The following is a 115343-nucleotide window of genomic DNA, read 5'->3' as shown; positions in this document are numbered from 1 at the left end:
TCTCGCGCATGGACTTCAGCCGCGCATGCAGCATGGCCGGCGAACCGAATTCGCTTTGCGCCATCAGGTCGCGCACCGACAGCCGTTGCTGCTCCTGACCGGCACGGGCGATGAAGGCCAGGATCCGGTCTTCGAGCGGATCCAGTGTGGGCAGTGCAGGCAATCCCCGGAGTGCTTCAGCCAGTTGCAGAAATCGCAGGTAGATATCTGCCGGCCGCTTGTTTTTACCCATATGGCGATGGTGTTGGTTGTTGTCATGCAAAACGGGAACGTGCTGGCAGCGTAACTGGTCTGCAAACTATCGTTCCAGAATTGATAGCGAATCATACGCCGGGCCAGCCCGGGAGTGCAATCCTTAAGGCATTGACGGGCGCAAAACACCGGCCACAGCCGTTTGCGCGCCCCGTTTGCGAGGCTGGCACGCCACACCGTTGAAAATTGTTGAGATGCGCCTGCCCTGCTTAATGGGTAACATACGCGCCGTTCCGCATGTCCCAGCCCGCCCCGCCATGCAAGCCCCATCAGAATCACGAACCTCGCTGCGCACCCATCTGGCCGCCATTGCCGGCACGGCACTGTGCTATTTCCTGTTCTATTCCATCAATGAATGGCTGTTCCGGCGCACCCAGTTTACCGAGGGTATCGCCTGGATCTACCTGCCGGCCGGGGTGCGCCTGATCTGCACCCTGCTCTTTGCCGAGGCCGGCTGCGTGGGCCTGCTGATCGGCTCGCTGGCCACCTCCGCTACCTATGCGCTGTTTCCGCAGGACCCCATCGCCGTGGCGGGCTACTGCCTGATTTCGGCCGGCGCGCCCTACCTGGCCTACCGGCTCACGCTCTCGGGCATGGAGCTGGGACGCAACCTGGACAATCTCAACACCACCCGGCTGATGGCCTGCATCCTGCTCTATGCGCTCTCCAACCCGCTGTTCCAGCTGATCTGGTTCGTCATGCGCGGGGTCTATCCGGATTTCTGGAGCGGCCTGATCGTCATGTCCATCGGCGACCTCTCGGGCTCCCTGATCGTGGTCTATCTCTGCAAGCTGCTGCTGTCGCTGCTGCCGCGCCTGCCCCTGCCACGTCCCTGAACCTGACAGCGGCGCCTGTCGCCGGCAGGCGTCGGGGTGAGTTCACGGGCCAGTGAGGCAACAATTTCTTCACGACTCTTCACTCAATCCAACATGGTGTAATACGCACGACACATTTCCTCGCTACGCTGCGCATCGCTATAAAAACTATAGCGCTACAAATCGTATAACGAAGCTTCGAGGAGTGTGGCATGCGCAGTTGGGACGAACCCAAAAAACGGAAGGCCCGCGTCGAGATCATCCCGATGATCGACGTGATGATGTTCCTGCTGGTCTTCTTCGTGCTGATCAGCCTGAACGTGATTCCGGCCCTGGGCCTGAAGACCCGGCTGCCCAGCTCGTCCACCGCCCAGGACCTGAAACCGCAGACCAAGGCCATCATCACCATCGCCAAGGATGACGTGATCCAGGTCGATGGCGAGAACACCACGCTGGACGCGCTCACCGCACGCCTGGACAAGCTGCGCAAGGAAGGCGAAAAACTCAACCTCATCATCAACAGCGACCGCGGCGTGGAAGTACAGCGCCTGGTCGACGTGATGGATACGCTCAAGAAGGGCGGTTTCGATTCCATCTCGATTGCCACCCGCAAGCCGTGATGATGAACGTCCCGCTCTTTTTCCGTTTCCGCGAACCGCTGGCCACCTTGCCCTCGCTGGTGGTGCTGGCGGTGCTGATCCTGGCCGGCGTGCAGAAGGCCACCGAGCTGAAGCGCAAGGAAGACCCGCAGCCGGTGCAGATCGCGCTGATGGAACTACCGCCTCCGCCACCACCGCAACCCAAGCCGCAGGTCGAGCCCACGCCCAAGCCGGTGGAACCACCCAGGAAACAGGAAGCGCCCAGGCCGGTCGCCAAACCGGCTCCGGCCAAACAGGCCCCGGCACCGGTGGAACCGGCCACGCCGTCCTCGGAAGCGCCCGTCCTGCCGGCCGCCAGACCGCAGGCCAGCGCCCCGGCTGCGCCCCCGGTGCAGGCTGCGCCCGTCGCCCCGCCGGCACCGCCGCCGGTCAATACCGCCAACATCGAGCAGACCTACGTGGGCCAGTTGCGCGCGCATCTCAACAGCATCAAGCGCTATCCGACCGGACGCGAGGCCAGCACGCTGCGTCCGCAGGGCAAGGTGCGCGTGTGGTTCGTCCTCAAGCGCGATGGCAGCGTGGTCGACAGCGGCATCGAGAGTTCTTCCAATTCCATGCTGCTCGATGACGCCGCCCGCAAGACCATCAACCGCGCCAGCTTCGCGCCCTTCCCGGAAGACAGCTACAAGGGCGAAAGCACGCACCGGTTTACCGCCGATCTGGAATTCATTCCCGCCTGAGGCCGGCAGCCCAGGCGCAACGATTTCAACACGCAGTTCAACAAACCCAGGGGAACATGACATGCAATGCAAACTCACCCGGCTGTCCTTGCTGATATCCGGGCTCTTCATGGCAGGCGCACCGGCCTTCGCCCAGACCACCGATGTGGGTACCGTGACCGTACAAGGTGGCGGCAGCGCCAGCGCGGGCACAGCAGCGGCCACCGGTCTGATCCAGGCCGAGGATTCGCCCAAGGCGCGCAGTTCGGTCAACCGTGACTACATCGAGAAGCAATCGCCCACCGGCACGCCCTACCAGATGATCAACCTGCTGCCGGGCGTGAACACCTACGACAACGACGGCACCGGCCTGTTCGGCGGCAACATCCGCGTGCGCGGCTTCAACAGCGACCAGCTCGGCTTCACCATCAACGGCGCACCGGTCAACGACTCCGGCAACTTCGCGGTCTATCCGCAGGAGTACACCGAGCCGGACAACCTGTGCAACGTCTTCGTGACCCAGGGTTCGACCGATACCGAAGCCCCGCACGTGGGCGCCACCGGCGGCAACATCGGCATGACCTTCTGCGCCCCGGAAGACCAGCAGCGCATCCGCGTGACCAATGCCTTCGGTTCCAACAGCCTGTGGAAGCGTTATGTGCGCTTCGACTCGGGCAAGCTGTTCGATGACAAGTTCAAGTTCTTCATTTCGTACTCCAAGACCACGGCCGACAAGTTCAAGGGTCCGGGCGGCGCCATCAAGGATCACGTCGACATCGGCACCAACTTCAACCTCGGCCAGGGCAGCTTCATCAATGCCAACCTGCTCTACAACCGTCAGCTCAACAACAACTACCGCTCGCTGACCAAGGCCCAGATCGCCCAGCTGGGCAAGAACGCCGACTTCGGCAGCACCATCCCGCAGCACCAGCCGGCCGTGGCGGGGACCGCGCAGAACGACACCACCTATGCGCCCAACGTGGCGGCCAACATCGCCAACAACGCCTACTACGCCTACAACCTCAATCCCTTCGAGAACTGGCTGGCTACCGTCAACGCCCACTTCCAGCTCAGTCCGACCTCCAGCATCGATGTCGATCCCTACTTCTGGTATGGCTTCGGCACCGGCGGCAACCAGTTGCAGACCGTGCGTGAAGGCGGCGTTTCCGGTGCCAGCCAGCTCGGTGGCGGCGCCGCCGACATCAACGGCGACGGCGACCGTCTCGATACCGTCTATGCCTACGAAGGCAGCCGCACCCGCACCTACCGTCCGGGCGTCACCTTCAAGTTCAACCAGCAGCTGGACAACCACAGCATCCTGGCCGGCTACTGGGTCGAACGCGCGCGCCACCAGCAGACCGGCCCCTTCAGCCGCGTGGACAACAACGGCAACATCGCCGACCTGTGGCAGGACAATTCCGACCTGTGGCTGCGCAATGCCGATGGCTCCATCCTGCAGTACCGCGACACCATGACCATCAGCACGGCCCAGTCGATCTTCCTGCAAGACAGCATCAGTCTGATGAACGACAAGCTCAACGTGCAAGTCGGCGGCCGTTATTCTTCCATCGACCGCGACTTCACCAACAACCCGAGCACCGGTTCCACCAGCGGCACCAACAGCTATTCCAGCGCCGGCTTCTACAAGGTCAAGAAGAACTACGCCGACTTCCTGCCCAGCCTGGGCGTGCGTTTCCAACTGGATGAAAAGCAGTCGGTGTTCTTCAACGCCGCCAAGAACTTCAAGGCACCGGGCAACTTCTCCTACTTCGGCCTGCTCTCGGGCGGTACCATCGTCAACGGCCAGCTGGTCGGCGCCACCCAGCGCGAAGTGCCGGTGGACAAGGAAACCTCCTGGAACTACGACCTCGGCTATCGCTACAACAGCGAGAAGTGGATGGCCTCCGGTTCGCTGTTCTACATCGATTATCACAACCGTATCGCCAGCGCCTACAACCCGGATACCAACAACAAGACCGACTACAACGTCGGCGACTCCACCTCGCACGGTCTGGAGCTGGAAACCGGTTACGCCTTCAACCGCAACCTGTCGGTGTATGGCTCGCTGTCCTACATCAAGAGCAAGATGAAGCAGGATCTGCGCAACGGTTCCACGCAGTACCTGCCGACCTCGGGCAAGGAATTCCCGGATACGCCGAACTGGCTGTCGGGCCTGTCGCTGCAGTATCAACAGGATGGCTGGTACGTGTTCGGTCAGGCCAAGTACACCGGCTCGCGCTACACCACGCTGGTCAACGACGATACGCTGGGTGGCTACACCGTGTTCAACGCCGGCGCCGGCATGACCTTCGCGTCCAGCACCTGGCTCAAGAAGCCGACCGTGCGTCTGAACCTGTACAACCTGTTCGACAAGCAGTACCTGAACCTCAACGGCGGCAGCGGCAGCCAGTTCACCACCAATGCCGTGGCGGTCAACGGCATCGCCGGCACCGCGCCTTCGCTCTACATCGGTGCCCCGCGCACCTTCACCGTTACCGTGACCGCGGATTTCTGATCGCGGCCTGAACCGGGGCGGCCTGCAGCAAGGGCCGCCCCACCACTGCAAGAGAGGCAAGCATGAACATGCAATTACTCCACGAACTGGCTTTCTACCTGATGTATGCCTGCGCTGCGCTGGCCATCTTCGTCATCGTCGAACGCGGCCTGTTCTTCGGCTACACCATGCGCCAGGCCACCGGTCTGGAGCGCGCCATGACCCACGCGGTCCAGCACCTGCAGGAGCTGCCGGCCGGGCTGACCACCCGCCCCAGCCTGCCGCTGGCGCTGGTGTCGGACATCCTGGCCGAGAAGCACCACCTGCATACCGAGAAGGATCTGGAAGACTTCAGCGAATCGGTCTATATCGCCAAGCGCGGCGAAGTGCAGCAGCGTCTGTGGATCCTCGATACCATCGTCACGGCTGCGCCCCTGCTGGGCCTGTTGGGCACCATCCTCGGCATCATCGATACCTTCAAGGCGCTGGCCGTGCAGGGCGTGTCCGATCCGGGCCAGGTATCGCAGGGCATCGGTACGGCCCTGTATGCAACGGCACTGGGCATCGGCATTGCGGTGGTCGGCATGTTCTTCTTCAACCTGTTCCAGGAACGCATCGAACGCATCAACGATCACCTGAAGGTACTGATGCTGCGCGCCTGCGTGGGCCGTGTGAACCAGCAGCCCAACCACCCGCTGCAGCCGCAGAGCAAGCTGCACGTTGCCTGAACGATTTGTGTCCCTTCCTCTGCCACGACCATGAAATCCGCTTCCCGCCGTCTCCTCATCCGCCTTGCCGCAGCCTTCGCGGCTGTGCTCCCGCTGGCCGGTCCGGTCCACGCCGAATTCGCCATTCCCGGCTTCGAGCTGGTCCACACGGTGCCGCGCGAGACCACGCTGGCCACGCCCGACCTGCGCGATGCGGCGCTGGTGTGGAAGGAGATGTTCGATGCGGCGCAGCGGGAGATCGTGTTCGGCCAGTTCTACGTGGCCGGGCAGGATGGCGAGGCGCTGGATGACATCATGGCGCATCTGGAAGCGGCTGGCCGGCGCGGCGTGAAGATCCGCTTCCTGATGGAAAAGAAGGGAGAATTCGCCTCAGTCCCGGCCACCATCGAGAAGCTCAGGCGCATTCCCAACCTGGAATTTCGCCAGATCGATTATTCCCGCATGACCGGCAACGGCATCATCCATGCGAAGTATTTCGTGGTCGATGGGCGCAGCGCCTATGTGGGCAGCCAGAACTTCGACTGGCGCTCGTTCTCGCACATCCACGAAACCGGGCTGAAGATCACCGACCCGACCGTGGCCGCGCAGGTCCAAGCCATCTTCGAGATCGACTGGGCCGCGCAAGCCGCCATCGCCGCCGGGCAGCCACCGGCCGTGACCAATCACGGCGTGGTGCCGGCCGAGGTGGCGCGCGGCAACTACCTGGTGGCCAGCCCGAATGCCTTCAACCCGCCCGGCGTGGGCGACTCGCAAAGCGAACTGGTGCGTCTGATCGGGCAGGCGCAGCAAGAGGTGCGGGTGCAGTTGCTGGACTATGCGCCGCTGTCCTACGGACCCAACCACACCCGGCCCTACTACGCCGTGATCGACGATGCCCTGCGCGCGGCGGCCACGCGCGGCGTGAAGATCAAGCTGATGGTGTCGAACTGGAATACCGAAGCCCCGGCCATCCGCTACCTGCAAAGCCTGGCGCTGCTGCCCAATGTGGAGATCCGCATCGTCACGCTGCCGCAGGCGTCCGGCGGCTTCATCCCCTTTGCGCGGGTGATCCACACCAAGGCCATGAGCATCGATGGCCAGGTGGCCTGGATCGGCACCAGCAACTGGGCCGGCGGTTATCTGGACAATTCGCGTAATCTGGAAGTGGTGCTGCACGACGCCGCCATGGCGCAGCGCGTGGCGGCCTTGCACGAACAGACTTGGAGTTCGGTGTATGCGCAGCCCATCGACGTGCTGAAGGTGTATCCCAAGCCGGCCAAGGGCAAGCCCGCATCGGAATAATTCGATGCCGGAGCGGTACTTGCAGCCGCCTTGCTGCACATCCGGCCGGTTTTTCTGCTGTTGGTCTACACTGACGAAATGTAGCGTTGTTTCGTCATTATGTAGCATCGACCAGGAGAACCGGGATGACCAGGCTGGACCAACTCGACGACATCGACCGTCAACTCCTTTCCATCCTGCAGTTGAACGCCCGCGAACCGGTGGCGGAGATCGCCCGTCGCCTGGGCGTGGCACGTACCACCGTGGTAGCCCGCATTGAGCGGCTGGAGCAGTCCGGCATCATCGGCGGCTATACCTTGAAGCTCGGGCGCGACGTGGTGGACGCCAGCCTGCAGGCCTATGTGGGCGTGACCGTCCAGCCGCGTGCCGGGCGCGACGTGATCCGCCGCTTCGGGCGCATCCCGGAAGTCCACCAGTTGTGTGCCGTCAGCGGCGAATACGATTACGTCGCCTGGCTGCGCGTGAATACACCCGAGCAACTGGACAAGATCCTCGACCAGATCGGCGAGATGGAAGGCGTCCTCAAGACCACCACCTCGGTCGTGCTGGCACGCAAGATCGACCGCGGCGATGCGGCCAGGACGCGCTGAAATGCCGGCCTTGATCGCCGGATTGCGTCGCTATTCCTACATAATGACGAAGTGACGCTACAAATTGACGAAATCGGCGCTACTTTCTGACGTTCTGCCAATGGTTTCCGTCACGGCGGCTTCCTAGAATGAATCAGCGTATCCACCTTCATTCAGGAGCCCGTCATGCGTACCGTCATTCTCGGCTGCGGCCACATCGGCCAGACCATCGCCCGCCTGCTGGCGGACTGCGGCGAAGGCCGCGATTACAACATCACCATTGCGGACCGCGATGCCGCCGCCTTGCAAGCCATCGCCGGCCTGCGTGCCGAGAGAGCGATCCTCGACTCGGCCGATCCACAGGCGCTGGCGGCACTGCTGCAACGGGCCGAGGTGGTCATCAATGCCCTGCCCTACCACATGGCCGTGAGTGTGGCCACGGTAGCGCGCCAGACCGGCACACACTACTTCGACCTGACCGAGGATGTGCAGGCCACCCGTGCCATCGCTGCGCTGGCGGCCGATGCCCCTTGCGCCTTCATGCCCCAGTGCGGCCTGGCACCCGGCTTCATCGGCATTGTCGCGCACCATCTGGCGGCGGGCTTCGATGAAGTGCACGAGATCAAGATGCGCGTGGGCGCGCTGCCACAGTATCCGACCAATGAGCTGAAGTACAACCTGACCTGGAGCGTGGACGGACTCATCAATGAGTACTGCCATCCCTGCGAGGCCTTGCGCGATGGTGAGCGGGTGACGGTCGATCCATTGGCCGACCTGGAACATTTTTCCCTCGATGGCGCGGAGTACGAAGCCTTCAATACCTCGGGTGGACTGGGCAGCCTGTGCGAGACGCTGGCCGGACGGGTCGGCAACCTGGACTACAAGTCGGTGCGCTATCCCGGTCACCAGCAGCGCATGAAATTCCTGCTCGGTGATCTCGGCCTGCGCCATGATCCGGAACTGTTGAAGCACATCCTGCGCAAGAGCGTGCCATCCACCTTGCAGGATGTGGTGCTGGTGTTCGTGACCGTCAGCGGGATGCGCGAGGGCAAGCTGATGCAGGAGGTCTTTACCCGCAAGATCTTCGCGCGGGAACGCGACGGCCGCAGGGAGAGCGCCATCCAGGCCAGCACGGCAGCCGGTGTCTGCGCGGCGCTGGACCTGTTCCGGGCCGGGCAGTTGCCGGCGCGCGGCTTCATCCGGCAGGAACAGATCGGCTTGCCGGCATTGCTCGGCAACCGGTTCGGTGCGGTGTATGCCTGAACGCGACGAGCACCTGCCTTGTCGCTTCGTCGATCCCGCCTATGCGCGCCACTGCACCCGCAATCCTTTGCGCCCGGGGCGCAGACTGTACCGCATCATTATTGGTGGATTGATCGCACAGGCAAGGTGGTGGCCAGACCGGTCTGAAGCGTGCCTCAAGCCATCTATACATAAAATCTAATTTTAGATAATATGTATCGCATGAAATCCCGTTCCCGCAAAAAGAAACCCGACCGCCCCGACCACGCCCTGCTGCTCTCACAACTGCAGCAGGTCGCCCTGGGCCTGGGCCAGACCTTCGCACCCTTCTGCGAAGTGGTGCTGCACGACCTGCGCGATGCCGATCATTCCATCGTCGCCCTGCACAACAACCTGTCCGGACGCGAAGTGGGCGATGCCACCACCGAGCTGGGGCTGGCGCGCATCGCCGACGAAAGCTATCCGCAGGTCCTGACCAATTACGCCAACACCCTGCCCGACGGACGCCAGGCCAAGAGCAGTTCGATCGGCATCAAGGATGCCGATGGCAAATACGTCGCGGCGCTGTGCATGAACATCGACCTCACGCTCTTCGGCGCGCTGCAGGGCATGCTGCGCCAGTTCGGCGGTATCGACGGGGCAGTGCGCGTGGCCGAAACGCTGGAGCCGGCCGGGGCCGATGCCCTGCGCAGCCGCATCGATGCCTTTGCCGCACGGCTGTCCACGACGCCGCGCAGCCTCAAGGCCGAAGACCGGCGCCAGCTCATGCGCGAACTGCGTCAGTCCGGCTGCATGGACGTGCGGCGCGCAGCCGAGATCGTGGCGGCGCATCTGGGTGTGTCGCGCGCCACCGTCTACAACGACGAGAAGGATTGACCGCGCTGGCTCGGCGCGTCCGTATTCATCATTTCACCTTTCCATTCCACTTGAAGGAAGCCACATGATCCCGCTCTCCAGTCCTACCGAATTGCCCAGCTTCGCCGACGTCCTGCTGGCTGCCCAACGCATCAGGCCCTGGGCGCACAAGACGCCGGTGCTGCGCTCGCGCACGGCCGATGCGGAAGTGGGCGCGCAACTGTTCTTCAAGTGCGAAAACTTCCAGCGCATGGGTGCCTTCAAGTTCCGCGGCGCCATGAACGCGCTGTCGCAGTTCAATGCCGATCAGCGCAAGCATGGCGTGATCACCTTCTCCTCCGGCAATCACGCCCAGGGCACGGCGCTGGCGGCGCAACTGCTGGGCATTCCGGCCGTGATCGTGATGCCCGAGGATGCGCCCGCCGCCAAGGTCGCGGCCACGCGTGGCTACGGCGCCGAGGTCGTGACGTATGACCGCTACACCGAAGACCGCGAAGCCATCGGCGCACGCCTGGCCGCCGAGCGCAGGATGACGCTGATCCCGCCCTACGACCATCCGCATGTGATGGCCGGACAAGGCACGGCCACGTTGGAACTGCTGCAGGAAACCGGTCCGCTGGATGCGCTCTTCGTCTGCCTGGGCGGTGGTGGCCTGCTGTCCGGCGCGGCCCTGGCCGCGCGTGCGCTGTCACCCGATTGCAAGATCTACGGCGTGGAACCGGAAGCGGGCAACGATGGCCAGCAATCGCTGCGCGCCGGCCAGATCGTGCATATCGATACTCCCAAGACCATTGCCGATGGCGCGCAGACGCAACACCTGGGCAAGTACACCTTCGAGGTCATCCGCGAACTGGTGGACGACATCCATACCGTGACCGATGCCGAACTGATCGCCGGCCTGCGCTTCTTTGCAGAGCGCATGAAGATGGTCGTCGAGCCCACCGGCTGCCTGGGATTTGCCGCTGCCAGAAAGCACCGGGAACAGCTGCAGGGCAAGCGCGTAGGCGTCATCATCAGCGGCGGCAACATCGATCTGGGCAAGCTCTCGGGCTATCTGGACTAGGGCCTGTTCACATTTAATCTGCGAGATGCGCAGATTAAATGTGAACAGGCCCTAATCATTTACCCCAATAGGATGGAAAGCCGATCTGGCCTACAGTGACGCGTTCCGAACAGCTGCTATCCATCCCGCCACCCACTTACAAGGACTGGAACCACCATGCCCCATCTCGTTATGGAATACACCGGCAATCTCGCCATCGACGTACAGCCTACCCTGCAAAGACTCAACCAGGCGCTGGTGGCAAGCGGCCACTTTGAAGAGAACGCCATCAAGGCGCGTGCGGTACGTCTGGATGATTATCTGGTCGGTACGGCGAGCGAAGCCAGGAGGGCCTTCGTGGCGCTGCGCCTGGCTATCCTGAGCGGCCGCACCGTGGAAGAAAAGAAGTCGGTGTCCGACCTGCTGGGTGCGGCCATCCAGAAGGACCAGCACTGGCCCAAGGACGTCCAGGTGCAGATCACCGTGGAGATTGTCGACATGCAGCGCGAGACCTACTTCAAGGTCAGCCTGCAATAAGACTGCCCGTGAGCCCGCAGCGATGACCGCGGGAGTCAGAAGCGCAAAAGCCGTCCGGTGCAGACCGGACGGCTTTCTTGTTGATGAGCGGAGGGGCCGCGCGATGCTGTTCTTGTGATGCCGCGCGGCGACGTCCTCAGCACATCAGGAGGCCATGGCAGTTTCGCGCAGGACTTCACGGAACTGCACCACGTTGCCTTCCGGATCGAAGCCATCGCAGGCCCGGAAATCCGGACCATTCCATTCGGACCCGACCGGCTTCATGCCACCGCCGAGCTGCTGCGCACTCAGGCGCACCTGTGCAAGCGAACGGACCGGCAGGAACAGCTTGACGGGCACATTCTCGCGCAATACCGGCGGTGAACTGATCTCTACCTTGGCGGCGCTGGCCGGTGGGATCGCATGAATCACCAAGAGGAAATCCTCGGCTTCGATCACTACCTTCTCGGCCTGGGCCTGCTTGGGAACCACCGCCAGCACCTGTGCATAAAACGCGGCGAGGCGGGCTACATCTTTGGCGAACAGGACTGCGCCTGCTTTGGGCTGGGTCGACATCTCTGCTTTCAAAAACGTTGATCGGATCAAACAAGGAACGGCAGAGTTTATGGAGGACTTCCGCGCTTTGCAAGCATTAATCGTCACCCCCTGGCGACATCGTTTTGTCGTGCTGTGGCGACGCCATTCTGTCGTGGTTCGCGCAACATATTGCAGAGCAATATAAGAATCCGCTGACACGCGAAAGTGGCGCTGTCCGATTTCGGTTTCGCGCTCAGAAATCTATCCTCATGCATTGCGGGGAAGAGGCTAACAAACCGTCAATTGTCAGCATGATCAGCCAAGCTGTTCGTATGTGATCGGAATAACATCCTTTGCGCCAGAAACGCCAGTAATTTGTAAGAGGATGTTCCAAACCGGTTTACTTCGGAATTTGATCTGCTACCTTTGATGTCGCAGGGCAACAAGATGTGCAGTGAAAAAAAGAAAAATATTTCCACTTGCGCACCACCATGCCGCGCCGTCCTCCCTACCGCATTCCACGATGCACTGACGGCGACCGACCCGACCATAACGCAACACAACCCTCATGAGTAACGCGCCATGAACATTCGAGACCTGCACGCTCCGTACACTCCCGAACGCTCCATTTTCCAGCGTGGTCAATCCACGCACCCGGTGCTCAACGACCGCCCCGCCGACCGCATCGAACTGGCGCATACCGACAGCGATGCCGATGCCTGGCTGGAGCCGGCCCTGTCCGATTTCATCTCGCTGGCCTCCAGCGTATGCGGCACGCCCATGGGCATGTTCAGCCAGCTGCACGCCGACATCGGGCTGCAGCACCCATACCTCTCGGTCAACAACGGCCGTGGCGACGCGCGCAATCAATGGTGGCGCTTCCCTGGCCAGACTGGCGTGCTGCGCAATGCAGTGGACTTCTCTTTGTGCGAAATGGCCGTGCGCACACCGGGCCAGATCACGGAAGTGTGCGACCTGAGCAACGACGGACGCTTTGCTGCCAGCGCGCTGGCACGCGGCACGCCGGCCGTGCGGTTTTATGCGGGCGTGCCGCTGGTGTCGGGCAATGGCGACATCCTCGGCACGCTATGTGTGATGGACCGGGTGCCGCGTACGCTCAGCCCGGCCCAGCGCGACGCCTTCCAGAAACTGGGGCGCCAGCTCGAAGCGCAACTCGACAGCCATCGCGCCATGCAGAAGCTGGAGCGCCAGACCATGACCGATGCGCTGACCGGCATCGGCAACCGCCGCAGTTTTGATTCGCGCCTGCGTGAAGAATGGACGCGCCATCTGCGCAATGCTCGTCCGCTGACCATGCTGATGGTGGATGTGGACTACTTCAAGCAATACAACGACACATACGGCCACCCGGCCGGCGATGCGCTGCTGGTGCAACTGGCCCGCGTGCTGCGCTCACCGCTGCGTGCCAGCGATTTCCTGGCGCGCTACGGTGGTGACGAGTTCTCGCTGATCCTGCCGGACACCGATGAGACCGGTGCTCATCAGGTATCCGAACGGATCAAGCAGTCGGTGGCGCGAGTGAAATGGCCGCACACCGATATCGAAATCAGCGTGGGCGCGGCCACCGTGACGCCTTCGGAAATGTGCGACTTCAGCGCCTTGCTCCATGCGGCTGACCAGGCCATGTATCAGCGCAAGCATGGGCGTAATCCGCGCAATGCGTGACGGATGGAATCGATGAAAGTGTGAGGGGATGAAATCCGGTTATCGTCTCCCAGACCTCCTCGTGTCCAACAAACGCCGCTGTGAGCACAGCGGCGTTTGTCGTTTGAAGGTGCTCACCCGGCGCCGCTGTCTGCCACCGTCGAAATCAGCGCCGCACCACAGCTGGTGCGATGGCCTTCGAAAGCCACTGCAACGCCATCGACCTGGATCGTGGGATGGCCCTCGATGATGACGCAATCCTCATGCCCCTTGATCGGGCAGCTGCAAGAATCTCCGACGCGGGCAACGGTTTTTCCCCTCACCGCTACACGCGCACCGGCACTGATGACTTTGCCGCCGTGCGTGGTCGGATCACCCAGACGGATGACGCCTTTCATCTTGATCTCCTTTTCAAATGGATGACCCGTTGGTCAATCCGAGTAGCCTTGCATATAGGTTGACCAGTCGAGGTCCTTCCTCAGCCCCCACCAAGGCAGGTAGGCGTACCCTTCTCCGCGCGCGCGGAACCAGTTTTGCTCGGGATCGAAGACGCGCGCACGATCAGGTGGCGTCACCACCACCGCCGTGGCCTTGTCGGGCTCGGTCGTTCCGGCCACCATCACCGGCCGGCCTTTGTGATGGGCCCAGGCGATGGCCAATGCCACGTTGGTGATGGCTGTGCCCGCACGCATGTCGCCCAGCAATTGCGGGGTGTTGAAGCTTTGCTTGAGTACATCCAGTTCGGGCAGGCTCTGCGTCATGGCCTGCGCCAGCGTACCGATGCGGCGGCCTGCTTCTTCCGTTCCCTTGCCCGCGTCGTGGATGACATAGCGGATGTCGTAGGGCGAGATTCTTGCCTGTTCTGCGGCTGACTGGATGGCCTCCTTCCAGGCGCGCGCTGTACGGCTTTCGCCCTCTGCGGGTGTGAAGTCCTCGGAGTTGCGCACTGCAGGGCGCGCAATCCAAGCGAGGGGTTCGCGGCCCGTTTGAAACTTTGGGCCCGCGAGAATCAATAAGGTGCAGTTCTCGCTAATCTGCCCATACTCGGGAAACTCCGGGGCATCCATGTTCATGACCCAGACGGTTTTGTCAGGATGGGCTTCCAGATAATCCATCCCGGCTGAGAGGGAAGTGAAACCGGCGCTAGCGCCGCCTCTGATGATATTGACGTCGGCTGGAATATTCGCAGTGGACAGCTCGGGGTTGTAGAACACGAACTCTGCGTTAAAAGCCTTGCGTATGCGATCCGCTGCATTCTCGGACGTCAACATTGGAACATCAGGAATCGCGAATTCGACGCGGATACCATGGAGCTCTCGCCACTTCTTTCGGTTCTCCGGCTCGATCGTGTAGAAGTAGTTGCGATTCAAAGCATACTGGCGACCAATAGGTTTAATGATATTTCTCACGTAATCGGATAGGTAGCCTGGGAAGACACTGCTACCATCGTCAAACACAGTCTTCTTGCGAAAATTAAAGGTTAAGGGAGCAATCTTTTGTATGGTCGTGAATGTCTCGGGATCTCTCTTCACCTCATCATCGTCTTTATTCGGCTTAACTATGCCAAGCGTCCAGAGCAGTTGCCATTCGGTAGGATAGTCTCTTCTTATCAGCGGGTTGAGCCATTGAACACCTACGACCTGTGCCTTGAAGTGCTCCGCGTTCACCAATACAGGCGACCCGGTCATTTCTGTGGCTCTGGAAGAACGGTGCATGAACGCGGTTACGATCAGCACCACTAATGCCGCAATAGATAGTGGAAGGAATATCAATCGGTTCATCAGGTCATTTTCCTTCTATAGATAGTAGGCTCCGCAAAAAATCAGTGCGGAAAATTTTCTGATCAATCCGAATAGCCTTGCATATAGGTCTTCCAGTCGAGGTCTTTTCTCAAACCCCACCAAGGCAGGTAGGCATAGCCCTCTCCCCGGGCTCGGAACCAGCTTTTCTCCGGATCGAAAACACGGGCACGCTCAGGTGGAGTTATCACCACCGCGATAGCTTTATCCGTCTCAGTCGTGCCTGCCACCATCACGGGCTTGCCCTTGTGATGGGCCCATGCGATGGCCAACGCGACATTCGTGATCGCCGTTCCAGCACGCATGTCCCCCAGCAGTTGCGATGTATTGAAGGTCTGCTTGAGAACGTCCAATTCAGGCAAGCTCTGCGTCATAGCCTGCGCCAGCACGCCGAGGCGGCGGCCTGCTTCTTCGCTGCCTTTACCGGCATCGTGGATGACATAGCGAATGTCGTAGGGTGAGATAGACGCCTGTTCGGCGGCTGATTGGATTGCGCTTTTCCACGCGCTTGCGATACGGCTTTCGCCGTCAGTGGTAGCGAAGTCCTCGACTTGACGGACTGCAGGGCGGGAGATCCATGCAAGAGGTTCGCGGCCTGTATCGAACTTTGGACCGGCCAGAATCAGCAAGGTACAGTTCTCGCTGATCCGACCATATTCGGGAAACTCGGGCGCATCCATGTTCATGACCCAGACGGTTCTTTCGGGATGGGCTTTCAGATAATCCATCCCGGCTGACAGGGAAGTGAAGCCGGCGCTGGCGCTCCCCCTTACGATATTCACGTCAGCGGGAATATTTGCAGTGGACAGCTCCGGGTTATGAAACTCAAATTCATCTGCGAATGCTTTTCGGGTACGTTCTGCAGCATCATCCGAAGTCAACAATGGAATATCGGGAATCGCAAGTTCAACACGGATGCCGTGGAGTTCACGCCACCTTTTTCTATCCTCCGGCTGAATCGTGTAGAAGTAATGGCGATTCATGGCGTATTGGCGGCCAATAGGCTTAACAATTTCTCTTAGATAGTCGGAGAGATACTCGGGGAAAATGCTTCTTCCATCGTCAAATACTGTTTCGTTGCCGACATTGAAGCTTAATGGTGCAATTGGCTGGATGCTCGTAAAGGTCGCGGGATCTCTTTTCACCTCATCATCGTTTTTGTTGGGTTTTGTAACTCCGAGGGCCCATAGCAATTCCCATTCGGTTGGGTAGTCTCTGCGCATCAGCGGGTTAAGCCATTGGATGCCAACGACCTGCACCCGAAAACTTCCCTCAATCCCCACGAAGGACACTTCGTTGACTTCGATAGCCCTCGAAGAACGATGTATGACAGCAGTTGCGATAAGCACCACCAGTACCGCAATAGATAGCGGTAACAAAATCAATCGATTCATGATGTCCTTTTGCGACGATGAGGCAGCCATCGCCGCGCAAGCTCGTCCTGACCTCTCATGTCAGTCCGAATAGCCTTGCATATAGGTTGACCAGTCGAGGTCTTTCCTCAGCCCCCACCAAGGCAAGTAGGCGTAACCTTCTCCACGCGCGCGGAACCAGTTTTGCTCGGGATCGAAGACGCGCGCACGATCAGGTGGCGTCACCACCACCGCCGTGGCCCTGTCGGGCTCGGTCGTTCCGGCCACCATCACCGGCCTGCCTTTGTGATGGGCCCAGGCGATGGCCAGTGCCACGTTGGTGATGGCTGTGCCCGCACGCATGTCGCCCAGCAGTTGCGGGGTGTTGAAGCTTTGCTTGAGTACATCCAGTTCGGGCAGGCTCTGCGTCATGGCCTGCGCCAGCGTACCGATGCGGCGGCCTGCTTCTTCCGTTTCCTTGCCCGCGTCGTGGATGACATAGCGGATGTCGTAGGGCGAGATTTTTGCCTGTTCTGCGGCTGACTGGATGGCCTCCTTCCAGGCGCGCGCTGTACGGCTTTCTCCTTCGGCGAGGGTGAAGTCCTCGGCGTTGCGTACTGCGGGGCGCGCAATCCACGCGAGGGGTTCGCGACCCGTTTGATACTTTGGGCCCGCGAGAATCAATAAGGTGCAGTTCTCACTGATCTGCCCATACTCGGGAAACTCCGGGGCATCCATGTTCATGACCCAGACGGTTTTGTCAGGATGGGCTTCCAGATAATCCATCCCGGCTGAGAGGGAAGTGAAACCGGCGCTAGCGCCGCCTCTGATGATATTGACGTCGGCTGGAATATTCGCAGTGGACAGCTCGGGGTTGTAGAACACGAACTCTGCGTTAAAAGCCTTGCGTATGCGCTCCGCTGCATTCTCGGACGTCAACATTGGAACATCAGGAATCGCGAATTCGACGCGGATACCATGGAGCTCTCGCCACTTCTTTCGGTTCTCCGGCTCGATCGTGTAGAAGTAGTTGCGATTCAGAGCATACTGGCGACCAATAGGTTTGATGATTTCTTCTACGTAATCGGATAGGTAGCCTGGGAAGACGCTGCTTCCATCGGAAAACACAGTTTTCTTGCGAAAATTAAAGGTTAAGGGAGCAATCTTTTGTATGGTCGTGAATGTCTCGGGATCTCTCTTCACCTCATCATCGTCTTTATTCGGCTTAACTATGCCAAGCGTCCAGAGCAGCTGCCATTCAGTAGGATAGTCTCTTCTTATCAGCGGGTTGAGCCATTGAACACCTACGACCTGTGCCTTGAAGTGCTCCGCGTTCACCAATACAGGCGACCCGGTCATTTCTGTGGCTCTGGAAGAACGATGCATGACAGCAGTTACGATCAGCACCACCAATGCCGCAATAGATAGCGGAAGGAATATCAATCGGTTCATCAAATCTCCTGTTTCCCAATGACGGGGTTGTTCTTGATCGAGGAAATACATCCTTCCCAAGCTGACAAAAAACATCGCGATCAGCACTAAAGAAAAGAGCACAATTCGGCGAAGGACTTTTTTCTGAGAGATGCTCATTACCTCGCCTCCGGCTTAGCTATCTTCCAGGAGCGCTCATCCACGATGCCCGACGGCCGAGTTTCCTCCTCATTCGAGAGCCAATCTTCTAGAGATTTTCCCTGCATGGTGCTCTGAGCAAAGTACTCCCTGAAATAGCGATGAGGGTGTTTTTCTTCAAGTCCGGTACCATACCGCCAATCCGCCTCAACCCGCAGCTCCCGCATCTCTTCCTCACTGAGCGTACAAACCCCAACAGCCACGTCATAAGCCGCCGCCAACCTTGCATGCTCCGAATTGGTCACGATCGTCGAATGATCCGTAGCACTCTGGTCCACGCCTTCCTTCAGGAATTTGCCGATCTGCTCGGTCCGCCACGCTTGATATTCCTCGGTGGCGCGTCCGCCAGGCTGTTCTCCGGCGACGTTCCCCTGTGCATCAGCTATGTCGCCCCGCCTAGCCTGCATCCGCAAGCGCGCCCGATGCTCGTAGCGCAATCGGGCCTCCGAGTCCTGGTCTCCCTGCGCAGCATCGTTGACTGAGCCATCCTCCGACGTGAGCGTGGCATGCTCGTCATAGGGATCGCCAGATTTTTTATTGACCTCGCTTTTACGTGCTTGCCGTGCATTGCCAGCAGCATCGATACCCTCATCAAACTGCGGACTCAGATTTCCATAGCGATAGGCCGTCGGCAAAAAATGGCGCGGCAGTTCAGGCGCGTCAACCGGAATCGACCAGCTCTTCGCGACGCTGGCATTGACACGCTCTCTGCTCAACTCGATGTACCGCATCAGCGGCTGAGTCACTGCCGTTGCGATTTTCCCGATGATGGTTTCGTTCGACGCCAGTCCCTGCCAGAACCGATAGGCGACGATGGGCGAAGGAGGATGCCAGAACCCGTCCTTGCCGGCTCCGGCATCCTTGTTCCAGCGGTCGTCCCAATAGCGATAAGACTTCCCCGGTGTCTGTCCCACCAGATACTGATGCGCGAAAACACGCTGCACGAACACGCCCCGGCCGTTGGTGACCTCAATCTCCTGCTCACTCATGCCGCGCCAGCCTATCCCCTGCACGGTTGTGGCCGAAATCACTTGGTCGTGCGGGTTGCAATACAGGGTCACCCGGCCAAAGGTGGACCCATTGAGCCCGTGGCGCTGTCGGTCTCCTGCGGCCGTGAAAGCGGGACCCAGCTTGGGATTGCTGTTGGCCATTTCCTTGTCGATCCTGTCGTCCGCGTGCGCGCGGGCGGCACGGGCCCGCAACAGCGCAAAGAAATTCTTCAGCGTCTCCACCCGCGCCCGGTAGGTCTGCCGTCCCAGAGACCCTTGCGAATCGCTGCTGCCCCTCTGGCTCCAGTTTTCCGTGAAATTGTCCGGCAGCAGACTCAGCGGCGGATTGCACAGCAGATAGTTATCCGCCTGCACGCCAAGCCGGTCGGCCAGAAAGGCCGCAGCAATCCCCACCATGTTGCCCTGGCTGTGGCACATCACCGTGATGGGACAGTCCGCCTGCCTGTCGCGCACGGACTTGATGAGCCGCGCCAGACGCAACGCGGCGTGCACATAGTAGGCGCGGTGCGGGCAGCGATAGACGTCGCGCCCCGACACCGGATTGAGATGTTGCGCCGTCAACCACAGGAACAGACGGTCATTGAGTCCTTCCGTCCAGAGATCGGCGATGGCCGAACAGCCGTTGGCGAACGGCCCGCCGCCCCAGTAATCGTTCTCGTTGAGCCACACGTTCTTGCCGAATTGCCTGAGCTCGGTCTTGCTGGCCTTGTATCCCCAGCGAAATCGGATGACCGGGGAATAGTGGGACCCGGCATCGATGAAGTTGTCCGCACTGCGCCGGGGTGCGAGATAGCCGTCGGCCGTGAGTTCTGGCGTGTATTGCGCCGGCATCAGGCGCCCCGAAGCCGGCCCGCTGTAGACCATCTGCTCGGGTCGCCGGGCCAGTCTCTCATTGAGCCCCTCGCACAGGCCGCGTTCCGTGCTCTCGTACCACTCTCCATCGGAGTTCACGCCATGCACCAGGATGATGACCCCGGGCAAGGGCAAGGTCTTGTAGAAACGCGCCTCGCCATGATTGGGCAGGAGGGTGAATTTGCCGCCGCCAATCACGCGGGAAGATCGTGCTGCACCGGATGTCGTGCTCATGAACTCGTTCTCCTTCAGGAATCGGCATCGAGAAAGCGAATGTGCAGCTGTTCGAATGCATCTCTGGAAATCGCACCGGTCGCGCCTTGCTCATCGGTCTTCCCGGTCAGCCTGGTACCGTCACTGCGGTCGATCTCGAAGCGTGCACCCGGCACGCTCTGGTCATCGGTCGGGCGTGCCAGGACCGGCTTGCGGCCCACCTCCTCCTTGGCGAACGTGGGCAACTCGCCGGATGTGGTCTGTGCATCGAGCCAGTGATGCTTGGCCGCATGGATCGACGCCGCCCCGCTGCAACCCATGTCGATCTTTCCTCCCCCAAGACGCAGATAGCTGCCGTCTGCGGTCGCGAGCAAGATCTCGTCGGCCGCGATGATCTGCACCTTGCCGTCGCTGGCGCTCAGGCTCAGATTCCTGGCCGCAGCCACACTGGTGTCGTTGTGCTGCGATTGCAGCTTGAGCTCGCCCTGATGTGCGATCAGCTTGAGGTCTTCCGACTGGGCAAATAGCGACATGCCCTTGCCTGCATTGGCCGTCAGATGCTCGCCGCTGGTCAGCTGGATATGGCGCAGCGCCACGGTGTCGCAGTTCTCGCCAGCATGCATGACGGCGGTCTCGGGGGTACTGAAGTGCAGGCCGGCAGGTGCGGTGATGGCGACCACCGGTGTGCCACCCTCCCCTGCGGAGGGTGCGGTATTGGAACCGTTCTCCCACTGCTGCAAATGACGATAAAGACTCTCATGTGCATCATGATCGGCGGCCGTGGCCTGGTGCCGGGCTGCGTAATTGCCGATGCCGGTAAAGAGCTGCACGCATTGCTGCATCAGCGCGAGTGTCTCTTCCCGGGCAAGCTGGTGGCCGCTGGCGTTGAGGCGGGCGAAGGCGGTGATGAGCAGGCCATGTGCCGTGCGCAAGCAACCAGCAGCATCGGTGGCCAGCTCAAATCCTTCGCCGCGCGGTGTGGAATTCCCTTCCGCACGGGGAGAGCCAAGCCAGCCCTGGTTGAGTTGGGTGTTGGCATGGTCCGAGAGGAGCTGGGCACTGATCTGACCTGCACTATCGTCGAAGCGCAGGTGGCTGTGCCGGTCCGCCTTGAATTCCTTGCTGCGTATCCCGGACAGTGCACTGTTCTCCGGCAGCTTGCCCCGGTGTGAAAACAGCGGCGGGCAGTGCGTGCCATCGTAGAGGCCACCCAAGGCCACCGGCTTGTCGGGATGATTCTGCAGAAAACCGATCAGGATCTCGCTGCCGACCCTGGGCCAGAAGGCAGTGCCAAAGCCTGCATCGGCCCAGGGCTGCAGGACGCGGATGCGAGCAGAGTCGCTGGCAGTCCCGCTGGCACCACGCTGACGCGGATGCTCTTCGGGCCGGGTGAAGAGAAAGCGCACGGCGATGCGCCCCATCTCATCGACATCGACCTCCTTGTCCCCATCCCCGACGACGAGCGCACTCATCATGCCTAACTTGGGTACGTCGTCCGGGTCATAAGATGGCACGATGGCGGTGTCGCGCTGAACGCACTCAAACGCATTGCAGTAGACAGGTACGTCCAGCGCAGTCTGATCACCCAGACTGTCGCGCGCCGGTAACCAGTCCTGCATCAGCGCAGCCATCCATGGCACATCAAGGACCAGACTGTTACGCGCGTAGAGCCTGACCTGCGTGACGGTGAAACGGCGGGCGTTCCCGGGCAGCGCATCGATGAGAGGATGGCCGCTCAGGGCGAATACGGTGCCGCCACGCAAGGAGCGCACCACACTGCGGGCACGGTAGCCTTGCGCAGCCATTTCATGGGCGGCCATCCTGCTTCTGGTCATTTGCCGCTGGTGAGCCGGCCCTGCCGCCAGGAACGGCGGGGCATATTCGTAGTGGCCCAGCGTGCGTGCGAGCGCAAGACCTGCCGTATCTTCACCACGTAGCGCATCCTCCTGCGCTTGCAGACACCGGTTGGATTTGTAATCGAAAGCGGCCAGCGTGACTTCATCGATCGCTTGCTCGCACCAGGCTTCCCAATGCGTCACCGTATCGGTCTGTTCGAGTGCGTCGGCGCGGTGGTAACGCAAGGCCAGAGCAGACTGGTCGGGATAGGCCGTCGGATGGTCAGCCAGATGCAGATGATGGACGGGCTCATCGCCCTCCAGCGTAAAGCGAAAATGCCAGGCAATGCCTTCCTGGCGCCATAGCCGCTGGAGGAAGGCGGCATCGCTTTCGCCGGCCTGCATGACGAAAGCCCGCTGTGGATAGGTATTGCGCAAGCCACTGGTGTGCCACCGCAAGGCGGCAGCCAGGACGCTATTGTCCTGGCGATGCTCGGTGAGGATCTGCTCGCTGATGTCCGGTACCGAACGGTCGCAGAAAACGCGCCAGGTCTTGCGCTGCTCCAGCAGATGCAGTGCATCGCAGAGTTCGAGCTCGAACAGCACCGCGCCGGCTTCCGAGTAGACTTGCCGCACGGCGCTGGCCAGGCCGCACACCAATGCTGTGCTCCCTTCGGTATCCTTCACGGAAAATCCGACGGGAAGTCCTTGCAGATCGTGGACAGCGATATCCGATGTGCTGCTGGCGCACTGCAGGCGGTACAGCACGTTGCCGCAGACAGCCTCCGTTCCGCTGACCTGCAAGGCGACCAGATGCTGTACGGGTGCAGGTGCGGAGGGAGGCAGGTGCAGCCTCAGCAGCCGACGCTCGTGCGTCAGGAGATTCAACAGCGCGCCGAGCGGCGCGGAGGTCATCGAGGAAGTGGCTGTCATGGTCTGAACGCAGAACCGGAAAAGCTCTGCATGCTACCGAACAGTCGGTCGAAATCATTTAGTAGATTTTCTAGATTTTGGCTTCATTGCTACCGCCCCTCGGCGACGGACAAGGAAGATGTTTTGCTCAATTGCCGGTTTTCACTGAACGAAGCAAAGCCACGGCCACCAGCATCGACAAGCCCACGACGATGGCCCCGGCGAGATACACACTCTGCACCCCCGCATGGCTGGCCAGCGCACCGGCCAAGGGGCTGGTGATGCCCAGCGACAGGTCGAGGAAAGCCACGTAGGCCCCCATCGCCAGGCCGCGCGTCTGCGGCGGCGCGCGGCGCATCGCTTCCACGCCGAAACCGGGGAACACCAGCGAATAGCCAAACCCGGTCAACGCAGCCCCCGCATAAGCCACCCATGCCGTTCCCGCCTGCCAGATCAGTAGCTGGCCCAGCACTTCAATGACCACGCAGACCAGCGCCACCCTGGCGCCACCGATCTGATCCGGCAGATGGGCAAAGAACAGGCGTGCCACGATGAAGGCGATGCCGAAACTGGTGAAGGCCAGCGAAGAGTCTCCCCACGAACGGGCGGCAAACAGCAAGGCGATGAAAGCCGTGATGACGCCGAATCCCACGCTGGACAAGGCCAGCCCCAAACCCGGCTGCCACACCGCACCCAGCACCTTGTAGAAGGGCGTACGCCGTGCCGCGCTGGCCGCCACGCCGCGCTGCGGACTGACAACCAGCAGTGCCAGCAAGGGCAGCGCCACGCTCACGCCGGCAATCCCGGCAAATCCCCAGACTTTGTTCACCGCCACACCCAGCGGTGCGCCGCCGGCCATGGCCGCATAGATGGCAATGCCGAGCCAGGCCATCACCTTGCCGCCATGCTGCGGTCCGACCAGGGCGATGCCCCAGCCCATGGTGCCGGTGATGACCAGGCTCTCGCCCAGCGCCAGCAGGACGCGTCCGGCCAGCAGCACCGCCACCGACACCACCGGCTGATCCAGCCACAGCAGTGAGGCCAGATAGATCAGCCCGGAGCAGGCCGCTGCCACGAAGCCGCCCACCACGGCGCGCTTGGCACCGCGCAGGTCAGCCACGTTGCCGGCCCAGGCGCGGGAGAGCAAGGCTGCCGCAAACTGCGCACCCACCACGATGCCGACCACGGTGGCGTTCATGCCCAGGACATCCTTCAGATGCAAGGGCAGCACCGGCAATTGCAGGCCGATGGTGAGAAAGGCGATGAAGACCGCCAGCGTCAGCGGTGCGAGTACCAGGAAGACCCGTACGCCGCTGCCGGCGCCGGGGGATGGCGTGAGGGAGATGGGTTGACCCGCCGGTTTTCCGTTCATGGGGATACCTCGAAGAAAAATATGGAAGAAGAATGTGAAATGGAGCATCGAAAAAGGCTGCGCAGCAGCGCATTGATGAGGTCGGCGCTACGCAGTAGAATGCGACGAATTCGTCACATCCCGTCGTTTTTCAGTATGCGACTGATCCGTCAGGTTTCCTAGTCGCATTTCGATTCCGTCTTTTCTCTTTTCATTCGATGCCATGAGCAAGCCACGCCGCCCTGAGATTTCCCTGCGCAAGACACCCCGGCAAGCCCGTTCCACCGAACTGGTGGCGGCCATCCTGGAGGCGGCTGTTCAGGTTTTGCTGCGTGAGGGCGCACCGCGTTTCACCACGGCGCGCGTGGCCGAGCGGGCGGGGGTGAGCGTGGGATCGGTGTATCAGTATTTCCCCAACAAGGCCGCCATCCTGTTTCGCCTGCAGGCCGATGAATGGCAGCAAACCACGGAGATGGTGCGCGAGCTGTTGCAGGACGCGCGCAAGCCGCCGCACCAGCGCTTGCGCGAACTGGTGCACGCCTTCCTGCGCAGCGAATTCGAGGAAGCCCGGATCAGGATGGCGCTGGCCGATGCCGCCCCGCTCTATCGTGATGCCAGAGAGGCCGAGGACATGCGCCATGCCTGGGATGGCATCATCGCGCAGTTCATGCGGGAGGCCTTGCCCGGGGTCACTGCGCCAAAGCGCAAGCGCGCCGGCGAACTGCTCATGACCACCCTCACCACGGCGGGGGAACATCTCTCGCGCGGCACGCCACCGGCGAGAGAAATACGTGCCTATGGCCAAGCCATGGCCGACATGTTCTGCGCCTATCTGGAAAGCTTGCAGCGGCGTTGATCCGGCCTTCAGCGCTTGCGCTTGCGCTTGCGCGGCACCGCCGTGGAGGCGCGTTCCACCAGTTGCGGCGTGGCCGTCACGCGCATCACGGGCGAAGCGCTGCGGCGCTCGATCAGGGCCAGCAGCAGGTCGATGGACATGCGTGCTGCTTCCGCGGTGGGCACCGCCACGGTGGTCAAGGCCGGCCGTGAGACGCGCGCCCACTGGATATCGGTGATGCCGATCACGGAGATGTCGCGCGGCACGTTCAGGCCGAGGTCGGCGACGGCATTCATGGCGCCCAACGCGGGCAGGTCGTTGCTGGCAAAGATCGCCGTCAGTTGCGGCTCCTCGCGTAGCAGCGCCATGGCGGCCTGGTAGCCCGCCTCGACCGTATCGCCGATATAGCGGGCGCTCTGCAGGGTGTGCTTCACGCCCGCAGCAGCACAGGCCTCCACGAAGCCGCGATAGCGTTCCGCATGGATGCCGCTCTTCTTGCTGCCGACCAGTGCACCGATGTGGCGATGGCCCAGCCCCAGCAGGTGCTGCGCAGCGATCGCCCCGGCCGCGAAGAAATCCACCGCGATGCAGGGCAGCTCGGGCGGTGCATCGGGTTTTTCCCACATGCACAGCACCACCGGTGCGCCGCGCTGTTCGGTCTTCTTCAACTCATCCATGGGCAGGTTGGCGTTCATGATGAGTACGCCGTCCGAGAGCGTGCCGGCGATCTGGTCCAGATAGGCACGACCGGTATCGGGATCGTCATTGGTATTGCAGACGATCAGGAAACGGCCACGCTCGCGCGCCGCGCGCTCGGCGGCCAGTGCGAATTCCGGATAGAAGGGGTTGGCAATGCTGGAGACCACCAGTGCCAGCGTGGGCGCGCGTCCCTCGGCCAGGGCACGGGCAGTGAGGTGCGGACGATAGCCGAGCTGGGCGACCGCTTCCAGCACGCGCTGGCGTGTCTGCTCGCCAACCTTGCCGCGCTGGCGCAAGACGTTGGACACAGTGGCCGAGGTGACACCGGCCAGACGGGCAACTTCGGATAAGGTGGTCATGGGTGCATGGAATTGGAGGCCCTCGCATTCAAACCGCTTATGCCTGGCTTGTCAACGCGCGCGCCCTGCCATGGCAGGTTCGTCGGCAGCCGCGTCCGGCGGAAATGGCGAAACAGTTTACGCGGCCGCAGAGGCGTTTCCTGACAAAAAGCTGGCAGGGTCCGGTTACAGGATTGTTGTTGCGTGGGGCATGCAAGATGGGTATGATCAGCCAAAATATTTGCCAACCAAAGACGGCAACACGCTCAGAACAACGACGTGGAGACAACCCTCCGATTGCACACAGGAAACTCAGGCGATCTTTTTTTTGGCTCACTTGATTAAGCGCTTAACCTGAGGCTGCATCTGCCTCCTGGCGCCCTGCCCCGCAATCCATTTCTGTTAGGAAAACGTGATGGCCAGCATCAGCTTGCGTGCAGCACAAAAAGCCTACGGCGACGCACCGCCGGTGATCCGCAATGTCGACCTCGACATTGGCGAACATGAATTCTGTGTCTTCCTCGGTCCGTCCGGCTGCGGCAAATCCACGCTACTGCGCAGCATCGCGGGGCTGGAGGATTTGACCAGCGGCGATCTTTTCATCGGTGGCAAGCGCGTCAATGATGTGCCCTCGGCGCAGCGTTCGGTAGCGATGGTGTTCCAGAGCTATGCGCTGTTCCCGCACATGACGGTGTATGAAAACATGAGCTTCGGCCTGACCCTGGCCAAGCTGCCCAAGGCCGAGATCGAACAGAAGGTGCGCGAGGCCGCCCGCATCCTGCAACTGGAAGAACTGCTGCAGCGCAAGCCCAAGGAACTCTCCGGCGGCCAGCGCCAGCGCGTGGCCATCGGGCGCGCCATCGTGCGGCGTCCGGGCGTGTTCCTGTTCGACGAACCGCTGTCGAACCTGGACGCCACCCTGCGCAGCCAGACCCGCATCGAGATCGCCCGCCTGCATCGCCAGTTCGAACAGGCCAGCGTGGTCTACGTCACGCACGATCAGGTCGAAGCGATGACCCTGGCCGACCGCATCGTGCTGCTGCATGCCGGTGCCGATACCCAGCGCTTCGGCAGCATCGCCCAGGTGGGCGCACCCATGGAGCTGTATCACCATCCGCGCAATCGTTTCGTGGCCGGCTTCATCGGTTCGCCGCGCATGAACTTCCTGCCCGCGCAGGTGGTGAGTGCGCAGGAGAACGGCATCCTGATCCGCCTGCAGCACAGCGAGGAAACACTGCTGGTGGCTGCCAAGGGCGCGGTGCAGCCGGGCCAGCAGGTGACCCTGGGCGTGCGCCCCGAGCACATGGAAATCGGCAGCCAGGGCCAGTACGGCATCACCCGCGAGGTGATGCTGGTGGAACGCCTGGGCGAACAGACCTATGTGCATCTGGACGAACCGGCCGGCCAGCCGCTGGTGGCCAAGGCCCCCGGCGACGCCCGCATTGCGCGCGGCGAGCGCCTGCGCGTGTCGGTTGCGCCCGCCTGCGCCTATCTGTTCGACCAGGACGGCATGGCGCTGGCGCGCACGCAGGTTCATCCGGGCCTGGCCGCCGCAGCCTGAACAGGCACTGTCGCCGCCCCTCCTCTTTCCACGCTTCACTACCGCTAAGGAACCACGATCATGTCGTTACGATTGGGAGTCTGTTACTACCCGGAACATTGGCCCGAGTCCCTCTGGGAAAGCGATGCCCAGCGCATGCAGGCGCTCGGTATCAAGCAGGTGCGCATCGGCGAATTCGCCTGGAGCCGCATCGAGCCCTCGCCCGGCGACCTGCGCTGGGACTGGCTGGACCGCGCCATCGAGGTGCTGGCCAGGCATGGTCTGGAGGTGGTGATGTGCACCCCGACCGCAACGCCCCCAAAGTGGCTCATCGATCGTCATGACGACGTGCTGGCGGTGGATGCCAACGGCCGCGAACGCGGCTTCGGTTCGCGTCGTCATTACGATTTTTCCTCGGACTCCTACTACGAAGAATCGCAGCGCATCGTGCGCCTGCTGGGCGAGCGCTACGGCCAGCATCCGGCGGTGACCGCCTGGCAGCTCGACAATGAATACGGCTGCCACCAGACCGTGGTCAGCTACTCGCCCTCGGCCCAGCGCCGCTTCCGCCAGTGGCTGCGCCAGCGCTATGGCAGCATCGAGGCGCTCAATGCGGCCTGGGGCACGGTGTTCTGGAGCATGGAATATCGCAGCTTCGACGAGATCGATGCGCCCATCGGCACCGTGACCGAGGCGCATCCCTCGCATCGTCTCGACTACCGTCGCTTTGCCTCCGACGAAGTGGTGCGCTACAACCGCATGCAGGTCGAGATCCTGCGCCCGCTCTCGCCGGGCCGGCTGATGGTGCACAACTTCATGCAGATGTTCCTGGAGTTCGATCACTATCCGGTGGCCGCCGATCTCGACGTGGCCACCTGGGACAGCTATCCATTGGGTGCGCTGGAGGTGATGTGGTACGACGCCGAAACCAAGGCCCGCTGGTTGCGCACCGGCCATCCGGATTTCGCCAGCTTCAACCATGACCTCTATCGCGGCATGTCGGCCAAGCCGTTCTGGGTGATGGAACAACAGCCCGGTCCGGTGAACTGGGCGCACTGGAACCCGGCCCCGCTGCCGGGCATGGTGCGGCTGTGGAGCTGGGAAGCCTTCTCGCATGGTGCCGGTTGCGTCTCCTATTTCCGCTGGCGCCAGTGCCCGTTCGCGCAAGAACAGTTGCATGCGGGACTTAACCGCCCGGACAATCGGCTGGACGTGGGCGGTACCGAGGCCGAACGCGTGGCCCAGGAAATCATCGCGGTGGAAAACGCCAACGGCGCGCTGGCCCAGCCGCGCGGCAAGGTGGCGCTGCTGTTCGATTACGATGCCAAGTGGCTCTTCGAAATCCACTTCCAGGGCATCGATTTCGAGTATGCGCATTTCGCCTTCGACTACTACTCGACCCTGCGTTCGCTCGGCCTCGACGTGGATATCGTCCCCCTCAACGCCGACCTGCAGGGCTATGCCATGATCGTGGTGCCGCCGCTGCCCATCGTGCCGGAAGACCTGCCGGGCCGCATCGCGCAAAGCGGTGCGCAGGTGGTGTTCGGTCCGCGCAGCGGCTCCAAGACCCCCTCGCTGCAGATCCCCTCGACCCTGCCGCCGGGCCCGCTGCAACAACTGCTGCCGATGCGGGTGTGGCGCGTCGAATCGCTGCGCCCCAATGTCAGCGAGACGGTGCAGTTCGGCACGGTGCAGGGTCAGGCCCGCTACTGGCGTGACCTGATCGAAGCCGATGGCGAAGGCCTGAAAACTATCGCGAAATTTGGTGACGGCCATCCGGCAATCGTGCAAAAGGACCGCGCGCATTACCTGGCCGGCATCTTCGATGCCGGGCTGACCACGGGCTACTTCGAAGCCGTGGCACGTGCCGCCGGACTGGCGCCGCAACGCCTGCCCGAAGGCCTGCGGTTGCAGCAGCGCGGCGGCTTGCAGTTCGCCTTCAACTACAGCGACGCGCCGATCCAGCTGCCGCACGCAGAGGGCGCGCAGTTCCTGGTCGGACAGGCGGCGCTGGAGCCGCAGGGCGTGGCCATCTATCGTCGCAAGCAAGGATAAGAAGGACGCCAGCCTCACTCGGGAAGACAGCACGGCGGCTGCGGCCGCCGCTGCGCAAGCAGGCAAAGAACCTGCGCAAGAAAGCGTGCAAGAACCATACAGATCCTATCCATAGACACCAGCTGTTTGAACCAAACATTCGGAGACAACAATGAAAAAGATGATTCGCATGACCGTGATCGCCGGCTGCCTGGCCGCATCCGCCGCCTGGAGCGCCGCCGCCGTGGCAGGCACACTGGCCGTCAACATCGCCTACAAGGGCGCGGTACAGCGCAACGTGTGGCAATCCACGGTGGATGAATTCAAGAAGGCCAACCCGGACGTGGACGTCAAGGTGTCCTTCATCGAAGAAGAAGCCTACAAGGTGCAACTGCCGGGCTGGCTCTCGACCCAGGCCCCGGACATCATCAACTGGCACAACGGTGAACGCATGGCCTTCTATGCCAGCCGCGGCCTGCTGGAAGACCTGAGCGAGGACTGGAAGAAGAACGGCTGGGACAGCACCTACGCTTCCACCAAGGAAGCCTCGTCCTGGCAGGGTAAGCAGTATTCGGCCCCGACCGTGTATTACTCCTGGGGCATGTTCTATCGCAAGGACTTGTTCAAGAAGGTCGGCATCGCCGGCGAACCCAAGACCTGGGATGAATTCCTGGATGCCTGCAAGAAGTTGAAGGCCGCCGGTATCGCCCCCATCGCCGTGGGTGGCCGCGATGCGTGGACCCTGGCCGGCTGGTTCGATTATCTCGACCTGCGCATCAACGGCAATGCCTTCCACCAGCAGTTGATGGCCGGCGACATCGCCTACACCGACCCGCGCGTGAAGAAGGTCTACACCGCCTGGAAGAGCCTGATCGACAACAAGTACTTCATCGACAATGCGCTGTCGTATGACCTGGATGGCGCGCAACCCTTCCTGTTCCAGGGCAAGGCGGCCATGATGCTGATGGGCACCTTCATCGCCAAGGGCTTCCCGGCCAAGCTGGCACCGGAGATGGGTTACTTCCAGTTCCCCATCATCGATGCCAATGTGCCGACGGCCGAAGAAGGTCCGACCGAATCCATCCACATCCCGGCCAAGGCCCGCAACAAGGCCGATGCCCACCGCTTCATCGCCTTCGTGGGAACCCCTGCCATCAGCGCCAAGCTGGCCGATGGTCTGGGTTCGCTGCCGGCCAACAGCAAGTCGCCGGCCCCGGCCGATCCGATCTCGCGCATCGGTTTCGAGATCCTCTCCAATGCCAAGGGCGGCATTTCGCAGTTCTATGATCGCGACATGACCAAGGAAATGGCCGATGAAGGCATGAAGGGCATGCAGAAGTTCGTCAGCGATCCGGCCAAGATCGATGACGTGCTCAACGAGCTGGAGCAAAGCCGCAAGCGCATCTACAAGAAGTCCTGATCGTCGTTGATGCCTGGCTCGTCCAGGCAGTCCATCCGGGGCATTGCCGCTGCCAGGCCGCGGCAATGCCCCGCCGAAAAAGAAGGAGACCCCCGCCATGCTAGCGCCCACTTCCGCCGCGCAGCCGCCCGCGAGCCCATCGGCTGCCACGCCGGTCACCGGCCCGCAGCGCAGTGCCGCCCGCCGCAATCGCGCGGCCTTCTGGTTCCTGGCGCCGGCCTGCGTGATGACGCTGGTCTACGTGCTGTACCCGATTTTCTATACGATCTATCTCAGCTTCTTCAGCTGGGATGGGATGACCGACCCCAAATACGTGGGCCTGGCCAACTACATCGAACTGTTCCATGCGCCGACCTTCTACACGGCCTTGAAGAACAACGTGCTGTGGCTGCTCATGTTCCTGCTGGCCCCGCCCATGGGCCTGGTCATCGCGCTCTACCTGAACCAGAAGGTGCGCGGCATGCGCGTGGTGAAGTCGCTGTTCTTCGCGCCCTTCGTGCTCTCGGGCGTGGTAGTGGGGCTGATCTACAGCTGGTTCTATGATCCCAGCTTCGGCCTGCTGTCCTTGTTCCTGGGCGAGGGTGTGCCGGTGCTGGGTGATGCGCGCTATGCCACCTTCGGCATCATCTTCGCCGCGCTGTGGCCGCAGACTGCGTACTGCATGATCCTCTTCCTTACCGGTCTGACGGCGCTGAACCACGATCAGGTCGAAGCGGCACGCATGGAAGGCGCGAAAGGCTGGACCATGCTGCGCTACGTGATCCTGCCGCAACTGCGTTCGACCACCTTCATGGCCTTCGTGGTCAGCATCATCGGTGCACTGCGCAGCTTCGACCTGATTTCCGTGATGACCAGCGGCGGTCCCTACGAGAGTTCCACCGTGCTGGCGTACTACGCCTATGACCAGGCCATCAAGTATTACCGCCAGGGGTATTCGGCCGCAGTGGCGGTGACGCTCTTTGCCATCATGCTGGTCTACATCATCTATCAGCTGCGCCGCATGCTGCGCGCTGAACGCTAAACGCTAAACATTCAGACAGAGAAGAGGGATCGCCATGTTTCCCATGCCGATAGAAAAATGGAAGCCCATCAACCGCGCGCTCTACCGGGCCTCGCTGCCGGTGGCGCTGCTGATCTGGCTGCTGCCGATGCTGACCGCGCTGGTCACCTCGATGCGCTCCAACGATGAACTGATGGCCGGCAACTACTGGGGCTGGCCGCAGGACTTCGCCATGCTGGACAATTACCGCGAGGCGCTGACCGCTTCGCCGATGCTGCATTACTTCTGGAACAGCTGCCTCATCACCGTTCCCTCGGTGATCGGCGCCATCTCGCTAGCGGCCATGGCCGGCTTTGCGCTGTCGACCTACCAGTTCCGGGGCAATACGCTGCTCTTTGCCACCTTCGTGGCCTGCAACTTCGTACCGCAGCAGATCCTGATGATTCCGGTGCGCGACCTTACGCTGTCGCTGGGTCTGTTCAATACCATCACCGGGATGATGCTGTTCCATATCGCCATGCAGACCGGATTCTGTACGCTGTTCCTGCGCAACTTCATCAAGCAGCTACCCTTCGAGATGATCGAGGCGGCGCGCATCGAGGGCGCCAGCGAATGGACGGTGTTCTACCGCATCGTGCTGCCGCTGATCCGCCCGGCACTGGCGGCCCTGGCGGTGCTGGTCTTCACCTTCGTCTGGAACGATTACTTCTGGGCGCTGGTGCTGACCCAGGGTGATGACGTGGCGCCCATCACGGTGGGCGTGGCCGCGCTGCGCGGGCAATGGACCACTGCCTGGAACCTGGTCTCGGCCGGTTCCATCCTGGCGGCGCTGCCCTCGGTGATCCTGTTCTTCGTGATGCAGAAACAGTTCGTGGCCGGGCTGACCTTCGGCGCCAGCAAGGGCTGACCGGCATCCCCGCCTCAGGGCTGCGCTGGCCGTGACGGCGCGGCCGGCACCTCTTCCAGGCCCACACCCATGGCCTGGAACAGCGTGGCCGTAGCGCTCAGGCGGCTGGCCGTGGCGCGAATCTCGCTGAGGCTGGCATTGAGATACTGGCGTTCGCCGGCGCGGGTGGCACTGGCCGGATAGGCCCCCAGTTGTGCGCGGCGTTGCGCGTTGCGCCAGCCCTGCTCGGAAGCCATGCGCGCCGCTGCCGAGGCCTGCAGGGCATCGGCATCCTGGGTCAGGGCGACCAGGCTATCGGCCACATTCTGGAATGCATTCAACACGGTCTGGCGATAATTGGCTTCGGCCGCCAGATAGCTTTCGCCGGCCGCATCGCGCCTGGCCCGCAGCGCGCCGCCATGAAACAGCGGCTGCGTCAGCGACGCGCCCAATCCCCATACCGCACCGGCACCGCTGGTGGCCTTGGCCCACGAGAACCCGGACTGGCCGAACGATGCGCTGATCGAAAGCCGGGGGAACATCTCGGCCGTGGCCAGCGCCTGCTGGGCGGCCGCGACCTTCAGCGCGGCATCGGCGGCCAGGATATCGGGCCGCTGGCGCAGCAGTTCCGAAGGCACTGTCATGGGCACCTGCTCTGGCAGCTTCAGGCTGGCGATATCAAGATCGGGCGGCGCGGCATCCGGGGTGCGACCCATGAGTACGGCCAACGCATGGCGCGCACCCTGCCATTGCGCCTTCAGGCCGGGCAGGCTGGCGCGCAGCGATTGCGCACTGGCGCGGGCGGACAGCACCTCATCACCGGAGACCGCACCCAGCGCCAGACGGCGCTGCAACTCTTCCACATCGGCATCGGCCAGCGCCACCAGGCGCTCGGTGCGTTCCACCTGCGCGCGCAGCGAAGCAGCGTTGATGGCGCTGATGACCACATTGGCCGCCACCGCCCGGCGCGCCGCATCGAACTGGTAGGACTGCGCATCGACCTGAGCGGCCAGCGCCGAATTGGCGAAGCGCTCCACGCCGAACAGGTCGAAGGTATAGCTGGCGCTGATCTGGCCGGCGAAGACGTTGTACAGATTGGTGGTCGGCCCCAGATTGGGCAACCCCAGGGCACGCTGGCGCTGGGCCTGACCGACCGCATCGATGGTGGGCCAGAGCGATTCATCGATCTGCGCGCGCAATTGCAGGCGGGCGCTGGCGAGATTGCGGTCCGCCTGGGCCAGCGAATGATTGCTGCGCAAAGCTTCCTCCACCCAGGCCGACAGTTGCGGCGAGCCATAGGCGCGCCACCATTGCGGTACTGCGCGCTGGCCCAGCACGAAGATCTGGCGCGCTTCCTGCGGGCCCAGCGTGGCCGGCGTGGCCTCGGCCGCATAGTGCGCCGGCTGCGGCATGGCGGGTGCATCGCCGGCCGGACCCAGTGCGCAGCCCGACAGCAGCAGCGCGCAAGCCAGCGTCAGCGTACGCGGGGCGAACATCAAACGAACGGCGCTCATCAGTGACTCCCTTGCGCGGCGTGGTCGCGGTGATGGGTTTCATCCGGCTTGACCCGATAGCACAGCGCATAGAGCGCCGGCAGGTAGAACAGGGTCAGGATGGTGGCAATGGTGATGCCGCCCATCAGGGCGGTCGCCATGGGGCCGAAGAAGTTGCTACGCAACAGCGGGATCAGCGCCAGCACGGCGGCGGCCGCGGTCAGCGTGATGGGGCGGAAGCGGCGCACGGTGGCGCCGACGATGGCATCGAAACGGCCACGTCCTGCGGCGATGTCCTGCTCGATCTGGTCCACCAGGATCACCGAGTTGCGCATGATAATGCCCAGCATGGCGATGGTGCCCAGCATGGCGACGAAGCCGAACGGCTGGCCGAACAGCAGCAGCGCGCCGACCACACCGATGAGGCCCAGCGGTGCGGTCATGACCACCATCAGGGTGCGGCCGAAACTTTGCAGCTGCACCATCAGCAACAGCAGCACCGCGATGATCATCAGTGGCATCTGGGCCGAGATCGAGGATTGCGCCTTGGCGTTTTCTTCCACCGGCCCGCCCACGTCGATGCGGTATCCCACCGGCAACTCGGCACGCAATGCATCAAGCTTGCGATTGACCGCATTGGTGACGTCGATGCCCTGCACCCCGGCGCGCACGTCGGCCAGCACCGTGATGGTGGGCTGGCGGTCGCGCTCCCAGATGACGCCGTATTCCAGCGTGTTGTGGAACTGGCCCAGCGCGGCCAGCGGCACCGGTCCGTTGGCCGTGGGCATGGAGAGCGTGGCCAGGCGCGCGGGATCGACGCGCTCGCTGCGCGGGGCACGCAGGTCGACGCTGATGAGTTTGTCGCGCTCGCGATATTGCGTCACCGTGAAGCCCGACAATTGCATGGCCAGGAAATTGGCGATCTGCTGGCTGCTCAGGCCGAGTTCGCCGGCGCGCTTCTGGTCGATCTCGAAGGAGACCGAACGCTGGGCCGGTTCATCCCAGTCGAACTGGATATTGGTGGCGCGGCTCTCCTTGCGCAATTCGGCCGCCACCTGTTCGGCAATGGCACGCACCTTGGGAATCTGTTCGCCGCTGATGCGGAACTGCACCGGGAAGCCGACCGGCGGGCCGTTCTCCAGTCGTGTCAGGCGCGTGCGCGCCCCGCTGAACTGCTTGCGCAGCGGCTCTTCCAGGGCGCGCGCCAGGGCTTCGCGGTCCTCTACCGATTTGGCCGTGACCACGAACTGGGCGAAGTTGGCACTGGCCAGTTGCTGGTCCAGCGGCAGGTAGAAGCGCGGCGCACCGACACCGACGAAGCTGACCACGTGATCGATCTGCGGACGGCCCTTGAGCAGTGCTTCCATGCGCACCGCTTCGCGTTGAGTGGCCTCGAAGGAGGTGCGTTCGGGCAGACGCAGGTCGATCAGCAGTTCGGGCCGGTCGGAGCTGGGGAAGAACTGCTGCGGCACCAGCGTGAAGGCGGCCAGCGAACCGATGAAGAGCACCGTGGTGGCAATCACCACGCGGCCTCGGAAGGCCACACACCAGGCCACCGCGCGGCGCAGCCAGGTATAGATGCGGGTCTGGTAGATGGGATGGTCGTGGTCTTCCTCATCGTGGCCGGCGTGCGGATTGGCGGCGATCTGTTCATCGGTGAGCGTGCCCGGTTTTTCCTTGAGCATGTGATAGCCCAGGAGCGGAATGAGCACCACCGCTGCCAGCCAGGACAGCAACAGCGCAATGGCCGAGACCTCGAAGATGGAGCGCGTGTATTCACCGGTGCCGGACTTGGCCAGGGCAATCGGCAGGAAGCCCGCCACCGTCACCAGGGTGCCGGTCAGCATCGGGAAGGCCGTGCTGGTATAGGCGAAGGCGGCGGCGCGGCGGCGGTTCCAGCCCTGTTCCAGTTTGACCGCCATCATTTCCACCGCGATGATGGCGTCATCCACCAGCAGTCCCAGCGCCAGCACCAGGGTGCCCAGCGAGACCTTGTGCAGGCCGATATCGAACTGATACATGAACAGCGAGGTCACCGCCAGCACGATGGGAATCGAGATCACCACCACCATGCCGGTACGGATGCCCAGCGAAACCAGGCTGACCACCAGCACGATGGCCACCGCCTCGGCCACCGCTTCCAAAAAGTCATCCACCGACTTCTCCACCGCGTGCGGCATGCTGGAAACCGCCGTCAGCGTGAGGCCTGCGGGCAGGCGCTTGCGCAATTGTTCAGTACGCTCGTCCAGCGCCTTACCCAGGCGGATCACGTCGCCGCCGGGCTGCATGGTCACGCCGATGCCCAGCACGGGCTGGCCGTTGGCGCGCATTTCCTGTTCCTGCGGTTCGTCATAGCCGCGCGTGATGGTGGCGATGTCGCCCAGGCGGAAGTTGCGGTTGTTGATGTGGATGAGCTTGTCTTCCAGCGCGCGCAGGTTGTCGAACTGGCCGGTGGGTCGCACGTAGATACGGTCGTTGCCGGTGGTGATGAGGCCGCCCGGCACCACGGCATTCTGTCCGCCGATGGCATCGGCCAGTTGCTGCGGGCTGATGCCCAGGTGCGTCATGCGGGTGTTGCCGATGTCGATGTAGATGTGTTCCTGGCGCTCACCAAAGTAATCGATCTTGCCCACGCCCGGCACGTGCAACAGTTCGCCGCGCAGCTGGTCGGCATAGTCGCGCAGTTGCGCAGGGGTGAAGCCGTCGCCGGCCAGGGCATAGATGTTGGTGTAGACGTCGCCGAACTCGTCATTGAAGTAAGGGCCCTTGACGCCCTGCGGCAGGTGGGCCGCCATGTCACCGACCTTCTTGCGCACCTGGTACCAGGTCTGCGGTACCTGCGAGGCCGGGGCCGTGTCCTTGATGGTGAAGAACAGCTGCGACTGGCCGGGGCGCGAATAGCTGCGCAGGAAATCGACATCCGGCGTCTCCTGCAGCTTGCGCGCGATGCGGTCGGTGATCTGCTCCTGCACCTGACGCGCGGTGGCGCCCGGCCAGTCGGTCTGGATCACCATCACCTTGAAGGTGAACGGCGGGTCTTCGGATTGCGAGAGGCGGGAATAGGAGCCAACACCCAAGAGGGTCACCAGCGCCAGAATGAACGTCACCAGCGCCTGATGCTGCAGGGTCCAGGCAGAAAGATTGAAACGGCCGGGCGCGCTCATAGGGCAAAGTCCTCGGCGTGCAGGGGCGCGACCGGCTTGACCTTCTCGCCCACGGTCAGGGTATGCACACCCTGCACCACCACCTTGTCATGGGTGCCTACACCTTGCGAGAGCGAAATACTGCGCTCGCCATAAGCGGCCACCGTTACGGGACGCAGTTCCAGCTTGCCGTCGCCACCTACGATCCACACCGCCGGCTTGCCACCCTGATGGAACAAGGCCGTGGCCGGCAGCAGCAGGACCTGACCCTGCGCCGTGGCGGCGGGGGTGATCCGCACTTCGCCGGTCATGCCCAGGCGCACATTGGCATCAGGCTGTTCCAGGGTGAGCTTGATACGGAAGGTGCGGCTTTGCGGATCCGCAGCCGGGCTGATTTCACGCACGCGGCCCTGATAGGTCTTGCCGGGCAGTGCCGCCAGCGTGACCTCGGCGGCCGCACCGGGCTGCAGACCGGCCAGCTGGCGGTCGGCCACGTCGGTCACGACGTCCACCGCACCCGACCAGGCCAGTGAATAGACCGGCTGCCCGGCACCGAGGACGTCGCCGGTATTGGCCTGTTCGGCGCTGATCACGCCATCATGCCGGGCCACCAGCGTGGTGTAATCGCTCTGGTTGCCGGCCACGGAGGCGCGGGCCTGCGCGCTCTTGAACTGCGCGAGCGCAGCAGCGTGCGCATCCTGGCTCTGCTCCAGTTGCTGGGCGCTGATCAACTGCTCGGCCGCCTGGGCGGTATCGCGCTGCAACTGCTTCTCGGAAGCTTCCAGGTGCAGGCGGGCGGCGGCCAGTTCGGCGCGGGCCGAAGCGGCGTTCTGGTCGGCATCGGCAGGATCAAGACGGGCCAGGACCTGACCCTTGCGCACGGTATCGCCCAGATGCACGCGGCGCTCCACCAACTGGCCGGCGACGCGGAAGGACAGCGAGGTCACGTAGCGCGACTGCACTTCGGCCGGCAGGTGCAGCGGCTGGTTGCTGCCGCGCTCCTGCGCCTGCAATACCACCACTTCGCGCGGCGCATCGGCGACCGGCGCGGGCTTGCTGCAGGCCGACAGCATCAGGGTCAAGGGGATGGACAGCAGCGCCAGGCGCGCCAGCGGGGCGCGGCGACGGGATGCAAGAGGACGCGGACGTGAGACAGGCTTCACAGCATTCCTTTCGGGAAAGGGTGTGTCAGGAGTGTCGGATCGCGGCGCGTCCGCCTCTTTACAAAAGTTCAGGGATTCTAATGCACATATGAATTCAGATGCAATACTGTATTTGAATACGACAGTGCTAGAATCCTGCCCCATGACACGCCAACGACTCAGCCGCGAGCAAAGCCGTGAGCAGACCCGGGAACGTCTGCTGGAGGCGGCGCACGCGGTTTTCATGCAAAAGGGATATGCGCAGGCCAGCGTCGAGGATATCAGCGCCTCGGCCGGCTATTCACGCGGGGCCTTCTATTCCAACTTCGACGACAAGGAGCAGCTCTTCTTCGAGCTGTTGCGCCGCGAGGGGGAAAGCATCGACCGCGGATTCGAGCGCATCCTCGACGGCCAGCTGACCGCACCCGATGCGCTACGCGACGCGCTGGCGGTGCAGTATTCGGCGCTGTACCGCGATGACAAATGCAGCCTCTTGTGGATGGAAGCACGCATCATTGCATTGCGTGACGAGAAGTTCCGCGCCCATCTGGACACCTTCCTGGAGCAGCGTTACGGCCAGATCACCCGCTTCGTCGAAGCCTACTGCCGCCTGATCGGCAGCGCCCCGGCCGCACCGCCGCGCGAGATCGCCATCGGGCTGATGGCGTTATGCGAAGGCGTGAGTTTTTCCTATCGCTGCGTGCCGCACATGGTCGACGGCAAGACCGCCGAGTCGGTGCTGGCCTGGTTCCTCAAGGCCGCCGTTGCGGCGGCAGCACCGGTGCAGGCCGCGCCGCCGACGGCCAGGAAAAAGGCGGTGGCCAAACCAGCCACCGCCCGCAAGACCACCCGCCGCGCTAACTGAGGCTGCCGCTCAGGCTGCCTTGAGCGGCGCAGCCAGCCACTGCGCGATCGTCGGCCAGGTCTCGGCCAGGGTGCGCCCTCCCATGAACAGACCAATATGCCCGCCCGGCACCACGCGCTGCGTGATGTGCGCCGCCGGTGTGCCCACCAGATGCGCCGCGTTGAGTACCTGCTCGGGCGTGGTGATGTCGTCGTGCTCGCCGCCCAGCAGATAGAGCGGGCAGCGGATGTCGCGCAGGTCGAGTGTCTTGCCCAGTGCCACGTACTGGCCGCGCGCCAGCAGGTTGTCCTTGAAGATCTGGCGGATGGCCTGGAGATACCAGCGTCCCGGCAGGTCGATGGGTGTTTCGTACCAGGCCGCAAAGGTCTCACGCTTGGCCAGGTAGACGGGATCGTCGATGTGCTGGAACAGGTCGACGTGTTCGTTGAAGTAGTGCTCGTCGGGGTGCATGTTCTTCCAGCCCTGCAGCATAAAGCTGCCGCGCATGAGCCCGCCGCCGGTACGTACCAGATCTTCGTAGAAACGGATCGGGGTACGCTCCACCATCTGCTTCAACGGTCCCTCGCCGGCACCGGCATCGATGGGCGAACCCGCCAGCACCATGCGCTGCACCTTGTGCGGGAAGCGCGCCGCGATCATGGCCGATATCCAGCCGCCCTGACACAGGCCGACCAGATTGACGCGCCCGCCCAGTTCGTCGATGACCACGCACAGGTCAGCCAGATAGTTGTCGATCTCCAGGTCCTTCATGTCCTCGCTGGCGCTGTGCCAGTCGGTCAGGAACACGTGCGGCACGCCATGTGCGAGCAGGGTCTCGATCAGGCTTTGTCCCTTGTAGTAATCGGCAATCACCGAGGTGTGACCGGCAAACGGAGCCACCACCAGCGTGGGGAGGGCGTGGGCGTCGGCAGGCTTGCCATATTCACGCAGGGTCAAGGTGCGCAGCCTGAACCGCACCTGGTTGGCGGTGGCCATCTGCGGATGATGGGTGGCGTGCAGCTTGGCTTCTTCTTCGAGAAAACGCAGATGCTTGTCCACCACTTCCTGCCCCTGGCGGAACACTTCGGTGGCCAGCATCATGGGCCAGAACAGCGGAACGCTGCCGGGGCCGACGGCCGCAGGATTGGCGGCGGCATGGTGGGCGTGGCTGGCAGATGAAGTCGTCATGGATTGCTCCCGTGGATGAGTCTTGCCGCGTCATCGGCAATGACCTGTTCTTCGTTGGTCGGAATCACCAGTACGCGGATGCGGCTGGCCTGGTGGCTGATGCATTCGAGATGCTGCTCGTTGGCGCTCTGGTCGAGCTGCACGCCCAGCCAGTCGAGCCGCGCACAGATGGCCGCGCGCATGCGGGCGTCGTGCTCACCGATGCCGGCCGTGAAGACCAGCGCATCCATGCCGCCCAGGGTGGTGGCCAGGCGCGCGGCCTCGCCGGCACAGCGCAGCGCGAACAACTCCAGTGCCTCGCGTGCCGCCACTTCCCCGCTCTGCTGCAAGGTGCGCACATCGGCGCTCACGCCGGAGACCCCCAGCAGGCCCGACTGGTGATACAGCAAATCTTCCACTGCCGCCGGGCTCATCCCCTGCTGCAGCAGGTACAGCAATACGCCGGCATCGAGCGCACCGCAGCGCGTGCCCATGGGCACGCCTTCCAGCGTGGAGAAACCGGTACTGGCATCGACGCTGCGGCCGTTCTGGATGCCGCACAGGCTGGCGCCATTGCCCAGGTGCGCCACCACCACGTTGCCGTGCGCCTCGGGCAACTGGCGCCGGCGCAGTTCAGCGGCAATGTAACTGTAGGAGATGCCATGAAAACCATAACGCAGCACGCCCTCGTCGTGCAGCTTGCGCGGCAGTGCGAAGCGGCGCGCCAGTGCATCCTGGCTGGCATGGAAGGCGGTATCGAAGGAAGCCGTCTGCGGCAGGCCCGGACGCAGGCGCGCGATGGCGCGGATCAGGCGCAGGTTCTGCGGCTGATGCAGCGGGGCCAGAGGAGCCAGCGCTTCCAGTTCCGCTTCGATACGTTCATCCAGCAGGACGGACTGCGCCAGGTGCAGACCACCATGCACCACGCGATGACCGACCGCACAGAGTGCGCCCTGCTCATGGCCGACTTCGAGTTGATGCAGTACCTGTTCCAACACCTTGTCCATCGAGGCAGCAGGGTCGGCATCGATGGCCATGACCGAGGACACACCCTCGATCTCCAGCCGCAGACGCAGCGGACTCAGGTGCAAGTCGAGCTGGCCGTGGCCGATCTTGCTGGCGCTGTTGCCATCGAGGCGAAACACGCCCAGCTTGATCGTCGACGACCCCGCATTGAAGGTCAGCAGCCAGCGGTTCATGGCGCCTCCTTGCCGACGGCCTGTACCTTGCTGCGCGAGGCGAACAGGCGCGCCAGTGCAGAGGAGGCCAGACGCACCCGCAGGCTGTCGGCACGGCTGGTGAGAATCACCGGCACGCGCGCCCCCAGGACCAGCCCGGCGGCCTCGGCCTGGGACAGATAGATCAATTGCTTGGCCAGCATGTTGCCGGCTTCGAGGTCGGGTACCAGCAGGATGTCGGCACTGCCCGCCACCGGCGACTCGATGTGCTTGATGCTGGCCGATTGCAGGCTGATGGCATTGTCGAAGGCCAGCGGACCATCGACCAGCGCGCCGGTGATCTGGTGGCGCGTGGCCATGACCGTCAGGGCCGCGGCATCCAGTGTCGAGGGCATGGCCGGATTGACCGTCTCAACCGCTGCCAGCACCGCCACATGCGGACGCGGCACACCCATCACGTGCAGCAGGTCGATGGCGTTCTGGCAGATGTCGCGCTTGTGCGCCAGGGTGGGCGCGATGTTGATGGCCGCGTCGGTGATGATGAGCGGCTTGGCATAGGTGGGAATGGCCATGGCATAGACATGGCTGATGCGGCGTTCGGTGCGCAGTCCGGAGCCGGATGCCACCACGGCACCGAGCAGTTCGTCGCTGTGCAGGCTGCCCTTCATGAGCGCAGCGACACGGCCCTGCACGGCCAGTTCGACGGCGCGCGCCGCAGCGGCGTGACTGTGTTCGGCCGCCTCGATCTGCAAGCCCGCCAGAGACAGGCCGGCTTTGTCAGCGACCTGACGGATCCTGGCTTCAGGCCCGACCAGCAGTGGGTCCAGCAGACCTTCTTCGCGCGCTTCCAGCGCGCCCTGCAAGGCCTCGGCAGAACAGGGATGGACGACGGCGACCCGCATCGGCTGCGCGCCCAGGGCATCGCGGATGAGTTGACCGTAGCGCTCGGCAGGCGTGGCCTGCGTGGGTGGAAACATGGCGTTCTCCTGGAGGGGGCGCATGAGGCCGGACGCACTCATGCGTGCTTGCTGTGTCGCAGCATATCTCCAGGCGGAGGTGAACTCAATTGCGGCAATGCCCGCAAAACAGGCAGAGCGAACAAAGCTTGATCTGCTTCAAGTTTAGTTCCGCCACCTGTCACGCATGCATTCAAACATGCGCGAATGTCAGTACGTGCTGGCGCGCCAGGTGCGCCGGCATGGGCTCGGCGAAATAGTGACCTTGCATTGCATGACATTGCATGGATTGCAGAATCGCCAGGTCCTGCGCACTCTCCACCCCTTCGGCCACCACCTGGAAACCGAAGGAGGCTGCCAGCTGCAGCACGGCCGACACCAGCGCCTGGTTCTCGGTCTTGTCGGCCAGGCCGGTGACGAAGCTGCGATCGATCTTCACGCGCGAGACCTGCATCTGACGCAGGAAACCCAGCGAGGAATAGCCCACGCCGAAGTCATCGATGGCAATGCTCACGCCGTGCAGGGCCAGTGCTGCCAGGGTCTCGGTGGCGGCCTGCAGGTCGATGGCGGTCTCTTCGGTGATCTCGATCTCCAACATGTGCGCGGGCAGGTTCTGGCGCTGCAAGGTCGCCACCACCAGATCCTCGATGACGATGCGTTCCATTTCGCGCGGCGAGATGTTCATCGACACCCGCAGGTCATCACGGCCATTGTCTTGCATGAAGCGGATCATCTGCGCCACTTCACCCATGATGAAGCGCAGCAGTTCTTCCGACAAACCCGCCAGCGCCGCAATCTCGATGAGGTCCGGCGGTGCGATGGGCCCATGCCGCGGATGGGTCCAGCGCACCAGGGCTTCGAAGCCATCGAGGGCAAGGCCGCCGTCGCGGACGATGGGCTGGAACCAGAGCTGCAACTGACCATCGGCCAGCGCTTGCGCCAGTTCGCGCTCGACGTCTCGCTTCATCTGCAGATGCGCGTCCAGCGTGTCGTTGAAGACGTAGAACTGATTGCGGCCACGGCGTTTGGCCTCATACATGGCGGCGTCCGAGCAAACCAGCATCTCGTTGATATCGTCGCCGCGCGACAGGTAGATCCCCAGGCTCAGGCCAATGTGGCGATGGGCCAGCCGCGCGAACGGCTGGCGGATGACCTCGATGAGCCGCTGCGCCACCTGCTCGGGAAGCTCCGCATGCGCACCGACGGGATACAGGATCACGAATTCATCGCCGCCCAGACGCGCCAGCGTGGCCTGCTCAGGCAGGCTGGCCTGCAGGCGCCGCGCCACTTCGATCAGTACCTGGTCACCGGCTTCGTGACCATAGGCATCGTTGATGACCTTGAAGCCATCCAGGTCCAGGAACATCAGGCATAGCTGCGGGTGGCGCGCCATCACCTGCGTAGCCACCTGCATGAAGCCGGCGCGGTCCAGCAGGTCGGTCAGCAGATCATGCTCGGCCTGGTACTGCATGCGGTTGGCAAACTGGCGCAGATCCTCGTGCGCCACGGCCAGTGCCCGGTTGGCCGTGGTCGCTTCATTCTTGAGGGCGCAGGCCCGCGCGAACATGTTCTCGCCGACGAGGGCGCCGCGAATCAGGCCAGCCAGGTAGATCACCGCAGTGGTCCCCAGCGCCAGACGGGTCGGCGTGCGCTCGAAGGCGAACAGGCAGAAGATCACCGACAGCAAGGGCGGCGTGATGAAGCTGATGGGAATGCGGGAGAAGGCAAACCCGTGCGTGACCGCACCGGCCGTGATGCCGCACACGCAGGTGAGGTAGAACAGCGTCTCCGGCGTGGTGTAGCCCTCGCTCAGCCACGGCATGCCCGCCCATGCGACGCCCGAGACCAGCGCCAGCACCCAATGCAGGCGCAGATTCAGTTCCACGACCTCAGCTTCGCTGAGCGGCTCGCCGCGCGGGTGCATCCATGGCACCAGCTGCGCCACGCGTTGTGGCGAGAGGCGGCACAGCGGAATGCGCACCAGATTGACCAGCGTGGCACAGGCCAGCCACGCCAGCGCGATCCACAGCTTGCCCGAGTGCCAGGCCACGAAGGTCGAGATCGCGCTCAACACGAAGGCCACCGGGATCGAGAGCATGACGGTATGTCGCGCCGCCGTCAGCTGGTCGGCACGGATCAGTTGTCGCAATGCAAGTATGGATGCCTGGTCTCTGGCGTTTGTTTCTGTCTTGAAGTCGTTCACATCCCTATCCCGTCGTCCCCGTCTGCGCTGCCCGCCGAGCGGCGCGGCAGAACCGTAGCATCCCTGACCAAGGAGCCGCTGGCGGTCGCCGGTATTATCCATTGAACGAGAAGAATTACCGTGAAAACAATGAGCCATTGAGATGTATCAACGAGTTCTTGGCATGGAAGAGACAAGCTGCAGGCTGCTTACGCCTTTTTCGACACTGGGAGAATCTCATGCCACAAGACAATGGCAACTGGTTATCGGCCGAGCAGGCCGTCATGCCGGATGGCAGCGAACGTCAGAACTTGCCCCTGATCAACAGGAAACTCCCGCAATTCTCACCGCAACAGGCAGAGCTCACCGACACCGCCGCCCCCTCAGCGCCTGCCACGCCAGCGGCCGGGGGCCAATCGGGTCAGGACTGATCGCACTGGCGTGAGCGCCCGCGCCGGGTGATGCGGGCTAGAATGGGAGCGGTTTTTTCCTGCGCGGCAAAATTGGCGCTGCTCCTGTCATGGCTCTCGACCCCTCCACTCTGCTCATCCTCACCATTGCGCTGGCTGCGGCCGCTGCGCTCTACCTCACCATCGAATGGGTCAGCGTGCGGGAGCGCTCGCTGCTGCTGTGGAGCAGCGGTTTTGCCATCATCACGGTCGGCTCCTTCCTGGCACTGCTGCGCTCGCGCGGCTATCTGCTGATCGGCATCTGGTTCGCCAATGGCCTGCTGATCGCCGCCCATGCCTGCTTTCTGGCCGGGGTGGCGTGGTTCACGCGCACCCGCATCTCACGCGCATGGTGGCTCATCGCGCTGCTATGGCTGCTGATGTTGCTGCTGCCGACGCACGCCTGGTGGTCGCGCGTGATGCTGGGCCTGCAGTCGCTGATGATCGCGGCTCTCACCTTGCGTGCCAGCAGCCTGCTGCGTCCGCATGGCGCGTCCCTGAGCGTGGGCGCGGCGCAGTTGCGCTATGTGTTGCTGGTGCATGGGGCGTTCTATCTGGCCAAGGCGATATCGGCGCTGGTGCTGGGCGCCTTCGTCGACCTGGCCGCGTTTGGCGGCACCCTCATCCAGATTTCGCTGGTAGAGGGATCGATGGCAGTGATGCTGATCGCACTGTCGATGACCGGCACCGAGCGCCATCGCCGCGAAGAACGCATCGGACAACTGGCCGCACGCGATCCGCTGACGGGGCTGTTGAACCGGCGCGCGCTGCAGGAGCGGGCGCCGGTGCTGCTGGCGCAGGCCAGTCAGGCGCATCCCGGAGCCCTGCTGCTGATCGATATCGACAACTTCAAGCAGGTCAACGACCTGCACGGCCATGCAGCCGGTGACAAGCTGCTGCAAGCCTTCAGCGACCTGCTGCGCGAGGCCTTGCCTGCCGATGCGCTGGCGGCCCGGCTGGGCGGTGATGAATTCGTGATCCTCTTGCAGAACGTGCGCGAAGAAGAGGTCGAGCAGACCGGCGAGCGCTTGCGACAAGCCTTTGCGCATGTGGCCCACAAGGCCTTTCCCACCCCCGACGCCGTGAGCCTCAGCGTGGGCGTCAGCCTCTATGGCACCGCCGGTCTTGCGCTGGAAAACCTGATGGCCCTTGCCGATGCAGCGCTGTATGAGGCCAAGCGGGCGGGGCGTGACCGGGTGGCCATGCGCCCGGCCAGCGTCATTGCAACCAGTCCTTGAGCCGATACCAGGCACCGACCACGGGCAGGAACCAGGGCCTGCCGAAATGGCCCGGAATGGCCGGCCAGTCGAAGTGGCAATCGATGGCCTCTTCCCGCACCAGCCGTTCCACTGTATCGACCCCGGCATCGAAGGCGCGGTAGAGAAGATTGGCCCGCTCGGTCCCGAGCTGCTGTGACAGCGCGGCGTAATCCTGAGCGAAGCCGTTGTTGCACATGCCGCCATTGCGCCCCGATGCGGCGCCGCCCACGATGTCCGCCTCGCACACCACCACCCTGGCCCCCTTGCGCGCCAGGGCCAGCGCTGCGGCCGAGCCGGTGATGCCGCCACCGACCACCACGACGTCGCAGCCACCCTCGGGCAGGCTGTCGGCCTGAGTGACGAAGGAGGGGGAAGTATCCAGCCAATACGACTTCATTTGCATCACGGGCTCCATGAGAGAGTCAGCGGCCACGTCATCCGGCAGGAATGGGGCGCGACGGGTTCGCATGGATTATGGCCTTCGCTCGATGAACGCAGATTAATGCTCATTGAATTCACCATTAAGCCTGCATTAATGCTCCGCATCCGCTTCCGGAGGCGCCATTGCTGACGTCAGGCTGACTAGCCCGCATCGATCCGGCATCGGCGCAGGGCTGCCGTGCAAAATGCCGGAAACCCTGGGCTGAAAAGTAGAAGCTGCTCCGGGAACACGTCAATAAGCATCAATTGTTGGAGGCAGACAGCCATACTTCTTCCATCACCAACGAAGGAGTCTGACCAAATGACTTTCAAGCCCAAGTTCATCAGTTTCGATTGCTACGGCACCCTCATCAACTCTGAAATGGGTCCGACCGCCCGCAGGCTTTTCGCCGATCGCGTCGATGAAAAACGCATGCCCGCCTTCCTGGAAAGCTTCCGCTTCTATCGTCTCGATGAAGTGCTGGGTGCGTGGAAGCCTTTCTTCGATGTCGTCGAAAACTCCCTCCAGCGCGCCTGTCACGCCCACGGCGTGGAATACCGCGCCAGCGATGCGCAGGCAGTGTATGCCGCCGTGGCGACCTGGCAACCGCATCCGCATGTGGTGGAAACCCTGGAAAAGATTGCCCCGCACATCCCGCTGGTGATCCTGTCGAACTCCATGATCGACCTGATCCCGCACAGCGTGGCGCATCTGAAAGCGCCTTTCCATGCGGTCTATACCGCCGAGGAAGCGCAAGCCTACAAGCCGCGGGCACAGGCCTTCGAATACATGTTCGACCAGCTCGGCTGCGGTCCTGAAGAGATGGTGCATTGCTCCTCGAGCTTCCGCTACGACCATATGACGGCGGCCGATCTCGGTTTCATGGGCAAGGCCTTCATCGATCGCAACCACGAACCGTACTGCGACGGCTATGGCGTGAGCCGGCTGACGGATTTCCGCGAGCTGGCCGGCCTGGTGGGCCTTTGATGAATGCGCATGCCTGCGCAGCCACGACGACGGGACTCATGATGCCTGCTACCGCTTCGACCGATACCGACGGTCGGGATGTTTCAGGAACTGATGGAGCGCATGCTGGAGGATGAGATCGGCATCGAGAAATTCGCCAGCCGTATCGTGCTGCGCCATCCGTATGAACAGCGGGCGGAACCGGTGGAGGTGATTGCTTCCGGCAAGCGCAGCTGGAAATGACGGCGGCGGGCCCGCCGTCACGCGCGCTCATGCAAACTGCGTGAAATCAGGTTTGCGCTTCTCAAAGAAGGCGGTGAAGGCTTCCTTCGCTTCCGGCGCGGTCAGCATGCGCGAGAAGTGCTCGATCTCGGCCACCATCTGCTGCTCGGTCGCCGTCACGCGGTTCTTCTTCATCAACTGCTTGGTCACCCGGATCGACGCAGCCGGCAATGCCGCCAGCCTGGCCGCCTGCTGCTGCGCGTAGGGCAGCAATTCCTCCAGCGGCAGCACGCGATTGACCACACCCATCTGGCAGGCTTCGTCTGCGCCGAAGGCTTCGCCCAGCAACAACTTCTCGGCCGCGCGCTGGTACCCCGCGATATGCGGCAACAGCAGCGAAGACGCGGCTTCCGGGCACAAACCCAGTTGCGTGAAGGGCATCGAAAATCTGGCGTTGTCGGCCGCATACACCAGATCGCAATGCAGAAGCAGCGTTGTGCCGATGCCGACAGCCACGCCCGAAACCGCCGCCACGATGGGCTTGGCGGCATGGCTGATCTGCCACAGGAACTGGAATACCGGCGCGTCCTGGGTCTTGGGCGGATTCTTCAGGAAGTCTTCCAGATCGTTGCCCGCCGAGAAGGCTTTCGGCTTGCCGGTGAAGAGGATGGCGCGTACCGCGCTGTCGGTCTCGGCGTCCTTCAAGGCATCGGCCAGTTGCTGGTACATGGCGGCGGTGATGGCGTTCTTCTTGTCTTCGCGGTCGAAGTGGATGGTCAGGATGCCATCGGCCTTGGTGAGCTGGATATCCATCTGCACAGGTCTCCTTGAATGTTATGAATGTTATAAATGATTTATAAGGTTCATGAAAAAAGCCGCACGGCGTGAGCAGTGCGGCTTTTGCATCAGGCCTTGCGGGCGCCGATCAGACGCGTTCGAAGATGCCAGCAGCACCCATGCCGGTGCCCACGCACATGGTCACCATGCCGTACTTCAGGTTCTTGCGGCGCAGTGCATGGATGGCGGTGGCCGCACGGATGGCACCGGTGGCCCCAAGCGGGTGGCCCAGGGCAATGGCGCCGCCCATGGGGTTGACCTTGCTCGGGTCCAGGCCGAGGTCGCCGATGACCGCCAATGCTTGCGCAGCGAAGGCTTCGTTCAATTCGATCCAGTCGATCTGGTCCTGCGTCAGGCCACCGGCCTTCAGCGCCGCAGGAATCGCTTCCTTCGGACCGATGCCCATGATCTCCGGCGGCACGCCGCGCACGGCGAAGGAGACGAAGCGCGCCAGCGGGGTCAGGTTGAATTGCTTCAGGATCTTTTCCGAGACGATGATCAGCGCACCGGCGCCATCGGAAGTCTGCGAGCTGTTGCCCGCGGTGACGCTGCCCTTGGCGGCGAAGACGGGCTTCAACTTGGCCAGCGCGGCCAGGTTGGAATCGGCGCGCGGACCTTCATCCAGGCTGACGGTGCGGGTCTTGATGTCGATCTCGCCGGTGGCCAGGTTGGGGAAGCGCTCGACGATCTCGACCGAGGTCATCTCGTCGGCGAATTCACCGGCCTGCTGGGCGGCGATGGCCTTCTGGTGCGAGGCCAGCGAGAACTCGTCCTGCGCTTCACGCGAGACCTTCCACTGCTGCGCCACCTTCTCGGCGGTCAGGCCCATGCCATAGGCCATGCCGACGTTCTCATCCTTGAAGGCATTGATGTTGATGGAGGGATGGAAACCCATCATCGGCACCATCGACATCGATTCGGCACCGGCCGCGATCATCACATCGGCTTCGCCCACGCGGATGCGGTCGGCGGCCATGGCGATGGCGGTGATGCCGGAGGCGCAGTAGCGGTTGATGGTGACGCCGCCGATGGTATTGGGCAGGCCGGCCAGCAGCACGGCATTGCGCGCCATGTTCAGGCCCTGTGCGCCTTCGGGGAAGGAGCAGCCGACGATGGCGTCCTCGATCAGCTTGGGATCCAGTCCCGGCACCTGCGCCACGGCGGACTGGATGGCACGCACCAGCAGGTCATCCGGGCGGGTGTTCTTGAACATGCCACGCGGCGCCTTGCCGATGGGGGTACGGGTGGCGGCGACGATGTAGGCGTCTTGCAGTTGTTTGCTCATTACCAAATCTCCTTGGACTCTCCCTCCCCCTCCGGGGAGAGAGATTTCATTAGTTGCGCACAGGCTTGCCGGTTTGCATCATGCCCATGATGCGTTCCTGGGTCTTGGGGTGGTTGAGCAGCTCCATGAAAAACTTGCGCTCGATATCGAGCAGCCATTGTTCATTGACGATGCTGCCCTCTTCCACCTCGCCACCGGCGACGGTTTCGGCGATCATCTTGCCCAGCTTGAAATCGTGCGCCGAGATGAAACCGCCATCACGCATGTTGACCAGCTGCGCCATGATGGTGGCCAGGCCGTTGCGGCCGATCACCGGTATCTGCGGCGGCAGCTGCGGACGATAGCCGGCGTCGAACAGCGCGCGCGCTTCGACCTTGGCCACGTGCAGCAATTCATACGGGTTGAAGACGATCACGTCATCCTCGCGCAGGTAGCCCAGCTTGCGCGCTTCCAATGCGGACTTCGACACATTGGCAGTGGCCGCAGCCAGCATGTATTCCTTCAGGAATTGCAGGATGTCGTTGCCCTTGGCTTCGCGGGCAGCGCGCACGGCGGCTTCCTTGAGACCGCCACCGGCCGGGATCAGGCCCACGCCCACTTCCACCAGGCCGATGTAGGACTCGATGGAGACCACGCGCTTGGCCGCATGCAACAGCAGTTCGCAACCGCCACCCAGGGCCAGGCCGGCGACAGCGGCAATCACCGGCACGCTGGCGTACTTCAGACGCTGGTGCGCCTGCTGCAGCTGGTGCACCACCGGCTCGATGGCCTTGACGCCACCGGACATGAACAGCGGCAGCATCGACTGCAGGTCGGCACCGGCGGAGAAGGCGCCGCCTTCAGCCGCATCCGGATGCCAGATCACCAGGCCCTTGAAGTTCTGTTCGGCTTCGGTGACGGCCTTGTTCATGCCGTCGATCACGCCCTGGCCGATCACGTGCATCTTGGTCTTGAAGGACAGGATCAGCACATCGTCGTTCTGATGCCAGATGCGGACCGATTCGTCTTCGAAGAAGGTGGTGCCGGCACTCCTGCCATCGGCCGCACCCTCGCCCACCAGCGGCGCGCGGAAGGCCTGGCGCTGGTAGACCGGCAGGTCGGAACGGGCCACGTCGGCCTTCTTCGAGGGCGAATACGAACCCTTCTCCGAATGCACGCCATCACGACCGTCGAAAACCCAGTCGGGCAGCGGTGCGTTGGAGAGCGCCTTGCCGGCATCAATGTCTTCCTTGACCCATTGCGCGATCTGCTTCCAGCCGGCGGCCTGCCAGGTCTCGAAGGGACCGACGCTCCAGCCGAAGCCCCAACGCATGGCGAAGTCGAGATCGCGTGCGTTGTCGGCCACCGATTCCAGATGCACGGCGATGTAGTGGAAGGCATCGCGGAAGATGGCCCACAGGAACTGGCCTTGCGGATTGGTCGAATCATGCAGCGCCTTCATGCGCTTGACCGGATCCTTTTCCTTCAGGATGCGGGCGATGATGTCATCGGCCTTGCCGCCGCCCGGCACGTAATCACCCTTGGCCGCGTCGATGCGCAGGATGTCCTTGCCGACTTTCTTGTAATAGCCGGCGCCGCTCTTCTGACCCAGCGCGCCCTGCTCGACCAGCCTGGCCAACAGCGGCGGGGTGGCATAGGTGGAGAAGAAGGGATCATCCTTCAGGTTGTCCTGCATGGTACGGATGACGTGACCCATGGTATCCAGGCCCACCACGTCGGCGGTACGGAAGGTACCGGATTTGGCGCGGCCCAGCTTGGCGCCGGTCAGGTCATCGACCACATCGACCGAGAGGCCATACTTGTCGGCTTCGATGATGGTAGCCAGGATGCCGAACACGCCCACGCGGTTGGCCACGAAGTTGGGGGTGTCGAAGGCGCGCACCACGCCCTTGCCCAAAGTGGTGGTAAGGAAGGCTTCGAGCTGGTCGAGGATGTGCGGTTCGGTCGAGCGAGTCGGGATCAGTTCGACCAGGTGCATGTAGCGCGGCGGGTTGAAGAAGTGCACGCCGCAGAAGCGCGCCTTGAGGCCCGCATCGAAACCTTCGGAGAGCGCATTGATCGACAGGCCCGAGGTGTTGGAGGCGAAGATGGCCTTGGGTCCGATGTGCGGAGCGACCTTCTTGTAGAGGTCGTGCTTCCAGTCCATACGCTCGGCGATGGCTTCGATGATGAGGTCGCAGCCTTCCAGCACGGCCAGATCATCTTCGTAGTTGGCGACCTGGATCAAGGCCGCGTCATCCTTGTTGCCCAGCGGTGCGGGGCTGAGCTTCTTGAGGTTCTCGATGGCGCGTTGCACGATGCCGTTCTTCGGGCCTTCCTTGGCCGGCAGATCGAACAGCACGACCGGCACGCGGGCATTGATGCAATGGGCGGCGATCTGCGCCCCCATGACGCCCGCGCCGAGCACGGCCACTTTTTTGACGATGAAATTGGACACGCAAATCTCCTTTGCTGGTGCTTCAGACATGAAACATGAATTCGGGGCCAGGCAAGCTGCCGTATCGCCGGGAGCGAACGGCTACTGTACGCCTGTTCGCCGCCTGGCTGCAGGGCGGCTGCTCACAGGATGCCTCGTCGTGGTGACGCAGCCGTGACGCCGTGCCGGGCCCAGTTGCGGTAGATCAACGCCGCGTGCAGTCCGGCGACCCGCACGCGGCGTGCTATTGCGCTCAGAACAACTCTGCGTCCAGCGCCATCAGATTGGCCGCACCCGAACGGGCCTGGCGGATCAGCATCGCGGTTTCCGGCAGCAGGCGCGCGAAGTAGAAGCGTGCCGTGGCCAGCTTGGCGGTGTAGAAGCTGTCGCCGCTGTCCTGCTTTTCCAGCGCGATCTTGGCCATGCGGGCGAACAGGTAGGAGAACACCAGATGGCCCACCACGCGCAGGTAAGGCACGGCGGCGGCACCGGCTTCATCCTGATTGGCGAAGGACTTCATGCCGATTTCCATGGTCAGCTTGGTCACCTTGTCGCCGATGTCGGCCAGCGGGGTGATGAATTCGGACATGGCCTCATCGGTACCATGCTCTTCCACGAAGGCCTGGATCTGCGCGCCGAATTTCTTGAGCTTGGCGCCGTTGTCCATCAGGATCTTGCGGCCCAGCAGGTCCAGCGACTGGATGGTGTTGGTGCCTTCGTAGATCATGTTGATGCGGGCATCGCGTACGTATTGCTCCATGCCCCATTCGGCGATGTAGCCGTGGCCGCCATAGACCTGCAGGCATTCGGAGGTCGCCATCCAGGCATTGTCGGTGAGGAAGGCCTTCACCACCGGGGTCAGCAGGGCCACGATGTCGGCGCTGTCCTTGCGCACTTGTTCATCGGGGTGGGTCAGTTCCTTGTCCAGCTCCAGCGCGACATAGGAGGTGAAGGCACGGCCGCCTTCGGCAAACGCCTTGGCGGTCAGCAGCATGCGGCGCACGTCGGGGTGCACGATGATCGGATCGGCCGGCTTGTCGGCGGCCTTGATGCCGGACAGGCTGCGCATCTGCAGGCGGTCCTTGGCGTAGACCAGCGCGTTCTGATAGGCCACTTCGGTCAGGCCCAGGCCTTGCATGCCCACGCCCAGGCGGGCTGCGTTCATGAACACGAACATGGCCTGCAGGCCCTTGTGCGGCTGGCCGATCAGCCAGCCGGTGGCGCCGTCCAGATTCATCTGGCAGGTGGCATTGCCGTGGATGCCCATCTTTTCTTCGATAGCACCGCAGAAGATCGGGTTGCGTGCGCCCAGCGAGCCGTCGGCATTGGGCAAAAACTTGGGAACCAGGAAAAGCGAAATTCCTTTCGAACCTTCCGGTGCATCGGGCAAACGCGCCAGCACCAGATGAACGATATTGGCGGAAACGTCGTTTTCTCCGGCGGAGATGAAAATCTTGTTGCCCGTGATCTTGTAGGAGCCATCGGCCTGCGGCTCGGCCTTGCTGCGCAACAAACCCAGGTCGGTACCGCAATGAGCTTCGGTCAGGCACATGGTGCCAGTCCATTCGCCCGAGACCAGCTTGGGCAGGTAGAGCTGCTTCTGTTCTTCCGAACCGTGCGCATGCAGGCACTCGTAGGCGCCGTGCGACAACCCGGGGTACATGGTCCAGGCCTGGTTGGACGAGTTCAGCATCTCGTAGAAGGAATTGTTGATCGTCAGCGGCAGGCCCTGGCCACCGAATTCCGGATCACAGGACAAGGCCGCCCAGCCGGCTTCGACGTATTGCTTGTAGGCTTCTTTGAACCCCTTGGGCGTGGTGACGGTCTTGCTCTCGCGATCGTAATGGCAACCCTCGCGGTCACCCGAATGGTTCAGCGGGAACAGCACCTGCGACGCAAACTTGCCACCCTCTTCCAGCACCTGGTCGACCAGTTCGCGGTTGGTGTCGGCATGCGGCGGCAGTTCTTTGAAGACTTCCTCGACATTGAGCAGCTCGTGCAGCACGAATTGCATGTCGCGCAAGGGGGCGTTGTATTGGGGCATGAATGTCTCCGGACAGGTTTAGGCGGCCTTCCTGGCTGCCGATTTGGAATTCTTGGGAGTGGCCGTGCTGGCGCTGTCGCTGCCTTGTGGCCGGTAGCTGTCGATCAGCCGGCGGAAGCTTGCCTCGGCGCGTTCAACGCTGCCGGGGATGTGCAGGAAGCGCGCATCGTGATGCAGGGCCAGGATCAGGCCATACATTTCGTAGACCATCTGGCTGACCTCGATGTCGGGGCGCAGATGGCCGGCCTCGATGGCCTGCTTGATGCAGCGCTCCAGCGCATCGCGCCAGGCCTGGACCATGGCCACCAGATGATCGCGGATGGCGCCGGGGCGGTCGTCATATTCGACCGCGCCGCTGATGTAGATGCAGCCCAGGGCGATTTCCACCGTGACCTGCTTGATCCAGCGGGCGAACATGCCTTCCAGGCGCGGCAGACCGCGCGGCTCCTTGATGGAGGGATAGAACACGTCCTGCTCGAAACGGGTGTGGTACAGGCGCACGACCTCGATCTGAAGATCCTCACGCGAGCCGAAATGGGCGAAGACGCCGGACTTGCTCATCTTCATCTTTTCAGCCAGCAGGCCGATGGTGAGCCCTTCCAGACCGTCGCGGCTGGCCAGCTCCAGCGCCACGTCCAGGATGGCGGCACGGGTCTGCTCGCCCTTGCGCAGGAACTTGGGCCGGGCGGGCGCGGTGGGCAGCTTGCTTGTCTCTGTCATCGTTGTCTCTTAGATATCCGCCGCAGGCGGCGGCGGGGAGGAACCGGTTCGACGGGCGCGGCTCTGGGTCCGCTGTCTTGTGCCCTTGCTGATCCGACATGAATTTATCTTCATACCGAATTAATTCGAACGATCGTACTATTATTCATCGCGCCGCAAATGTCAAACAAAAAAATCGGCATCGGACGAGGTGGCGGATTTTGCCGGCAGGCAAGGGGCTCAGGCGCCGGCCGGAGGGGCGGCGAGGCCCAGCAGGTCGTGGGCATCGAGCAGGGCGTAGACGATGGTGGGATTGTTTTCCAGGCACTTGCGGATGGCGGCCGGGATGGTGTCGCGGGTCTTGCGGCACAGGCCGGGTTGCTCGGCCAGATGGATCTGCAGGCCGCGTACGGTGCGCACTTCGTTGGGGCCAGGGCTGATATGCAGATGAATGCCGAGATTCTTGCGCATCAGGCTGCCCACGTGCAGCAGTTCCTCATAGGTGGTGATGCGGGTAATGCGCTCGATCAGACGTTTTTCTTCTTCGCGGGTGAGCCAGAGCACGCGCGCCTCGGGCGCGTGCAGGCATTCCATCAGCGCTTCACGCTGGCAGTCGCAAGCGCCGGGCGGGCACTCCTTGCGGAGCGGCCGCGCCACCGGTACCGGCTGCATCGATTCGGAAGAAACCACCTGAGTCATCTGCACCTTCACATCAGCGTAGGAGTAAAGACAGGCCTGCAAAACCGGTCCTCATCTTACAACGAGCCTGCGTTGCGGTGGCGTGCCGCGAACTCAGGAGGACGAACGGTCGAGCAGGCGCCGGTCGCGCTTGGTGGGGCGTCCCTTGATTTCGGCGGAGGGCTCGCGGAAGAGCCGGTGTCGCTCGGCCTGGGCGGCGCGACGGGCGATGCTCTCTGCGGTTTCCTGGTAGAGGGTGGCGGCGATGGTGGCCGAGCCGCGCTTGTCGGCGATGCCGGTGACCAGCACTTCCCATTCGGTGGCGCCGTTGTCGACGTCGAGGCGGTCGCCGGTCTTGACGTTATGGGCGGGCTTGGTGCGTTCGCCGTTGAGCTTGATGCGGCCGCGCTCCACGGCTTCGGTGGCCTGCGAACGCGTCTTGAAGAAGCGCGCGGCCCAGCACCATTTGTCGATGCGGGTGGTGTCCATGTCGAGGTGAGGATGGGTCGGTGTCCGGTAATTATCGATATTTTTCGAATCATTTGCTCAAGAAAATCGGGATTCACTCCCTTTCTTTGACCGATGCCGAACAGGGTGGGCCGGCGTCACTATGCTGGGCAGTTTTTTGCAAGCGCGTTCGCCGCTGTCCTTCCCGCCGCCATGACAGATCACTTCCAGCGCATCACCACTGCTTTCGCCAGCGCCCTTCTCTCGCAGAAATGCCGTCCCCTCCGGCTACGGTGGCGCCCACAGGAAACGCGATTTGAACAACTGCTGCTGATTCAGGGAGTCGACCTGAGAGAAGCCTGGCTGGAGGGACTGCAAGCGCAACTGACCTGCGTGTCGAGCGACCCCGAACTGCCCCTGCAGGCCCTGCTGGGGCAACCGTTGAGCATCGAGATGGTGACCGACCGTGGCGGCCTGCATCACACCAACGGGATCATCACCGATGCCCGCGCCTGCCAGGCCGACGGTGCGCTACGGATCTATCAGCTCACGCTGCAGGATGCGCTGACGATCATGGAAGGACGCATCAATACCCGCATCTTCCGCCAGTTGAGCGTCCCCCGCATTCTGGAAGTGCTGTTGAGCGAATGGCGCCAGCGCAGCCCTGCCCTGGCGATGGCCTTCGACTTCGATCTCGACGCACTGGAGGACATCCGCTATCCGGTGCGCGAGATCTGTCACCAGTTCAACGAATCGGATGCGCACTTCATCAGACGCCTGTGTCGGCGCGAAGGCATCTTCTGGTATATCGCCAGCCCCCAGCCCGCTCATAAGACATCCGGCACAGCGACCGATACCCCGGTGCACAGGCTGGTATTTTGCGATTCTGCGGCACGGCTGCCGCGGGCTGCTGCCGATACGGTGCGCTATCACCGCAACGGCGTCACCGAAGAACGCGATGCCATCAGCGCCTGGAACCGCCAGCGCAGCCTGGTGCCGGGCAGCGTATGGCGCGGCAGCTGGGACTATAAGGCAGTGCGCATGGGAGTCGCCACCAGCCAGAGCATGCTGGACCAGGGCGACGCGGGACATGAACTGGCGCGTATCGTGGAGGATAGCCTGATCGAGGCACCCCACGTTGCCGATGGCCTGGACGATCACTTGCGCCTGGCCGATGCACGCATGCTGGCGCACGAAGGCCGCAGCGAGTCCTTCGAGGGCAGCGGCACGGTGCGCGACCTGGCCGTGGGGCACTGGTTCGTGCTGGAAGGCCATCCGGACCTGCGTGGACAAGATGCTACCCGGCGCGAGTTCGTAGTGACCTCGCTGCATCAGCAGGCCGAGAACAATTTCCCCAAGGCGCTCCAGGAGGCCATCGGGCGGCTGCTGCATGTATCGACGTGGGAGAACCTCGCACATGACACCGCAGACATGCGCTACCGCAACCAGCTCACCTGTCGGCGCCGCAACGCACCGCTGACACCGCACTACGATCCCCGATTGCATCTGCCGCTGGTCCACCCCATCACGGCACTGGTCGTGGGGCCGGCGCATGAGGAGGTGTACTGCGATGAACTGGGCCGCATCAAGGTGCAACTGCAGGGCCTGCATGCGCAAGATCATGAGCATGCCCAAGGGGCCGGCACCAGCGGCCATGACCAGGACAGCGCATTCGTGCGCGTCTCGAGCGCCTGGGCCGGGGCGGGCTATGGCCACGATGTCGTACCGCGGGTCGGCATGGAAGTGCTGATCGATTTTCTCGGTGGCGATCCGGACAAGATGTTCGTTGCCGGCGTCCTGCACAACGGCATGAACCTGCCCGCGCGTTTCAGCCACGGCGGTGGCTTGCCCGGCAATCGCTTTCTCTCCGGCATCAAGACGAAAGAGATTGACGGCGTGCGCTACAACCAGTTGCGCCTGGATGACACCCCTGGCCAGATCAGCACGCAACTGGCCAGCGAGCACCAGCACAGCCAGATCAACCTGGGCTATCTCACCGAACCGCGCTATGACGGGCAAGGCGATGATCGTGGCGAGGGACTGGAAGCGCGCACGGATGGGCATGGCGTGCTGCGTGGCGGCAAGGGTGTCCTGATCACGGCTCAGCGCCAGGACCGTGGACGTGGCCGCATGCTGGAGCGTGCGGCCCTGCTGGAAACGCTGCACAGCCTGCAGGATCTGGCACACCGACTGAGTGAGGATGCTGCCCGGCATCGTGCGGAAGCGACTGATCTGGCGTTACTGGAGCGCATCAGGATGCAACTGCAGGCCTGGGATTCTGGCGATGCTGCCTCCGGCACAATGCGCGTCGAAACACCCATGGTCGCTCTCGACGCACCTGCGGGTGTGAGCATCACGAGCCAGGACACCATGGTGCTGGGCGCGACGCAACACATCGATGTAGTCAGCCAGACCAATATCCAGGTCAGCACAGGGCGCAGGCTCCTGATGCGGGCCGGCGAAATGTTTGCCGCCTTTGCAGCCAGGCACATGAAGCTGATCACCGGCAAAGGCAGCATCAAGCTGCAAGCCCACGAAGAACATATCGACCTCTCCGCGGCGCGACGCATTCTGCTGGAGGCCAGCGAAGAGATCATCCTGCAGGCGCCCAAGATCAGCATCCGGTCACGCGAGAACACGGAGGTCAGCGGCGGGGGCAGCTTCAGCCGCTGGAACGCCAGCATGATCGAGCATGGTACCGCCGGGGAATGGCGCCAGCACGCCGCCAACCATCACGTGCTGGGACCAGCGAATTGCCCGCCGCCCGATATCCCGCCACCGCCCACGTACGAAGAACTGCAGCAGAGCACCAGTCTGATGGTCCGTCTGGGTAGCCACGCGCGCGAGGGAAGTCCGATCTCGGCCATGGCAAAGAATACCCCGGGCTACGGCATGCTCGATGCGGATCAGGTCAAGCGTATCCGGCATCATGAGCGCCTCTCCGGCAAGCCGCACGAAGCTGGCCTAACACCCCAGGAGCGCCGCCTCTACTTCAACGCACTTTGGTTCTGTGAGGCCACCAGCGGCGCGCATGCTCATCTCACCTTCAAGGTCCGCGCCGGTGACGCTGGCAAGGTGCGGCAAAGTCTTGCAGAGGAAAGTGCAACCCGACTCTCCAAACCGGAATATCACTCACTGGTCCAGGCATCGACCGCCCATCAAAAAACGATACTCATCGATTACGAGCATGCACAGGGTGAACATGCCGTTGGCTATGTGATGGGACTCAACAGCGTCACCGATTATTGGGACACCAGGAAGCATTTATTTCACGATCCCCTTCGCGGAGCATCATGGGAAGGCGGTGGTGACGGGCTTCCTGGACTGAAGCCCTTGCAGGATTACGCTTGCCGCATTTGCGGTGAGGCCTTGATCAGCGTGAGCAAGAATTTCGTGGATGCCTGGAATCGGGTGGTCACCGCTGATCAGAAAATCCAGCGTACGCACGATCTGCAATCACCACCAGCGGGGCTCAGGAAAAGCGCCGGCAAATCTACCCACCGGGCTCAGATCGTGCGCACACAACCGGAGGAAGGCGACAAGACCATCCAGCGCCTCTATCGGCAAGCGACCAGCTTCGCTTCCAACTACATCTACATCGAGAACCAGTATTTCCAATACGCAGAGTGGGCCAAGTATCTCAAGCAGCTACGCCGTGACTTCATCGCAGGATGGAAGGCAGCGGGGCAGCCGATGAACAAGCTCCCCGATCTGCATGTCTTCATCGTCATCCCTACTCCGGAGCGTACGCAGATGGTTCCGGCCACGCATGAAACGGTCAAGGCACTCGGGCATGGCACATCGATGCCCAATCAGGACAAGGAGATCGAAAGAGAGCTGGCTCTTCGGGAACAGGAGAAAGAACTGGCGAGATACGAGTTCAAGGAAAGGAAAAATGGTACTCCGCCAGAGCTGATAAGTAAGCCCAGGTCGATTGCTCCCAACACCAATCCCCGAAGCAACGCAGACATTGCAAAGGAACTCGATTCCCTCGGCATCAAAACGCTCGTGGCCAGTCTGTGGACTTACGATCACGCCGGGGACAGCAAGGGAGAGAAATATCGCGAGATCTACATCCACAGCAAATTGATGATCATCGACGATGCGTTCTTTACGTTAGGTAGCGCCAACATGAATCTGCGCAGCATGGCGGTGGATGCTGAGATCAATATCGGGTGTGATGATCCGCTGTTGAGCGAGAACTTGCGGCGAGAGGTGTTCTCTTTGCACTCAGGGGATTCAGCGCAATGTGAGGGTGGAGACGGAAGCAGCACTTCCATTACGAATACGTTCATTTTATGGAAGCGCCTGCTAACCAGCAACAAAGTGAAAAGGGAGGAGCAGAACTGTCCAGTGGGTTTCTTGATTCCTTTCGAGGATAAGAGAACTTCGAAGATCCGTCTCGCCTGAGATCAAAAAATGGTCAATGGATTTCATGGCTTCCGTGCCGCAGTCTCTACCTATCCGAAAAGCTGGTTACTCACACTGATCACAATCTTTTTTACAGCGTGTTCTATGAATGACTTTACTCGCAATATGCCATTGGCAGCCTTCGATCCTCATGCAAAGGAGTTTGCCTGCAAATATGAAAAAGATGGCGAACCCGTCCTTGATGGACAAGCTGAAGACTGGTTCCGGGAGGGGATGGCCGTGACCAGCAATGACTTGTGGCCAGACGACAGAGACTATAAGACAGCAGCCTCCTTATGGAAGAAAGCAGCACAAAAAAATCACTGGAAGGCAATGCTGAACTTGGCCAGTCTCTACTTGGACGGCAGGGGATTGGGGAGAGATACTGAACAAGCCATTGTTCTTGTAGAAGAGGCCATGAAAATGGGCGTCCCCAGAGCTTACGAATTAATGGGCCGGTACCACATGAACGGCACCGGCGTGCAACAGAACGCAACACGCGCCTATGCGTTCTGGGCCCTTGCGGCCAAGATGGGCGATGCAGAAGCTCAGGCATATCTGGGCAGCAAACTCAATGCAACTTACGACGATGCTGGTGGCACGTTTTGGGGTAATAAATCAACCGCTCTTCAAATGCTCCGTTGTAGCTACGCGCAAGAAAATGCTGAAGCCAGCTTGAATCTCGGTGTGAGTTTGGAAGTCAATGGAAATTACGAGGAGGCCCTACATATCTTGCATGATGGAGTCAGATTCGGAAGCGAGGACAGCGCGAACTATCTGGCAGCCAGTTTCTTAATCCATACAGAACTAACCGGACAGCACATTGACCAAGATCGGGCCGAGCGCTACAAGGCAATCGGAGACATGCTCCGCCTCAACCCCGACCTCCGCCTCCCGAACCTGGACAAGGTTCTCCCTCTACCACCAGCTATCCTCCCCTACTGGGATGGCGACAAGCAAACCCTGATCGATGGCGCCAAACCCGTCAAGACAGCCTCGCTGGCGGACATCAAACCCTCCCCCGCTTCGCTGCGACAGGGCCGCGCTCACATCCCCGATGGCTTTGTCCTCCCTGATGAGCCACAAGGGGGGCATCTGATCCAGCATCCGCACACCGATGCCTTCATCAGCGGCTTCTGGCTCGCCCAATTGGTCAAACCTTACACACCCCGACAAGTCGCATGGAATGCCGCGCAGGTACCCATGCGCTACGAGAAGGGTGAATCCTTCATCCCTCCTGAGGACATCACCAAGGAGTCCGGCGTTCTTCGTTTCCACTATCTCGGAACACCGGTTCCCAGAGCGCCAGCTGCACGACATGTCCCCGACTGGCGGGTACCACAAGGTGTGCTGCGAGAGATTCCCGTCCCCTCACGCGAACTGCGCTCCACCGGCTTGCTCCCGGCACCTGCTACCGGCATCTGGCATGGCAAGGTCGATCCGACGCATCCACTGGCCAAGGTCTTCAATCAATGGAATCGCCAGGCCTATGTCGACGAAGGGCAGTCCTTTCCCGATCCACGTGAGCGTGGCCTGGATATTTCCCCGAAAGATATTCAGTGGCAATGGCTGGATCAGGCGAATCAGCCTCTGCCATCAGGACGCAAGGACATCACGATCCGCAATTTCGATTCCGCAGCATCGGCAGCAAAAGGAAACTGAGCCACTCGGCCCTACTCTTGCCACAAAGAAAAACGCCGGCTCGCAAGCCGGCGTTTCTTCATCACAACAAGGCGCTCAACAAGCTCAACGCTCCACAGCCAGCGCCACACCCATGCCGCCACCGATACACAGGCTGGCCAGACCCTTCTTGGCATCACGGCGCACCATCTCGTGCAGCAGCGTCACCAGCACGCGGCAACCCGAGGCGCCGATGGGGTGACCCAGGGCGATGGCACCGCCGTTGACGTTGATCTTGCTGGTGTCCCAGCCCATCTGCTTGTTCACCGCAATGGCTTGCGCGGCAAAGGCTTCGTTGATTTCCATCAGGTCCAGGTCCTGCGCAGTCCAGCCGGCCTTCTTCAGGGTCAGCTGCGACGCCGGTACCGGCCCCATGCCCATAATGCTGGGATCGAGGCCAGCCGAGGAATACGCCTTGATCTTGGCCAGCACCGGCAGGCCCAGTTCAGCAGCCAGCTTGGCCGAGGTGACCACCACTGCAGCAGCGCCATCATTGATGCCCGAAGCGTTGCCGGCCGTCACCGTGCCCGCCTTGTCGAAGGCCGGACGCAGGCCCGCCAGCGCTTCAGCGGTCACGCCGTGCTTGACGAATTCGTCGGTGTCGAAGACTACGGTTTCCTTCTTGCCCTTGATCTCGATGGGGACGATCTCATCCTTGAACTTGCCAGCCTTCTGGGCGGCTTCGGCCTTGTTCTGCGAGGCGGCAGCGAAGGCATCCTGCTCTTCGCGGCTGATCTCGAACTTCTTGGCCACGTTCTCGGCGGTGATGCCCATGTGGTACTGGTTGTAGACGTCCCACAGGCCATCGACGATCATGGTGTCGGTCAGCTTGGCATCGCCCATGCGGAAACCGTCGCGCGAGTTGTTCAGGACGTGGGGCGAGGCGCTCATGTTTTCCTGGCCACCGGCGATGACGATCTGGGCGTCACCGCAACGAATGGCCTGGGCGGCCAGTTGCACGGCCTTCAGGCCGCTGCCGCAGACCTTGCCGACCACGAAGGCCGGCACCATGTCGGGCAGGCCGGATTTGATGACCGCCTGGCGCGCGGGGTTCTGGCCCAGGCCGGCGGTGAGCACCTGGCCGAGGATGACTTCGCTGATGGCTTCGGGCTTGATGCCGGTCTTGGCCAGCAGGGCCTTGATGACTTGCGCACCCAGATCGGCCGCCGCAATCTTCGACAAGGATCCGCCGAATTTGCCGATCGCCGTTCTCTGTGCTGCGACAATGACCACATCATCCATAACTCGCTCCTTTTATTGAAATAGCAGGAAGCCGTAGCGGCTCCCCTTGGGAAAACCGGGATGGTCATCTTATTCCATTTCAGCTTCGAACGCGATACGGTGAATTTTCGGTAAATCAAACCGGGACCACAAAGTCTCAGGCGTCTTTTCCGAGCGTGATGATGTGAATTACCGTGCGATAGAGGAGGAAGGCCGCACCATAGGCAGCGCGCTTGTACCAGGGCACATGCAGGAAGTCCGCCAGATGCACCACCCTGCCCCGGGCCGCACCGGCCTCGATCTCCTGGCGCAGATACCCGGCGAAGGCCGTATCCTGCACCACCACGTTGGCTTCCTGGTTGACGAACAGGGAGAGCCCATCATAGTTGCTCGATCCCACGGTGGCCCATTTGTCATCCACCACCGCCACCTTGGCATGCAGTTCGGTATGGGTGTATTCGACGATGCGCACGCCCGCACGCAAGAGCTTGGGATAGAAGGAATGCGCCACCGCATCCTGCATCATGAATTGCCCCACGCCCAGCAGCAGGGTCACCTTCACCCCGCGCTGGGCGGCCTCTTCCAGCGCGCGGCGCATCTTGCGGCCGGGGGCGAAATAAGGATTGGCGAGAAAGGCCGTCTCCCGCGCGCGCCCCAGCGCCTGCAGATAGGCGCGCTGGATGGTGCGACGATTGCGGAAGTTGTCGCGTACCACCAGCGCAGCCTGGGTCTGGTCATGTACCGGGCCCGGGTGGCCGTGGCGCAGGCGTTTGAAATTGCGCCAGCGCGCTTTCAGTTTCATTCGGCCAACACGCAGCCATTGGGCCTGCACCTCGCGATAGATGTCCTGCACCAGCGGCCCGAGCACGCTCACCGCGAAGTCCCAGCGCGGTGCCGGCAACGGCGTGATGTGATCACGGTCGGACACCATATCGTCGTTGATGTTGAGCCCGCCCACGAAGGCCACCTGCCGGTCCACCACGCACAGCTTGCGATGGCTGCGTGCCACGCCGCGCCGGAACCAGGGATTGAAGGAACGATGCTGCACCCCGGCCGCGCTCAGGGCGATACGTAATTTCTTAGTATTTTCACGGCCCGTACCCAGCCAGTCATTGATGACATAGACCACAACACCGCGTCTGGCGGCCCTTTGCAAGGCTTCACACACCAGCATGCCGGTATCGTCGAGGGAAAAAATATAAGTTTCCAGATAGATCTCGACACGTGCCGCATCGATGGCGCCGATCAGGGCCGGATAAAAACCTGCGCCACTGTGCAGCAGGGCGATCTGGTTGCCGTCGGTAAAGGCGAGGTGACGCAAGATCAGGCCAGCTGCAGTTCGGCGACGATAGGCGCGTGATCCGACAGGCGTGCCCACGGCCCCTCCTTCAACACCTCCGCTGTTTCCACACGGAAACCATGCACGTAGATGCGGTCCAGCCGCAGCCACGGCATCATGGCCGGAAAGGTGCGCGCCGGGCGGATCGGCGCCGACAGGCCACCGAGGCGGCGCAGGCCCTGCATCACGCCGCGCGCAGCAGGCTGCGGCTGGTCGAACACTTCGGTCACGCCAAGGTGCTGGTACAGCGTGCGGCTCAACTGGTTGGTCCAGTCGTTGAAGTCACCGGCGATCAGCAGAGGCGCATCGGGCGGCGAGGACGTGCTGACCGCCTGGATCAGCGCATCGGTCTGACGGCGCCGGCCATTGGCAAAGAGGCCCAGGTGGATCACGTAGCAATGCACCTCCACGCCCTCAATGGGCACCACGCAGTGCAGGATGCCGCGTGACTCATAGGCGTGGTCCGAAACATCCTGGTTGCGTATGGAAGCGATTTCAAAACGGGAGATCAGCGCATTGCCATGGTGGCCGTGGTCATAGACGGCGTTCATGCCATAGGCGGCGTGATGGGTGTCGCCCGCCAGATATTCGTGCTGCCCCTGCTGCGGCCAGTTCGACGCGTGACGCAAGGCATTGAGGTCGTGGCGGCCCTGCACTTCCTGCAGGAACAGGATGTCCGGGTCCAGTTGCGCCAGCGCCTGCTTCAACGCCAGGATGCGCGGGCGGCCGGCAAAGGAGGTCACGCCCTTGTGGATGTTGTATGTGGCAACGCGCAGCTTCATCGATGCAACCTTTCTCTTGTTCTTGTCCGGTGCCGTTCTCAAGCAAGGGGCTGGCTAGTGACCGAGGTAGCGGGGCAACTGCAGGATCGCCTCGGCATTGGAAGGCGAGAAGCAGCGGTCGGCCGCTTCGCGATACGGCAGCCACACATGACGGGTGTGCTCGCGCGGCGCCAGTGTCACCGGAATATCGCGCGGCACCAAAAGGCCGAAGACGTGCTCGGTATTCTTCGTCACGCCCGGCGCATAGCGGTGCCGCCAGACCGGATAGATTTCATAGATGTTGGAAAGTTGCCAGTCGCGCAGATGGGAGGCTGGCACCCGGCGTCCACCATCGTGTGCCGAGTCTACGCCGCTGCCGCCCACCACGATGCCGGTCTCTTCCTCCACTTCACGTCGGGCGGTCTCCGACAAGGGCTCATCAAGGCTGTCCTTGGAACCGGTGACCGATTGCCAGAAACCGGGCTGGTCGGCGCGTTCGATCAAGAGCACATGGTGGTCGGCGCTGTGGATCACCACCAGCACCGATTCGGGAATCTTGTAGGGCTTGGCTTGCGTCATGGCCTGTCCGTGATGCGGAAAAGCCCTCATTGTATCGGGACGGCAGCCTTTCAGAGCAGCGTGGCTTCGCTCTCGGCCACCAGCCAGCTGCGGAAGGCCCGCGCCGCTGCATGCTCGATGCGGTCGCGCGGCCACACTGCGTAATAGCCGCCGCCCAGGCTGGCACTGGCTTCACAGGCGCGCACCAGCAGTCCTTGTTGCATGCAGGCGTCGATCATGTGACGCCAGGCCAGCACGATGCCCTGCCCTTCCATGGCCAGTTGCAAGAGCACGGGATATTGATTGGAGAGAATCTGATGTTCGATGCGCGCATCGGCCACTTCGTTGTGCGCCATCCAGTTCTGCCATGACATCCATTGGCGCTGGCCGTCTTCGAGCATCAGCAGGGTCTCGTTGCGCAGGTCGGCCGGCGCCAGAGTGCGGCCCCCCAGATAGGCCGGCGAACAGACCGGGAACACTTCCTCGTCATACAGGCGGCGCGCCGCCAGCCCCGAGGGCGGGCCGTCGCGCAGGAAGTAGATGCCCATGTCGAAATCGGTTTCGGAAAGTTGCGCCAGGCTGTCGTTGACGATCAACCGCAGGTGGCAATCCGGATGCTGCGCACGAAAACGCGCCAGTCGGGGCGTGAGCCACAGCACGGCGACCCCTTGCGAACAGGCCACCGTCAGTTCCTGATGGCCCTTGCGTTTCATGATGTCTTCGGTGGCCTCGGCACAATCGACCAGCAGGCGCTGCACCAGCGCGGCATAGCGTTGGCCGCTGACGGTCAGGCGCAGTGCGCGCGGCTCGCGCAGGAACAGCTTCTTGCCCAGAAAGCGCTCCAGCTGGGCGATCTGGCGGCTGATGGCGCTTTGCGTCAGATGCAGCTCCGCTGCCGCACGGGTAAAGCTGCCATGACGCATGGCGGCTTCAAAGGCGATCAGCGAAGGCAGAGGGGGAAGTGGCGATATACGCATGGTTGGCGCTCCAGCTCGAAAGGTCTCATCCAGATCGAGATGGTAGAGCGAAAAGCATGCCCGCCGCAGCTTTCCAATGGCGTGCGGAAAGCGGCGGCGAAAAAGACGCAGCGCCGGAGATCAGCGGCTGCGGTGGATGTGGCCGGCCTGCATGACCAGCGACAGGTGTTCACCCTGGCCGGTCAGCAGCGTGATGTCCTGTAGCGGATTGCCGTCGACCACGATCAGGTCGGCCAGCGCACCGGCGCGCACGGTACCCAGTTCGCCTTCGCGCTGCAGGATCGCAGCGGCAATCGAGGTGGCCGAGCGGATGGTTTCCAGATTGCCGAGGATCTCGGCGCGGATCAGGAATTCGGTCGATTGATCCTGATGCATCTCGCCCAGCAGGTCCGAGCCGAAGCCCATCTGCACGCCGTGTTCGGCATAGATGCGCAGCGAGTCGCGACCAGCCTGGCGCACCGATTCGATCTTGGCCACCGAATCGGGCGGCAGGCCCAGGCGCGCACCGTCGCGGGCCAGGGAATCGTAGGTGACCAGCGTGGGCACCACGAAGGCGCCGTGCTCGCGCATTACCCGTGCGGCCTCGGCATCGACCAGGTTGCCATGCTCGATGGTGCGCACGCCGCAGCGCACGGCGCGGGCAATCGCGCGGCCGGTGTAGGCATGCGCCATCACGTAGGTCTGCGCAGCCTCGGCTTCGGCCACGATGGCGCGGATTTCATCTTCGCTGTATTGCGTATTGCCGATGGGGTCGGTGGGCGAAGCGACGCCGCCCGAGGCCATGATCTTGATCTGCGTCGCGCCCTTCTGCAATTCTTCGCGGGCAGCCAGGCGCACGGCATCCACACCATCAGCTACGCGCGCGATGGCGCCGGCGCGGAAGGCGCAGGAGCACGGCTCCAGCACATCGGAACGCGGACGGAAATCGCCATGACCACCGGTCTGCGACAGCGCCTTGCCCGAGGGGAAGATGCGCGGACCCGGCACCAGGCCGATGGCGATGGCCTGCGCCAGACCCCAGTCGGCACCACCCGCATCGCGCACGCTGGTAAAGCCGCGGTTGAGCATGGCCTCGACGATGGGCAGGGCGCGAATCGAGGTCAGCGAGCCGGGTTGCATGGCATTGAGGCCGAGGTTGGCCAGCGAAGCCAGCACGTGCACGTGGCAGTCGATCAGGCCGGGCATGACGGTCTTGCCGCTCACGTCGATCACACGGGCGCCGGCCACTTCCAGTGGCGTGGCGGAGACATCGATGATGCGGTCTTTTTCAATCAGGACATCATGGCGCGGGAACAGGCTGCCCAGCGCGGGATCGAGGACGTTGCCGCCCTTCAGGAGAATCTTGGTCATGTCAGGAATCAATGTTGTTGCAGGTACTGCGGCTCACGCACGAAACGCGTTCCGATGAAGCTGATGGCAGCAGCGATCATCACGTAGAAGGCCGGGGCCATGCTGCTGCCGGTGGCGGCGATCAACCAGGTGATGAAGAAGGAGGCAAAGCCGCCGAAGATGGTCACGGCCAGGTTGTAGGCCACCGACAGGCCGGTGGACAGCACCTTGGCCGGAAACAGTTCGGAGAAGGCCGCCAGGATGGGACCGGTATAAGCCGCAATGAGGGTACCGAAGACCAGTTGGAAGATCAGCAGCGTGGACAGGCCGGGCGCGCTGTTGATGTAGGCGAACATGGGATAGGCCAGGACCAGGATCAGCGCCGCCGCGCCCGAGAGCAGCGGACGGCGGCCGATGCGGTCAGCCAGACGGCCGACGATGGGCGCCAATACCATGATGCAGAGTCCGCCCACCATGCCGGCGATGAAACCGGTGGTCTGCGGCAGCTTCAAGACCTTCACCGAATAGGTCGGCATGTAGAACAGCAGGACGTAGGTACAGACCGTCCACAGGATCACCATCGAAAAGCTGGCCGAGGTCTCGCGCGGGAAGTTGCGGATCACTTCCTTCAAGGGCGAGTCGGTCTTGTCCTTTTCTTCGAGGAAGGTCGGGGTTTCTTCGAGGTGATTGCGGATGTAATAGCCCACCGGGCCGATGATGATGCCCAGCAGGAAGGGCAGTCGCCAGCCCCAGCTGGCCAACGCTTGCGCATCCAGGCTGGCAGTGACGAAGGTGCCGACGGCCGCACCCAGCAGCACGGCCACGCCGATGCTGGCCTGGATCCAGCTGGAGTAATAGGCGCGCTCGCGCTCGGGCGCATATTCGGTCAGGAAGGCGGTGGCGCTGCCCATTTCGCCGCCGGCCGAGAAGCCTTGCAGCAGGCGCGCCACGACGATGATGAGCGGAGCGAACAGGCCCACGCTGTCATAGGTCGGTGCCAGACCGATCATGGTAGTACCCACCGCCATGAGCAGGATGGTGACCGACAGCGCCGCCTTGCGGCCCACGCGGTCGGCGTAGATGCCCAGGAGGATGCCGCCTACCGGCCGCATGAAAAAGCCGACACCGAAGGTGGCCACGGCCAGCAGCAGGGAGGTCAGGTCGTTACCGGTCGGGAAGAACAGCTTGGCGATGATCACCGCGAAGAAACTGTAGACGGTGAAGTCGAACCATTCGAGACCATTGCCGATGACGGTGGCGATGATCGCTCGACGGCGCTGGTGGTGGGTGACCAGCGCAATCCCGTCGGCTGGTAATGTCGTTGCTTGCATGCTCTCCCCTCATGTCGGACGTTGGTATGCGGCCGATAATAGGGTCAGCGGGAGACGGGCGGAAATGATATCTGTGCATGCAGCCATGCTCTGTGCGCATGCATGCGTAAATGATTTAACGATTTTCCGGCTTAATTTTTTATATTGTTTATATCGTTGATGAATCCGGTGCCGGAATGAAAAAAGCGCGTGCATTTCGGCACGCGCTTTTTCGATGGGCTTATCGAAAAATCCGATAAAGCGATCAGGCCTTCACTGCCGGCTCGGTATTGCGCAGACGGATGTGCAGCTCGCGCAGCTGCTTCTCGTCCACTTCCGACGGCGCGTGGGTCAGCAGGCACTGGGCGCGCTGGGTCTTGGGGAAGGCGATCACGTCGCGGATAGACTCGGCACCGGCCATCATGGTGACCAGACGGTCCAGGCCAAAGGCGATGCCGCCGTGCGGGGGCGCGCCGTATTGCAGGGCGTCCAGCAGGAAGCCGAACTTCAGGCGGGCTTCTTCGTCATCGATCTTCAGGGCGCGGAACACCTTGCTCTGCACGTCGGCGCGGTGGATACGGACCGAGCCGCCGCCCAGTTCCCAACCGTTCAACACCATGTCATAGGCCTTGGCGATGGCCGCGCCCGGGTTGGTCGAGATGAAGTCTTCGTGACCATCCTTGGGCGAGGTGAACGGGTGGTGCAGGGCGACCCAGCGCTGGCCGTCTTCGTCGTATTCGAACATGGGGAAGTCGACCACCCACAGCGGACGCCATTCATCGTCGAACAGGCCGTTCTTCTTGCCGAATTCGCTGTGGCCGATCTTCACGCGCAGCGCGCCGATAGCATCGTTGACCACCTTGGCCTTGTCGGCACCGAAGAAGATCAGGTCGCCGTCTTGTGCGCCGGTCTTTTCCAGGATGGCGTTCAGCGCCGCATCGTGGATGTTCTTGACGATGGGCGACTGCAGGCCGTCACGGCCCTTGGCCTTTTCATTGACCTTGATGTAGGCCAGGCCCTTGGCGCCGTAGATGGCGACGAACTGGGTGTAGGCGTCGATTTCCGAACGCGGCATCTCTGCACCGCCCGGCACGCGCAGGCCGACCACACGGCCGCCTTCGCTGTTGGCGGCACCCGAGAAGACCTTGAAGTCGACGTCCTTCATGACATCGGTCAGCTCGGTGAATTCGAGCTTGACGCGCATGTCCGGCTTGTCCGAACCGTACTTGCCCATGGCGGTGGCGAAGTCCATCACCGGGAAGGGGTTGGGCAGGTCGATGTCCAGTGCGTTCTTGAAGACCAGGCGGATCATGCCTTCGAACAGGTCACGGATTTCCTGTTCGTTGAGGAAGGAGGTTTCGCAGTCGATCTGGGTGAATTCGGGCTGGCGGTCGGCACGCAGGTCTTCGTCGCGGAAGCACTTGGTGATCTGGTAGTAGCGGTCGAAGTTGGCCACCATCAGCAGCTGCTTGAACAGCTGGGGCGATTGCGGCAGGGCGAAGAATTCACCGGCGTTCACGCGCGAGGGCACCAGGTAATCGCGTGCGCCTTCCGGGGTGGATTTGGTCAGCATCGGGGTTTCGATGTCGATGAAGCCTTGTGCATCCAGGAACTTGCGCACTTCCATGGCGACCTTGTAGCGCAGGCGCAGGTTGTTCTGCATCTGCGGACGGCGCAGGTCCAGTACGCGGTGGGTCAGGCGGGTGGTCTCCGACAGGCTGTCGTCATCGAGCTGGAACGGGGGCGTCACCGACGGGTTCAGCACTTCCAGTTCGTGGCACAGCACTTCGATCTTGCCCGACTTCAGGTTGGCGTTGGTGGTGCCTTCCGGACGGTTGCGCACCAGACCCGTGATGCGCAGGCAGAATTCGTTGCGCACCGATTCGGCGTTCTTGAAGACATCGGCGCGGTCCGGATCGCAGACCACCTGGACCAGGCCTTCGCGATCGCGCAGGTCGATGAAGATCACGCCGCCGTGATCGCGGCGACGGTGCACCCAGCCGCACAGGCTGACGGTTTGGCCGAGCAGTGCCTCGGTAGTGAGGCCACAGTATTGGGTTCGCATGGACATGGTTGTGATTCCGTTGACAGTGTTCTTGTTGGATTTCAGAGAAGACGCTAAGGGCGAAGGCGGGGCTGGCCGGCATCGTGCCGGCCGCCCCCTCAATTCTTCGGTGCCGCCGCGTCGGTGATGATCTTCTTGTCGGTGACCATCTCGGGGGCGACCACGCCCATGGAGACGATGTACTTCAGGGCCGCATCCACCGACATGTCGAGCTCGATGGCATCGGCACGCGGCAGCATCAGGAAGAAACCGGAAGTCGGGTTGGGGGTGGTGGGCACGTACACGCTGATGAAATCGCCCTGCAGGTGATTCTTGACCTCGCCACCGGGCGCGCCGGTCAGGAAGGCAATGGTCCATGAACCCTGGCGCGGGTACTGGATCAGCACGGCCTTGCGGAAGGCGTTGCCGGAGGGCGAGAAGAGCGTGTCAGAGACCTGCTTGACGCTGGAGTAAATCGACTTCACCACCGGAATACGGGTCAGCAGGCCTTCCCACAACAGCACCAGCCGACGGCCGATGAAGTTGCGCGCGGCCAGGCCGGTGAGGAACACGATCAGCAGCGTCAGGATCGCGCCCAGGCCGGGAATGTTGTGGCCCAGCCAGTGCGCCGGCCGCCAGGCTTCCGGCAGCAGCAGCAGCGACTGGTCCATGGTACTGATGATCAGGTTCAGTACCCACAGCGTGATGGCCAGGGGGACCAGGATCAGCAGACCCGTGATGAAGTATTTGCGCATGGGGGAAGGAAGACCTCGTTAGCTGGCGCTGGGGGTAGCCGGTGCGGCCGCAGGCGCAGGAGCCGGTGCGCTGGCAGCAGCAGCCGGGGTTGCTGCGGCCGGTTCGGCGGCAGCCGCTGCGGGGGCGTCGGTGGAGGCGGCGATGCCGGTGCCATTGGCCCCCTTGCTGTTGGCCGTGCCACTGCCATTGCCGCGGAAATCGGTCACGTACCAGCCCGAACCCTTCAACTGGAAGCCGGCCGCAGTCAACTGCTTCCTGAAGCTGTCCTTGTTGCAGGAGGGGCAAACGGTCAACGCATCGTCAGAGATCTTCTGCAAGACATCCTTGGCAAAACCACACGCTTCGCAGCGATACGCGTAAATGGGCATGAAAACTCCGCAAAAAACTTCCAAAACCCTGAATTATAAAGGCTTTTGGCGGAGTTTTAGTGAACCTGCCCGCGCGGGCGATGCGCTGGCGCGACGGCATGCAGCGCCGCGCCAGGAAAAACTTGTCTTTTGGAAAATTTATTCACGTCGCGCCGCTTCCCGACTCGCCCTCCCGGCTCAAGCCTCCACCGGGGCGGCACGGCTGCTACGCAGGGTGTCCAGAAATTCACGGCACCACCAATGCACGTCAAACTGGCGGATGTTCTCCATCAGCGCGGCATGGCGCTCGCGCCGTTCGGACTGCGACATCTGCAGGGCCTGCTGGATCACCTGGGCGGTGCCGTGGGTGTCATAGGGGTTGATGATGAGCGCGGCCTTCATCTGTTCGGCCGCCCCGGCAAAGCGCGACAGCACCAGTACGCCGGGGTCGTCCGCATCCTGGGCGGCCACGAATTCCTTGGCCACCAGGTTCATGCCGTCCCGCAGCGGCGTCACCAAGGCCACTGCGCAGGCGCGGTACAAACCCGGCAGTCGGCGGCGCGCCACGGTGCGGTGGATGTAGCGGATGGGCATCCAGTCGAAGTCGCCGAAGTCGCCGTTGATGGAGCCGCACAGGCTTTCCAGCTCGCGCTGGATGTCGCCGTAGGCTTCCACGTCCTCGCGGCTGGGCGAGGCGATCTGCAGCAGCGTGGCGCTGTGGCGGTTCTCCGGATACAGGCGCAGCAGTTCGCGGAAGGCACGGATGCGCTGCGGCAAGCCCTTGGAATAATCGAGGCGGTCCACCCCGATCAGCAGGCGTCGGCGCGAATACTCGGCCTTGGTGCTTTCATAGGTATCGCGCGCTTCCTTGGCCTGGCCCAGCCGCTGGAACTCCGCCACGTCGATGCCGATGGGGAAGGCATTGGCATGCACCGTGTGATTGAAGGCGCGGAACTGGTTGGGGCCGACCGGCTCGGCGGTGGCTTCGGCCTGGACGTACTGGGCGAAGTGCTGCAGGTCGGCATGGTTCTGGAAGCCCACCAGATCGTAGGCGAACAACGCGCGCATGAGCCATTCATGCGAAGGGATGGCGGTCAGGATCGGCGGCGGCGGCAGCGGGATGTGCAGGAAGAAGCCGATGCGCGCCTCGCAGCCCATGGCGCGCAGCTCGGCGGCCAGCGGGATGAGGTGGTAATCGTGGATCCACACGATGTCATCGCGCTTCAGCAGCGGAAATAATTTACGCGCGAAGAGCTGGTTCACGCGGCGATAGCCGCCCAGATGCCCCGCCTCGAAATGCGCCAGGTCGAGGCGATAGTGGAACACCGGCCACAGCACGCCATTGGCGTAGCCGCGATAGTAGGCATCATGGTCTTCCTGCGACAGGTCCAGTTCGGCCAGGGTCACCGGGCCGGCCTGGTTGACGCGCAGTTCGCCCTCGCCGGGCGTGCCGTTCTCGACGACCTTGCCGCTCCAGCCGAACCAGAGCCCGCCGGTCTTCTTGAGGGTCTCGCCGAGCGCGACGGCCAGCCCGCCGGCAGCCGGCTTGCGGGGATCGGCGAGACGATTGGAAACGACGACGAGTCTGCCCATCAGATCACCGCCTCCCACGATGCCGACAGGCGCATCGCACAGTTGATGATGCCCACCATCGAATAGGTCTGCGGGAAGTTGCCCCACATCTGGCGCGTGACCGGATGCGTGTCCTCGGACAGCAGGCCCAGGTGGTTGCGGGCATCCAGCATGGCCTGGAAGATCTCGCGCGCCTGCTCCTTGCGGCCGATACGCGCCAGTGCATCGATGCGCCAGAAGGTGCAGATGTTGAAGGCGGTCTCGGGACGGCCGAAATCATCCGGGGCTTCGTAGCGGCGCATGTAGGGGCCGTCGCAGAGCGATTTTTCCAGGGCTTCGACGGTGGAGATGAAGCGCTTGTCGGTGGGCGCAATCAGGCCCACTTCCACCATCAGCAATACGCTGGCGTCGAGGTCGCGGCCGCCGAAGCTTTCCGCATAGGCCTGGCGTTGCTCATTCCAGGCTTCGGTGAGGATACGGTCGCCGATTTCCTTGGCGCGCTCGCCCCAGTAGCGGGCCCGCTCGGGCAGGTCCACGCGGGCGGCGATCTTGGCCAGGCGATCGCAGGCGGCCCAGCTCATCAGCGCCGAGGAGGTATGGATGCGCGAGCGGGTACGCAGCTCCCACATCCCGGCGTCGGGCTGGTTGTAGACCTCGTAGGCGCGTTCGCCCACGGCTTCCAGATGCTGGAAGTGCTCGGCCCCGGCGCGATGATGCAGGCGCATGTCGTGGAAGGCCTGCGCCGCACCCAGCACGATGTTGCCGTAGACGTCGTGCTGGAAATGTTCGTAGGCCTGGTTGCCCACGCGCACCGGCTGGTGATGCTGGTAGCCCGGCAGGTGATCCAGGATCTGTTCGGGCAACGCTTCTTCCAGACCGATGCCGTACAGGGGCTGCACGTGGCCGCCACCGGAACGCACCACCACGTTGGTCAGCCAGCGCAGGTAGTCTTCCATGGTGCCCAGTTCGGACAGACTGTTGAGTGCCCGCACCACGAAGAAAGCGTCACGCAGCCAGCAATAGCGATAGTCCCAGTTGCGCTGGCTGCCCGGTGCTTCGGGCACGCTGGTGGTCATGGCGGCGATGATCGCGCCCGTATCTTCATACACCGACAATTTGAGCGTGATGGCGGCGCGGATGACGGCATCCTGCCATTCCAGGGGCGTAGCCAGGGCGCGGCTCCAGTTGCGCCAGTAGGCGGTGGTTTCCTGCTCGAAATCGCGGGCGGTGTCGTTGATGCCGCCGTGCAGGGTTTCATCGGGGCCGAGGATGAAGTTGTAGGGCCGGCTGACCACGAAGGCGGTCTCGCCGACGATGTAGCTGATGGGCGCGTCGGTGTTCAGACGCAGTGTCTGTTCCTGGCCGACATAGCGGATGTGGTTGCTGCCGCGCGTCTGCAGCGGTTCCTCGCGGCCCCAGTCGAACTTGGGGCGCAGCACCACCCGCATGCGCGGTGCACCCGAAAGCGGATGGATGCGACGCACCAGTTGCAGCGGACGGAAGAAGCGGCCACGGCTCTGGAAGCGCGGCGCCAGGTCGGTGATTTCGATGCCCTGCCCCAGCGTGTCGTACAGGCGGGTGCGCAGCACGGCGGTATTGGGTTCATACCACTGCTCGCTGTGGGAAAAATTCTCCAGCTGGAAGGACCACAGCGCACCCTTGTCGGTGGGGTCGAGCAGGGCATTGAAGACCGGATCGCCATCGAAGCGCGGCAGGCAGCACCAGACGATGCGGCCCATCTTGTCCACCAGCGCCGAGAAGGCGCAATTGCCGATCACGCCCAATTCCAGCGATGAGGTCGAGGGCATGTCGTGCGCCTGGGCGGCCAGGTGCGGTTGCTCCGTGTGCTGCGTCTGGGAATGCGGCTGCGGTTGCGCTTCTTGCTGCGGGTCGGGGCTGGGCTGGCTCATGGTTCCTCGTGTTCTGTTCTATGGATCAGATTTCTTGATGGAAGGCGATGTGCTGCGGGGAGGGGCGTCCGGTGTCCTCTATGCGCTGGCGCTGCGGACCTCCACGCTCTGGCGCAGCAGCGTCAATACGGCGGCCGGGTCGTCCAGGCGCTGCCGGGCCTGGCTCGGTCCGCTGCCGACCTTGATGCCGAGTCCGCCGAAGACTTCGCCCTGGGCGATGGCAAAGCCGGCTTCATCGGTCACGTCGTCGCCGATGAAGACCGGGCGACGGCCGCGAAACGGCGCCTCATGCAGGAAAGCGGCGACGGCATCGCCCTTGTTGATGTGCGGCTTGGCTTCCACCACCATCTTGCCGTGCAGGAGGGTGAAGCCGGGTTCGTGGCGCAGCGCGTCCATCATGGTTTCCACACAGCGCTGTTCCAGATGGGCGGCGTGGCGGTAGTGCAGCGCCAGGGCGCCACGCTTGAGTTCCAGCTGCAGGCCGGGATGCGACTCCACCAGCGGCAGCAGGCGCTCGCGCAGGTGATGCACGTCCGGCACCGGCTGCTGCAGGATGCGGCCATCGGCCGTGCGGCGCTCGGCGCCATGCACACCGGCGGCGGGCAGACGCAAGGGCGACAAAAAGAAATCCAGCTGATCAAGCGGACGGCCGCTGACGATGGCCAGCGCGCCATCCGATGCTTGCTGGATACGCTGCAGCAGCGTGATCAGCTCCGGTGGCACCACGATCTCTTCAGGCTGGGGAGCCAGGTCGACCAGGGTGCCGTCGAAGTCCAGAAACAATGCGTCCGCAGACACATCGTAGGGGCGAGTGTGCTCAGTCATGCCTTTTCAGGTTGATGGAAAGCAAATAAGTTCCGGCTTGATCTCGAATTATTGTCAATTAAATATCGAATAAGTTCGAAAACCCGGGTGTTGGAATTGCTTTGACAGCACCTGGCCGAGCAGTTCTGGGAGACCGCCCCAAAAAGAAAAAACGGCCGCGCGGCAAGGCCGGGCGACCGTTTCAATCAGGCAAGAAGGATCAGGACTGTACGCTGCCCTCGGCGGGCACCGCCACCATGGGCGGCACCGGGGCCAGCACCTGAGGCATGAGCGAACCGACCACCATGCCGCCGATGGAGAACAGCAGACCGGCCAGTTGCGGCGGCCACAGGCCGTCCGGGGCGGCGTATTCCAGCGTGATCCACGACACCAGGCCCAGCACCATAGCCATCAGCGCACCCTGGCGGGTGGCGCGCTGCCAGTAGACCCCGAAGGCCAGCGGCACGAAGGCGGCCACCAGGGTGACCTTGTAGGCGTTCTCGACCATTTCATAGATGCTGGACTGGCTGTTCAGCGCCAGCGAGGTCACGCCGACGGTGAAGACCAGCACCACGGCGCGCATGGAGAAGAGGAATTCACGGTCGTTCTTCCAGGGGCGGATTTCCTTGAGCACGTTCTCGGTGAACGTCACCGAAGGCGCCAGCAGGGTCGCGCTGGCGCAGCTCTTGATGGCCGAGAGCAAGGCGCCGAAGAACATCACCTGGGCGAAGACCGGCATCTTTTCCATGATCAGGGTCGGCAGCACCAGCTGGGAATCGGTTTCCAGCAGGCGCGAGACCATGGCCGGGTCGATCAGCGTGGCCGAATAAGCCAGGAAGATGGGAATGAAGACGAAGAAGAAATAGATCACACCGCCCAGCACCGACGCATTGCGCGCCACCTTTTCATTCTTGGAGGACATTACGCGCTGGAACACGTCCTGCTGCGGGATCGAGCCCAGCATCATGGTGATCCAGGCGGCAAAGAACCACAGCACGTCCTTCAGTTCAGCGGCCGGCCAGAAGTTGAACTTGCCGGCCTCGGCGGCATGCGCAATGACAACACCCGGACCGCCGACCATGCCGGAAACTTCATATCCGATATACAGCATGCCGACCACCACGATGATCATCTGCAGGAAGTCGGTAATGGCCACGGCCCACATGCCGCCCATCAGGGTATAGATGAGCACGCTGCCCGCGCCGATGATCATGCCCCAGTGCATGGGGATGTAGCCGCCCGAGACGACGTTGAAGACCAGCCCCAGCGCCTTGATCTGCGCGGCCACCCAGCCCAGGTAGGAAATGACGATGCAGATCGTCACCAGCATTTCGGCGGCGCGGCCGAAGCGCTTCTTGTAGTAGTCGCCGATGGTCAGCAGGTTCATCCGGTAGAGCCGCTTGGCGAAGAACACGCCGACCAGGATCAGGCACAGGGACGAGCCGAACGGGTCGGCCACGATGCCGCCCAGGCCCTCCTTGAGGAAGGTCGAGGACACGCCCAGCACTGCCTCGGAGCCGAACCAGGTCGCAAAGACGGTCGCGGTCACCACCGACATCGGCAGCGAGCGGCCGGCGACGGCGTAGTCCTTCGAACTCTTCACGTAGCGGGTGGCATACAAGCCGATGCCGACCGAGATGACCCAATAGAGAACGACGAACCAAAGCAGTGCATTCATGCCTTTTTCCTTGCGGGCGGGGAATAGAAAAACGCGCATTATAGCGGCAACTTCCCCGCGCAAAGCCGCTTGTGGCAAGACTTTTCATCTGTCGCCACGGGGCCACAGCCGGGCTGGCCGGCGCCGGGGAATTGCCGGTGCAGCAAGCAAGAATTGCTCCCGCCCGCAGGGTGCGGGCGTCAGCATTTCGTCAGGGGAAGTAGATGGGAGATGAACATTGCTGCCCCGCCGGCAGCGGCAGCGCAGCAATGGTGCTTCAGGCGCCTTCGTTGCTGTGCTCGTAGGAAGGGCAACCGTTCTCGCCCCATTTGCCGTTGCACAGCTTCCACAGGCAGCTTTCACGGGCGAACACCGACAGGGCGTTGCATTGCTTGACCTGCTCGGCCAGCGTCGGTGCGGGCTGCACTTCGACCACCTCCGGCGCGGGGACGGCGGCCTGGGCGCGCTCGGCCTTGGCGCGGGCATTGGCCAGTTGCGCCTCGGCTTCGCGGCGGCGTTGCTCGCGCAGGGCCAGGGCGGCATCCTCGCGGCGGTGGCGGGCTTCGGCGGCGGCACGCTTCTGGGCCAGTTGATGGGCTTTTTCGTCGGCTTCCTGCTGGAGCCGGGCGATCACCTCAGGACCGGGCGCCGCATCGCCGACAGCGGCGTCGGCGCCAGCCTGGCCGGCCACCGGGGCTGCCGGCTCGACCTGGGTGGACCTGGACAGCGAAGGCGATTGCTGCATCACCGGCTTGATCGCGCGATGCGGCCACTGCCCGCCCAACCAAAGGGCCAGGCCAATGATGGTAAGAGTCAGCAGGGACACCAGCAGGGCACCCCGGGTCGAGGCCCGCACTTCGGGTTCGGTGCGGGGGCCGCGCGGCGCCCGGCGGGCGGCCGGTTCAGGCGGTTCCTGGGCCGCCACGTCGGCGGCATCGTCCTCGTAAGGCAGGCTGGCGGTGGCAGCGGAAGTGGCGACTGCGGCCGTCACGGCGGCAGCGGCCACTGCCGCAGCGGTGATGTGCGAGGCGCGGACTTCGAGTTCCTCCTCGCTCAGCGCCGGCATCGCTGCGCGGGCCGGATGATGGGTGTGGCCGGTGTTGCCGGATTGAATGCCGTGGCCGGCTGCTGACGCGCCTGCGGCGGCGCGCCGGTCACGATCTTCCTCTGTCGGTGCCAGAAGCTGCATTGGAATTCCCCTGTATTGCGCTACCGGCCGCCGTCGCTGGCGGCCCTGGTGTGCTCCCTCACGTCCATGATGGCTGTTGCCTGGCCTCCAGCGTCGGGCAAATTCGGCCCCAGGCGATTTTGATGCAGCGTTTGTTTTTTTGGACGGATGGCTATTTTGCGCTCAAATTTCCGAAAGGCAAAACAAAAATGCGGCTCTGCAAAAAAATTCCGTAGCGCAGACGGGGCAGGACTTGCCGACCTATCAAGAAACGATAGGCAAAAAGAAACGGCAGCCGCCATTTCGGGGGCTGCCGCTTAGCGGACTGACAACAAACCGGCGTCAGCCGACGATCTTTTCCAGTGCAAACAGGTCGGCAGGGTTTTCGCGCGCCCGGACCAGGTGAGCTTGCGCGCCATCGACCAGCACCTCGGCCGCACGACCCCGCGTGTTGTAGTTGGAGGCCATGGTCATGCCATAGGCGCCGGCCGACATCAGCGCCAGCAAATCCCCTTCGCCGATGGCCAGTTCGCGCGCGCGGGCCAGCCAGTCGCCGGATTCACACACCGGGCCGACCACATCGTAGATGCGGGGCTGGCCGGCGTTTTCCTTCACTGTCTTGACGCCATGCCAGGCTTCATACATGGCCGGACGCATCAAATCGTTCATGGCAGCATCGACCACTGCGAAGTTTTTTCCTTCACCATGCTTGAGGTATTGCACCTCGGTCAGCAGCAGGCCGGCATTGCCGACCACCGAGCGGCCCGGCTCGAACATGACCTGGATCGGACGGCCATCGTACTTGCTGGCACGCCAGGCATCGACGCGGGCGAACACGCGCGCCAGGTAGTCGCCGATGGCCACCGGCTGTTCGTCGTCGTAACGGATGCCGATGCCACCGCCGATGTCGAGGTGGTGGATCGGGATGCCTTCGGCTTCCAGCGCATCGACCATCTCGATGATCTTGTCCAGCGCTTCCAGCAGCGGGGAGTCGTCCAGCAGCTGCGAGCCGATGTGGCAATCGATGCCCACCACTTCGATGTTGGGCAGGGCGGCAGCGGCGCGGTAGCAGTTCAGCGCATCTTCATAGGCCACGCCGAACTTGTTTTCCTTCAGGCCGGTGGAGATGTAGGGGTGGGTCTTGGCGTCCACGTTGGGGTTCACGCGCAGCGAGATGCGCGCGCGCTTGCCCAGTGCGCCGGCCACTTCGTTCAATCGCGCCACCTCGGGGATGGATTCGACGTTGAAGCAGAGGATGTCATGTTCCAGCGCCAGCTTCATCTCGTCGCGGCCCTTGCCCACGCCCGAGAAGATCACCTTGCGGGCATCGCCGCCGGCGGCCACCACGCGCAGCAGTTCGCCACCGGAAACGATGTCGAAACCCGAGCCCAGCTTGCCCAGCAGGTTCAGCACCGCCAGATTGGAATTGGACTTGACCGAGTAACACACCAGGGCGCCCCCCTTGCCGCCCTCGACACGACCGGCTGCGCGGCAGGCATCGGCGTAGGCCGAGAAGTTCTGCACCAGGGCGGCCTTGGAATAGACGTAGAGCGGGGTACCGAACTGTTCGGCCAGCGCTTGCAGGGAGACGTCTTCGGCGTGCAATGCGCCGTTGCGATAGGAAAAGTGGGACATGGGTATCCGGAAAAGTCAGCGGAAAGATCAGCAGAAATTCAGTTCTGCAGGGAAATCCGGCGCGATCCCGCCCTCATGGGGGAACCGGCCTGTGCAGCCAGATGTTTCAACCGGGCATCATCATTTGGGCGTGTCGGCCGCAGGGGCGTCAGTGGAGTCCGCATTCTCCGGGGTGTCTGCCTTGTCCTGGGCCGGCGCAGCCGGCTGGGTGCGCACGAACGGGTCGGGCGGGATCTTGGGCATGTACAGCGGGCCTTTCTGGCCGCAGCCGGCCAGCATCACGACGACGGCGCACAGCGCCAGGGAAGCTGCACAACGGGCGGGAGAATAGTGTGACTTCACGATAAAATGACGGATTACATCGAAATCTTAGAATGACTTGGAGTGTAGCATGACCGAATCGGAATTCCTGGACCTGGCCGACGCCACCCTCAACGCCATCGAGACGGCGCTGGAAGACGCCTGCGACGCCAGCGAGCTGGACGTGGAATGCAGCCGCAGCGGCAACGTGCTGGAAATCGAGTGCGTAGACAATGGCTCCAAGATCATCATCAACAGCCAGGCCCCCATGCAGGAAATGTGGCTGGCCGCACGCTCGGGCGGCTTCCACTACAAGTATGACGGCAGCCAGTGGCTCAACACCCGTGACGGCAGCGAGCTCTATGCCACGCTCTCGGAAGTGGTCAGCAGCCAGGCCGGCGTGCCGGTCACCATCAAGCCCTGAACCGGCACGGCACTGGCCTGCGCGCCCCGCCGCAGTAGTGGTGGCGCGCTGATCCTTGCGCCCTTCCGGCTCCTACCGTCCACGTCAACAAACCCGCAGCATTCATGCGTCGATCCCTCCGACATCCCGCCTTCCTGTTCCTGCAGCGTGGCCTGGCGCGTCTGCGCTGGATCCTGGTACTGACCGTCCTGGCCGTGGCCGCAGCACTGCTGCTGCCACCCCTGGTGACCCGTTTCAACCACGACCACAGCCCGCAGGCGCTGGCCGCCGAGCAGGACATGCAAGCCATCGCCGCCGGCCTGGAACGCTACCGCCAGGACAATGGCCGCTATCCAAGCGCCGCCCAGGGCCTGCTGGCGCTGGTGATCAAACCGGTGCGGGCCCCGGTACCGGGCAACTGGCAGATCGGCGGCTACGTCGATCGTCTGCCCCGCGACCCTTGGGGCAATTCCTACCAGTACGGTGCCGACGACGACGGCACCCGCTATGAGCTCTACTCCTTCGGCCAGGCCGGACCAGAGGGCGGGGCCGACGGCGATCAGGTCATCTATCAACACTGACCCGGCGCAGCAGGCGGCCCGGGCCGCTCAATGCTTCACCGCTTCATCACACCAGATCCGGAAAAGCCGTGCGCAGCCGATACTGGCGCTGCCGGTAATTGCCTTCGGGTCCGCTGAAGCCGCAGTCGACATCGCCGAACAGGCGGCTGACGCGATTGATGGCCGCGCGCTGGGCTTCGGTCTGGACGGCAATCAGGCGCCGCTTGCTGCGCGCGTGGTGCGCACAGATGTCGACCACCAGGCAGTGGCCGTAATCAGCCTGCTTGATGTCGATAAGCAGCGCTTCCGGTTTGGTCAGACCAAAGGTGGCGGCCAGTTCGATACGGGCGCTCAGGAAAGGATTGCTGTTGCCCAGCTTGTCGCCCAGCTGCGCACGCGCCTGCCAGGCCCATGACTGGGCGTGTTCCTGCGCCGTGAAGGGCTGCAACGCCTGCGCCGCAGTCGCATCTCCCTGCGCTGCGGCCTGCTGCCACCAGTAGAGCGCCTTCACATCATGCAGCACATCGTCGCGGCGATTACGCCAGAAGATCTGCGCCAGTTCGCACTGCGCTTCGGCCAGGCCGGATTCGGCCGCCTTCTCCAGATATTGCTGGGCTACCTGCAGATTGCGCTGCGAATAGATCGAGCGCGAATAGATACGCGCCAGCGCATGCCAGGCTTGTCCGGAACCGCCCTCCCCGGCCAGCACCAGCCAGTGCAGGGCCTTCTTGAAATTGGCCAGGCCCTGTTCCATGAAAACGCGATTACCCGCACGGTCGATCTTGGCGCACAGCAGTCCCAGTTCCAGACGCGCCTCGACATCGCCGGCCAACGCTGCCAGTTCGAACAGTCGCATCAATTGCGCCAGCTCCGGGGCGGTGCTGCGCGCCTGCCACTGTCCATAGCGCCGCAAGAGGGTCGCTTCCTCGGCGTTGAGTTCGACCAGCCCGGTAGCATCACCGTCCTTGTCCAGCTGCGCCAGCGCAGCCGTATTGCGCTCCATCAGGCGCTTGACCACGATGGTCGCACCGCGCGCGAACGCCTGGCCCTGGCCCTGATGCCAGGCCTTGTCCAGCAGCGCGTATTGCGCCTGTTCGATGCCCGCGCGTGCGGCCTCGCGCATGAGCCTTTCTTCCACGACCGACGCTGGCGCACCCGGCACCACCGGCTGGCCATGCCGCTGCATCTGCTGGGCCAGCAGCCATTGCGCTTCGTGATCGTCGCGGCTGGCCAGCAAGGACAGCGCGGCGATGGCGCGTGCATGAGCATTGCTGTCGAACTGCTCGGTATGCTCCAGCACCAGGCGCGCAAAGATGATGCCCGCCTGTGGCACGCCGGCGTCGAAGGCCTTTTCATACCAGATGGCCGCTTCCTGCGGCGAGGACAGTTCCTTGACCTGATCGTAGGTGATGTTGCGGCCGATGATCATCCACGCATCGTCCACTCCCTGTTGCGCAGCGCGCCGCAGCCAGTAGAACGCCGTGCCCTTGCTGCGCGGCAGTCCGCTGCCGCCATTGAGGTAGCGCCGACCAAGGGCCAGTTGCGCGCGCGATTCGCCAGCGCGGGCGGCCTTGATGACGGCCAGCTCTTCTCTCGTTGCCATGTTCTTTTCCTTTCTCAGCAAGTCCGCAGTCACAAAACTGCGGACGAAAAAATCCCCGCCGGCGCAGCAAGCTGCGTCGGTCCGGTGTGCATCAAAAACTAAGTATTTGGATGCGGTCCGCCAGTGCGTGTTGAGGCGGTGCGAGGCGCGATTTATGGAAGCGCTTCTGTTCCACATGCATCGGAATGATGCACGTCATTAGAGCAGTGCGCCGCAAAAAAGTGCACGATAGAGAGAGCTTATTACGCTTCCTTTACATCCGGCAAGAGCCGCTTCCAGTAAGGCTTTCGTCAGCCTATTGCGACCAAAAAGCGAGCTTTTTGCGGTGCAGAAAATGAGCTTTCCTGCATGGCCGGGAGCTTCGTCATGCACCAAATCCGAGTGCAATGCGAAACAAAATGGGGAGAAGCGATCAATTCGTCGCATTCCTGCGGACGGAGAAAAATACTGTTACAAAAACTAACAAAATGGAGGTGTGATTCAGGCATGAAAAAAGCGCCACATGAAGCTCATGCGGCGCTTTTTCTTGCTCACTTGCGCATCAGACTGCACCGCCAAAAAGACGGCGCAGCTCAAGTCACATTAGAACTTGTGACGGATACCCACGGCGACGGCGCCTTGGTTGCCATCGGTACCGGTGGCATCGGAGACGCCCGGATTGTTCAGGTCGCTAGCCTTGGTGTAAGCCAGGAAGGCGTACAGGTCGGTGCGCTTGGACAGCCAGTAGTCGGTACCCAGGCTGACTTGGGTCAGCTTGGCTTTGGTGGACACGCCGTCGAAGTCGGCACGGGTGTGATCCACGGCAGCCAGCAGCTTCAGCGACGGGCTCAGGGAGTAAGCAGTACCCAGTTCGTAGATGTCAGCCTTCTTGGAACGAGCCAGGGTACGGTTGACGACGCTGGTCAGGGAGCCGACACCAGCGTAGTTGGTCAGGTTGGCCTGGGTGTTGAGGTCTTGCTTGACGCGCGAGTAGTTGCCGTACACGCGGGCCGGGCCGAACTGGTACGAAGCTGCAACGTTCAGGACCTTCTGAGCGGTGCTACCGGAGACGTTGCTGTTGGTGCCCACACTGTTGGCACCTGAAGCACCCAGCAGGGAGGTGTCAGCTGCGGTCGAACCAGCCTTGGACTGGTAGTAGTTGATGCCCAGACCCAGAGGACCGTTGTCGTACTTGCCGCCGATGCCGAAGGCTTGACCAGCGGAGGTCTGGCCAGCGGTTTCGCCGAAGCCGTACATCAGGTTACCGGTGAAGCCGTTCAGGCTGTTGGTGGTGTAGCTGATCGAGTTGTTGGTGCGGGTGCCTTGCAGGCGATCCAGGCCGGAGCCGGAGTTGCTGACCCAGCCACCGAAGTCTTGCACGGCGGTGTAAGCGGAGATGGTGTCGGCGAAGTCGGTTTGACGACCGACCAGCACGCTACCGAAGCCGCCAGTCAGACCCACCACCGACTTGCGGCGGAACAGGGTGTTGCTGGTCTTGGAATCGTCCAGAGCACCGGTGTCATTGCTGAAGCCGGTTTCCAGTTGGAACACGGCCGACAGACCGCCGCCCAGATCTTCAACACCCTTGAAGCCGATACGCGAACCCTGGATGACGCCCGAGTTCAGGCCGAACTTGCTGCCGGTGCCGCCGGTGGTGGCAACCTTGCTTTGGTAGACAACGCCGGTATCGACGATACCGTAGATCGTGACGGAGCTTTGCGCATTGGCTGCGCCTGCGAACGCGCCCAGAACGGCGAGTGCCAGCAGAGATTTTTTCATGTGACGTCCTTCTCTAAAAATAGTCTTGAGGATCCGCACTTGCAGTCGGATGGGCAAACATTAATGCTTCTCGTCGCGCGTGACTGCACCTTGGTCGATAGAAGTGATTTTTTAGACGGGAGCGAAAGATTGAAATGGCAATTGTTGTATTTTTTTATCGTCCATTTCCATTGCGCACTTGCGGTCCAGTTTCGGGACCGGCCTGCATTAAGGAAAAAGCGCCGGTATCTCTACCGGCGCTTTCCGAGATTTCTAACATCTTGAAACATCTTGCTGCCAGCGTGGGCGCACTGGCTATACAGCCGTGCATGGACAATCACTCGTCCTTGGGAATATCCACCAGCTTCTTGAGCAGATCGGACTTCCATTGCTGCCGCTGCGCCGAGGCATTCTTGCGATGGGCACCGGCACCGCCTGCGCGCTGCCGGGCCGCCAGCGCGACCGGATTGCGCGGCCTGGATTGCGAGGGCTCGACGCGAAAGCTCAGCTTCTGCCGCGTCCCCAAGGTCTTGTTGGCCATCGCATTCTCCTTGCCTCAGCGGGCATCATGACAGCATCGCCTTACAGCACGTAGCGCGACATGTCCTCATCCACGGCCAGCTCACCCAGCCGCTCGTTGACATATTCGGCATCGATGCGCAGGCCATCCACAACGGCCTCGCCGGCCGTGAAGGAAATCTCTTCCAGCAGTTTTTCCATGACTGTATAGAGACGGCGCGCGCCGATGTTCTCGGTCTTCTCATTGACCGTGTGCGAGATCTCGGCCAGGCGCTTGATGCCGCTGTCGGCGAATTCGATCTTCACACCTTCGGTGGCCAGCAGTGCTTCGTATTGCTTGGTGAGGCAGGCATCCGTGCCGGTCAGGATGCGTTCGAAGTCGGCAATGGACAGCGAATCCAGTTCCACCCGGATCGGGAAACGGCCCTGCAGTTCCGGGATCAGATCCGAAGGCTTGGACAGGTGGAACGCGCCCGATGCAATGAAGAGAATGTGATCGGTCTTGATCATGCCGTACTTGGTGTTGACGGTGGTGCCTTCCACCAGCGGCAGCAGGTCGCGCTGCACACCGGCACGCGAGACGTCGGCATTGCCGTTCTGCGAGCGGGTGGCGATCTTGTCGATCTCATCGAGGAAGACGATGCCATTCTGCTCCACGTTGGCGATGGCCTTTTGCTTCAGTTCTTCCTCGTTGACCAGCTTGGCCGCCTCTTCCTCGATCAACAGCTTCATGGCTTCCTTGATCTTGATCTTGCGCGCCTTCTTGCGCTGGTTGCCCAGGCCCGAGAACATCGACTTGATCTGCTCGGTCATCTCTTCCATGCCCGGCGGCGCCATGATTTCCATCGACGGTGCAGCGTCGTTCAACTCCAGTTCGATCTCGCGATCGTCCAGCGCCCCTTCGCGCAGGCGCTTGCGGAAAGTCTGGCGGGTGGTGTTCTTGTCGTCCTTCTCGCCGCTGGCACCGCCCTCCGGCGTAAAGCCGAAATCGCGGGCCGGGGGCAGCAGCACATCCAGGATGCGGTCTTCCGCCGCATCTTCGGCACGGGTGCGGACCTTGCGCGTTTCCAGCTCGCGCGTCTGCTTGATACCGATGTCCACCAGATCGCGGATGATGGTGTCGACATCGCGGCCCACGTAGCCGACTTCGGTGAACTTGGTGGCTTCGATCTTGATGAAGGGCGCATCGGCCAGCTTGGCCAGGCGGCGCGCAATCTCGGTCTTGCCCACGCCGGTGGGGCCGATCATGAGGATGTTCTTGGGCGTGATCTCATGGCGCAGCGGCTCCTCGATCTGCTGGCGGCGCCAGCGGTTGCGCAGGGCGATGGCCACCGCGCGCTTGGCGCGGGCCTGGCCGACGACGTGCTTGTCGAGTTCGGAGACGATTTCCTTGGGAGTCATATTCATGGTGGTGATCTTTTCGCTGTGACGATTCATCAGGGGAATGGGCGCAGAACCCGCGCCGCGCGGCTTATTCCAGCGTCTCGATGATGTGGTTCAGGTTGGTGTAGATGCACAGCTCGCCGGCGATGGTCAGGGATTTCTTGACGATCTCGGCCGGGGCCAGGTCGGTGTTGTCGTACAGGGCCTTGGCGGCCGATTGCGCGTAGCTGCCACCGGAACCGATGGCGCCGATACCGTCATTGGGTTCGAGCACATCGCCGTTGCCGGTGATGACCAGGGTGGTGTCGCGGTCCGCGCACAGCAGCATGGCTTCCAGACGGCGCAGCATGCGGTCGGTGCGCCAGTCCTTGGCCAGCTCGACCGAGGCGCGCATGAGGTTGCCCTGGTGCTTTTCCAGCTTGGCTTCGAACAGGTCGAGCAGGGTAAAAGCGTCGGCCGTGCCGCCGGCGAAACCGACCAGGACCTTGCCGTGATAGAGCTTGCGCACCTTGCGCGCACTGCCCTTCATGACGATGTTGCCAAGCGTCACCTGGCCGTCACCGCCCAGCGCGACCTGATTGCCGCGACGGACGGAAAGGATGGTGGTGCCGTGAAATTGTTCCATGCTTGCCTCTGTTCAATATGTGCCTGGGAGTCGCGGAGGGACGTACCGGTCCGCATTCCTGTCGAGATGGGGCTGCCCGGCCGGATTGCAAGTCACACGACTGCGCGGGCCGCCATCCGGGCCGATATTGTACGCCCGCAAGAAGAACGGGCGCCCGGGCCAGAAGGCCGGGGCGCCCGTCTCAGGCAGCGGGAGCGATTACACCGAAATGGTCATCAGGCTGGCATTGCCGCCCGCGGCCGTGGTGTTGACGCACAGCGCACGCTCGGCCAGCAGGCGCCACAGCGGGATGGCGCCATCTTCGCTGCACAGGATCAGCGGCACCAGCGCGCCGTCCCGTGCAGCCAGGCGCACGCGCCAGGCGGCGGCCTGATGGCTGTCCACCAGAGCCGCTTGCAGTGGCTCGGCATCGGGCTGGCTGGCACGGCGGATGGACGCACGCACCGGGACGGGCAGGCCGGCCGGCAACAACGCCGCCGTGGCCTCATCGACCAGCACCGTATTGCCGGTGGCAAAGGCCGCAGCCAGTTGATTCAACAGCGTACCGACGCTGGCGGCCACGCACAGTACCAGCCCGCGCGGGGCGAAGCCCAGCGTATTGCGCTCGCCGGTCGGGCCGGGCAGCAACAGGCTGCGTTGCAACAGGCTGTCGTGGTGATAGCGCTGGCCGGTGGTGGCCAGACGTTCATGGCCGTGCGTGCGCGCCCAGTCCAGCAGGCTGTCCAGCAACGCATTGGGCAGCTCCGCCGGTTGCGCGCGGGTCAGTTCCTCGTGCAGTTGCGCATTGCGCTGCAGGCGCTTGAGGTAGAGCGGGCCACCGGCCTTGGGACCGGTGCCGGACTTGCCTTCGCCGCCGAAGGGCTGCACGCCCACCACCGCGCCCACGATATTGCGGTTGACGTAGATATTGCCCACGTGCGCACGCTGGGCCACGAAATCGATGGTCTCGTCGATGCGCGAATGCACGCCCAGGGTCAGGCCATAGCCGGTGGCATTGATGGCGTCGATCAGCTGCGGCAGGGCATCGCGGCGATAGCGCAGCACGTGCAGCACGGGGCCGAAGACTTCGCGCTGCAGTTGCGCCAGGTCGTCGATCTCGATCACGGTCGGGGCCACGAAGGTGCCGTGCCGGCAATCCTCGCCCAGCGGCAGCTGGTGCACGGCGCGCGCGGTCTTGCGCATGCGTTCGATGTGGGCCAGCAGGTTCTCCCGGGCCTCGGCATCGATGACCGGACCGATGTCGGTGGAGAGGCGATCCGGACGGCCCACGCGCAGTTCGGCCATGGCGCCCTTCAACATCTCCAGGGTACGGTCGGCGATGTCTTCCTGCAGGCACAGGATGCGCAGGGCAGAGCAACGCTGGCCGGCGCTGTCGAAGGCCGAGGACAGCACGTCCTGTACCACCTGTTCGGCCAGCGCCGAGGAATCGACGATCAACGCATTCTGGCCACCGGTCTCGGCGATCAGCGGCACCTCGCCATGTTCCCCGCTGCCATCGCCATCATCGTGCTTGCGCTGGGCCAGGGTACGGTTGATCAACTGCGCCACTTCGGTGGAGCCGGTGAAGATCACGCCCTTGACGCGCACATCCGAGGTCAGCGCGGCACCCACGGTCTCACCACGGCCCGGTAGCAATTGCAGCGCAGCGCGCGGCACGCCCGCTTCGTGCAGCAGTTGCACGGCGCGATGGGCGATCAGCGCGGTCTGCTCGGCCGGCTTGGCCAGCACCACATTGCCCGCGGCCAGGGCAGCGCTGACCTCGCCGATGAAGATCGCCAGCGGGAAATTCCACGGACTGATGCAGACCACCGGGCCCCAGGCCAGCACGTTGCCATCGTGACGGGAGGCGATGGCGTAGTAGCGCAGGAAATCGACCGCTTCGCGCACTTCGGCAATCGCATTGGGCAAGGACTTGCCGGCTTCGCGCACGGCCAGCGCCATCAGTTCTGCGATGTGCTCTTCCAGCAGGTCGGCCGCGCGTTCCAGCATGGCGGCGCGCTCGGCGGCCGGGGTCGATTGCCATTGCGGGGCATAGTCGGTGGCCGCACTGAGGGCGGTATCGACATCGGCCACCGTGGCTTCGCTCACCTGTCCCACCACTTCGCGATGATCGGCCGGATTGCGCACGGCCTGTGCGGCTTGTGCAGCGATCTCGCCGGCGATCAGCGGCGCGGCATGCCATTGGCGCTGGGCCATGGAGACGAACAGCTCGCCCAGTTGTCGCAGGCGTGATTCATTGGAGAGATCGATGCCCGCCGAATTCTTGCGCTCCTGGCCATACAGCTGATGCGGCAGGGCGATGGCCGGATGCGGCATGCCGCCCTGGGAGCGCACGGTCTCGATGGGATCGGCCACCAGGCGATCCAGCGGTACGGCTTCATCCACGATCTGGTTGACGAAGGAGGAGTTGGCGCCGTTTTCCAGCAGGCGCCGCACCAGGTAGGCCAGCAGGGTCTGGTGCGAACCGACCGGGGCATAGATACGGCAGGCCTTGCCCAGATTGTCGGCACCGACCACCTGGTCGTACAGGGTCTCGCCCATGCCGTGCAGGCACTGGAATTCGTAGTTGTCGACCTGATGCTGCCTGGCCCAGTGATAGATCGCCGCCAGCGTGTGCGCATTGTGCGTGGCGAATTGCGGATAGATCACATCGGTGGCGGCCAGCAACTTTTGCGCGCAGGTCAGGTAGGACAGATCGGTATGCACCTTGCGGGTATAGACCGGATAGCCCTCCAGACCATCGACCTGGGCACGCTTGATTTCGCTGTCCCAGTAGGCGCCCTTGACCAGGCGGATCATCAGGCGACGACCATGACGGCGCGCCAGATCCACCAGGTAGTCGATCACGAAGGGGCAGCGCTTCTGATAGCCCTGCACCACGAAGCCCAGGCCCTCGAAACCGGCCAGGTCCGGGTCGGCCACCAGCACTTCCATCATGTCCAGCGACAGTTCGAGGCGGTCGGCTTCTTCGGCGTCGATGTTCAGGCCAATGTCGTATTGCTTGGCCAGCAGCAGCAACTGCTTCAGGCGCGGCAGCAGTTCATTCATCACCCGCGCATGCTGGGCGCGCGAGTAGCGCGGATGCAGGGCCGAGAGCTTGACCGAGATGCCCGGGCCATCCTTGATGCCGCGGCCGTTGGAGGCGCGGCCGATGGCGTGGATGGCGGTCTCGTAGGACTGGTAGTAGGCATCGGCGTCGTGCATGGTCAGCGCTGCCTCGCCCAGCATGTCGTAGGAATAGCGATAGCCACGCTTTTCGTTGTCACGGCTGTTTTCCAGCGCTTCTTCGATGGTCTGGCCGGTCACGAACTGGTTGCCCAGCATGCGCATGGCCAAGTCCACGCCCTTGCGGATGAGCGGCTCGCCGCCCTTGCCGATCAAGCGCGTGATGGCTTGCGTGAGGCCGCTTTCGCTGCTGGTGGAAACCAGCTTGCCGGTGATGAGCAGACCCCAGGTGGCGGCATTGACGAACAGCGACGGTGATTCACCGAGGTGCTTGCGCCAGTCGCCCTTGCTGATCTTGTCGGCGATGAGGCGGTCGGCGGTCTGGCGGTCGGGGATGCGCAGCAGCGCTTCGGCCAGGCACATCAGGGCCACGCCCTCTTCCGAGGACAACGAGAATTCATGCATCAGCGCGTCCACGCCGGAGGACCGGGTGCGCTTTTCACGCACCTGCTGCACCAGCTTCCTGGCCAGTTGCTGGGTGGCGTCCTTCCAGGGCTGCTGGCCCTGGACCTGCTGCAGCAGCCACTGCACGGCCTCGCGCTCGTCGCGGCGATAGGCGGCGGTGATGGCCGCACGCAGCGGGCTGGGGGCCGGCAGCAACTCGGCCTGGAAAGTGCCAAAAGGCAGGCTGGAAGCGGAGGCCGCAGGCGCGGCGGAGACGGCGGTGGTCATGGTCTGGAGTCAAGATGGGATGAAATGGGCAACGGGATTCTATGTGCTCGTTGCCAATATTAATTCTGTATTTAGCGCGGTACCCCAATATTTAATTTTGAAAATTTAATTTATACGATTTTAAATTTTCCACATCCCGGTGGAATGGTCAGGACAGGCAGAGCTGTCGCGGCTTCCGGGGCGATATGGGCGCAAAGCCGCCAGCTGCCGACGCCATGACGGCGAGGTCCGCGCGAATCCGAAATTATTCGATGGATTCTTCGGCTCCTTTCGAGCTTTACCCAGGATTTCGGTGACTTTTCCGGCAAGGCAAACTTGCCGAACAAGAATGGCGGCCCGTCATTGCACACCGCCCCCCGTCATGGATACCACCAGCCGTCTGCTCTCCCGCCTGATCCGCTTTTCTGCGGCAACGCGCTTGTACCGCCTGGATATTGCCGGTCAGACCGAAGACCGTTTCCTGGTCGAGGCCTACGCCGCTGTCGACGCCTTGCATGCGGTGGGCGCTACCGAAGTGATCGTCCTGAGCCTGGAGGCGGATGCAGCGCCGAGTTCCCTGCTGGGTCGCCGCGCCACGCTGGAGATGCGCCTGGCCGACGGCGGTGTCCGGCGAAGTACCGGGCTGATCCATGAAGTCGCCAAACTGGGTGGTGATGGCGGTTTCTGTCGCTATCGCCTGCGTCTGGCGCCCTGGCTCTGGCTGCTCACACAAGCCAGCACCAGCCGCGTCTGGCAAGACAAGAGCCTGCTGGAAGTGGTCGAAGACGTCTTCCGTGAATTCCCGCAACATGCCGACTGGCATTGGTCTGCCGATGCGCTGACGTGCCTGGGCCGCTTGCCGCTGCGCAGCTATACCGTCCAATACCGTCAGACGCATTTCGATTTCATCAGCCGCCTGCTGGCCGGTGAAGGGCTCTCATGGCGCATGGAAGAACATGCAGCCAGCCCGCAGGGACATCGCATGGTGATCTTTGCCGACAGTACTGCGCGCAGTTCCTTTCCCGAAGATGCGACCAGCGCGGCCCATCGCGGCATCCGCTTTCATGGCGCCCGGGAGCAGGAGCAACGGGACGTCATCCATGCCCTGGCCGCCTGCCGCAGCCTGCAAGCGGCCAGCTACACGCTGCTGGCCTACGACTACCAGAACAAACAAGCCATCGCCTCAAGCATCCCCACCCATCATGCATTCGGCGGCCGCGCTGCACCCTGGCTGGAAAGCTACGACAGCGCAGGCCCGTTCGCCCATGACGACGGCCACGCCGCAGACCGCCACGCACGCCTGATGATGGAAGCCGCCGAAGCCCGCAACAAGCTCTGGCGCGGACGCGGCACGGTGCGCAGCTTGCAGGCGGGATCGCGCTTCGCCTTGATGCAGGGACCGTTGGCCGGGCAGGAACGTGACTATGCCGTGCTCTCGGTGCTCGGTGTGGGCGTCAACAATCTGCCTGCGCAGACCGAAGCGGCACTGGCCGAATTGTTCGGCCCCTTGCCGGTCCTGCTGGACGAGGCCATCGCTGCCTGCCTCAAGACCACCGGGACGGCAGCGACTCTGGCCAGCGATCAGGACTTGATCGCGCTGGCGCGCCGCATGGGATACGCCAATGTGTTCGAAGCAATCCGCGCCGACATCCCCTGGCGCCCCGTGCTGGCCGATGGCACGGGCCTGGAGCGCCGGCCTCATGCATTGGCGCAGGGCAGCCAGAGCGCCATCGTGGTCGGCGACCGGGGGCAGACTCAGCCCAACGGTCCCGATGAACTCTGCTGCGACCGGCTGGGCCGCGTGCGCATCCGTTTCCACTGGCAGGGACGGCACGATGATGCGGCCGCGACCTGCTGGGTACGGGTGGGCCAGCGCTGCGCCGGACCGGGCATGGGGATGCAGTTCCTGCCGCGCATCGGGCAGGAAGTCCTCGTGCAATTCATCGAAAACGACCTGGAGCGACCGATTGTGCTCGGTGCCCTCTACAACGGCCGTGGGGAGGGCGGTGTCGCTGCAACGCCCGGTGGCGAGGTGAAGGTTTCTGCCGAAATCCAGATTTTTCAACAAGCCGGCGATACCGCCATCAGCGGCCAGGGCAATCTGGCGGGCGGTCACGCGCCGACCTGGCATGGTGCCAGTGCCGATCTCGACGGGCATCGCAATTCTGCTGCGCAATGGGGCATCCGCTCCAAGGAGTTTGGTGGCTGGGGATACAACCAGCTGCTCTTCGACGACAGCAACGACCGTGGCCGCATCCAGCTCAAGACCACCCAGGCCGGCACCGAACTGAACCTGGGTCACCTGATCCACAGCGCCGACAATTATCGCGGCAGCTTCCGTGGCACGGGCGTGGAATTGCGTACCGATGCCTATGGGGTGATACGTGCGGGACGCGGCATTCTGTTCTCCAGTTATCGGGTGGAACATCGCGCCCAGCATCGTGACCCCGCTGGAGACAACATGGGCCAGCGGGCGATGGCACGACAGGCTGCACACCTCAGCAAGACCTTCGGCGAGGCAGTCCGCACACATCGCACGGTGGGCATGGCAGAGGGACCCGATGCGATGAAGCAGGCCATTGACGGACAGGCCGAGATCGCGCAGCAGGAACTGCCTGCCACCAGCACGCCGCTGATCCAGATCGCTGCAAAGGAAGGACTGGGCGTGGTGGCCGGACAGCATCTGCAGATGGCCAATCGCGGGGGCGTCAGCCTGATCGTCGGACAGGATGCCCAGCACGTCAGTGGTCAGCAATTCCGGCTGCGCACGCAGCAGGCCATCGGATTGCTGGCCGGGGCAACTGCTGCCGGCGACCAGGGCATCGGCCTGCAGATGATCGCTGCACAGCGCGACATCGATGTGCAGGCACAGTCCGGCGGACTGGCCGTGCAGGCGCGTGATCAGTTGCGGATCGTCAGCGCGAATGCGGGCGTGAACTGGGCAGCGGCCCGCAGGATCACGCTAGCCACGGCGGGTGGGGCCAGTATCGCCATTGATGGCGGGAACATTACGGTGTTGTGTCCGGGAAAGTTGACCGTGCATGCGGGGCAGACCTTGCTGGATGGGCCCATCCAGCATCTCGTGCAGTTACCGGTCCTCCCACGGACGGCGGTGGACATCAAGAAGCTCGACATCGATCTGCGGACCCAGGACGTCCCGGGCCCGCATGGCCTGGCACTGCCGAATACACCCTGGCGCATCGTGGCGGCCGAGAGTGGGCAGCAGGCGCTGGCGGTGACCGACAAGCTATTCCACGGCCACAGCGACGGCCAAGGGAAGATCATCCTCTCCGAGGCCGATCAGCAAGCCCTGCTCAGCGCCTACAACGCCCAACCCGGACAGCTCTGGCTGGTCTATCTGGACCATGTACAGAACATTGACATCGCGCGCCACGATCCATCGTGGAACGACATGCAGAAACATATGCACGCGCTCAATGCCATGGGCTACAGCGACGACTACGCCCAGGTTGCCGGCCGTGGACTCAATACCGGCACCCTGGACCTGGCACGGAAAGAGACCGGCAAGGCCCGAGGCACGCCCCTGCTCAAGCGACTCAAGGAGTAAGTCATGGCCACCATGGATCTGGATCAAACCAGCAGAAGCACCAGCATCATTGCCGGGACGGATGGGACGTTCAAGACCACCGTCACAAGCGGTCTTTGGATCGACGACGATCACGTCTATGCACCCAAGCGCGATGGCAACGACCTGCATGCCTTCGTGACGGGCAAAGCCTATTTTGCCGACCTCATCGAGAAGATGGAGAACGCCAGCAGCGAGATCTGCATTGCCGGCTGGCAGATCAACTGGGACGCACTGATGGCACCGGGCAAGCGGCTCTATGACGTGCTGCTCCAGGCCGCCCGCAAGAAGGGCATGAAAATTTACGTCATGCCCTGGGATGACACGCGGCCGGTGCGCACCTACGATGTGGCCACCATTCGGGTCCTCAAGAGCATCAACCAGGAACCGGATGTGGCACCGGGCACCGTCTTGGCGATCGCTTCTCCCAGCTTCAACCTGACCAACAAAGCGTATTTCAGCCACCACCAGAAGACCATCATCATTGATCGGCGCTACGCCTATGTCGGCGGCATCGACGTGGCCTACGGCCGCTACGATGACGAGCGCTTCTCACTCAAGTGCGATGAGCAAGGGCGGGAGGTCATGAATCGCTACAACCCCTGCATTCCGGCCCTGCTGGCGGTGCCCTTCACGGACACGGTGAACCCGATCAGCCTGGGTCAGGACAATCAGCCTTCACATCCTGGCCTCGCCGTGCCACCGTCACCTTCCGCACCACCAATGAAGCCGCTGTCCCTGGCTCCGGATGTCTTGCTGCTGACCGAACGGCAGAAACTCAAAGGCGGGAAGTGGCAGATCCCCTACGACGAACCACAACTACTGGACCTCATGACCAATGGCGCAGGCATCGATTCTCCGGCCCCATTCACTCTGGACCCGGCCCGCCAGGCCCGTATGCCCTGGCAAGACATGCATGTGCGCATGGAAGGCCCGAGCGTAGCGGATATCCTGAGCAACTTCGTGGATCGATGGAACGCCAGCGGCGGCCCTCGCCTGCCATCGCCCCCTCCAGCACAACAGTTTGCGGCGGCGGGATCAGCCATGGTGCAAGTGTTACGCAGCGCCCCTGCGGGCCTGCGCAAGAAAGAGAATCACCGCAACGGAAAAACCGCCGCAGTCTGCGAGGACCATATCAAGCAAGCGATGTGCAAGCTGATCGAGAAGGCCGATCATTTCGTCTACATTGAGAACCAGTTCTTTGTAGGCAAGATGGGGAAGCCGGTTCATGACGAACCCTCTGTGGATGGCCAAAAACCTGGACAAGACCTTTCTCCGGCAGCCAATTTCATCAACGCACAAAAGCACGGCCTAAGTAAAGTCGCAAGCTGGACATTACGCCAAAATGATGCCAACAAGAGCTCTTCACTCTACGAGCCCCCCACGAATCCCATCTGTGAAGCCCTGATCAAACGCATCACGCGCGCCATCCTCAATGCCGAACCGCAGCCCTTCCACGTCTACATTACGTTGCCGGTGCATCCTGAAGGTGATTTCTTCACCACCGCATCGGTGGCCGTACAAATCTACTGGACCATGCAGACGATATCCTTCGGCACCAACAGCTTGCTCAACGGTATCCGCCGCGCCTTGCGCGCCCGTCAACTCAGAGACCAAGGCGACAAGAACTACAAGCGCATGTTTGCCGACACCAACCAGGACATGCATAAGGAGCTGGAGCACATTCCGATGGAGGCTTGCTTCGACTACGTCACGCTACTCAATCTGCGCAACTGGGCCAAACTGGGTGAGCGTTACGTGACCGAGCAAGTTTATGTGCACACCAAGCTGATGATCGTGGATGACCGCTATGCCCTCTTCGGCAGCGCCAACATCAATGATCGCAGTCTCAATGGCGAAGGCGACTCAGAAATTGCCCTGCTGGTCGCGGATCAGAAAAACAGCACGGCCGATCTGTGTGGCGATGGTGTGCAGCGACCGGTCAGGGATTTTGCGCGCAAGCTGCGCATGGATATCTGGCGCAAGTTGTTTGCGATCGGATTGAAGCCAAGTGCTGTCGGTGGCGTTAGACCTGCGGACCACTTGCTGTCGGCAATCGATAAGCCCGCTTGTCCGGCGAGCTGGCGGGCGATTCAGAAACAGGCTGAGGAGAATGCTGCGGCTTATGAGGCGGTGTTTGATTATATTCCCCGCAGCTGGAGCAAATATAAAAAGAAGGCTAGCTCAATCATTCCCAACTGGGATCACGAAAAGAGATGGCCTAGATCTGCATCCACTACGCAAGGATATCCGTCGTCATCCTTACCATTCGAGAATGAGTTCTGGAGCCGCCATCGACATGAGCAAGGAGCGGTAAGCGAACTGAATAAGATTAAAGGCTTTATCACCGCACTTCCTATCCACTGGTCGGAAGGCGAAAAAAATAATTTTCCGTATCCAACTAGTTTGGTCGCCAATAACGACAAATCTCATTTTGGCAGTCCGAAGATTGCGCAATCAATGGTGACACAATCTCGATCCTCAGCCGACAAGGAAGCATAATGGAAAATATTTATAAAATGACGCGGCTACGTTCGATTACAGCAATCACGCTCATCACAACTTCCATTTGCGCAAGCGCGACTGAAAAGCTGGATTGGCGTACCGATTGCGTGGGACGCATGAAAATATCCATTCCCGGTGATGCCGATATCGCGATCACGCCGACGAAAGCTGTTCTTGAAGACAGCTCGAGTGCGCGATTTTTCTTTTCGGACGGAGTGCGTGCAGGATACAGCTGGTTCTCTTACGGTGGAAATATAAAGATCTCCAATCAACTCCGCCCCTCGGAAATCTCGAGCTTTCTAAAGAAAGCCGACGAATTCGGCGTGAGCGCGAGAGAGGATGTACTGACGGAGAAATATCGCCGTTCAGAAGATCCGGAGAATCCATTCGAGACGATTTACGCGAATGATGGATCAAAGTTTGCCATACGCGCCAATCTGTTCTTTCTAGTTGCACTCGTAGTCAACAACCATGCGGTGACCTTAATGTCATCCGTGGATAAAGATCAGATCAGTCGAGAAACAGAAATTCTTAAAAAGATCGTCACCAATATCGGTTATCGGGCAAATTTCACCATACCGCAGCGATCTGGCGTCTGTATGCCCTTCCTCTTTGTGGAGGACGTCGAGAACGAAGCACGATTAGCTGGAACGACATATCGCTTAAAAGATCATCCGGACATCACAATCTTTCTTGAGGATCGCTCTGCTGGTCGACCGGGGGAATACATGAGGCCAGAGGTCTTTACCGCCATCTACAAATCCAATTTCTTCTGGACGCAAGACTACCAAGACTACGATTCCATAGAAAACCTCCTGAAATTCCGTCGCCACAACAAAATCCCCTTCGCTGGTCAGCGTGCAGTGGAATCCAAGGTTCGAATGATCAGAACCGACAAGATCACCGAAGACTTCGGCTACCTGGTCGTGACCCAGGGTAATCCCGATGCCAAGGTCGATACCCCTGACCTCATGCTCTATGTCATCCGGGACGCCCAGCAAGCCATCAAGCGCGGCATCAAGCCAGTCCCTAAGAAGGAATTCTTCAAGCTCGCGAGGCAAATTGCGGATTCCGTCAAACATCGGGGTTCGATTCCTTCCGACAAATGAAGTATCTGTCATATCTTGAGCAGCTACTCGGGGACGATAAACAAACGAAAGATACCAAGGTCCAAGCCCAGCGAAGGGACAGACAATGAACTGGATTACCACGGCCGCGAAAATCTCCCTGCTTGCAGCAATATCGTTCTCCGCTGACGCAGCAGCGGTCGACCAAGAGCCTATCTATCTGGGTGTGGAAATGCGGAATCGCTGCGGGTTCGCACTCACGCTGGTCGACACGATTGACGGGGTTAGTTGCAGTGGGGATCGGCAATTGACTGATTCCTATCGGGCGATGAGCATCGGCTACTTCGTGAATCAGTTTGAGCATAACGACTTTGCTCGCCAGATTAAGAATGCTTTCTCCTGATCATCGGGAATGCGACCATGACGCTGTACTCCGATCTCATCTGCTTGCCGCGTAACGGAAAAAAAACCGACCCGGCAGAGTTCGATGTGGACGACTTCATGAAGATGATCTACAGCATCACTTTCGACAGCCAATGAAGCACTCACTTTCCATGAACACAGAACCAAATCTGTCTTCCTGGTCCCACGAAAAATCCTCTTCAATGAAGATACTGATTTCTTTCCTGATGTTGTGTCTCGCTTTAAGCTGCCACATCGATTCGGTCGCCGCTAACGCAGCTGTTCTTTTCAAATTCAAGCAGCGCAGGATCAAGGAGACCTGTCATTTTTCGATGCGTCCACCGAGCAGCTCACCCATCATCACCTGTACTGCGCTTCCACACTATCCTGGTGCCAAAGTACTTCAGATGGGCCATTATCCGGAGGACTTTTCAGGCCCCGGACTGCTGGCAAACACGGAAGGGTTTCTCTCGCGACAATCTACGCAGGACTATCTCGCTTCAGGCATCTCGGACTGGATCGCCGTCCCTTCGCGCACGGGCCACCTGGATCAGGAGGATGATGCGATACAGCTCAACGAGTACGGTGTGGATTTTCTGTGGGCGAGACAGCCCGATGAGATCAAGCGGGAGAAAATTCACGGCAAGGACTGGACCGGCTATCTCTGGACGCGGCGCACCGAGCCGACCAGAAACGAAATGGGTGACCTGGCGCCCAAGCGGCCACAACGATGTTTCATCGCCTTGCTCGGCAATCAGAAAAATAGCCTGGAGTTCGCCACCTGCCTTGCCCGGGACCGTAATCCCCGGGAGCCGAACGAACTGCATTATCGAGACTTCATGCGCGCATTGAAGAGCATTGAGTTTGGCCGCTAACACTTGCCCATGTCGCCATCAGAAAGATTCATGCAGGTGATTCAGTCTGCCTCCAAGTAAAAAAGCGCAGCCAAGGCTGCGCTTTTTTATCGATGGACCACAAATGATTTATATCATTTACGGATTATCTCATCAGCTCAACCCTCTCCCAGATAAGCCGCCTTCACCCGCGGATCATCCAGCATCTGCTGCGCCTGCCCTTCCATGGTGATCAGACCCGACTCCATCACGTAACCGCGATGCGCCGCCTGCAGCGCCAGCTTGGCGTTCTGTTCCACCAGCAGGATGGTGATGCCCTGCGCCGACACATTGCGGATCACTTCAAAGATCTTCTCCACCATGATCGGCGACAAGCCCATCGACGGTTCATCCAGCAGCAGCAGCTTGGGATGGCTCATCAGCGCACGCGCCATCGCCAGCATCTGCTGTTCACCACCCGACAAGGTGCCCGCCATCTGCGCCGCACGTTCCTTCAGGCGCGGGAAGACCTCGAACCAGCGGTCGATTTCGGCCTGGATCTGGCCCTTGTCATTGCTGGTGTAGGCGCCCATCAACAGGTTTTCCTGGATGCTCATGCGGGTGAAGACGCCACGGCCTTCCGGCACCATCGCCAGCTTGTCCTTGACCAGCTCGAAGGACTTCTTGCCCTTCAAGGGATGGCCGAGATAGTAGATGTGACCATCCACCTTGCTGCTGGGCAGCGTGCCGGTGATGGCCTTCAAGGTGGTGGTCTTGCCCGCGCCGTTGGCGCCGATCAGGGTGACCAGTTCACCGTCGTTGACTTCCAGGCTGATGCCCTTGACGGCCTGGATGCCGCCATAGGCCACGCTCAGTTGTTCGACTTTGAGGATGTTGGTTGTCATGTTCTGTGGTCTCGCTTAATGTCCTGCACCGAGGTAGGCCTCGATCACCGCCGGGTTCTTCTGCACGTCGGCCGGCACGCCCTCGGCAATCGGCTTGCCGTAGTCCAGCACCGTGATGCGGTTGCACAGGCCCATCATCAGCTTCACGTCGTGTTCGATCAGCAGGATGGTCTTGCCCTCGGCCTGGATCTTCACCAGCAGTTCGCGCAGGCCGAGCTTCTCGGTGGCGTTCATGCCGGCCGCCGGTTCGTCCAGCGCCAGCAGTTGCGGATCGGTCGCCAGGGCGCGGGCGATTTCCAGACGGCGCTGGTCGCCATACGAGAGGTGGCGCGCCGTGCGCTTGGCGAACTGGCCGATGCCCACGAAGTCCAGCAGCTGCTGCGACTTGGCGCGGATCGCCTCTTCCTCATCGCGTGCCGCCTTGTGGCGGAACACCGCACCGAAGACATTTTGTTTGGTGCGCACGTGGCAACCGACCATCACGTTTTCCAGCACGGTCATTTCACCGAAGAGGCGAATGTTCTGGAAGGTGCGCGCGATGCCGGCCTTGGCCACTTCGTGCGGAGCGCTCGGCGAATAGGGCTTGCCGTCCAGTTCGAAGGTGCCGGTATCGGGTTGATACAGGCCCGTGATGACGTTGAAGAAGGTGGTCTTGCCGGCACCGTTGGGGCCGATCAGGCCATAGATCTGGCCGCGCTCGATGGTGATGCCCACGCCGTTCAAGGCTTGCAGGCCGCCGAAACGCTTGCTGACGTCGCGGATCTTGAGCAGTGTCTGTGTCATGTTCTGTGCTCCTGATAGGGCTTAGGCTTTGACTTCGCCGGTCGTGCCGATTTTGGTATGGTCCACTTCGGGACGGTCTTCATGGCGCGGCGAGGGCCACAGGCCAGCCGGACGGGTCAGCATGATGATCACCATCGCCAGCCCGTAGAGCAGCTGGCGCAGCACTTCAGCATCGATCCACACCTTCCCGAAGATGGCCATCTGCAGCGGCTCCACCACGTGGCGCAGCACTTCCGGCAGCGCCGCCAGGATCACGCCTCCCAGCACCACGCCGGGGATGTGGCCAATGCCGCCCAGCACCACCATGGCCAGCACGGCGATGGATTCGGTCAGCGAGAAAGATTCCGGCGAAACGAAGCCCTGGAAGGCGCCGAACATGGCACCAGCCACGCCACCAAACGAAGCGCCCATGGCGAAGGCCAGCAGCTTGACGTTGCGGGTGTTGATGCCCATCGCCTTGGCCGCGATCTCATCTTCACGAATGGCCACCCACGCACGGCCCAGGCGCGAATCCTGCAGGCGGGACGAGAAGAAGATCACGAAGATGCACAGCACCAGGAACAGGTAGTAATACGCGTTGACCGAAGGCAGGCTCATGCCGAACACCTTGACCATCGAACCCGACCCCGGCTCGCCGGCCAGCGAGACGCCGAACACGCGGATCGGATCGATCAGGTTGATGCCCTGCGGACCGTTGGTGATGTTCACCGGGGCGTTGAGGTTGTTCATGAAGATGCGGATGATCTCGCCGAAGCCCAGCGTCACGATGGCCAGGTAGTCACCGCGCAGCTTCAGGGTGGGCGCGCCCAGCAGCGCACCGAAGAGCGCCGCCAGCACGCCCGAGATCGGCACGATCAGCCACAGCGAGAGGTGGATGCCGTTCTGCACGATCTGCGGACCGCACAGCCACACCAGGAAATTGCCGATGGCAGGATAGGTGTTGACGAAGGATTCGATCACCTGCGCGAACTGGGGCGAGGCCAGCAGACCGGCGCTGTAGGCGCCGATGGCATAGAAGGCGATGTAGCCCAGGTCCAAGAGGCCTGCGAAACCCACCACCACGTTCAGGCCCAGGGCCAGCATGATGTAGAGCAGCGCCATATCCATGATGCGCACCCACGAATTGCCGAAATGCTGGGCGATCATGGGGAAGATGATCATCAGCGCCAACAGCGCCAGCAGGCTGAACCGCGCCTGCTGGGGGTTGCGCTTCATGTCGAAGGTCATGAGAGCCATAGTGTTCTCTTCCGATTTCTTAAGTTTCTAAGTTTCTGTTTTTAAGTTTTTAAGGTTTTAAATCTTAAAAACTCAGGCACGGTCCGCCACACGCTCACCCATGATCCCGGAGGGGCGCAGGGTCAGCACGATGATCAGCACGATGAAGGCGAAGATGTCCTGATAGTTGCTGCCCAGGAAGTTGCCGGTCAGGTCGCCGATGTAACCGGCACCGAGACTCTCGATCAGGCCCAGCAGGATGCCGCCCAGCATGGCGCCGTAGATGTTGCCGATGCCGCCCAGCACCGCCGCCGAGAAGGCCTTCAGGCCCGGCACGAAGCCCATGGCGAATTGCGCGGTGGAATAGTTGGCGGCCCACATCACGCCGGCAATCGCCGCCAGTACGGCGCCGATGCCGAAGGTGACGATGATGACGCGGTTGGCGTCCACGCCCATCAGGCCGGCGATGCGCGGGTTCTCGGCGGTGGCGCGCATGGCGCGGCCCATCTTGGTTTTTTCCACGATGAGCACCAGGCCGATCATCGCGGCCAGCGCCAGGATGAGCAGCATGATCTGGGTCGGCGAGATCAGCGCACCGGCGATGTTGACCGGGGTCGAGGGCATGATCTGCGGGAACGGCAGGGGGCTGCGGCCCCAGATCATCATGGCGAAGGTCTGCAGCAGGATCGACACGCCGATGGCGGTGATCAGCGGCGCCAGGCGCGGCGCATTGCGCAGCGGACGATAGGCGATGCGTTCGATCAGCAAGCTCACGATCACGCACACCGGAATCGCACCGACGATGGCGATGATCAGCTTGACGATGCCCGGCAGGTCAGGCGCCACCTGCTGCACCAATTTGAGGATCGACAGGCCGACCATGGCCCCGACCATCAGGATGTCGCCGTGGGCAAAGTTGATCAGGTTCAGCACCCCGTACACCATGGTGTAGCCCAGGGCGATCAGTGCGTACATGCTGCCTAGCACCAATCCGTTGATGATCTGCTGGATGAAAATGTCCATGAAACGGTGTCTCCTTCAGGAGGATGATTGTTGTGAAACGTCAGGAAATTGCAAGGAAACGGCGGACGCGGGAGCGTCCGCAAAAAAGCGTAAATTATTTATTAAATTAAGCGCGCATGCACGCGCAAATTTCATATTCCCAGTGTTGCGCGCATCACGCGCGCTGCCGCCAGGTCCCACGCCGCCTGGCCCACGGTCTTGAACACCGGCAGCGCCCCCGCGCTGTCGAGCGTGTCCACCGTCGCCTTGCCGGCCAGCACGTCGCCGATGCCGACCACGCCCGCCCAGTCCACCTTGGCCTGGATCAGATCGCCTGCTTCGTGATGCGCGCCGGCCAGGTCATCGACCACGATGCGGCGCGCGTGCAGCAGACTCGCCGGGAACTCCACCATGTCCGGCTTGAAGGCCCCCACGCCGATGGCCAGCGTATCGGCGGCGATCTGTTCGGGGATCACGGCCACGCGCGAAGTGGTCAGGGCAATCACCACATCGGTGCGTGGCAGATTCTCTTGCAACATCTGTGCCGGGAGCGGACTGGCCACGGCTTGCGGCTGGCGTTCGCTGATGGACTGGCAGAAAGCCTGGGTGCGCGCGAGGTCACGCGCGGCGACCCAGAACTGGCGCACGCCGAAGACTTCCACCAGCGCATCGGCATGCGCGGCCGCCTGGGCACCAGTGCCGATGAGCAGCGCCGATTGCGGCGTGCGTGGCAACAGCGTGCGGATGCCCAGCATGCTCATGGCAGCAGTGCGGCGGGCAGTGACGGTGGGACCATCCATCAAGGCCAGACGGCGGCCAGTGTGGGTCTCGAAGACGATCACCTCGCCCTGGATGGCCGGCAGTTGATGGCGGGCATTGTCAGCATGGACGGTGATGAGCTTGGTCACCGCAAGATCCTCGGCGATGGCCGGCATGCCCAGCAGCACACTGTTGCCATCGATGGGAACGACCTGCCGCTCGGGGGCACGGATGGCGCCGCTGGCCAGTTCCTGCGCGGCGCGTGCGAGGGCATCGACCAGCATGCGATAAGGCAGGGCTTGCGTGGTCTGGCGGGAATCGAGAATGTGCATGGGAATCCTGTGGGAAAAGTCAGCGCAGGAAGAAACCGGTCGGGAAGGGATCGGAATCTTCCAGCACCCACTGGTTGGTACTCATGATATGGGCGTAGCCGCTCACTTCGGTGAGGGCGCCGTCGAAGTCGCCGACCTTGGTGGCGGCCGTCACGCGCACGCCGAAATTGCTGCCGACGATGCTGCCGTTGACGTAGTTCTGGTTCAACGCCAGCTGACCGCGCAGGAACAGCTGGGCGGCGCGTCCTGACGTGCCGGTGCCGGTGGGCGAGCGGTCCACTTCGCGGTCGGCGAAGATGCAGACGTTGGACTGGTCCGCGCCGGGGAAATTGGGTTCGCTGTCGATGATGGTGCCATACAGCGTATTGAGGCCCGGCTCCAGCGGATGCGCGATGGCGACCTTGGCCATGACGGCGGCCTTGGTCTCGGCACCCAGCTGGATCAGCTGGCGCACCAGTTCAGGCTTGACCGTGAGACCGGCCTGCGCCGCATTGATGTAGTAGTAGAAGGCGCCACCGAACACGATGTCACCCGTGATCCTGCCAAACCCGGGCGTCTCGACCTCGACGTCGCGGCGATAGATGAAGGCGGGTACATTGTTGAAGCTGACCTTGCCGGCGCGCACGCCATCCCACTCGACGAAGGCCTCGATGAAACCGGCCGGTGCATCGAAGCAGATGCGGGTCTGCGGCTGCGTGCGTTCGACGTAGCCCATCTCGACCAGCACCTTGCCCAGGGCGATGATGCCGTGGCCGCACATGTCGCTGTAGCCTTCGTTGTGAATGAAGATGACGCCGAAGTCGGCACCGGCCGTGACCGGTGGCAGCAGGTAGGCGCCGTACATGTCGGCATGGCCGCGCGGTTCGTTCATCAGGAAGCGGCGCAGGTCGTCGCGATGTTCACGCAGCCAGGCGCGCTGCTCCAGGATGGTGCCGGCCGGGATCTTGGGCAGGCCCGAGACCACGATGCGCAGCGGTTCTCCGCCGGTGTGGGCATCGATGGTCTGGACGGTACGGGTGTAGCTGAGCATGGTCTTCCTTCCGAATATGCTGCGGGTCCGCCAGGGCAGAGGGTAACACTGCGGCGACGGCATCGGCACCGCAAGCGGGTACGGCAAACCGCTCCCGGGCCGGTCGGAACCGGCGGGAAGCGGGATACTGCGATGTGGAGCTGGGACTGGAGCCTGGCGCGCCGCCCGCGACTGCGGGCGGCAGGACCGGGCCAGAGAAAGGACCGAGGACCGATCAGTAGCTGGTCAGGGGAACCGGCAGACCATCCTTGAAGCGATAGACGGTCACGGGCGATTGCTTCAGGTCGTGATTTTCGTCGAAGTCGTACTGGCCGGCCACACCCTTGTAACTGATCTTGGCCAGGGCCGGGCCGAAGGTCTTGGGTTCGACCGAGTTGGACTGCTTCATGGCTTGCGCGATGAGCATCATGCCATCGTAGAAGGAGACTGCATAGGTTTCGGCAGGACGGCCGAACTTCTTCTGGTAGTCGTCAGCGAAGACCTTGCCATCCTTGGCCTTGTCCAGCATGGTGCCGCCCTGGGTGCAGTAGACGCTTTCGCCGATGGCGTCGCCACCCAGGCGCCCCATTTCCGGCGAACAGATGCCGTCGCCGCCCATCAGGGGCACGTCGATGCCCAGTTGCTTCATCTGGCGCTTGATCGGGCCGCCCTGGGGAGCGTAGCCGCCCAGGAACACGGCGTCGGGCTTCTTGCCCTTGATGGAGGTCAGGATGGCGGTGAAGTCGGTGGCCTTGTCGTTGGTGAAGTCCTTGCTGATGACTTCGATGCCGTTGGCCTTGGCGACCTTGGCGAATTCTTCGGCCAGGCCCTGGCCGTAGGCGGTGCGGTCATCGATGACGGCCACGCGCTTCAACTTCAGTTCCTTGGCGGCATACAGGGCCATCTTGCCGCCCAGCTGACTGTCGCTGGCGGCCACGCGGAACAGGGTCGCGAAACCTTGCTGGGTGATCTTGGGGTTGGAGGCCACGGTGGCCACCACGATGCCGGCATCGTTGTAGACGCGCGAGGCCGGGATGGTCACGCCCGAGTTGTAGGGACCGACGATGGCCTTGATGCCCTGGTCGGCCAGCTTCTGTGCCACGGCCACGCCCTGCTTGGGGTCGGCCTGGTCATCTTCGGCGATGACTTCGAACTTGATCTTCTTGCCGCCCACGGTGATGGGTTGCGCATTCAGACGCTCGACGGCCATCATCAGACCGCCCTGGTTGTCCTTGCCGGCCGATGCCTGGGGACCGGTCAGCGGGCTGGAGAAACCGATCTTGACGACCTGGGTTTCCTGCGCCATGGCGAAAGCAGGGATCAGCGCCAGCGAGGCGGCGATGATGTTGAGTCCGGAGACGCGTTTGAACATGGGGTGTTTCCTCTCTTCTAGAAAGTCAGACTGCGGTGGGTAATTGCATTGAAAACGCCGGAAAAGCAGGATTTGCGCCATCCCCGACCTTGTGGGCCGGGGCAGCGCATTCCGTTGATGCTGGACTGACCGCGAGAGGCCGGTTCTCACCGCCACGCGCAGGCCAGCCCTGGCAAACAAAACTCGTCAACACGCTTGCCGAGATACTGCTGTGATCCGCGCAGAAGCGAGGTGAACCGCGCTTCATGCCCGCATTACGTTATGTTTTTTATGAGGGAGGATTCTATTGACTCTTCCTTGATATTAGGCGCGCTTATTCCCCTTATAATCGGAATAAAATTTTCTCTATATTTTTTAAACTGAATAAAGTTCAGAAACCATGGCCGGACTCGACAAGATCAGCAAGAAAATTCTGGCGGAGCTGCAAAACGACGGCCGCATCAGCAACGTCGACCTGGCCGCCCGCGTGAACCTGTCACCGGCCGCTTGCCTGGAGCGCGTACGCAAGCTGCAGGAGGCCGGCTACATTCTGGGCTACGCGGCACAGTTGAATCCGGAATTGCTGGACGTGTCCCTGCTGGTCTTCATCGAAGTGGTGCTGGACCGCACCACGCCGGATGTCTTTGCCGAATTCAAGAAGAGCGTGCAGAGCATCCCCGAGATCATGGAATGCCACATGGTGGCGGGCGGCTTCGACTATCTGGTGAAGTCGCGCGTCAAGGACATGAATGCCTATCGTGAATTTCTGGGCAAATCGCTGCTCCAGTTGAAGGGCGTGCGCGAGACCCACACCTACGCCGTGATGGAAGAAGTGAAGAACACCATCCGCCTGCCTATCCGCTGAGGCTGCCTGCCTCCGGCATCCCTTCCGGCGCCGCGTCCCTCCCCTTGCGCCGATACGCACCCGGCCCCATGCCGCTGAATTTCTTGAACACGCGGTTGAAAGCCGCCTCCGACTGATAACCCACAGCTTCGCCGATCTGCGCGGTGGCCAGTTTGCTGTAGCTCAATAGCTGCGCGGCGCGGGCCATGCGCAATTGCTGCAGGATCTCGCCCGGCGTGGCGTCCCCCACCTCCTGGAAGCGCCGCACGAAGGTCGCGCGCGACATGTGGCACAGTGCGGCCAGACCCGGCAGCGTCCAGTCTTGCTGCGGGGCCTCGAGCATGGCCTGCAGCGCCGGCTGCAGGCCGGGATGGGCCAGCAACGCCAGCAAACCCGGCTGCGGTCCGCCCTGGGCCAGCCAGGCGCGCAGGGCCAGGCCAAACAGCGCCGCCGCCAGCCCCGCCACCACGGCCTGGGCACCGGCGCGCAGTTCTCCGCGACCATCGGCACCGCCGCATTCGCTGCGCAGCAGCGTGGCGAGGGTGCGCAGGCCATCGCCCTCGGGCAGCAGGGCGCCCCTTACCAGCAGCACTTCCGGCAGGGCCTGCACCAGCGCATTGGAGTGCGGGGCATCGAAATGAAATTGCCCGCAGAGGAAATCCGACAGCGGCTGCTCGCCGCCTGCGCTGTCGTCGTTGACCTTCAGCCGCACCGGTGCCGCCGTCAGGCCGGACCGGGCTGCGATGGCCTCGGCGGCGGGCGTGACGAAAAGATCATGGGCAGACCCTCGCGTGAGCACTACCAGGTCGCCGGCTTCCAGGGGCAGGATGTCGCCCGTGCGCAGTTGCAGTTGCGCCCTGCCCTCCAGGATGAAGTGATAAGGCGCCACCCCTGGCGGCAAGGCGTCGTGCGGCAGATTCCACGGCTGGCCGAAGCGGCAGCGGATATCCAGCGCAGCCCGCACCGGATGCAGGGACAAGAGGCGGCTGAGGGCATCCATGATTTTCCTTCGATGAGCATTTTGAGCAATTTTATGTCATTTTCAGGCATTCATAATTCCACCCTGGAGGCCTACAGTACACCCATGCGCACCACGGACCACCGGCAATCCCGCCCACGCCGCCGCGCTCATCCTCATCAAGGAGAACCCTCATGTCCCGTTTGAACATTGCCCCCATCAGCGAAGCCAGCGGCCAGGCCGCCCAACTGTTTGCCGCCATCAAGTCCGCCGTGGGCATGGTGCCCAACGCCTACGCCGGCATCGGCACCCTGAGCCCGGTGGCGCTGGAATCGGCCCTGCACCTGGACGGCGCGCTGCGCAAGAGCAGCCTGTCGGCCAAGGAAATCGAAGCCATCAAGCTGGCCGTGAGCCAACAGGCCGGTTGCGACTACTGCCTGGCCGCCCATGCACTCATGGGGAAGAAGCTCGGCCTGTCGGCCCAGGCCATTGATGGCGTGCGCCACGCCCGGCCCTCGGGCGATGACAAGCTGGACGTACTGGCCGATTTCGCCCGCAGCCTGGTCGCCACCCGTGGCACCGTCGAGGCCAGTGCGGTCGAGCGCGTGCGGGCTGTCTACAGTGATGCTCAGATCGTCGATACGCTGCTGGCGGTCACTGCGATTACCTTCACTAATTTGTTCAACCGTGTGAACGATACTGTTCTGGATTTCCCCCCGGCCCCGTAATCGGCCAGCAGAAAATCTGAAAAATTACACAGTCGTTCATACGCGCAATACAGGCAAAAAAAAGCCCGGCCGCCTCCTTGCGGAGGCGGCCGGGCAAACCGCGCTGGCGGGAGGCGCAGTCTCCCACCGGCACCCGAGGACGCCGCTGCCTGGGGCAGCTGACGTTTCATTCATATCGGTCAAAAGGCGGTGCGTACCCCCACGATGAAGTTGCGGCCACCCAGCGGCACCGTCTCGCGCAGCACCGAAGTGGACAAGCGGATGTCCTGGTTCAGCAGGTTGCGCGCCAGCGCGAACCAGGTCAGCTTCACGCCGTTGAGGCGCTGGGTGTAGGACAGGTTGGCATCGAGCTGGGTATAGGACGGAGTTGCGTAGGTTTCGAAGGAGGCCAGGCGATCCTGCTTCTGCGCGCGCAAGACCTTCACGCCGCTGGCCCAGGGGCCGGTCTTGTAGCCCAGTTCGACGCCGTAGCGGGTGGCCGGCTGCAGGGGCAGGTTGCCGAGATTGTCGAGTGTGCCGCGCGAGGTGTCGGCAAAGAGCCGGCCGGAGACGCCTTCACCGTTCCAGTTGTAGGTCACCTCGGCTTCCACGCCGCGGATGGTGGCATCGCCCTGCGACCAGAAGCGCTGGGTGAATTCGCCATTGGGATCGGCCACACCGGAGTCGTTCACCTGGCCGTTGGTACGGCCGTAGATGTAGTTGTTGACCTTGTTGCGGAACACGTTGCCCTTCCAGCGCACCAGTCCTTCGGTCTTCTGCAGGCTCAGTTCGATGTTGTGTGAAGTTTCCTTCTTCAACTGGTTGTCGCCGATGTCGTAGGTCGAGGTCGATTCATGCGGACCGTTGGAGTACAACTCCTCCACCGTCGGCGCGCGCTGGGCGAAGGAGTAGGTCAGGCCCAGGCCGTAACCGGGCTGGAAGGTCCACAGGCCACCGCCAGACCAGGAGATCAGGCTGAAGTCGCGTCCCGGCAGGCCGCTGCCGCTGTCGGGACGGCGGCTCACGCTCTCGGCGCGCAGGCCGGCGCTGGCCAGCACCTGGCCGAACTGGCGCTCTTCCACCAGGAAGCCCGCAAAGGAAGACGAGCGCGTCGGCGGGGTCAGTTCGGAGGCGCCGGTGTTGGGCGTGAGGGCCGAGTAGTTGCTCTGCTCGGTCTGTACGCCGAAGGTGCCGTGCCAGCCGGCCAGCGGCGCGTGCATCAATTCCCAGCGGGTCTGCAGGGCACGGTTGGAGAAGACCGTGTTGGGCGTGCCATCCTGCGCCTTCTCGATGTGGGTGTAGTCGGTATAGCCCATGCGGAAGCGGAACTTCTCGATGCCGGCGAAGGGCTTGTTGACGACGGTATCGAGGTCGTAGCGGTTCTGGTGCAGATCGATGAAGGACATTTCATCGGTCGGGATGCCGTAATGATCATCCAGGGTCGCCACCGACAAGCCGACGTAACCCCAGTCGGCGACGTAGGACAGACCCCCGCCCAGGCTGGTCTCATGGGTGAAAGAATTGGGCAGGCGGCCGGAGGCGCTGCTGCTGTCGCCCTGGCGGGCGTTGCCGGGGATCTTGGTGTTGTCGGTATCGCGGTAGTTGCCATCGAGGTGCAGGCCGATCTGGCCGGCCGAGGTATCGACCGAGAAGGAAGTGTTCTTCTCGCCATCGACGGTGCCATAGCGGGCTTCGACGGTGCCGGTGGGCTTGCCGACCAGTTCGGTGGGGATGCGGTCGTTGACCACGTTGACCAGGCCGCCGATGGCACCCGAACCATACAGCAGCGCGGCCGGACCGCGCAGGATTTCGATCTGGCGGGCGGTAGCCGCTTCGGTGGCTACGGCATGGTCGTTGGAGACGGTGGAGACGTCGGAGACGCCCATGCCGTTTTGCAGGATCATCACGCGCGGGCCTTCCATGCCGCGGATGATGGGACGCGAGGCGCCGGCGCCGAAGGCCGAGGCCGATACGCCCAGCTCGCCCGAGAGCGTGTCGCCCAGCGAGTTGCCGAGCTTGTTGCGCAATTCGTCGCCGGCAATGACCTTGGCGGGGGCCAGCACTTGCACGTTTTCGTCCGAGGCGAAGGGAGTGGCGGTGACGACGATGGGTTGCAGGGCCGGTTGCGAGGCGGAGGCGGCGGGGGCGGCGGGCGCGGCAGAAGATGCAGCGGTGGCATCCGCAGTCTGGGCCGAAGCCGACACGGACCAGGCCGCCAGGGCCGTGAGGACGGCCGAGGCGATATGTTGGCGTTGAAGAGCCATGTGAATTCCTTGTTATGCACGAGGCGCCGCCCACCTTGTCGTGAGGGGGACGGGGCGGCGCGGATACACCGGCCGTCGGCACGCGATCGCGCGCGGCGACGTCAGGACGACGCGGCGCCACGCACGGATGCGCGGGAGACAACCGGTAACCAGTGGTGAGGGTCTTGCAGGAGGAAGGAATTCAGCGCGGCGGGGCGCGCGAGGAGAAATGGCAGTTCAGTGGCGCGTCCCAGGACGCGAAGGCCAGCCACAAGGCCAGCACCCGGTCCGGTGCCAGCAGCGGGAGGGCAGGAAAATCGAAGTGCATGCCCGCCGACAAGGCGGCCGCGTCATAGGCGAGGCAGGAATGATGCAGGCCGTGGGCGTGCGAATGAGAAGCGTGGTGGTCTGGCACGCCGCCGGAATGGGCTGCGGGCTCGGCATGGCCGTTGTCGCCTTCGTCGAAGAAGGCTTCGCTGATCAGCGAATGTACCGTCCCCGGTGCCCAGCCGGCGTGCACGATACCGTGCACGAAGCCCAGCATCTGCGCGAACAGCAGCGTCATCGCCAGTACGGCGATGACGGTGGAGCTTCGCAGGGCACGCAGACGATTCATGGAGCCGGACCAGGTTGAGGACGACAGCGGCACTGCGCCCGCGCGCTGCAAGGCGCAGGCGTCATCGTGCGAGTGACGGATCAGTCGCCGTAGAGCTTCTGCTTCAGTTCGCGGCGTTGCTGGGCTTCCAGCGACAGGGTTGCGGTCGGACGCGCCAGCAGGCGGGGAATGCCGATCGGCTCGCCCGTTTCTTCACACCAGCCGTATTCGCCATTGTCGATGGCCACGATGGATTGCTGCACCTTCTTGAGCAGCTTGCGCTCGCGGTCGCGGGTGCGCAGTTCCAGGGCGTGTTCTTCCTCGATGGTGGCGCGGTCGGCCGGGTCCGGCACCAGCACGGTTTCGCGCAGGTGTTCGGTGGTTTCATCCGCGTTCTTGAGCAGATCCTTTTCCAGCTGCTGGAGACGGGCCTTGAAGAAAGCAAGCTGCGCTTCGTTCATGTAGTCCTTCTCGTCCATCTTGAGGATCTGTTCCTCGGTCAGCAACGGCGCTGCAGGGGTAGTTTTGGGAGTCTTGGTTGCCACTTCGCTTACTTTCAATACTACGGGTTTTTCAACTATATCCATTATCCCGGCTGATGCACGGCTGCCGGAACAGGTCGCTTGTGAATCCACTTCCCTTGCCGCGTTGGCACCTCTTCGATTGACGTTGACGCGATCCGCTGGCCCGCCCGGTGTCTCCTGGCCGCGCTGCGGATGGCGCACGCTTTTTCGCGGTCAAGGATTGTACACCAACGATTCCGGATGCCAAGCCCTTGGCGCAGCGGGCCGCTAGCCCTTGTTGCCGGTGGCCGGACGCGGGCGGTGGTCCTGTTCATGGAGCGGTTCATGTCTCCCCCCTGTGACGGGCTGGACGGGGCGGGCTGATCGCGCTTATGAATTGTCGTCGTTCCGAA

At 62.5% G+C, this 115343-nt stretch carries 91 protein-coding genes and 3 pseudogenes (1 of these 94 running past the window's edge); 35 read left to right on the top strand and 59 right to left on the bottom strand.

The annotated features are described in order from the left end of the window. On the bottom strand, positions 1–232 hold the 5' portion of the coding sequence (locus tag AACH55_RS01315) for a helix-turn-helix domain-containing protein (protein WP_338717598.1). Its footprint begins 125 nt before the window's first position; the window shows 232 of its 357 coding nt (coding positions 1–232); it begins with the start codon at positions 230–232; the stop codon falls past the left edge of the window. Positions 233–509: 277 nt separating this feature from the next. Here AACH55_RS01315 and AACH55_RS01310 point away from each other — a divergent pair, with 277 nt between their 5' ends. From AACH55_RS01310 to AACH55_RS01255, 12 genes and pseudogenes are all read left to right on the top strand, one after another. Next, positions 510–1088, top strand: coding sequence for a hypothetical protein (locus tag AACH55_RS01310; protein WP_338717597.1), 579 nt, complete (start codon positions 510–512; stop codon positions 1086–1088). Between the two features lie 191 nt (positions 1089–1279). Next, positions 1280–1687 carry a biopolymer transporter ExbD gene (locus AACH55_RS01305; protein ID WP_338717596.1) on the top strand — a complete coding sequence of 136 codons (408 nt, stop codon included), beginning with the start codon at positions 1280–1282 and terminating at the stop codon, positions 1685–1687. Next, positions 1687–2406, top strand: a complete 720-nt coding sequence (locus tag AACH55_RS01300) for a TonB family protein (RefSeq protein ID WP_338717595.1) — start codon at positions 1687–1689, stop codon at positions 2404–2406. Before AACH55_RS01305 ends, AACH55_RS01300 begins: the two co-directional genes overlap by 1 nt. A 61-nt stretch (positions 2407–2467) precedes the next feature. Beyond that, entirely contained in the window at positions 2468–4900 is a 2433-nt protein-coding gene (locus AACH55_RS01295; RefSeq protein ID WP_338717594.1) for a TonB-dependent receptor, read from the top strand. Between the two features lie 62 nt (positions 4901–4962). Continuing rightward, positions 4963–5607, top strand: a complete 645-nt coding sequence (locus AACH55_RS01290) for a MotA/TolQ/ExbB proton channel family protein (protein WP_338717593.1) — start codon at positions 4963–4965, stop codon at positions 5605–5607. Positions 5608–5637: 30 nt separating this feature from the next. Next, positions 5638–6888, top strand: a complete 1251-nt coding sequence (locus AACH55_RS01285) for a phospholipase D-like domain-containing protein (RefSeq protein WP_338717592.1) — start codon at positions 5638–5640, stop codon at positions 6886–6888. Positions 6889–7013: 125 nt separating this feature from the next. Then, positions 7014–7478 carry an Lrp/AsnC family transcriptional regulator gene (locus tag AACH55_RS01280; protein WP_338717591.1) on the top strand — a complete coding sequence of 155 codons (465 nt, stop codon included), beginning with the start codon at positions 7014–7016 and terminating at the stop codon, positions 7476–7478. 165 nt (positions 7479–7643) lie between these two features. Next, complete coding sequence (locus AACH55_RS01275) at positions 7644–8720, top strand: saccharopine dehydrogenase NADP-binding domain-containing protein (RefSeq protein ID WP_338717590.1); 1077 nt, start codon at positions 7644–7646, stop codon at positions 8718–8720. Position 8721: 1 nt separating this feature from the next. Further along, positions 8722–8867 (top strand): annotated as a pseudogene (locus AACH55_RS01270) (3-methyladenine DNA glycosylase); the annotation flags it as partial. Positions 8868–8912: 45 nt separating this feature from the next. Further along, positions 8913–9575 (top strand): PAS domain-containing protein, encoded by a 663-nt coding sequence (locus tag AACH55_RS01265; protein WP_338717589.1) that lies wholly within the window; start codon positions 8913–8915, stop codon positions 9573–9575. Positions 9576–9639: 64 nt separating this feature from the next. Beyond that, positions 9640–10617 (top strand): threo-3-hydroxy-L-aspartate ammonia-lyase, encoded by a 978-nt coding sequence (locus AACH55_RS01260; RefSeq protein WP_338717588.1) that lies wholly within the window; start codon positions 9640–9642, stop codon positions 10615–10617. A 156-nt stretch (positions 10618–10773) separates the two neighbouring features. Further along, on the top strand, positions 10774–11133 hold the full coding sequence (locus AACH55_RS01255) for a 5-carboxymethyl-2-hydroxymuconate Delta-isomerase (protein ID WP_338717587.1): 360 nt from the start codon (positions 10774–10776) through the stop codon (positions 11131–11133). Positions 11134–11277: 144 nt separating this feature from the next. On the opposite strand, the gene AACH55_RS01250 is transcribed toward AACH55_RS01255, so the two are convergent. Further along, positions 11278–11688, bottom strand: coding sequence for a hypothetical protein (locus tag AACH55_RS01250; protein ID WP_338717586.1), 411 nt, complete (start codon positions 11686–11688; stop codon positions 11278–11280). Positions 11689–12246: 558 nt separating this feature from the next. On the opposite strand from AACH55_RS01250, the gene AACH55_RS01245 reads away from it, so the two are divergent. Beyond that, positions 12247–13335, top strand: a complete 1089-nt coding sequence (locus AACH55_RS01245) for a sensor domain-containing diguanylate cyclase (protein ID WP_338720435.1) — start codon at positions 12247–12249, stop codon at positions 13333–13335. 113 nt (positions 13336–13448) lie between these two features. On the opposite strand, the gene AACH55_RS01240 is transcribed toward AACH55_RS01245, so the two are convergent. The 7 genes from AACH55_RS01240 to AACH55_RS01210 all read right to left on the bottom strand — a co-directional run bounded on the left by AACH55_RS01240 (position 13449) and on the right by AACH55_RS01210 (position 24288). Further along, positions 13449–13712 (bottom strand): PAAR domain-containing protein, encoded by a 264-nt coding sequence (locus AACH55_RS01240; protein WP_338717585.1) that lies wholly within the window; start codon positions 13710–13712, stop codon positions 13449–13451. Positions 13713–13745: 33 nt separating this feature from the next. Beyond that, positions 13746–15095, bottom strand: coding sequence for a hypothetical protein (locus AACH55_RS01235; protein ID WP_338717584.1), 1350 nt, complete (start codon positions 15093–15095; stop codon positions 13746–13748). Positions 15096–15157: 62 nt separating this feature from the next. Beyond that, positions 15158–16507 (bottom strand): hypothetical protein, encoded by a 1350-nt coding sequence (locus AACH55_RS01230; protein WP_338717583.1) that lies wholly within the window; start codon positions 16505–16507, stop codon positions 15158–15160. Between the two features lie 60 nt (positions 16508–16567). After that, positions 16568–18055, bottom strand: coding sequence for a hypothetical protein (locus AACH55_RS01225; protein WP_338717582.1), 1488 nt, complete (start codon positions 18053–18055; stop codon positions 16568–16570). After that, complete coding sequence (locus tag AACH55_RS01220; protein WP_338717581.1) at positions 18055–20190, bottom strand: DUF3274 domain-containing protein; 2136 nt, start codon at positions 20188–20190, stop codon at positions 18055–18057. The genes AACH55_RS01225 and AACH55_RS01220 overlap by 1 nt, the downstream gene beginning before the upstream one ends. A 14-nt stretch (positions 20191–20204) precedes the next feature. Further along, positions 20205–22937 carry a type VI secretion system Vgr family protein gene (locus AACH55_RS01215; RefSeq protein ID WP_338717580.1) on the bottom strand — a complete coding sequence of 911 codons (2733 nt, stop codon included), beginning with the start codon at positions 22935–22937 and terminating at the stop codon, positions 20205–20207. 127 nt (positions 22938–23064) lie between these two features. Next, positions 23065–24288, bottom strand: a complete 1224-nt coding sequence (locus tag AACH55_RS01210) for an arabinose transporter (RefSeq protein ID WP_338717579.1) — start codon at positions 24286–24288, stop codon at positions 23065–23067. 202 nt (positions 24289–24490) lie between these two features. On the opposite strand from AACH55_RS01210, the gene AACH55_RS01205 reads away from it, so the two are divergent. Then, positions 24491–25123 (top strand): TetR family transcriptional regulator, encoded by a 633-nt coding sequence (locus tag AACH55_RS01205; RefSeq protein WP_338717578.1) that lies wholly within the window; start codon positions 24491–24493, stop codon positions 25121–25123. Positions 25124–25131: 8 nt separating this feature from the next. On the opposite strand, the gene AACH55_RS01200 is transcribed toward AACH55_RS01205, so the two are convergent. Continuing rightward, complete coding sequence (locus AACH55_RS01200; protein WP_338717577.1) at positions 25132–26160, bottom strand: LacI family DNA-binding transcriptional regulator; 1029 nt, start codon at positions 26158–26160, stop codon at positions 25132–25134. A gap of 394 nt (positions 26161–26554) precedes the next feature. On the opposite strand from AACH55_RS01200, the gene ugpC reads away from it, so the two are divergent. From ugpC to AACH55_RS01175, 5 genes are all read left to right on the top strand, one after another. Continuing rightward, on the top strand, positions 26555–27700 hold the full coding sequence (ugpC, locus tag AACH55_RS01195; RefSeq protein ID WP_338717576.1) for a sn-glycerol-3-phosphate ABC transporter ATP-binding protein UgpC: 1146 nt from the start codon (positions 26555–26557) through the stop codon (positions 27698–27700). 60 nt (positions 27701–27760) lie between these two features. Further along, positions 27761–29734 carry a beta-galactosidase gene (locus AACH55_RS01190; RefSeq protein WP_338717575.1) on the top strand — a complete coding sequence of 658 codons (1974 nt, stop codon included), beginning with the start codon at positions 27761–27763 and terminating at the stop codon, positions 29732–29734. Between the two features lie 151 nt (positions 29735–29885). Then, positions 29886–31133, top strand: a complete 1248-nt coding sequence (locus tag AACH55_RS01185; protein ID WP_338717573.1) for an extracellular solute-binding protein — start codon at positions 29886–29888, stop codon at positions 31131–31133. 97 nt (positions 31134–31230) lie between these two features. After that, complete coding sequence (locus AACH55_RS01180; protein WP_338717572.1) at positions 31231–32154, top strand: sugar ABC transporter permease; 924 nt, start codon at positions 31231–31233, stop codon at positions 32152–32154. 34 nt (positions 32155–32188) lie between these two features. Then, positions 32189–33040 (top strand): carbohydrate ABC transporter permease, encoded by an 852-nt coding sequence (locus AACH55_RS01175; RefSeq protein ID WP_338717571.1) that lies wholly within the window; start codon positions 32189–32191, stop codon positions 33038–33040. 14 nt (positions 33041–33054) lie between these two features. Here AACH55_RS01175 and AACH55_RS01170 read toward each other — a convergent pair whose 3' ends face one another. Genes AACH55_RS01170 through AACH55_RS01160 form a run of 3 tightly spaced genes read right to left on the bottom strand, consistent with a single transcriptional unit; the run spans position 33055 to position 38728 of the window. After that, positions 33055–34533 carry an efflux transporter outer membrane subunit gene (locus AACH55_RS01170; protein WP_338717570.1) on the bottom strand — a complete coding sequence of 493 codons (1479 nt, stop codon included), beginning with the start codon at positions 34531–34533 and terminating at the stop codon, positions 33055–33057. Beyond that, positions 34533–37676, bottom strand: coding sequence for an efflux RND transporter permease subunit (locus tag AACH55_RS01165; RefSeq protein WP_338717569.1), 3144 nt, complete (start codon positions 37674–37676; stop codon positions 34533–34535). Before AACH55_RS01165 ends, AACH55_RS01170 begins: the two co-directional genes overlap by 1 nt. Beyond that, positions 37673–38728, bottom strand: coding sequence for an efflux RND transporter periplasmic adaptor subunit (locus AACH55_RS01160; protein WP_338720433.1), 1056 nt, complete (start codon positions 38726–38728; stop codon positions 37673–37675). The genes AACH55_RS01165 and AACH55_RS01160 overlap by 4 nt, the downstream gene beginning before the upstream one ends. Positions 38729–38960: 232 nt before the next feature. Between AACH55_RS01160 and AACH55_RS01155 the strand changes: the two genes are divergently transcribed. Continuing rightward, positions 38961–39662: a TetR/AcrR family transcriptional regulator gene (locus AACH55_RS01155; RefSeq protein ID WP_338717568.1), complete on the top strand. Its 702-nt coding sequence runs from the start codon at positions 38961–38963 to the stop codon at positions 39660–39662. 9 nt (positions 39663–39671) lie between these two features. On the opposite strand, the gene AACH55_RS01150 is transcribed toward AACH55_RS01155, so the two are convergent. The 4 genes and pseudogenes from AACH55_RS01150 to AACH55_RS01135 form a co-directional block, all read right to left on the bottom strand. Next, positions 39672–40829 carry an alpha/beta fold hydrolase gene (locus AACH55_RS01150; RefSeq protein WP_338717567.1) on the bottom strand — a complete coding sequence of 386 codons (1158 nt, stop codon included), beginning with the start codon at positions 40827–40829 and terminating at the stop codon, positions 39672–39674. Then, on the bottom strand, positions 40826–42007 hold the full coding sequence (locus tag AACH55_RS01145; RefSeq protein ID WP_338717566.1) for an acetate/propionate family kinase: 1182 nt from the start codon (positions 42005–42007) through the stop codon (positions 40826–40828). Before AACH55_RS01145 ends, AACH55_RS01150 begins: the two co-directional genes overlap by 4 nt. Continuing rightward, positions 42004–42933 (bottom strand): annotated as a pseudogene (locus AACH55_RS01140) (bifunctional enoyl-CoA hydratase/phosphate acetyltransferase); the annotation flags it as partial. The gene AACH55_RS01145 and the pseudogene AACH55_RS01140, both read right to left, overlap by 4 nt. Before the next feature lie 202 nt (positions 42934–43135). Then, entirely contained in the window at positions 43136–45091 is a 1956-nt protein-coding gene (locus AACH55_RS01135) for an EAL domain-containing protein (RefSeq protein WP_338717565.1), read from the bottom strand. Between the two features lie 272 nt (positions 45092–45363). On the opposite strand from AACH55_RS01135, the gene AACH55_RS01130 reads away from it, so the two are divergent. After that, on the top strand, positions 45364–45555 hold the full coding sequence (locus AACH55_RS01130; protein WP_338717564.1) for a hypothetical protein: 192 nt from the start codon (positions 45364–45366) through the stop codon (positions 45553–45555). Positions 45556–45644: 89 nt separating this feature from the next. Then, positions 45645–46811: a GGDEF domain-containing protein gene (locus AACH55_RS01125; RefSeq protein WP_338717563.1), complete on the top strand. Its 1167-nt coding sequence runs from the start codon at positions 45645–45647 to the stop codon at positions 46809–46811. A gap of 76 nt (positions 46812–46887) precedes the next feature. Here AACH55_RS01125 and AACH55_RS01120 read toward each other — a convergent pair. Then, positions 46888–47235 (bottom strand): annotated as a pseudogene (locus AACH55_RS01120) (FAD-dependent oxidoreductase); the annotation flags it as partial. A 339-nt stretch (positions 47236–47574) separates the two neighbouring features. Here AACH55_RS01120 and AACH55_RS01115 point away from each other — a divergent pair. Both AACH55_RS01115 and AACH55_RS01110 read left to right on the top strand, forming a co-directional pair. Next, positions 47575–48240, top strand: coding sequence for a haloacid dehalogenase type II (locus AACH55_RS01115; protein WP_338717562.1), 666 nt, complete (start codon positions 47575–47577; stop codon positions 48238–48240). Between the two features lie 78 nt (positions 48241–48318). Further along, the gene (locus tag AACH55_RS01110) at positions 48319–48462 is read left to right on the top strand and encodes an AsnC family transcriptional regulator (protein ID WP_338717561.1); all 144 of its coding nucleotides are present in this window, start codon (positions 48319–48321) and stop codon (positions 48460–48462) included. A gap of 27 nt (positions 48463–48489) precedes the next feature. Here the strand turns inward: AACH55_RS01110 and AACH55_RS01105 are convergent, their stop codons facing one another. The 7 genes from AACH55_RS01105 to AACH55_RS01075 all read right to left on the bottom strand — a co-directional run bounded on the left by AACH55_RS01105 (position 48490) and on the right by AACH55_RS01075 (position 56889). Next, positions 48490–49254 (bottom strand): enoyl-CoA hydratase, encoded by a 765-nt coding sequence (locus tag AACH55_RS01105; protein WP_338717560.1) that lies wholly within the window; start codon positions 49252–49254, stop codon positions 48490–48492. Positions 49255–49366: 112 nt separating this feature from the next. Continuing rightward, entirely contained in the window at positions 49367–50563 is a 1197-nt protein-coding gene (locus AACH55_RS01100; RefSeq protein ID WP_338717559.1) for an acetyl-CoA C-acyltransferase, read from the bottom strand. A gap of 49 nt (positions 50564–50612) precedes the next feature. Beyond that, complete coding sequence (locus AACH55_RS01095) at positions 50613–53000, bottom strand: 3-hydroxyacyl-CoA dehydrogenase/enoyl-CoA hydratase family protein (protein WP_338717558.1); 2388 nt, start codon at positions 52998–53000, stop codon at positions 50613–50615. A 232-nt stretch (positions 53001–53232) separates the two neighbouring features. Beyond that, a complete protein-coding gene (locus AACH55_RS01090; RefSeq protein WP_338717557.1) occupies positions 53233–55023 on the bottom strand; it encodes an acyl-CoA dehydrogenase C-terminal domain-containing protein in 1791 nt (596 codons plus the stop codon). Between the two features lie 18 nt (positions 55024–55041). Continuing rightward, positions 55042–55743 carry a TetR/AcrR family transcriptional regulator gene (locus tag AACH55_RS01085; protein ID WP_338717556.1) on the bottom strand — a complete coding sequence of 234 codons (702 nt, stop codon included), beginning with the start codon at positions 55741–55743 and terminating at the stop codon, positions 55042–55044. A 219-nt stretch (positions 55744–55962) separates the two neighbouring features. Then, complete coding sequence (locus AACH55_RS01080) at positions 55963–56421, bottom strand: hypothetical protein (protein ID WP_338717555.1); 459 nt, start codon at positions 56419–56421, stop codon at positions 55963–55965. 93 nt (positions 56422–56514) lie between these two features. Beyond that, positions 56515–56889: an RNA-binding S4 domain-containing protein gene (locus AACH55_RS01075; protein ID WP_338717554.1), complete on the bottom strand. Its 375-nt coding sequence runs from the start codon at positions 56887–56889 to the stop codon at positions 56515–56517. 171 nt (positions 56890–57060) lie between these two features. On the opposite strand from AACH55_RS01075, the gene tssI reads away from it, so the two are divergent. Then, positions 57061–61257, top strand: coding sequence for a type VI secretion system tip protein TssI/VgrG (gene tssI / locus AACH55_RS01070; protein ID WP_338717552.1), 4197 nt, complete (start codon positions 57061–57063; stop codon positions 61255–61257). A gap of 9 nt (positions 61258–61266) precedes the next feature. Continuing rightward, on the top strand, positions 61267–62919 hold the full coding sequence (locus AACH55_RS01065) for a tetratricopeptide repeat protein (protein ID WP_338717551.1): 1653 nt from the start codon (positions 61267–61269) through the stop codon (positions 62917–62919). A gap of 84 nt (positions 62920–63003) precedes the next feature. Here the strand turns inward: AACH55_RS01065 and AACH55_RS01060 are convergent, their stop codons facing one another. The 17 genes from AACH55_RS01060 to AACH55_RS00980 all read right to left on the bottom strand — a co-directional run bounded on the left by AACH55_RS01060 (position 63004) and on the right by AACH55_RS00980 (position 82667). Then, positions 63004–64179: an acetyl-CoA C-acetyltransferase gene (locus tag AACH55_RS01060; protein WP_338717550.1), complete on the bottom strand. Its 1176-nt coding sequence runs from the start codon at positions 64177–64179 to the stop codon at positions 63004–63006. Between the two features lie 136 nt (positions 64180–64315). Beyond that, positions 64316–65479, bottom strand: coding sequence for a phospholipase D-like domain-containing protein (locus AACH55_RS01055; protein WP_338717549.1), 1164 nt, complete (start codon positions 65477–65479; stop codon positions 64316–64318). A 2-nt stretch (positions 65480–65481) separates the two neighbouring features. Further along, positions 65482–66279, bottom strand: coding sequence for an endonuclease/exonuclease/phosphatase family protein (locus tag AACH55_RS01050; protein WP_338717548.1), 798 nt, complete (start codon positions 66277–66279; stop codon positions 65482–65484). A gap of 54 nt (positions 66280–66333) precedes the next feature. Next, positions 66334–66837, bottom strand: a complete 504-nt coding sequence (gene nudB / locus AACH55_RS01045; RefSeq protein WP_338717547.1) for a dihydroneopterin triphosphate diphosphatase — start codon at positions 66835–66837, stop codon at positions 66334–66336. A gap of 50 nt (positions 66838–66887) precedes the next feature. Further along, positions 66888–67793, bottom strand: a complete 906-nt coding sequence (locus AACH55_RS01040) for a LysR substrate-binding domain-containing protein (protein ID WP_338717546.1) — start codon at positions 67791–67793, stop codon at positions 66888–66890. 120 nt (positions 67794–67913) lie between these two features. After that, on the bottom strand, positions 67914–69143 hold the full coding sequence (locus AACH55_RS01035) for an amidohydrolase family protein (RefSeq protein ID WP_338717545.1): 1230 nt from the start codon (positions 69141–69143) through the stop codon (positions 67914–67916). An 8-nt stretch (positions 69144–69151) separates the two neighbouring features. After that, positions 69152–70453 carry an MFS transporter gene (locus AACH55_RS01030; protein WP_338717544.1) on the bottom strand — a complete coding sequence of 434 codons (1302 nt, stop codon included), beginning with the start codon at positions 70451–70453 and terminating at the stop codon, positions 69152–69154. A gap of 244 nt (positions 70454–70697) precedes the next feature. Then, positions 70698–72503, bottom strand: a complete 1806-nt coding sequence (aspS, locus tag AACH55_RS01025; protein ID WP_338717543.1) for an aspartate--tRNA ligase — start codon at positions 72501–72503, stop codon at positions 70698–70700. A 92-nt stretch (positions 72504–72595) separates the two neighbouring features. Then, positions 72596–73231 carry a DUF502 domain-containing protein gene (locus AACH55_RS01020; RefSeq protein ID WP_034329425.1) on the bottom strand — a complete coding sequence of 212 codons (636 nt, stop codon included), beginning with the start codon at positions 73229–73231 and terminating at the stop codon, positions 72596–72598. Between the two features lie 18 nt (positions 73232–73249). Next, positions 73250–73600 carry an FmdB family zinc ribbon protein gene (locus AACH55_RS01015; RefSeq protein ID WP_338717542.1) on the bottom strand — a complete coding sequence of 117 codons (351 nt, stop codon included), beginning with the start codon at positions 73598–73600 and terminating at the stop codon, positions 73250–73252. A gap of 177 nt (positions 73601–73777) precedes the next feature. Further along, entirely contained in the window at positions 73778–75172 is a 1395-nt protein-coding gene (gene otsA, locus AACH55_RS01010) for an alpha,alpha-trehalose-phosphate synthase (UDP-forming) (protein WP_338717541.1), read from the bottom strand. Continuing rightward, positions 75172–77061: a glycoside hydrolase family 15 protein gene (locus AACH55_RS01005; protein ID WP_338717540.1), complete on the bottom strand. Its 1890-nt coding sequence runs from the start codon at positions 77059–77061 to the stop codon at positions 75172–75174. Before AACH55_RS01005 ends, otsA begins: the two co-directional genes overlap by 1 nt. A 78-nt stretch (positions 77062–77139) precedes the next feature. Further along, a complete protein-coding gene (gene otsB, locus AACH55_RS01000; protein ID WP_338717539.1) occupies positions 77140–77886 on the bottom strand; it encodes a trehalose-phosphatase in 747 nt (248 codons plus the stop codon). Positions 77887–78085: 199 nt separating this feature from the next. Next, complete coding sequence (locus tag AACH55_RS00995) at positions 78086–79543, bottom strand: sodium:solute symporter family protein (protein ID WP_338717538.1); 1458 nt, start codon at positions 79541–79543, stop codon at positions 78086–78088. Positions 79544–79799: 256 nt separating this feature from the next. Then, on the bottom strand, positions 79800–80711 hold the full coding sequence (locus AACH55_RS00990; protein ID WP_338717537.1) for a phage tail protein: 912 nt from the start codon (positions 80709–80711) through the stop codon (positions 79800–79802). 321 nt (positions 80712–81032) lie between these two features. After that, complete coding sequence (gene lysA, locus AACH55_RS00985; RefSeq protein WP_338717536.1) at positions 81033–82325, bottom strand: diaminopimelate decarboxylase; 1293 nt, start codon at positions 82323–82325, stop codon at positions 81033–81035. Positions 82326–82445: 120 nt separating this feature from the next. Further along, complete coding sequence (locus tag AACH55_RS00980; RefSeq protein WP_338717535.1) at positions 82446–82667, bottom strand: lipoprotein; 222 nt, start codon at positions 82665–82667, stop codon at positions 82446–82448. A 49-nt stretch (positions 82668–82716) separates the two neighbouring features. Between AACH55_RS00980 and cyaY the strand changes: the two genes are divergently transcribed. Both cyaY and gspG read left to right on the top strand, forming a co-directional pair. After that, positions 82717–83049, top strand: coding sequence for an iron donor protein CyaY (gene cyaY, locus AACH55_RS00975; RefSeq protein ID WP_338717534.1), 333 nt, complete (start codon positions 82717–82719; stop codon positions 83047–83049). Positions 83050–83153: 104 nt separating this feature from the next. Beyond that, positions 83154–83609 carry a type II secretion system major pseudopilin GspG gene (gspG, locus tag AACH55_RS00970; RefSeq protein ID WP_338717533.1) on the top strand — a complete coding sequence of 152 codons (456 nt, stop codon included), beginning with the start codon at positions 83154–83156 and terminating at the stop codon, positions 83607–83609. A 46-nt stretch (positions 83610–83655) separates the two neighbouring features. Here the strand turns inward: gspG and AACH55_RS00965 are convergent, their stop codons facing one another. From AACH55_RS00965 to putA, 6 genes are all read right to left on the bottom strand, one after another. Next, positions 83656–85191, bottom strand: coding sequence for a hypothetical protein (locus AACH55_RS00965; RefSeq protein ID WP_338717531.1), 1536 nt, complete (start codon positions 85189–85191; stop codon positions 83656–83658). A 582-nt stretch (positions 85192–85773) separates the two neighbouring features. Continuing rightward, the gene (locus AACH55_RS00960) at positions 85774–86949 is read right to left on the bottom strand and encodes a porin (RefSeq protein WP_338717530.1); all 1176 of its coding nucleotides are present in this window, start codon (positions 86947–86949) and stop codon (positions 85774–85776) included. Between the two features lie 316 nt (positions 86950–87265). Next, entirely contained in the window at positions 87266–87469 is a 204-nt protein-coding gene (locus tag AACH55_RS00955; RefSeq protein WP_338717529.1) for a hypothetical protein, read from the bottom strand. Between the two features lie 41 nt (positions 87470–87510). Further along, positions 87511–88854, bottom strand: coding sequence for an ATP-dependent protease ATPase subunit HslU (hslU, locus tag AACH55_RS00950; protein WP_338717528.1), 1344 nt, complete (start codon positions 88852–88854; stop codon positions 87511–87513). A 64-nt stretch (positions 88855–88918) separates the two neighbouring features. Further along, a complete protein-coding gene (gene hslV / locus AACH55_RS00945) occupies positions 88919–89455 on the bottom strand; it encodes an ATP-dependent protease subunit HslV (RefSeq protein ID WP_338717527.1) in 537 nt (178 codons plus the stop codon). A gap of 198 nt (positions 89456–89653) precedes the next feature. Continuing rightward, on the bottom strand, positions 89654–93352 hold the full coding sequence (putA, locus tag AACH55_RS00940; RefSeq protein WP_338717526.1) for a trifunctional transcriptional regulator/proline dehydrogenase/L-glutamate gamma-semialdehyde dehydrogenase: 3699 nt from the start codon (positions 93350–93352) through the stop codon (positions 89654–89656). 361 nt (positions 93353–93713) lie between these two features. On the opposite strand from putA, the gene AACH55_RS00935 reads away from it, so the two are divergent. The 5 genes from AACH55_RS00935 to AACH55_RS00915 all read left to right on the top strand — a co-directional run bounded on the left by AACH55_RS00935 (position 93714) and on the right by AACH55_RS00915 (position 101766). Further along, entirely contained in the window at positions 93714–96899 is a 3186-nt protein-coding gene (locus tag AACH55_RS00935) for a type VI secretion system Vgr family protein (RefSeq protein WP_338717525.1), read from the top strand. Positions 96900–96902: 3 nt separating this feature from the next. Continuing rightward, positions 96903–99419, top strand: coding sequence for a phospholipase D-like domain-containing protein (locus AACH55_RS00930; RefSeq protein WP_338717524.1), 2517 nt, complete (start codon positions 96903–96905; stop codon positions 99417–99419). Continuing rightward, positions 99419–100531: a hypothetical protein gene (locus tag AACH55_RS00925; RefSeq protein ID WP_338717523.1), complete on the top strand. Its 1113-nt coding sequence runs from the start codon at positions 99419–99421 to the stop codon at positions 100529–100531. Before AACH55_RS00930 ends, AACH55_RS00925 begins: the two co-directional genes overlap by 1 nt. Positions 100532–100616: 85 nt before the next feature. Continuing rightward, positions 100617–100892 (top strand): hypothetical protein, encoded by a 276-nt coding sequence (locus AACH55_RS00920; protein WP_338717522.1) that lies wholly within the window; start codon positions 100617–100619, stop codon positions 100890–100892. Positions 100893–101043: 151 nt separating this feature from the next. After that, complete coding sequence (locus tag AACH55_RS00915) at positions 101044–101766, top strand: hypothetical protein (protein WP_338717521.1); 723 nt, start codon at positions 101044–101046, stop codon at positions 101764–101766. Positions 101767–101903: 137 nt separating this feature from the next. Here the strand turns inward: AACH55_RS00915 and AACH55_RS00910 are convergent, their stop codons facing one another. The 7 genes from AACH55_RS00910 to AACH55_RS00880 all read right to left on the bottom strand — a co-directional run bounded on the left by AACH55_RS00910 (position 101904) and on the right by AACH55_RS00880 (position 109101). Further along, positions 101904–102629 (bottom strand): ABC transporter ATP-binding protein, encoded by a 726-nt coding sequence (locus tag AACH55_RS00910; protein ID WP_338717520.1) that lies wholly within the window; start codon positions 102627–102629, stop codon positions 101904–101906. Between the two features lie 15 nt (positions 102630–102644). Continuing rightward, a complete protein-coding gene (locus tag AACH55_RS00905; protein WP_338717519.1) occupies positions 102645–103412 on the bottom strand; it encodes an ABC transporter ATP-binding protein in 768 nt (255 codons plus the stop codon). 21 nt (positions 103413–103433) lie between these two features. Next, positions 103434–104648 (bottom strand): ABC transporter ATP-binding protein, encoded by a 1215-nt coding sequence (locus AACH55_RS00900; protein ID WP_338717518.1) that lies wholly within the window; start codon positions 104646–104648, stop codon positions 103434–103436. 72 nt (positions 104649–104720) lie between these two features. Beyond that, positions 104721–105650 carry a branched-chain amino acid ABC transporter permease gene (locus AACH55_RS00895; protein WP_338717517.1) on the bottom strand — a complete coding sequence of 310 codons (930 nt, stop codon included), beginning with the start codon at positions 105648–105650 and terminating at the stop codon, positions 104721–104723. Between the two features lie 131 nt (positions 105651–105781). Beyond that, entirely contained in the window at positions 105782–106720 is a 939-nt protein-coding gene (locus tag AACH55_RS00890; protein WP_338717516.1) for a delta(1)-pyrroline-2-carboxylate reductase family protein, read from the bottom strand. A 19-nt stretch (positions 106721–106739) separates the two neighbouring features. Next, on the bottom strand, positions 106740–107750 hold the full coding sequence (lhpH, locus tag AACH55_RS00885) for a trans-3-hydroxy-L-proline dehydratase (RefSeq protein WP_338717515.1): 1011 nt from the start codon (positions 107748–107750) through the stop codon (positions 106740–106742). 214 nt (positions 107751–107964) lie between these two features. Further along, a complete protein-coding gene (locus AACH55_RS00880; protein ID WP_338717514.1) occupies positions 107965–109101 on the bottom strand; it encodes a branched-chain amino acid ABC transporter substrate-binding protein in 1137 nt (378 codons plus the stop codon). A 379-nt stretch (positions 109102–109480) separates the two neighbouring features. On the opposite strand from AACH55_RS00880, the gene AACH55_RS00875 reads away from it, so the two are divergent. Next, a complete protein-coding gene (locus AACH55_RS00875; protein ID WP_008334229.1) occupies positions 109481–109945 on the top strand; it encodes an Lrp/AsnC ligand binding domain-containing protein in 465 nt (154 codons plus the stop codon). Here AACH55_RS00875 and AACH55_RS00870 read toward each other — a convergent pair. Beyond that, positions 109935–110924, bottom strand: coding sequence for an AraC family transcriptional regulator (locus tag AACH55_RS00870; RefSeq protein ID WP_338717513.1), 990 nt, complete (start codon positions 110922–110924; stop codon positions 109935–109937). The two genes, AACH55_RS00875 and AACH55_RS00870, sit on opposite strands and share 11 nt — an antisense overlap. 152 nt (positions 110925–111076) lie before the next feature. On the opposite strand from AACH55_RS00870, the gene AACH55_RS00865 reads away from it, so the two are divergent. After that, positions 111077–111610 (top strand): carboxymuconolactone decarboxylase family protein, encoded by a 534-nt coding sequence (locus AACH55_RS00865; protein WP_338717512.1) that lies wholly within the window; start codon positions 111077–111079, stop codon positions 111608–111610. Positions 111611–111789: 179 nt separating this feature from the next. Here the strand turns inward: AACH55_RS00865 and AACH55_RS00860 are convergent, their stop codons facing one another. The 3 genes from AACH55_RS00860 to dksA form a co-directional block, all read right to left on the bottom strand. Beyond that, positions 111790–113853 carry a TonB-dependent receptor gene (locus AACH55_RS00860; RefSeq protein WP_338717510.1) on the bottom strand — a complete coding sequence of 688 codons (2064 nt, stop codon included), beginning with the start codon at positions 113851–113853 and terminating at the stop codon, positions 111790–111792. A 181-nt stretch (positions 113854–114034) separates the two neighbouring features. Beyond that, positions 114035–114448 (bottom strand): hypothetical protein, encoded by a 414-nt coding sequence (locus AACH55_RS00855; protein ID WP_338717509.1) that lies wholly within the window; start codon positions 114446–114448, stop codon positions 114035–114037. 80 nt (positions 114449–114528) lie between these two features. Beyond that, on the bottom strand, positions 114529–115014 hold the full coding sequence (dksA, locus tag AACH55_RS00850) for an RNA polymerase-binding protein DksA (protein ID WP_338720431.1): 486 nt from the start codon (positions 115012–115014) through the stop codon (positions 114529–114531). Positions 115015–115343 lie beyond the last annotated feature (329 nt).

The organism is Herbaspirillum sp. DW155 (genome assembly GCF_037076565.1).
Classification (GTDB): domain Bacteria; phylum Pseudomonadota; class Gammaproteobacteria; order Burkholderiales; family Burkholderiaceae_D; genus Herbaspirillum.
The sequence above is the reverse complement of the archived record's forward strand: the minus strand, read 5'-3'. Positions and strand labels throughout refer to the sequence as shown.

What these genes read in the sequence shown, in the direction of transcription:
- AACH55_RS00915 (WP_338717521.1), top strand. Translation starts at nt 101,044, where the DNA reads ATGAACACAGAACCAAATCTGTCTTCCTGGTCCCACGAAAAATCCTCT.
- AACH55_RS01290 (WP_338717593.1), top strand. Translation starts at nt 4,963, where the DNA reads ATGAACATGCAATTACTCCACGAACTGGCTTTCTACCTGATGTATGCC.
- AACH55_RS01295 (WP_338717594.1), top strand. Translation starts at nt 2,468, where the DNA reads ATGCAATGCAAACTCACCCGGCTGTCCTTGCTGATATCCGGGCTCTTC.
- AACH55_RS01005 (WP_338717540.1), bottom strand. Translation starts at nt 77,061, where the DNA reads ATGAGCCAGCCCAGCCCCGACCCGCAGCAAGAAGCGCAACCGCAGCCG.
- AACH55_RS01265 (WP_338717589.1), top strand. Translation starts at nt 8,913, where the DNA reads ATGTATCGCATGAAATCCCGTTCCCGCAAAAAGAAACCCGACCGCCCC.
- AACH55_RS01220 (WP_338717581.1), bottom strand. Translation starts at nt 20,190, where the DNA reads ATGAGCACGACATCCGGTGCAGCACGATCTTCCCGCGTGATTGGCGGC.
- hslV (WP_338717527.1), bottom strand. Translation starts at nt 89,455, where the DNA reads ATGGAACAATTTCACGGCACCACCATCCTTTCCGTCCGTCGCGGCAAT.
- AACH55_RS01125 (WP_338717563.1), top strand. Translation starts at nt 45,645, where the DNA reads ATGGCTCTCGACCCCTCCACTCTGCTCATCCTCACCATTGCGCTGGCT.
- AACH55_RS01150 (WP_338717567.1), bottom strand. Translation starts at nt 40,829, where the DNA reads ATGACGACTTCATCTGCCAGCCACGCCCACCATGCCGCCGCCAATCCT.
- putA (WP_338717526.1), bottom strand. Translation starts at nt 93,352, where the DNA reads ATGACCACCGCCGTCTCCGCCGCGCCTGCGGCCTCCGCTTCCAGCCTG.
- tssI (WP_338717552.1), top strand. Translation starts at nt 57,061, where the DNA reads ATGACAGATCACTTCCAGCGCATCACCACTGCTTTCGCCAGCGCCCTT.
- AACH55_RS01050 (WP_338717548.1), bottom strand. Translation starts at nt 66,279, where the DNA reads ATGAAGCTGCGCGTTGCCACATACAACATCCACAAGGGCGTGACCTCC.
- nudB (WP_338717547.1), bottom strand. Translation starts at nt 66,837, where the DNA reads ATGACGCAAGCCAAGCCCTACAAGATTCCCGAATCGGTGCTGGTGGTG.
- AACH55_RS00955 (WP_338717529.1), bottom strand. Translation starts at nt 87,469, where the DNA reads ATGGCCAACAAGACCTTGGGGACGCGGCAGAAGCTGAGCTTTCGCGTC.
- otsB (WP_338717539.1), bottom strand. Translation starts at nt 77,886, where the DNA reads ATGACTGAGCACACTCGCCCCTACGATGTGTCTGCGGACGCATTGTTT.
- AACH55_RS01100 (WP_338717559.1), bottom strand. Translation starts at nt 50,563, where the DNA reads ATGAGCAAACAACTGCAAGACGCCTACATCGTCGCCGCCACCCGTACC.
- AACH55_RS01210 (WP_338717579.1), bottom strand. Translation starts at nt 24,288, where the DNA reads ATGAACGGAAAACCGGCGGGTCAACCCATCTCCCTCACGCCATCCCCC.
- AACH55_RS00960 (WP_338717530.1), bottom strand. Translation starts at nt 86,949, where the DNA reads ATGAAAAAATCTCTGCTGGCACTCGCCGTTCTGGGCGCGTTCGCAGGC.
- AACH55_RS00920 (WP_338717522.1), top strand. Translation starts at nt 100,617, where the DNA reads ATGAACTGGATTACCACGGCCGCGAAAATCTCCCTGCTTGCAGCAATA.
- AACH55_RS01080 (WP_338717555.1), bottom strand. Translation starts at nt 56,421, where the DNA reads ATGACTCAGGTGGTTTCTTCCGAATCGATGCAGCCGGTACCGGTGGCG.
- AACH55_RS00905 (WP_338717519.1), bottom strand. Translation starts at nt 103,412, where the DNA reads ATGACACAGACACTGCTCAAGATCCGCGACGTCAGCAAGCGTTTCGGC.
- AACH55_RS01185 (WP_338717573.1), top strand. Translation starts at nt 29,886, where the DNA reads ATGAAAAAGATGATTCGCATGACCGTGATCGCCGGCTGCCTGGCCGCA.
- AACH55_RS00900 (WP_338717518.1), bottom strand. Translation starts at nt 104,648, where the DNA reads ATGGCTCTCATGACCTTCGACATGAAGCGCAACCCCCAGCAGGCGCGG.
- AACH55_RS01165 (WP_338717569.1), bottom strand. Translation starts at nt 37,676, where the DNA reads ATGAGCGCGCCCGGCCGTTTCAATCTTTCTGCCTGGACCCTGCAGCAT.
- AACH55_RS00870 (WP_338717513.1), bottom strand. Translation starts at nt 110,924, where the DNA reads ATGGATGCCCTCAGCCGCCTCTTGTCCCTGCATCCGGTGCGGGCTGCG.
- ugpC (WP_338717576.1), top strand. Translation starts at nt 26,555, where the DNA reads ATGGCCAGCATCAGCTTGCGTGCAGCACAAAAAGCCTACGGCGACGCA.
- AACH55_RS01060 (WP_338717550.1), bottom strand. Translation starts at nt 64,179, where the DNA reads ATGGATGATGTGGTCATTGTCGCAGCACAGAGAACGGCGATCGGCAAA.
- AACH55_RS00965 (WP_338717531.1), bottom strand. Translation starts at nt 85,191, where the DNA reads ATGGCAACGAGAGAAGAGCTGGCCGTCATCAAGGCCGCCCGCGCTGGC.
- AACH55_RS01285 (WP_338717592.1), top strand. Translation starts at nt 5,638, where the DNA reads ATGAAATCCGCTTCCCGCCGTCTCCTCATCCGCCTTGCCGCAGCCTTC.
- AACH55_RS01015 (WP_338717542.1), bottom strand. Translation starts at nt 73,600, where the DNA reads ATGCCCATTTACGCGTATCGCTGCGAAGCGTGTGGTTTTGCCAAGGAT.
- AACH55_RS00865 (WP_338717512.1), top strand. Translation starts at nt 111,077, where the DNA reads ATGTCCCGTTTGAACATTGCCCCCATCAGCGAAGCCAGCGGCCAGGCC.
- AACH55_RS01225 (WP_338717582.1), bottom strand. Translation starts at nt 18,055, where the DNA reads ATGAGCATCTCTCAGAAAAAAGTCCTTCGCCGAATTGTGCTCTTTTCT.
- AACH55_RS01190 (WP_338717575.1), top strand. Translation starts at nt 27,761, where the DNA reads ATGTCGTTACGATTGGGAGTCTGTTACTACCCGGAACATTGGCCCGAG.
- AACH55_RS01215 (WP_338717580.1), bottom strand. Translation starts at nt 22,937, where the DNA reads ATGACAGCCACTTCCTCGATGACCTCCGCGCCGCTCGGCGCGCTGTTG.
- AACH55_RS00910 (WP_338717520.1), bottom strand. Translation starts at nt 102,629, where the DNA reads ATGACAACCAACATCCTCAAAGTCGAACAACTGAGCGTGGCCTATGGC.
- AACH55_RS00875 (WP_008334229.1), top strand. Translation starts at nt 109,481, where the DNA reads ATGGCCGGACTCGACAAGATCAGCAAGAAAATTCTGGCGGAGCTGCAA.
- AACH55_RS00880 (WP_338717514.1), bottom strand. Translation starts at nt 109,101, where the DNA reads ATGTTCAAACGCGTCTCCGGACTCAACATCATCGCCGCCTCGCTGGCG.
- AACH55_RS01030 (WP_338717544.1), bottom strand. Translation starts at nt 70,453, where the DNA reads ATGCAAGCAACGACATTACCAGCCGACGGGATTGCGCTGGTCACCCAC.
- dksA (WP_338720431.1), bottom strand. Translation starts at nt 115,014, where the DNA reads ATGGATATAGTTGAAAAACCCGTAGTATTGAAAGTAAGCGAAGTGGCA.
- AACH55_RS01035 (WP_338717545.1), bottom strand. Translation starts at nt 69,143, where the DNA reads ATGACCAAGATTCTCCTGAAGGGCGGCAACGTCCTCGATCCCGCGCTG.
- AACH55_RS00990 (WP_338717537.1), bottom strand. Translation starts at nt 80,711, where the DNA reads ATGCAGCTTCTGGCACCGACAGAGGAAGATCGTGACCGGCGCGCCGCC.
- AACH55_RS01115 (WP_338717562.1), top strand. Translation starts at nt 47,575, where the DNA reads ATGACTTTCAAGCCCAAGTTCATCAGTTTCGATTGCTACGGCACCCTC.
- AACH55_RS01310 (WP_338717597.1), top strand. Translation starts at nt 510, where the DNA reads ATGCAAGCCCCATCAGAATCACGAACCTCGCTGCGCACCCATCTGGCC.
- aspS (WP_338717543.1), bottom strand. Translation starts at nt 72,503, where the DNA reads ATGTCCATGCGAACCCAATACTGTGGCCTCACTACCGAGGCACTGCTC.
- AACH55_RS01240 (WP_338717585.1), bottom strand. Translation starts at nt 13,712, where the DNA reads ATGAAAGGCGTCATCCGTCTGGGTGATCCGACCACGCACGGCGGCAAA.
- AACH55_RS01105 (WP_338717560.1), bottom strand. Translation starts at nt 49,254, where the DNA reads ATGGATATCCAGCTCACCAAGGCCGATGGCATCCTGACCATCCACTTC.
- hslU (WP_338717528.1), bottom strand. Translation starts at nt 88,854, where the DNA reads ATGAATATGACTCCCAAGGAAATCGTCTCCGAACTCGACAAGCACGTC.
- AACH55_RS01180 (WP_338717572.1), top strand. Translation starts at nt 31,231, where the DNA reads ATGCTAGCGCCCACTTCCGCCGCGCAGCCGCCCGCGAGCCCATCGGCT.
- AACH55_RS01260 (WP_338717588.1), top strand. Translation starts at nt 9,640, where the DNA reads ATGATCCCGCTCTCCAGTCCTACCGAATTGCCCAGCTTCGCCGACGTC.
- AACH55_RS01065 (WP_338717551.1), top strand. Translation starts at nt 61,267, where the DNA reads ATGGTCAATGGATTTCATGGCTTCCGTGCCGCAGTCTCTACCTATCCG.
- AACH55_RS01200 (WP_338717577.1), bottom strand. Translation starts at nt 26,160, where the DNA reads ATGACCACCTTATCCGAAGTTGCCCGTCTGGCCGGTGTCACCTCGGCC.
- AACH55_RS00930 (WP_338717524.1), top strand. Translation starts at nt 96,903, where the DNA reads ATGGCCACCATGGATCTGGATCAAACCAGCAGAAGCACCAGCATCATT.
- AACH55_RS00855 (WP_338717509.1), bottom strand. Translation starts at nt 114,448, where the DNA reads ATGAATCGTCTGCGTGCCCTGCGAAGCTCCACCGTCATCGCCGTACTG.
- AACH55_RS00935 (WP_338717525.1), top strand. Translation starts at nt 93,714, where the DNA reads ATGGATACCACCAGCCGTCTGCTCTCCCGCCTGATCCGCTTTTCTGCG.
- AACH55_RS01230 (WP_338717583.1), bottom strand. Translation starts at nt 16,507, where the DNA reads ATGAATCGATTGATTTTGTTACCGCTATCTATTGCGGTACTGGTGGTG.
- AACH55_RS01170 (WP_338717570.1), bottom strand. Translation starts at nt 34,533, where the DNA reads ATGAGCGCCGTTCGTTTGATGTTCGCCCCGCGTACGCTGACGCTGGCT.
- AACH55_RS01020 (WP_034329425.1), bottom strand. Translation starts at nt 73,231, where the DNA reads ATGCGCAAATACTTCATCACGGGTCTGCTGATCCTGGTCCCCCTGGCC.
- AACH55_RS01275 (WP_338717590.1), top strand. Translation starts at nt 7,644, where the DNA reads ATGCGTACCGTCATTCTCGGCTGCGGCCACATCGGCCAGACCATCGCC.
- AACH55_RS01250 (WP_338717586.1), bottom strand. Translation starts at nt 11,688, where the DNA reads ATGTCGACCCAGCCCAAAGCAGGCGCAGTCCTGTTCGCCAAAGATGTA.
- AACH55_RS00890 (WP_338717516.1), bottom strand. Translation starts at nt 106,720, where the DNA reads ATGCACATTCTCGATTCCCGCCAGACCACGCAAGCCCTGCCTTATCGC.
- AACH55_RS01205 (WP_338717578.1), top strand. Translation starts at nt 24,491, where the DNA reads ATGAGCAAGCCACGCCGCCCTGAGATTTCCCTGCGCAAGACACCCCGG.
- AACH55_RS01160 (WP_338720433.1), bottom strand. Translation starts at nt 38,728, where the DNA reads ATGCTGTCGGCCTGCAGCAAGCCCGCGCCGGTCGCCGATGCGCCGCGC.
- AACH55_RS01280 (WP_338717591.1), top strand. Translation starts at nt 7,014, where the DNA reads ATGACCAGGCTGGACCAACTCGACGACATCGACCGTCAACTCCTTTCC.
- AACH55_RS01155 (WP_338717568.1), top strand. Translation starts at nt 38,961, where the DNA reads ATGACACGCCAACGACTCAGCCGCGAGCAAAGCCGTGAGCAGACCCGG.
- AACH55_RS00995 (WP_338717538.1), bottom strand. Translation starts at nt 79,543, where the DNA reads ATGAATGCACTGCTTTGGTTCGTCGTTCTCTATTGGGTCATCTCGGTC.
- lhpH (WP_338717515.1), bottom strand. Translation starts at nt 107,750, where the DNA reads ATGCTCAGCTACACCCGTACCGTCCAGACCATCGATGCCCACACCGGC.
- AACH55_RS01110 (WP_338717561.1), top strand. Translation starts at nt 48,319, where the DNA reads ATGTTTCAGGAACTGATGGAGCGCATGCTGGAGGATGAGATCGGCATC.
- AACH55_RS01300 (WP_338717595.1), top strand. Translation starts at nt 1,687, where the DNA reads ATGATGAACGTCCCGCTCTTTTTCCGTTTCCGCGAACCGCTGGCCACC.
- AACH55_RS01235 (WP_338717584.1), bottom strand. Translation starts at nt 15,095, where the DNA reads ATGAACCGATTGATATTCCTTCCACTATCTATTGCGGCATTAGTGGTG.
- AACH55_RS01085 (WP_338717556.1), bottom strand. Translation starts at nt 55,743, where the DNA reads ATGACAGAGACAAGCAAGCTGCCCACCGCGCCCGCCCGGCCCAAGTTC.
- cyaY (WP_338717534.1), top strand. Translation starts at nt 82,717, where the DNA reads ATGACCGAATCGGAATTCCTGGACCTGGCCGACGCCACCCTCAACGCC.
- AACH55_RS01305 (WP_338717596.1), top strand. Translation starts at nt 1,280, where the DNA reads ATGCGCAGTTGGGACGAACCCAAAAAACGGAAGGCCCGCGTCGAGATC.
- AACH55_RS00860 (WP_338717510.1), bottom strand. Translation starts at nt 113,853, where the DNA reads ATGGCTCTTCAACGCCAACATATCGCCTCGGCCGTCCTCACGGCCCTG.
- AACH55_RS00925 (WP_338717523.1), top strand. Translation starts at nt 99,419, where the DNA reads ATGGAAAATATTTATAAAATGACGCGGCTACGTTCGATTACAGCAATC.
- otsA (WP_338717541.1), bottom strand. Translation starts at nt 75,172, where the DNA reads ATGGGCAGACTCGTCGTCGTTTCCAATCGTCTCGCCGATCCCCGCAAG.
- lysA (WP_338717536.1), bottom strand. Translation starts at nt 82,325, where the DNA reads ATGTCCCACTTTTCCTATCGCAACGGCGCATTGCACGCCGAAGACGTC.
- AACH55_RS01040 (WP_338717546.1), bottom strand. Translation starts at nt 67,793, where the DNA reads ATGCGTATATCGCCACTTCCCCCTCTGCCTTCGCTGATCGCCTTTGAA.
- gspG (WP_338717533.1), top strand. Translation starts at nt 83,154, where the DNA reads ATGCGTCGATCCCTCCGACATCCCGCCTTCCTGTTCCTGCAGCGTGGC.
- AACH55_RS01075 (WP_338717554.1), bottom strand. Translation starts at nt 56,889, where the DNA reads ATGGACACCACCCGCATCGACAAATGGTGCTGGGCCGCGCGCTTCTTC.
- AACH55_RS01090 (WP_338717557.1), bottom strand. Translation starts at nt 55,023, where the DNA reads ATGCCCCAATACAACGCCCCCTTGCGCGACATGCAATTCGTGCTGCAC.
- AACH55_RS00895 (WP_338717517.1), bottom strand. Translation starts at nt 105,650, where the DNA reads ATGGACATTTTCATCCAGCAGATCATCAACGGATTGGTGCTAGGCAGC.
- AACH55_RS01145 (WP_338717566.1), bottom strand. Translation starts at nt 42,007, where the DNA reads ATGAACCGCTGGCTGCTGACCTTCAATGCGGGGTCGTCGACGATCAAG.
- AACH55_RS01175 (WP_338717571.1), top strand. Translation starts at nt 32,189, where the DNA reads ATGTTTCCCATGCCGATAGAAAAATGGAAGCCCATCAACCGCGCGCTC.
- AACH55_RS01255 (WP_338717587.1), top strand. Translation starts at nt 10,774, where the DNA reads ATGCCCCATCTCGTTATGGAATACACCGGCAATCTCGCCATCGACGTA.
- AACH55_RS01130 (WP_338717564.1), top strand. Translation starts at nt 45,364, where the DNA reads ATGCCACAAGACAATGGCAACTGGTTATCGGCCGAGCAGGCCGTCATG.